This is a genomic window from Endozoicomonas sp. ALB032 (assembly GCF_049310125.1).
GTDB lineage: Bacteria > Pseudomonadota > Gammaproteobacteria > Pseudomonadales > Endozoicomonadaceae > Endozoicomonas_A.
In genome coordinates this window covers 2977672-3093014 of record NZ_JBLYNW010000001.1, presented here as the reverse complement: position 1 = coordinate 3093014, position 115343 = coordinate 2977672, and the positions used below count along the sequence as shown (strand labels likewise).

General features: G+C 48.4%; 60 protein-coding genes (2 of these 60 only partly in view). 59 read left to right on the top strand and 1 reads right to left on the bottom strand.

The window, feature by feature from the left end; genetic code table 11:
- The 25 genes from ACO6VG_RS11585 to ACO6VG_RS11465 form a co-directional block, all read left to right on the top strand.
- Positions 1–272 carry the 3' end of a hypothetical protein gene (locus tag ACO6VG_RS11585; protein WP_422132410.1) on the top strand. 1375 nt of this gene lie to the left of the window's left edge, so only the last 272 of its 1647 coding nucleotides appear in the window; its start codon lies beyond the left edge, outside the window; its stop codon occupies positions 270–272.
- Between the two features lie 170 nt (positions 273–442).
- Positions 443–2545 (top strand): hypothetical protein, encoded by a 2103-nt coding sequence (locus ACO6VG_RS11580; RefSeq protein ID WP_422132409.1) that lies wholly within the window; start codon positions 443–445, stop codon positions 2543–2545.
- 210 nt (positions 2546–2755) lie between these two features.
- Positions 2756–4783: a hypothetical protein gene (locus ACO6VG_RS11575; protein ID WP_422473987.1), complete on the top strand. Its 2028-nt coding sequence runs from the start codon at positions 2756–2758 to the stop codon at positions 4781–4783.
- A 262-nt stretch (positions 4784–5045) separates the two neighbouring features.
- Positions 5046–6719 (top strand): hypothetical protein, encoded by a 1674-nt coding sequence (locus ACO6VG_RS11570; RefSeq protein ID WP_422473985.1) that lies wholly within the window; start codon positions 5046–5048, stop codon positions 6717–6719.
- Between the two features lie 175 nt (positions 6720–6894).
- Complete coding sequence (locus ACO6VG_RS11565) at positions 6895–9006, top strand: hypothetical protein (RefSeq protein ID WP_422409199.1); 2112 nt, start codon at positions 6895–6897, stop codon at positions 9004–9006.
- 118 nt (positions 9007–9124) lie between these two features.
- Positions 9125–10810 carry a hypothetical protein gene (locus ACO6VG_RS11560; protein ID WP_422473983.1) on the top strand — a complete coding sequence of 562 codons (1686 nt, stop codon included), beginning with the start codon at positions 9125–9127 and terminating at the stop codon, positions 10808–10810.
- A gap of 137 nt (positions 10811–10947) precedes the next feature.
- A complete protein-coding gene (locus ACO6VG_RS11555) occupies positions 10948–12843 on the top strand; it encodes a hypothetical protein (protein ID WP_422132404.1) in 1896 nt (631 codons plus the stop codon).
- 136 nt (positions 12844–12979) lie between these two features.
- The gene (locus ACO6VG_RS11550; RefSeq protein ID WP_422473981.1) at positions 12980–15454 is read left to right on the top strand and encodes a hypothetical protein; all 2475 of its coding nucleotides are present in this window, start codon (positions 12980–12982) and stop codon (positions 15452–15454) included.
- A 178-nt stretch (positions 15455–15632) separates the two neighbouring features.
- Positions 15633–17615, top strand: a complete 1983-nt coding sequence (locus ACO6VG_RS11545) for a hypothetical protein (protein WP_422412499.1) — start codon at positions 15633–15635, stop codon at positions 17613–17615.
- 178 nt (positions 17616–17793) lie between these two features.
- Positions 17794–20571: a hypothetical protein gene (locus ACO6VG_RS11540; protein WP_422473979.1), complete on the top strand. Its 2778-nt coding sequence runs from the start codon at positions 17794–17796 to the stop codon at positions 20569–20571.
- 195 nt (positions 20572–20766) lie between these two features.
- Positions 20767–22851: a hypothetical protein gene (locus ACO6VG_RS11535; RefSeq protein ID WP_422473977.1), complete on the top strand. Its 2085-nt coding sequence runs from the start codon at positions 20767–20769 to the stop codon at positions 22849–22851.
- Positions 22852–23029: 178 nt separating this feature from the next.
- Positions 23030–24592: a hypothetical protein gene (locus tag ACO6VG_RS11530; RefSeq protein WP_422473975.1), complete on the top strand. Its 1563-nt coding sequence runs from the start codon at positions 23030–23032 to the stop codon at positions 24590–24592.
- A 99-nt stretch (positions 24593–24691) separates the two neighbouring features.
- Entirely contained in the window at positions 24692–26203 is a 1512-nt protein-coding gene (locus ACO6VG_RS11525) for a hypothetical protein (RefSeq protein WP_422473973.1), read from the top strand.
- A 282-nt stretch (positions 26204–26485) separates the two neighbouring features.
- Positions 26486–28612, top strand: a complete 2127-nt coding sequence (locus tag ACO6VG_RS11520; RefSeq protein WP_422412491.1) for a hypothetical protein — start codon at positions 26486–26488, stop codon at positions 28610–28612.
- 530 nt (positions 28613–29142) lie between these two features.
- Positions 29143–30441: a hypothetical protein gene (locus ACO6VG_RS11515; RefSeq protein ID WP_422473971.1), complete on the top strand. Its 1299-nt coding sequence runs from the start codon at positions 29143–29145 to the stop codon at positions 30439–30441.
- A gap of 132 nt (positions 30442–30573) precedes the next feature.
- Entirely contained in the window at positions 30574–32736 is a 2163-nt protein-coding gene (locus tag ACO6VG_RS11510) for a hypothetical protein (RefSeq protein WP_422473969.1), read from the top strand.
- A gap of 81 nt (positions 32737–32817) precedes the next feature.
- On the top strand, positions 32818–33039 hold the full coding sequence (locus tag ACO6VG_RS11505; protein ID WP_422442188.1) for a hypothetical protein: 222 nt from the start codon (positions 32818–32820) through the stop codon (positions 33037–33039).
- 180 nt (positions 33040–33219) lie between these two features.
- Positions 33220–35295: a hypothetical protein gene (locus tag ACO6VG_RS11500; protein WP_422473967.1), complete on the top strand. Its 2076-nt coding sequence runs from the start codon at positions 33220–33222 to the stop codon at positions 35293–35295.
- Positions 35296–35376: 81 nt separating this feature from the next.
- Positions 35377–35703 (top strand): hypothetical protein, encoded by a 327-nt coding sequence (locus ACO6VG_RS11495; protein ID WP_422473965.1) that lies wholly within the window; start codon positions 35377–35379, stop codon positions 35701–35703.
- 117 nt (positions 35704–35820) lie between these two features.
- Positions 35821–38055, top strand: coding sequence for a hypothetical protein (locus tag ACO6VG_RS11490; RefSeq protein ID WP_422473963.1), 2235 nt, complete (start codon positions 35821–35823; stop codon positions 38053–38055).
- Positions 38021–40495 (top strand): hypothetical protein, encoded by a 2475-nt coding sequence (locus tag ACO6VG_RS11485; protein WP_422473961.1) that lies wholly within the window; start codon positions 38021–38023, stop codon positions 40493–40495. The genes ACO6VG_RS11490 and ACO6VG_RS11485 overlap by 35 nt, the downstream gene beginning before the upstream one ends.
- A gap of 119 nt (positions 40496–40614) precedes the next feature.
- Entirely contained in the window at positions 40615–43293 is a 2679-nt protein-coding gene (locus ACO6VG_RS11480; RefSeq protein WP_422473959.1) for a hypothetical protein, read from the top strand.
- Positions 43294–43449: 156 nt separating this feature from the next.
- Positions 43450–45321 (top strand): hypothetical protein, encoded by a 1872-nt coding sequence (locus ACO6VG_RS11475; protein ID WP_422132388.1) that lies wholly within the window; start codon positions 43450–43452, stop codon positions 45319–45321.
- A gap of 117 nt (positions 45322–45438) precedes the next feature.
- Positions 45439–47421, top strand: a complete 1983-nt coding sequence (locus ACO6VG_RS11470) for a hypothetical protein (RefSeq protein WP_422473957.1) — start codon at positions 45439–45441, stop codon at positions 47419–47421.
- A gap of 118 nt (positions 47422–47539) precedes the next feature.
- Positions 47540–49639, top strand: coding sequence for a hypothetical protein (locus tag ACO6VG_RS11465; RefSeq protein ID WP_422473956.1), 2100 nt, complete (start codon positions 47540–47542; stop codon positions 49637–49639).
- Positions 49640–49688: 49 nt separating this feature from the next.
- On the opposite strand, the gene ACO6VG_RS11460 is transcribed toward ACO6VG_RS11465, so the two are convergent.
- Positions 49689–49973, bottom strand: coding sequence for a hypothetical protein (locus ACO6VG_RS11460; protein ID WP_422473954.1), 285 nt, complete (start codon positions 49971–49973; stop codon positions 49689–49691).
- Between the two features lie 644 nt (positions 49974–50617).
- Here ACO6VG_RS11460 and ACO6VG_RS11455 point away from each other — a divergent pair.
- The 34 genes from ACO6VG_RS11455 to ACO6VG_RS11290 form a co-directional block, all read left to right on the top strand.
- Entirely contained in the window at positions 50618–53170 is a 2553-nt protein-coding gene (locus ACO6VG_RS11455; protein ID WP_422132383.1) for a hypothetical protein, read from the top strand.
- A 267-nt stretch (positions 53171–53437) separates the two neighbouring features.
- Entirely contained in the window at positions 53438–55192 is a 1755-nt protein-coding gene (locus ACO6VG_RS11450) for a hypothetical protein (protein ID WP_422473952.1), read from the top strand.
- A gap of 385 nt (positions 55193–55577) precedes the next feature.
- On the top strand, positions 55578–57623 hold the full coding sequence (locus tag ACO6VG_RS11445) for a hypothetical protein (protein WP_422473950.1): 2046 nt from the start codon (positions 55578–55580) through the stop codon (positions 57621–57623).
- Between the two features lie 469 nt (positions 57624–58092).
- Positions 58093–59625 (top strand): hypothetical protein, encoded by a 1533-nt coding sequence (locus ACO6VG_RS11440; RefSeq protein WP_422473948.1) that lies wholly within the window; start codon positions 58093–58095, stop codon positions 59623–59625.
- A 174-nt stretch (positions 59626–59799) separates the two neighbouring features.
- Positions 59800–62079: a hypothetical protein gene (locus ACO6VG_RS11435; RefSeq protein WP_422473946.1), complete on the top strand. Its 2280-nt coding sequence runs from the start codon at positions 59800–59802 to the stop codon at positions 62077–62079.
- 184 nt (positions 62080–62263) lie between these two features.
- Entirely contained in the window at positions 62264–64171 is a 1908-nt protein-coding gene (locus tag ACO6VG_RS11430) for a hypothetical protein (protein WP_422473944.1), read from the top strand.
- A gap of 128 nt (positions 64172–64299) precedes the next feature.
- Positions 64300–65727: a hypothetical protein gene (locus ACO6VG_RS11425; RefSeq protein WP_422473942.1), complete on the top strand. Its 1428-nt coding sequence runs from the start codon at positions 64300–64302 to the stop codon at positions 65725–65727.
- A gap of 180 nt (positions 65728–65907) precedes the next feature.
- Positions 65908–68151 carry a hypothetical protein gene (locus tag ACO6VG_RS11420; RefSeq protein ID WP_422473940.1) on the top strand — a complete coding sequence of 748 codons (2244 nt, stop codon included), beginning with the start codon at positions 65908–65910 and terminating at the stop codon, positions 68149–68151.
- 177 nt (positions 68152–68328) lie between these two features.
- Positions 68329–70032, top strand: a complete 1704-nt coding sequence (locus tag ACO6VG_RS11415; RefSeq protein ID WP_422473938.1) for a hypothetical protein — start codon at positions 68329–68331, stop codon at positions 70030–70032.
- A 111-nt stretch (positions 70033–70143) separates the two neighbouring features.
- A complete protein-coding gene (locus ACO6VG_RS11410; protein WP_422137029.1) occupies positions 70144–72510 on the top strand; it encodes a hypothetical protein in 2367 nt (788 codons plus the stop codon).
- A 125-nt stretch (positions 72511–72635) separates the two neighbouring features.
- The gene (locus ACO6VG_RS11405; protein WP_422473936.1) at positions 72636–75140 is read left to right on the top strand and encodes a hypothetical protein; all 2505 of its coding nucleotides are present in this window, start codon (positions 72636–72638) and stop codon (positions 75138–75140) included.
- Between the two features lie 250 nt (positions 75141–75390).
- The gene (locus ACO6VG_RS11400) at positions 75391–75558 is read left to right on the top strand and encodes a hypothetical protein (protein WP_422452073.1); all 168 of its coding nucleotides are present in this window, start codon (positions 75391–75393) and stop codon (positions 75556–75558) included.
- Between the two features lie 209 nt (positions 75559–75767).
- Positions 75768–77423 carry a hypothetical protein gene (locus tag ACO6VG_RS11395; protein ID WP_422473934.1) on the top strand — a complete coding sequence of 552 codons (1656 nt, stop codon included), beginning with the start codon at positions 75768–75770 and terminating at the stop codon, positions 77421–77423.
- Between the two features lie 164 nt (positions 77424–77587).
- Positions 77588–79402, top strand: coding sequence for a hypothetical protein (locus tag ACO6VG_RS11390; protein ID WP_422473932.1), 1815 nt, complete (start codon positions 77588–77590; stop codon positions 79400–79402).
- Between the two features lie 198 nt (positions 79403–79600).
- Positions 79601–81208: a hypothetical protein gene (locus tag ACO6VG_RS11385; RefSeq protein ID WP_422473930.1), complete on the top strand. Its 1608-nt coding sequence runs from the start codon at positions 79601–79603 to the stop codon at positions 81206–81208.
- A 241-nt stretch (positions 81209–81449) separates the two neighbouring features.
- Positions 81450–83513, top strand: a complete 2064-nt coding sequence (locus tag ACO6VG_RS11380) for a hypothetical protein (RefSeq protein WP_422473928.1) — start codon at positions 81450–81452, stop codon at positions 83511–83513.
- Between the two features lie 41 nt (positions 83514–83554).
- Positions 83555–84208, top strand: a complete 654-nt coding sequence (locus tag ACO6VG_RS11375) for a hypothetical protein (RefSeq protein WP_422139990.1) — start codon at positions 83555–83557, stop codon at positions 84206–84208.
- A 226-nt stretch (positions 84209–84434) separates the two neighbouring features.
- Complete coding sequence (locus ACO6VG_RS11370; RefSeq protein ID WP_422473926.1) at positions 84435–86732, top strand: hypothetical protein; 2298 nt, start codon at positions 84435–84437, stop codon at positions 86730–86732.
- A gap of 123 nt (positions 86733–86855) precedes the next feature.
- Positions 86856–88934, top strand: a complete 2079-nt coding sequence (locus ACO6VG_RS11365; protein WP_422473924.1) for a hypothetical protein — start codon at positions 86856–86858, stop codon at positions 88932–88934.
- 146 nt (positions 88935–89080) lie between these two features.
- Positions 89081–90535 carry a hypothetical protein gene (locus ACO6VG_RS11360; RefSeq protein WP_422473922.1) on the top strand — a complete coding sequence of 485 codons (1455 nt, stop codon included), beginning with the start codon at positions 89081–89083 and terminating at the stop codon, positions 90533–90535.
- 161 nt (positions 90536–90696) lie between these two features.
- Positions 90697–92688, top strand: a complete 1992-nt coding sequence (locus ACO6VG_RS11355; protein WP_422473921.1) for a hypothetical protein — start codon at positions 90697–90699, stop codon at positions 92686–92688.
- 218 nt (positions 92689–92906) lie between these two features.
- Entirely contained in the window at positions 92907–94946 is a 2040-nt protein-coding gene (locus ACO6VG_RS11350; protein WP_422473919.1) for a hypothetical protein, read from the top strand.
- Positions 94947–95404: 458 nt separating this feature from the next.
- The gene (locus ACO6VG_RS11345) at positions 95405–98314 is read left to right on the top strand and encodes a hypothetical protein (protein WP_422473917.1); all 2910 of its coding nucleotides are present in this window, start codon (positions 95405–95407) and stop codon (positions 98312–98314) included.
- Between the two features lie 176 nt (positions 98315–98490).
- Entirely contained in the window at positions 98491–100656 is a 2166-nt protein-coding gene (locus ACO6VG_RS11340; protein WP_422473915.1) for a hypothetical protein, read from the top strand.
- 169 nt (positions 100657–100825) lie between these two features.
- The gene (locus ACO6VG_RS11335) at positions 100826–102583 is read left to right on the top strand and encodes a hypothetical protein (protein WP_422139982.1); all 1758 of its coding nucleotides are present in this window, start codon (positions 100826–100828) and stop codon (positions 102581–102583) included.
- Between the two features lie 35 nt (positions 102584–102618).
- A complete protein-coding gene (locus tag ACO6VG_RS11330; protein ID WP_422139981.1) occupies positions 102619–102981 on the top strand; it encodes a hypothetical protein in 363 nt (120 codons plus the stop codon).
- Between the two features lie 344 nt (positions 102982–103325).
- Entirely contained in the window at positions 103326–103757 is a 432-nt protein-coding gene (locus ACO6VG_RS11325; protein WP_422139980.1) for a hypothetical protein, read from the top strand.
- Between the two features lie 122 nt (positions 103758–103879).
- Positions 103880–105580, top strand: a complete 1701-nt coding sequence (locus ACO6VG_RS11320) for a hypothetical protein (protein WP_422473913.1) — start codon at positions 103880–103882, stop codon at positions 105578–105580.
- 353 nt (positions 105581–105933) lie between these two features.
- Positions 105934–107322, top strand: coding sequence for a hypothetical protein (locus ACO6VG_RS11315; RefSeq protein WP_422473911.1), 1389 nt, complete (start codon positions 105934–105936; stop codon positions 107320–107322).
- 158 nt (positions 107323–107480) lie between these two features.
- Positions 107481–109712 (top strand): C2H2-type zinc finger protein, encoded by a 2232-nt coding sequence (locus ACO6VG_RS11310; protein ID WP_422473909.1) that lies wholly within the window; start codon positions 107481–107483, stop codon positions 109710–109712.
- 111 nt (positions 109713–109823) lie between these two features.
- Positions 109824–111518, top strand: coding sequence for a hypothetical protein (locus tag ACO6VG_RS11305; RefSeq protein WP_422473907.1), 1695 nt, complete (start codon positions 109824–109826; stop codon positions 111516–111518).
- Between the two features lie 261 nt (positions 111519–111779).
- On the top strand, positions 111780–113876 hold the full coding sequence (locus ACO6VG_RS11300) for a hypothetical protein (RefSeq protein WP_422473905.1): 2097 nt from the start codon (positions 111780–111782) through the stop codon (positions 113874–113876).
- A gap of 52 nt (positions 113877–113928) precedes the next feature.
- Positions 113929–114237, top strand: coding sequence for a hypothetical protein (locus tag ACO6VG_RS11295; RefSeq protein WP_422139975.1), 309 nt, complete (start codon positions 113929–113931; stop codon positions 114235–114237).
- A gap of 209 nt (positions 114238–114446) precedes the next feature.
- Positions 114447–115343, top strand: partial view of a hypothetical protein gene (locus ACO6VG_RS11290; protein WP_422473903.1) — the 5' end (the start) only. It continues 1188 nt past the right edge of the window; 897 of the gene's 2085 nt are visible here — the first part of the coding sequence; the start codon lies at positions 114447–114449; its stop codon lies off the right edge, out of view.

Sequence of the window (115343 nt, the reverse complement as noted above, 5' to 3'; positions counted from 1 at the left end):
AAAAAACCTGTGACGTAATCCTGATCGGAAAGGATGGCCAGCAGCGACCTTGCGGAAAGGTATACAAGAATGTCAGTGCTCTAAGGTATCACAAAAAAAACACTCACACCGGGCAAAAAACCTGTGATGTGATCGTGGCCGACGAGGATGGCCAACAGCAGCCATGTGGAAAAGTTTACAAGAATGCCAAAACACTGGCTATTCACAAAAGAACACATCGCAAACGCAAGCCTGTTGATACCAACCAGAAAGACGGTCACAGCCCTCCATAAGGTAAGTAACGCCCCTTAGCAGAGGGTTTTTTAACAGAAAAACACGCCTGCTTTCTTGATCTATCCTTCCTCTCTGTATATCCGGAAGCAAGGATAAAATCATTAAATACTTACTCTTTGCGACAGCTCTGCTGCTACTTCTGCTGACTGTCGCCTGTCAGGCCGAAACCTTGACCAGACGCTATGTCGTCGAGCTTCAACAGGATGCAGCTTTTTCAAAGCAGAGTTTTTCCATAAATCAAGACCAACGTGCATTGTCGGATAACCCGTCAGATATTACCGATAAAAATGGCTTTAAAAGATCAGATTTACCCTCTGATTATAAACGACAAAGTTTTTTCAGTTACGAAGTAAAAGCAACCCTCATTGAGTCGATTTCCCGGCAGTTGCTTTACGCCACGAATTTGTTGCTTGTCTTCGAACTGATCATGACCAGCAAAGCCTCTTCTGTGGGTGCCCGTGCTTATTCATGGCCACCAATAGAAGGGATTGTCACTGTCGGCTGGCTTTTGGAAAGCTATTGGAACCCCGACCCGGCACTGTTTAAACCGATTGAACAATCAGAAATGAGGTTGACACAGGGGAATCAGCCTTTTGCAATCACCACTATGATGCACGGCTCCGGATATGACCAACAACAATCACAACAACAAAGCCAGCTATCAGAGTCATCTGGCCAACAAGCCCCGCAAGCCACCAGCCAACAAACAGGCTCTTTCACCGACCCTCTGTCTTCTGGCTCCGGTGACGGCTACGCAGACCCTCAACAACACGCACATACTTTGGGTTTAGATTGTTTCGTCCACCCCTGTCATGGCATTTGTAAATTCCGACCATCTTTCGAAAACATGGGGCCAGATGAAAGGTCGCTGAATTTTGAAGAAAGTCTGGCAAGCCTATCAGGAGCAGTACCTGGGCAAAACTCATGCCCCCATAATTGTCTCTGCTATCGTTGCATCTGGCATTCTGATCCTGCAAATGAAACATCAAATGACCCCTTTGCTATTCAACTCCAATGGGCTTCTGACCAACTATTTCAGGTATATGGTATTGATGACAACCCGGTCAATACAACCGCCCCTGCAGAGCAAGTCAGCTGTAACCGGACAATGGTCGATGAGGATCGCCAGTTACGGTGTTGCGAGAGAGTCTACAAGAGTGTTCAATCCCTTTTGAATCACCAAAGAAAAATCCACACTGGCAAAAAAACCTGTCTCGCACCCGTGTTCGGAGAGGATGGCCGACTGCGACCATGCGGGGAGGTCTGGAAAAATGCCAGTGCCCTGTCGGGCCACAAAAGAAAAATGCACACTGGGCAGCAAATCTGTGAAGTAATCGTGGTCGGAGAGGATGGTATAACGCAACCATGCGGGAGAGTCTGCAAGAATGCCATTATCCTCTCAGATCATAAAAAAAGAAAGCACATGGGGCAAAGAATCTGCACTATGATCCTTGCCGATGAGGATAGCCAGCAGCGGCTATGCGGGAAGGTGTGCATGAATGTCCACGCTCTACGTTATCACGAAAGAAGCGCTCACACCGGGCAACAAACCTGTAACGTTATGATGCTCGGAGAGGATGGCCAGCAAAGGCCATGCACGCTGATCTGCAAGAATGTTGGAGCCCTGACGAATCACAGAAACAGATACCACTCCGGGCAACAAACCTGTAAAGTAACCGAGACAGGAGAAGATGGCCAACCTCGAGCATGCGGCAAGGTCTTCAAAAATGTCAGCGCCCTGGGGTATCACAAAAAAAGCGCCCACACCGGGCAACAAACCTGTGACTTTATGATGGTTGGGGAGGATGGTGAGCGACGGCCATGCGCAAAGGTTTGCAAGAATACCATAGCCCTTTATGATCACAAAAGAGGTACCCACACCGGGCAACAAACCTGTGACGTTATGATGGTTGGGAAGGATGGCGAGCGAAGGCCATGCGGAAAGGTTTGCAAAAATATCCAAGCTCTTGGTGATCATAAAAGAAGCGAGCACACCGGGCAAAAAACCTGTGATGTGATAGTAGCCGATGAGGATGGCCAGCAACGACCGTGCGGGAAGGTCTACAAGAATAGACATGTCCTCTGGGATCACAAAAAAAACGCCCACACCGGGCAAAAAACCTGTGATGTGACCGTGGCCGATGAGGAAGGCCAACAGCGCCTGTGTGGAAAGGTTTACAAGAATGCCAAAACACTGTCTGTGCACAAAAGAACACATCGCAAACGCAAGCCTGTTGATACGAACCAGAAAGACGGCCTCAGCCCTCCATAAGGTAATGTGAATAAGCAACGACCTTAAGCAGAAGGTTTTTTCTTGATCTATCCTTCCTCTCTGTATAGAAGGTGTCACGAAACTCCAACAAATCGTTCCCACGCTGCGACCCACAGGGCCTGAGAGCATGGAAACCAGAGTTTTGCGACCCGCTCTATATCCGGAGGCAAGGATAAGATCATTAAATACTCACTCTTCGCGGCACCTCTGTTGCTACTTTTGCTGACTGTCGCCTGTCGGGCCGAAACCTTGACCGGACGCTATATTGTCGAGCTTCAACAGGATGCAGCTTTTTCAAACCAGAGTTTTTCTTTAAAGCAAGACCAACGTGCATTGTCGGATAACCCGTCAGATATTACCGAAAAAAACGGCTTTAAAAGACCAGATTTACCCTCTGATGATAAACGACAAAGATTTTTCAGTTACGAAGTAAAAACAACCTTCATTGAATCGATCTCATGGCAGTTGCTTTATGCCACGAATTTACTGGTTACCTTCGAACTGATCATGACCAGCAAAACCCACCCTCCGGGTTCTACCTCTTATTCATGCTCACCAGTAGAAGGGATTGTCACTGTCGGCTGGCTTTTGAAAAACTATTGGAACCCCGACTCATCGTTTTTTAAACCGATTAAACAATCAGGAGTGAGGTTGGCACGGGGGAATGAGCCCATTGCAATCACTACTATGATGCACGGCTCCGGATATAACCAACAACAACCACAACAACAAAGCCAGCTATCAGAGTCATCTGGCCAACAAGCACCACAAGCCATCAGCCAACAAACAGGCTCTTTCACCAGCTCTCTGTATTCTGGCTTTGGTGACGGCTTCGGAGACCCTCAACAACAAGCACATACTTTAGGTTTAGATTGTTTCGTCCACCCCTGTTATGGCATTTGTATATTCCGATCATCTTTCGAAAACATGGGGCCAGATGAAAGGTCACTGAATTCTGAAGAAAGTCTGGCAAGACTTACAGAAGCAAAACCCGGACAAAACTCATGCCCCCATAATTGTCTCTGCTATGGTTGCATCTGGAATTTTGATCCTGCAAATGAAACATCAAGTGATCCCTCTATCATTGAACTCCAATGGGCTTCTGGCGACCAATTTCAGGTACATGACATTGATGACAAACCGGTCAATACAACCGCCGCTTTGGAACAAGTCAGCTGTCACCTGACAATGGTCGATGAGGATGGCGAGCTTCGCAATTGCGAGAAAGTCTACAAGAGTGTTGCATCCCTTTTGAATCACCAAAGAAAAATCCACACCGGCAAAAAAACCTGTCTCGCGACCGTAGTCGAGAAGGATGGTCGGCTGCGACCATGCGGGGAAGTCTGCAAAAATGCCAGTAACCTGTCGAATCACAGAAGAAGGGTCCACAGCGGGCAACAAACCTGCAACTTTACAGTGGTCGAAGAGGACGGCCAGCAGCGACCTTGCGGAACGGTCTGGAAAAATGCCGGTGCCCTGTCGAATCACAAGATAAGGACCCACACCGGGCAACAAACCTGTGACGTGACAGTGGTCGAAAAGGATGGCCAGCAGCGACCTTGCGGAACGGTCTGCAAGAGCACCAGAGCCTTGTCGTTTCACAAGCGTGGATACCACAGCGGGCAAAAAACCTGTGAAGTGATCGTGGTCGGCAAAGATGATAAACCGCAACCATGCGGGAGGGTATGCAAGAATTCCATCACCCTGTCGCATCACAAAAGAAACGCCCACACCGCTCAAAGAACCTGTGACCTGATCGTGGTCGGGAAAGATGGTCAGCCGCGGCCATGCGGAAAACTCTGCAAGAGTGCTCAATCTTTCTCGTGTCATAAATTTAACCAGCACACCGGGAAAAAAACCTGTAACCTGACCGTGGTCGAAGAGAATGACCAGCAGCGACCTTGCGGAACGGTCTGCAAGAACGCCAAAGCTTTATGGATTCACAAACTTGGATACCACAGCGAGCAAAAAACCTGTGATGTGATCGTGGTCGATGAGTATGGCCTGCAGCGGCCATGCGGGAAGGTCTACAAGAATGTCAGCGCTCTATGTGATCACAAAAGAAGGCCTCACACCGGGCTACAAGCCTGTGACGTTATGACGGTCGGGGAGGATGGCAAGCAATGGCCATGTGGAAGGGTTTACAAGAATGCCAAAGCCCTGTCTGTGCACAAAAGAATACACCGAAAGCGCAAGCCTGTTGCTGCGAACCAGAAAGACGCTGTCAGCCCTCCATAAGGTAAAGTGAATAAGCAAAAACCTTTAGCAGAAGGTTTTTGAAAGAAAAACACGCTTGCTTTCTTGATCTATCCTTCCTCTCTGTACACCCCGAGGCAAGGATAAAATCATTAAATACTCACTCTTAGCGGCTCCTCTGCTGCCACTTTTGCTGACTGTCGCCTGCCAGGCCGAAACCTTGACCAGACGCTTTATTGTCGAGATTCAACAGGATACAATTTTTTCAAAACAGAGCTTTTCTATAAAGTCAAATAAACGCTTAATGTCGTATATTATATCGAATATCTCCGAAAGAAACTGTTTTAAGACACCAGATTTACCCTGTGATGATAAACGACAAAAATTTTTCAGTTACGAAATAAAAACAACCCTCATTGAGTCGATTTCCCGGCAGTTACTTTACGCCACGAATTTGCTGGTTGCCTTCGAGCTGATCATGACCAGCAAAGCCCCTCCTCTGAGTGCTACCTCTTATTCGTGGCTACCGATAGAAGGGGTTGTCACTGTCGGCTGGCTTTTGAAAAGCTATTGGAACCCCGACTCACCGCTGTTTCAACCGTTTGAACAATCAGAAATGAGGTTGACACAGGGGAATCAGCCCTTTGCGATCACTATTATGATGCACGGCTCCGGCTATAACCAACAACAACCACATCAACAAAGCCAGCTACCAGAATCATCTGGCCAACAAGCCCCACAAGCCAACAGCCGACCAACAAGTGCTTTCACCAACCCTCTGTCTTCTGGCTCCGGTGACGGCTTCGAAGACCCTCAACAACACGCACATACTTTGGGTATAGATTGTTTCGTTCACCCTTGTCATGGCGTTTGTAACTTCCGACCATCTTCCGAAAGCATAGGGTCAACTGAAAGGGTGCTGAAATCTGAAGAAAGTCTGACAAGCCCTGCAGGAGCAACAGCCGGACAAAACCTATGCCCCCATAATAGTCTCTGTCATCGTTGCATCAGGCATTCTGATTCTGCAAATGAAACATCAAATAATCTCTTTGCCATTCAACTCCAATTCACTTCTGGCCAACTGTTTCAGGGACATGGCATTGATGACAACCCGGTCAATACAACCGCTCCAGTGCCAGTCCCCTGTAACCTGACAATACTTGATGAGGATGGTCAGCTACGAAATTGCGAGAAAGTCTACAAGAGCGCTTTTTCCCTTTTGAATCACAAAAGAGCATACCACTCCGGTAAAAAAACCTGTCTCGCGCTCGTGGTCGGGAAGGATGGTCAGCTGCGACCATGCGGGAAGGTCTGCAAGAATGCCAGCACCCTTGGGTATCACAAAAGAAAGACGCACACCGGGCAACAAACCTGTGACGTCATAGTGGTCAAAGAGGATGGTCAGGAACGGCCATGCAGAAAGGTCTGCAAGAATGCCGACGCCCTGTCGAATCACAAAAAAAACGCCCACTCCGGGCAAAGAACCTGTGATGTAACCGTGGTCGATGAGAATGGTCAGCTGCGGCCTTGCGGGAAGGTCTTAAAGAATGCCGGTCTCCTGTCGAGTCACAAAAGAGACGCCCACACCGAGCAAGAAACTTGTGACGTGATCGTGGTCGGAGAGGGTCACCAGCAGCGACCATGCGGAAGGGTCTGCAAGAACGCCAAAGCCCTTTCATCTCACAAGACTGGATGCCACAGCGGGCAAAAAACCTGTGCAGTACTCGTGATCAGCAAGGATGGTAAACCACAATTGTGTGGGAGGGTCTTCAAGAATGCCTATATCCTGTCAGATCACAAACAAAGAAAGCACAGTGGGCAAAAAACCTGTGATGTGACCCTGGTCGGAAAGGATGGTCAGCCCCGGCCATGTGGAAAGGTTTTCAAGAATGCCAAAACCCTGTCTGTGCACAAAAGAATGCATCGAAAACGCAAGCCTGTTGATACAAACCAGAAAGACAGTCTCAGCCCTCCATAAGATAATGGGAAGTAACGACCTTTAACAGAAGGTTTCTGACAAAAAAACAGGCTTACTTTCTTGATCTATCCTTCCTCTCTGTATATCTGGAGGCAAGGATAAAATCATTAAATACTCACTCTTTGCGGCACCTTTGCTGCTACTTTCCCTGACTGTAGCCTGTCAGACCGAAACGTTGACAAGACGTTATATTGTCGAAATACAGCAGGATGCAACTTTTTCAAAACAGAGTTTTTCTGTAAAACCAAACCAGCATGTACTGTCGTATGATACGTCAGATATTGCCGACAAAAACGGTTTTATAACACCAAATTTACTCTCTGATTATAAACGACGATGCTTTTTCGGTTACGAAGTAAAAAAAAACCTGATTGAGTCGATTTCCTGGCAATTGCTTTACGCCACTAATTTGCTGGTTGCCTTCGAACTGATCATGACCAGCAAAGCCCACCCTCCGGGCGCTACCTCTTATTCATGGCCACCGGTAGAAAGGATTGTCACTGTCGGCTGGCTTTTGAAAAGCTATTGGAACCCCGACTCACCGATGTTTAAACCGATTGAACAATCAGAAATGAGGTTGACCCAGGGGAACCAGCCTTTTGCAATCACGACTATGATACACGGCTCTGGATATGTCCAACAACCACAAAGCCAGCTACCAGAGTCATCTGGCCAACAAGCCCCACAAACAACCCACCAGCCAACAAACGCTTTCACCAACCCTCTGTCTTCTGGCTCCGGTGACGGCTTCGAAGACCCTCAACAACACGTACATACTTTGGGTATAGATTGTTTCGTTCACCCCTGTCGTGGCGTTTGTAACTTCCGACCATCTTCCGAAAGCATAGGGTCAACTGAAAGGGTGCTGAAATCTGAAGAAAGTCTGGCGAGCCTTACAGCAGCAACACCCGAACAAAACCCATGCCCCCATGATTGCCTCTGCTATTGTTGCATCAGGCATTCTGCTTCTGCGTATGAAACATCAAATAATCTCTTTACCATTCAACTCCAATGCGCTTCTGGCCAACTTTTTCAGGGATATGACATGGATGACAACCCGGCCAATACAACCCCCCCTCCAGAGCCAGTCCCCTGTAACCTGAAAACGCTTGATGAGGATGGTCAGCTACGAAATTGCGAGAAAGTCTACAAAAGCGTTCAATCCCTTTTTGATCACCAGAGAAAAGTCCACTCCGGTAAAAAAACCTGTCTCGCACCCGTGGTCGGGGAGGATGGCCGTTTGCGACCATGCGGGGAAGTCTGGAAAAATGCCGTTGCCCTGTCGAATCACAGAAGAAGTGCCCACACCGGGCAACAAACCTGTAACGTCATAATAGTCACAGAGGATGGTCGGGAACGACCATGCGGAAGGGTCTGCAAGAATGCCAGTGCCCTGTCGAGCCACAGAGGAAGGACACACACCGGGCAGCAAACCTGTCAAATCACAATGGTCACAGAGGATGGTCAGGAACGTCTATGCGGAAAGGTCTGCATGAATGCCTTCGCCCTGTGGAGTCACAGAACAAGTGTCCACTCCGGGCCAAGAACCTGTAATGTAACCGTGGTCGGTGAGGCTGGTCAGCTGCGGCCTTGCGGGAAGGTCTGCAAGAATGCCAGCGCCTTTTCCGATCACAAAAGATACGCCCACACCGGGCAACAAACCTGTGACGTGATCGTGGTCGGAGAGGGTGGTCAGCAGCGACCATGCGGAACGGTCTGCAAGAACGCCAAAACCCTTTCATCTCACAAGGTTGGATGTCACAGTGGGCAAAAAACCTGTGAAGTAATCGTGCTCGGCAAGGATGATAAACCGCAACCATGCGGGAAGGTCTGCATGAATTCCGGCGCCCTGTCGAGCCACAAAAAAAGCGCTCACACCGGACAAAGAACCTGTGATGTGACCGTGGTTGGGGAGGATGGTCAGCTGCGGCCATGCGGGAAACTCTGCAATAATGCAGGTTCTCTCTCGTCTCATAAATTCAAACAACACACCGGGAAAAAAACCTGTCAGGTAACCATGGTCGCAGAGGATGGTCAGCCGCGACCTTGCGGAACGGTCTGCAAGAATGTCAGCGCTCTAAGGTATCACAAAATAAGCACCCACACCGGGCAACAAACCTGTGATGTGACCGTGCTCGGGGAGAATGGTCAGCTGCGACCATGCGGAAAGGTTTACCAGAATGCAATGGCCCTGTCTGCGCATAAAAGGACCCATCGAAAACGCAAGCCTGTTGATGCGAACCGGAAAGACGGTCTCAGCCCTCCGCAAGGTAATGTGAATAAGTAACGACCTTTAGCAGAAGTTTTTTGACAGAAAAACACGCTCACTTTCTTGATCTATCCTTCCTCTTTGTATATCAGGAGGCAAGGATAAAATCATTAAATACTCACTCTTTGCGGCACCTTTGCTGCTACTTTTGCTGACTGTCGCCTGTCAGGCCGAAACGTTGACAAGACGTTATATTGTTGAGCTACAACAGGATGCAGATTTTTCAAACCAAAGTTTTTCTATAAAGCCAAACCAAGGTGCACTGTCGGATGATCCGTCAGATATTGCCGACAAAAACGGTTTTGTAACACCAGATTTACTCTCTGATTATAAACGACGATGCTTTTTCAATTGCGAAATAAAAACCACCCTCATTGAGTCGATTTCCTGGCAGTTGCTTTACGCCACGAATTTGCTGGTTGCCTTCGAACTGATCATGACCAGCAAAGCCCCCCCTCCGGGTGCTACCTCTTATTCATGGCTACCGGTAGAAGGGATTATCACTGTCGGCTGGCTTTTGAAAAGCTATTGGAACCGCGACTCACCGCTGTTTAAACCGATTGAACAATCAGAAATGAGGTTGACACAGGGGAATCAGCCTTTTGCAATCACGACTATGATGCACGGCTCCGGATATGACCAACAACCACAACAACAACAACAACAACAACAACAAAGCCAGCTACCAGAGTCATCTGGCCAACAAGCCCCACAAACACCCCCCCAGCCAACAAGCGCTTTCACCAACCCTCTGTCTTCTGGCTCCGGTGACGGCTGCGGAGACCCTCAACAACAGGCACATACTTTGGATTTAGATTGTTTCGTTCACCCCTGTCATGGCGTTTGTAAATTCCGACCATCTTCCGAATTCACCTGCAACCTGACAATGATCGATAAGGATGGCCAGCTACGGAATTGCAAGAAAGTCTACAAGACTACTCAATCCCTTTTGAACCACAGAAAAGGATACCACACCGGTAAAAGAACCTGTCTCGTGCCCGTAGTCGGGAAGGATGGTCGGCTGCGACCATGCGGAGAGGTCTGGAAAAATGCCACTGCCCTGTCGAATCACAGACTAAAGGCCCACACCGGGCAACAAACCTGTAACGTCATAATGGTCACAGAGGATGGTCGGGAACGGCCATGCGGAGAGGTCTGCAAGAATGCCAGTGCCCTGTCGGGCCATAAAAGAAGGAAGCACACCGGGCAGCAAACCTGTGAAATCATAATGGTCACAGAGGATGGTCAGGAACGTCAATGCGGAAAGGTCTGCAAGAATGCCAGCGCCCTGTCGTGTCACAAAACAAGCGCCCACACCGGGCAAAGAACCTGTGATGTGACCGTGGTCGATGAGGATGGTCAGCCACGGCCTTGCGGGAAGGTCTTCAAGAATGCCGGTTCCTTGTCGGGTCACAAAAGAGACGCCCACACCGGGCAACAAATCTGTGACGTGATCGTGGTCGGAGAGGGTGGTCAGCAGCAACCATGCGGAACGGTCTGCAAGAGCGCCAAAACCCTTTCATCTCACAAGGTTGGATGCCACAGCGGGCAAAAAACCTGTGCGGTACTCGTGGTCAGCAAGGATGGTAAGCCACAACTGTGTGGGAGGGTCTTCAAGAACGCCTATATCCTGTCAGATCACAAAAAAAGAAAGCACAGTGGGCAAAAAACCTGTGCTGTGACCGTGGTCGGAAAGGATGGTCAGCCGCAGCCATGTGGAAAGGTTTACAAGAATGCCAAAACCCTGTCTGTGCACAAAAGAATGCATCGAAAACGCAAGCCTGTTGATGCGAACCAGAAAGACGGTCTCAGCCCTCCATAAGGTAATCTGAAGTAAGCAACAACCTTTAACAGAAAGATTCTGACAGAAAAACAGGCTTACTTTCTTGATCTATCCTTCCTCTCTGTATACTTGGAGACAAGGATAAAATCATTAAATACTCACTCTTTGCGGCACCTTTGCTGCTACTTTTGCTGACTGTCGCCTGTCAGGCCGAAACGTTGACAAGACGTTATATTGTTGAGCTACAACAGGATGCAGATTTTTCAAACCAAAGTTTTTCTATAAAGCCAAACCAAGGTGCACTGTCGGATGATCCGTCAGATATTGCCGACAAAAACGGTTTTGTAACACCAGATTTACTCTCTGATTATAAACGACGATGCTTTTTCAATTGCGAAATAAAAACCACCCTCATTGAGTCGATTTCCTGGCAGTTGCTTTACGCCACGAATTTGCTGGTTGCCTTCGAACTGATCATGACCAGCAAAGCCCCTCCTCTGGGTGCTACCTCTTATTCATGGCCACCGGTAGAAGGGATTGTCACTGTCGGCTGGCTTTTGAAAAGCTTTTGGAACCCCGACTCACCGATGTTTAAACCGATTGAACAATCAGAAATGAGGTTGACACAGGGGAATCAGCCTTTTGCAATCACGACTATGATGCACGGCTCCGGATATGACCAACAACCACAACAACAAAGCCAGCTACCAGAGTCATCTGGCCAACAAGCCCCACAAACAACCCCCCAGCCAACAAGCGCTTTCACCAACCCTCTGTCTTCTGGCTCCGGTGACGGCTACGAAGACCCTCAACAACACGCACATACTTTGGGTTTAGATTGTTTCGTTCACCCCTGTCATGGCGTTTGTAAATTCCGACCATCTTCCGAATTCACCTGCAACCTGACAATGGTCGATAAGGATGGCCAGCTACGGAATTGCAAGAAAGTCTACAAGACTACTCAATCCCTTTTGAAACACAGAAAAGGATACCACACCGGTAAAAAAACCTGTCTCGTGCCCGTTGTCGGGAAGGATGGCCGGCTGCGACCATGCGGAGAGGTCTGGAAAAATGCCGGTGCCCTGTCGAATCACAGAATAAAGGCCCACACCGGGCAACAAACCTGTAACGTCATAATGGTCACAGAGGATGGTCGGGAACGGCCATGCGGAGAGGTCTGCAAGAATGCCGGTGCCCTGTCGGGCCACAAAAGAAGGATGCACACCGGGCAGCAAACCTGTGAAATCATAATGGTCACAGAGGATGGTCAGGAACGTCAATGCGGAAAGGTCTGCAGCAATGCCAGCGCCCTGTCGAGTCACAAAACAAGCACCCACTCCGGGCAAAGAACCTGTGATGTGACCGTGGTCGATGAGGATGGTCAGCCGCAGCCTTGTGGGATGGTCTTCAAGAATGCCGGTCCCCTGTCGGATCACAAAAGAGACGCCCACACCGGGCAAAAAGCCTGTGACGTGACCCTGGTCGGAGAAAATGGACGCCAGTGGCCTTGCGGAAAGGTCTGCAAAAGCGCCAGAGCCTTGTCGTCTCATAAGTTTGGATGTCACAGTGGGCAAAAAACCTGTCAAGTAATCGTAGTCGGCAAGGATGATAAACCGCAACCATGCGGGAGGGTCTGCATGAATAGCAGCGCCCTGTCGAGACACAAAAAAAGCGCTCACACCGGGCAAAGAACCTGTGATTTGACCGTGGTCGGGGAGGACGGACAGTCGCGGCCATGCGGGAAACTCTACAGTAGTGCTGATTCTCTCGCGTGTCATAAATTCAAACAACACACCGGGAAAAAAACCTGTGACGTTATGATGGTTGTGAAGGATGGTGAGCGACGGCCATGCGGAACAGTTTGCAAGAATCGCCAAGCCCTTTGTAACCACAAAAGAAATGCCCACACCGAACAAAAAACCTGTGACGTTATGATAGTCGGTGAGGATGGCCAACAGCGACCATGCAGAAAGGTTTACAAGAATGCCAAAACCCTGTCTGTGCACAAAAGAATACACCGAAAGCGCAAGCCTGTTGCTGCGAACCAGAAAGACGGCCTCAGCCCTCCATAAGGTAAAGTGAATAAGTAAGAACCTTTAGCAGAAGGTTTTTGACAGAAAAACAGGCTTACTTTCTTGATCTATCCTTCCTCTCTGTATATCTGGAGGCAAGGATAAAATCATTAAATACTCACTCTTTGCGGCACCTTTGCTGCTACTTTTGCTGACTGTCGCCTGTCAGGCCGAAACGTTGACAAGACGTTATATTGTTGAGCTACAACAGGATGCAGATTTTTCAAACCAAAGTTTTTCTATAAAGCCAAACCAAGGTGCACTGTCGGATGATCCGTCAGATATTGCCGACAAAAACGGTTTTGTAACACCAGATTTACTCTCTGATTATAAACGACGATGCTTTTTCAATTGCGAAATAAAAACCACCCTCATTGAGTCGATTTCCTGGCAGTTGCTTTACGCCACGAATTTGCTGGTTGCCTTCGAACTGATCATGACCAGCAAAGCCCCCCCTCCGGGTGCTACCTCTTATTCATGGCTACCGGTAGAAGGGATTATCACTATCGGCTGGCTTTTAAAAAGCTATTGGAACACCGACTCAGCAGTGTTTAAGCCGATTGAACAAACAGAAATGAGGTTGACACAGGGGAATCAGCTCTTTGCAATCACTACTATGATGCAAGGCTCCGGCTATGAGCAGCAACAACCACAACAACAAAGCCAGCTACCAGAGTCATCTGGCCAACAAGCCACACGCCAACCAACAAGTGCTTTCACCAGCCCTCTGTCTTCTGGCTCCGGTGACGGCTTCGGAGACCCTCAACAACACGCACATACTTTGGGTTTAGATTGTTTCGTTCACCCCTGTCATGGCGTTTGTAAGTTCCGGGCATCTTCCGAAAACATGGGGCCAACTGAAAGGGCGCTGAATTCTGAAGAAAGTCTGGCGAGCTCTACAGGAGTAACACCCGGACAAAACCCATGCCCCCATAATTGTCTCTGCCATCGTTGCAGCAGGCATTCTGATTCTGCAAATGAAACATCAAATGATCGCTTTGCCATTCAACTCCAATGCACTTCTGGCCAACTGTTTCAGGGACATGGCATTGATGACAACCCGTTCAATACAAGCGCTCCTGTGCCAGTCCCCTGTAACCTGAGAATACTTGATGAGGATGGTCAGCTACGAAATTGTGAAAAAGTTTTCAAGAGTGTTCAATCCCTTTTGAATCACACAAAACAAGTCCACAGCGGTAAAAAAATCTGTCTCGCGCCCGTGGTCGGGAAGGATGGTCGGCTGCGACCATGCGGGGAGGTCTGGAAAAATACCAATGCCCTGTCGAGCCATAAAAGAAGGATGCACACCGGGCAGAAAACCTGTGATGTTATAATGGTCACAAAGGATGGTCAGGAACGGCCATGCGGAAAGACCTGCAAGAGTAGCGGTGCCCTGTCGGACCACAAAAGAAGGACGCACACCGGGCAGCAAACCTGTGAACTCATAAGGGTCACAGAGGATGGTCAGGAACGTCAATGCGGAAAGGTCTGCATGAACGCCAGCAGCCTGTCGAGTCATAAAAAAAGAGCCCACGACATGCGAAGAACCTGTGATGTGACCGTGATCGGGGAGGATGGTCAGCCGCAGCCATGCGGGACACTCTGCAAGAGTTCCAGGTCTCTCGCGAGTCATAAATTCAGACGCCACACCGGGCAAAAAACCTGTGACGTAATCCTGGTCGGAGAGGATGGCCAGCAGCGACCTTGCGGAACGCTCTGCAAGAATGTCGACACTTTACGGTATCACAAAGATAGCACTCACGCCGGGCAAAAAACCTGTAACGTTATGATGGTTGAGGAGAATGGCCAGCAACGACCATGCGGAAAGGTTTGCAAGAATGTCTATAAACTGTCAGATCACAAACAAAGACAGCACAGTGAGCAAAAAGCCTGTGCTCTGATCGTGACCGATGAGGATGGCCGGGAACGACCTTGCGGAACGGTCTGGAAGAATGTCAGCGCTCTACGGTATCACAAAAAAAGCACCCACACCGGGCAACAAACCTGTGACGTTATGATTGTCGGGGAGGATAGCCAGCGACGACCATGCGGAAAGGTTTGCAAGAATGTCTTTACCCTGTCTGAACACAAAAAAAGAAATCACAGCGAGCAAAAAACCTGTGATGTGATCGTGACCTATGAGGATGGCCAGGAGAGGCCATGCGGGAAGACCTGCAAGAGTGCCTGCGTTCTACAGGAGCACAAAAGAAACACTCACTCCGGGCAACAAACCTGTGACTTTATGATGGTCGGGGAGCATGGTGAGCAACGGCCATGCGGAACAATTTGCAAGAATAACCTTGCCCTTTGTTATCACAAAAGAAGTACCCACTCCGGGCAACAAACCTGTGACGCCATAATGGTCACAGAGGATGGCCAGAAACGGCCATGCGGGAAGGTCTACAAGAATAAAAATGTCTTGTGGCGTCACAAAAAATACGCCCACACCGGGCAACAAACCTGTGATGTAACAGTGGTCGGGGAGAATGGTCAGCGACGGCCATGCGGAAAGCTTTACAAGAATGCATTGACCCTGTCTAATCACAAAAGAACCCATCGAAAACGCCAGCCTGTTGATGCGGACCAGAAAGACGGTCTCAGCCCTCCATAAGGTAGAGTGAATAAGAAAGAACCTTTAGCAGAAGGTTTTTGACAGAAAATCACGCTTGCTTTCTTCATCTATCCTTCCTCTCTGTATATCTGGAGGCAAGGATAAAATCATTAAATACTCACTCTTAGCGGCTCCTCTGCTGCTACTTTTTCTAACTGTCGCCTGTCAGGCCGAAACCTTGACCAGACGTTATATTGTCGAGCTTCAACAGGATGCAGCTTTTTCAAACCAGTGTTTTTCTATAAAGCCAGACCAACGTTTACTGTCGGATAATCCGTCAGATATTGCCGACAAAAACAATTTTATAACACCAGATTTAGCCTCTGATTATAAACGACAGAGTTTTTTCAGTTACAAAGTAAAAACAACTCTCATTGAGTCGATTTCCTGGCAGTTGCTTTACGCCACGAATTTGCTGGTTGCCTTCGAACTGATCATGACCAGCAAAGCCCCTCCTCTGGGTGCTACCTCTTATTCATGGCTACCGATAGAAGAGATTGCCACTGTCGGCTGGCTTTTGAAAAACTATTGGAACCCCTACTCAGCACTGTTTAAACTGATTGAACAATCAGAAATCAGGTTGACACAGGGGAATCAGCCCTTTGCAATCACTACTATGATGCACGGCTCCGGCTATGAGCAACAACAACCACAAAGCCAGCTACCAGAGTCATCTGACCAACAAGCCCCACAAACCACACGCCAGCCAACAAGCGCCTTCACCAACCCTCTGTCATCTGGCTCAGGTGACGGCTTCAGAGACCCTAAGCAACACGCACATACTTTAGGGTTAGATTGTTTCGTTCACCCCTGTCATGGCGTTTGTAAATTCCGATCATCTTCCGAAAACATGGGGCCAGCTGAAAGGTCGCTGAAATCTGAAGAAAGTCTGGCAAGCCATTCAGGAACAACACCAGAACAAAACTCTTGCCCTCACAATTGTCTCTGCTATCGTTGCGTTCGACATTCTGATCCCGCAAATGAAACATCGAATAATCCCATTGCCATACAACTGCAATGGGCTTTTGGCCAACCATTTCAGGTACATGACATTGATGACAACCCGGCCAATACAACCCCCTCTCCAGTGCCAGTCCCCTGTAACCTGACAATACTTGAAGAGGATGGTCAGCTACGGAATTGCGAGAAAGTCTACAAGAGTGTTCAATCCCTTTTGAATCACAAAAGACAAGTCCACACCGGCAAAAAAACCTGTCTCACTCCCGTGGTCGGGGAGGATGGCCTTCTGCGACCATGCGGGAAGGTCTGCAAAAATTTAGTTGCCCTGTCGAATCACAGAAGAAGTGCCCACACCGGGCAGCAAACCTGTAACGTGATAATGGTCACAGAGGATGGTAGGGAACGGCTATGCGGAAAGGTCTGCAAGAGTGGTGGCGCCATGTCGAGTCACAAAAAAAACGTCCACAGCAGGCAAAGAACCTGTGGTGAGACCGTGGTCGGGGAGGATGGTCAGCTGCGGCCATGCGGGAAACTCTTCAGAAGTACTCAATCTCTCTCCACTCATAAGTACAGTCGACACACCGGGCAAAAAACCTGCGACATGCCCCTGGTCAGAGAGGATGGTCGGCAGTGGCCATGCGGAACGGTCTGCAAGAGCAACAAAGCCTTGTCAGATCACAAGCGTGGATACCACAGCGGGCAAAAAATCTGTGAAGTAATCGTGATCGGCGAGGATGGTAAACAGCAACCATGCGGGAGGGTCTGCAAAAATGCCTATATCCTGTCGAGTCACAAACAAAGACACCACAGCGAGCAAAAAACCTGCGATGTGATCGTGGCCGATGAGGATCGCCAGCAGCGGCCATGCGGAAAAGTCTGCAAGAGTGTTCAAGACCTGTCATGTCACAAAAGCAGATACCACTGCGGACAACAAACCTGCAACGCTATATTGGTCAGCGAGGATGGCCAGCAACGACCTTGCGGAACCGTCTGCAAGAATAAACGAACTCTGTCGGGTCACAGAAGGAGCGCCCACACCGGGCAACAAACCTGTGATGTGACCATGGTCGGAGAGGATGGTCAGCCGCAGCCTTGTGGAAAGGTTTACAAGAATGTAAACACCTTTTCTAAGCACAAAAGAACCCATCGAAAACGCAAGCCTGTTGATACAAACCAGAAAGACACTCTCAGCACTCCATAAGGTAATGTGATTAAGTAAACAACTTTAGCAGAAGGTTTTTAACAGAAAAACACGCTTACTTTCTTGATCTATCCTTCCTTTCTGTATATGTGGAGGCAAGGATAAAATCATTAAATACTCACTCTTTGCGGCACCTCTGCTGCTACTTTCGCTGACTGTCGCCTGTCAGGCTGAAACCTTGACCAGACATTATATTGTCGAGCTTCAGCAGGATGCAGCTTTTTCAAACCAGAGTTATTCTATCAAGCCAGACCAACGTTCACTGTCGGATAATTCGTCAGATATTGCGAACAAAAACGGCTTTAAAACACCAGATTTAGACCCTGATTATAAACGACAGAATTTTTTTAGTTACGAAGTAAAAACAACCCTCATTGAGTCGATTTCCTGGCATTTGCTTTACGCCACGAATTTGCAGGTTGCCTTCGAACTGATCATGACCAGCAAAGCCCCTCCTCTGAGTGCTACCTCTTATTCATGGCTACCGATAGAAGGGATTGTTACTGTCGGCTGGCTTTTGAAAAGCTATTGGAACCCCGACTCAGCACTGTTTAAACCGATTGAACAATCAGAAATCAGGTTGACACAGGGGAATCAGCCCTTTGCGATCACTACTATGATGCACGGCTCCGGCTATGACCAACAGCAACCACAAAGCCACCTACCAGAGTCATCTGGCCAACAAGCCCCACAAGCCAACTGCCAGCCAACAAGCGCTTTTACCAGCCCTCTTTCTTCTGGCTTCGGTGACGGCTTCGGAGACCCTCAACAAAACGCACATACTTTGGGTTTAGATTGTTTCGTCCACCCCTGTCATGGTGTTTGTAAACTCCGACCATCTTCCGAAAAAATGGAGCCAACTGAGAGGTCGCTGAATTCTGAAGAAAGTCTGACAAGCCTCACAGTAGCAACACCCGGACAAAACCCGTGCCCCCATAATTGTCTCTGCTATCGTTGCACCAGGCATTCTGATCCTGCAAATGAAACATCAAAGGATCCCTTTGCTATTCAACTCCAATGCGCTTCTGGCCAACTATTCCAGGTACATGACATTGATGATAACCCGGATAATACAACCGCCCCTGCAGAGCAATTCGCCTGTAACCTGACAATGGTCGATGAGGATGACCACTTACGAAATTGCGAGAAAGTCTACAAGAGTGCTCAATCCCTTTTGAATCACAAAAAACAAGTTCACAGCGGTAAAAAAACCTGTCTCGCGCCCGTGGTCGGGCAGGATGGTCGGCTGCGACCATGCGGGAAGGTCTGGAAAAATGCCGGTGCCCTGTCGAGCCACAAAAGAAGAACGCACACCGGGCAGAAAACCTGTGAAGTCATAATGGTCACAAAGGATGGTCAGGAACGGCCATGCGGAAGGGTCTGCATGAGCGCCAACTCCCTGACGAATCACAAAAAGAGAGCTCACGACATGCAAAGAACCTGTGATGTGACCGTAGTCGGAGAGAGTGGCCAACAGAGGCCTTGCGGAACGGTCTGCAAGAGCGCCAAAGCCTTGTCAGATCACAAGCTTGGATACCACAGCGGGCAAAAAACCTGTGCAGTCATTGTGGTCAGCAAAGATGGTAAACCGCAACCATGCGGGAAGTTCTGCAAGAATGCCAGCGCTCTGTCGAGTCACAAAAACAGCGCCCACACCAGGCAAAGAACCTGTGATGTAACCGTGGTCGGTGAGGATGGTCAGCTGCGGCCATGCGGGAAACTCTGCAACAGCAATCACTCTCTCTCTTCTCATAAGTTCAATCAACACAGCGGGCAAAAAACCTGTGACTCAACCCTGGTCGGAGAGGATGGCCAGCAGCGACCTTGCGGAACGATCTGCAAGAGCGCCAAAGCCTTGTCGTCTCATAAGCTTGGATATCATAGCGGGCAAAAAACCTGTGAAGTCATTGTGGTCGGCAAGGATGATAAACCACAACCATGCGGGACGGTCTGCATAAATGCCTACGCCCTGTCGGCTCACAAAAAAAACGCCCACAGCGGGCAACAAATCTGTGAAGTTATGATAGTCGGGAACGATGGTCAACCGCAGCCATGTGGGACACTCTGCAAGACTGCTCAAATTCTCTCGTGTCATAAATTCGATCACCACAGCGGACAAAAAACCTGTGTCTTAACCGTTGTCGGGGAGGATGGCCTGCAGCGACCCTGCGGAAGAGTCTGCAAGAGCGCCAGGTCCTTGTCGTCTCACAAGCTTGGATACCACAGCGGGCAAAAAACCTGCAGTATGCTCATTGCCGATAAGGATGGCCAGCAGCAGCCATGCGGGAAGATCTGCACGAATGTCAACGCTCTGCGGTATCACAAAAAAAGCGCTCACACCGAGCAACAAACCTGTAACCTTATGATGGCCGGGGAGGATGGCCAGCAACGGCCATGCATGACGATCTGCAAGAGTCCTGCCATGATGAATCACCAAAGAAGATACCACTCCGGGCAACAAACCTGTGAAGTAACCGTGACTGGGGAAAATGGCCAACCTCGGACATGCGGCATAGTCTTCCAGAATGTTAACGCTCTGGAGTATCATAAAAAAAACGCTCACACCGGGCAACAAACCTGTGTCGTTAATATGGTTGGGGAGGGTGGTGAGCGACGGCCATGCGGAACAGTTTGCAAGAATAGCCGAGTCCTTCGTAATCACAAAAGAAATGCCCACGGCGAGCAACAGACCTGTGACCTTATGATAGTCGGGGAGGATGGCCAGCGACGACCATGCGGGAAGGTCTATAAGAATAAGTCGGTCCTTGCGGATCACAAAAAAAACGTTCACACCGGGCAACAAACCTGTGACGCTATGATAGTCGGTGAGGAAGGTCAACAGCGGCCATGTGGAAAGGTTTACAAGAATGCCAAAACCCTGACTGCGCACAAAAGAACACATCGAAAACGCAAGCCTGTTGATGTGAACCAGAAAGACAGTCTCAACCCTCCATAAGATAAAGTAAATAAATAACGACCTTTAGCAGAAGGTTTTTGAAAGAAAAAAAACTCACTTTCTTGATCTATCCTTCCTGTCTGTATACCCGGAGGCAAGGATAAAGTCATTAAATACTCACTCTTAGCGGCACCTCTGCTGCTACTTTCGCTGACTGTCGCCTGTCAGCCAGAAACCTTGACCAGGCGTTTTATTGTGGAACTTAAACAAGATTCAGTTTTTTCAAACCAGAGTTTTTCTATAAAAAAAGACCAACGTTCACTGCCGTATAGCACGTCAGATATTACCGACAAAAACGGTTTTAAAAGACCAGATTTATCCTCCGACTATAAACGACAGTACTTTTTTAGTTACGAAGAAAAAACAACCCTCACTGAGTCGATTTCCTGGCAGTTGCTTTACGCCACGAATTTGCTTGTTGTCTTCGAACTGATCATGACCAGCAAAGCCCCTACTCTGAGTGCTACCTCTTATTTATGGCTACCGGTAGAAGGGATTGTCACTGTCGGCTGGCTTTTGAAAAGCTATTGGAGCCCCGACTCACTTCTGTTTAAACCGATTGAGCAATCAGAAATCAGGTTGACACAGGGGAATCAGCCCTTTGCGATCACTACTATGATGCACGGCTCCGGCTATGACCAACAACAACCACAGCAACAGCCACAACAGCAAAGCCAGTCACCAGAGTCATCAGGCCAACAAGCCAAAGGCCGACCAACAAGTGCTTTCACCAGCCCTCTATCTGCTGGCTCCGGTGACGGCTACGAAGACCCTCAACAACACGCACATACTTTAGGTTTAGATTGTTTCGTTCACCCCTGTCATGGCGTTTGTAAATTCCGACCATCTTCCGAAAACATGGGGCCAGCTGAAAGGTCGCTGAATTCTGAAGAAAGTCTGGCAAACCCAACAGGAGCAACACCCGGACAAAACCCCTGCCCCCATAATTGTCTCTGCTATCGTTGCAACTGGCATTCTGATTCTGCAAATGAAACATCAAATAATCTCTTTGTCATTCAACTCCAATGCGCTTCTGGCCAAATTTTTCAAGTACATGACATTGACCGCAATTCGGTCAATACAACCGCTCCGGTGCCAGTCCCCTGTAACCTGACAATACTTGATGAGGATGGTCAGCTATGGAATTGCGAGAAAGTCTACAAGAGTGCTCAATCCCTTTTGAATCACCAAAAAAAATTCCACACCGGCAAAAAAACCTGTCTCGCACCCGTGATCGCGGAGGATGGCCGACTGCGACCATGCGGGGAGGTCTGGAAAAATGCCGATGCCCTGTCGGGTCACAAAAAAAAGGCCCATACCGGGCAACAAATCTGTGCAGTCATAATGGTCACAGAGGATGGTCAGGAGCGGCCATGCGGAAAGGTCTGCATGAATGCCAGCGCCCTGTTGACTCACAAAAAAAGCGCCCACACCGGGCAAAGAATCTGTGATGTAATCGTGGTCAGGGAGGATGGTCAGCCGCAGCCATGCGGGAAACTCTGCAATAGTGCTGACTCCCTCTCATGTCATAAATTCAAACAACACACCGGGAAAAAAACCTGTGACGTAACCATGGTCGCAGAAGATGGCCAGCTGCGACCTTGCGGAACGGTCTGCAAGAATGTCGGCGCTCTGCAGTATCACAAAAGAAGCACCCACACCGGACAACAAACCTGCGACGTTATGATGGTCCGGGAGGATGGCCAGCGACGGCCATGCGGAAAGGTTTGCAAGAATGCCTGTGCCCTGTCAGATCACAAAAAAAGAAATCACAGCGAGCAAAAAACCTGTGATGTGATCGTGACCGATGAGGATGGCCAGGAGCGGCCATGCGGGAAAGCCTGCAAGAGTGCCTGCGTTCTACAGGAGCACAAAAGAGACACTCACTCCGGGCAACAAACCTGTGACGTTATGATGGTCGGTAAGGATGGCATGCGACGGCCATGCGGAAGAGTTTGCAAGAATCGCCGAGCCCTTTGTAATCACAAAAGAAATACCCACGCAGGGCAACAAACCTGTGACGTAATGATAGTCGGGGAAGATGGCCAGCGACGACCATGCGGGAAGATCTATAAAAATAAGTCGATCCTTGCGGATCACAAAAAAAACGGCCACACCGGGCAACAAACCTGTGACGTTATGATAGTCGGGGAGGATGGTCAACAGCGGCCATGTAGAAAAGTTTACAAGAATGCCAAAACCCTGTCTGGGCACAAGAGAACACATCGAAAACGCAAGCCTGTTGATGCGGACCATAAAGACAGTCTCAGTCCTCCATAAGGTAATGTGAATAAGTAACCACCTTTGGCAAAAAGTTTTCGACAGAAAACCACGCTTACTTTCTTGATCTATCCTTCCTCTCTGTATATCCGAAGACAAGGATAAAATCATTAAATACTCACTCTTTGCGGCACATCTGCTACTACTTTCGCTGACTGTCGCCTGTCAGGCTGAAACCTTGACCAGCAAAGCCTCTCCTCTGGGTGCTACCTCTTATTCATGGCTACCGATAGAAGGGATTGCCACGGTCGGCTGGCTTTTGAAAAGCTATTGGAACCCCGACTCACCACTGTTTAAACCGGATGAACAATCAGAAATGAGCTTGACACAGGGGAGTCAGCCCTTTGTAATCGCTACTATGATTCAAGGCTCCGGATATGACCAACAACAACCACAACAACAAAGCCAGCTACCAGAGTCATCTGGCCAACAGGCCCTGCAAGCCAGCCGCCAGCCAACAAGCGTTTTCACCAGCTCTCTGTCTTCCGGCTCCGGTGACGGCTACGAAGGCCCTCAACAACACTCACATACTTTGGATTTAGATTGTTTCGTCCACCCCTGTCATGGCGTTTGTAAATTCCGATTACATTCTGATTCGGCAAACGAAAGGTCAAATGATCCCTTTGCCATTCAACTTCAGGCACATGGCATTAATGACAACCCGGTCAATACAACCGCTCCTGCAGCGCCAGTCTACTGTAACCTGACAACGGTCGATCAGTATGGCCAGCTATGGAATTGCAAGGGAGTCTACAAGAGCGCTAAATCCCTTTTGGATCACCAAAGAAAAGTCCATTCCGGTGAAAAAGCCTGTGTCGTGCCTGTGGTCGGGAAGGATGGCCAACAGCGACCATGCGGTAAGCTCTGCAAGAATGCCAAGACCCTGTCGGATCACAAAAGAAGGTCGCACTCCGGGAAAAAAACCTGTGACGTAACATTGGTCACAGAGGATGGCATGGAAAGGCCATGCGGAAAGGTCTGCAGGCATGCCATGGCCCTGTCGGATCACAAAAGAAACGCCCACACCGGCCAAAGAACCTGTAATCTTGCCTTGCTCGGGGAAGATGGTCTGCGACGGCCATGCGGGAAGGTCTGCAAGAATGCCATCGCCCTGTCGGATCACAAAAAAAACACTCACATCGAACAGAGAACCTGTGGCCTGACCATGGACGGAGAGGATGGTCTGCAGCGGCTATGCGGGAAGGTCTTCAGAAATATCAAAGCCCTGTCGAATCACAAAAGAAACGCCCACATCGGACTAAGAATCTGTAAGGTGCGACTGGTCCGAGAGGATGGCCAGCAGCGGCCTTGCGGAAAGGTCTGCAAGAGCGTCAGAGCTTTGTCGTATCACAAGCTTAGATACCACAATGAAAATAAAACCTGTGAAGTAATCGTGGTCGGCAAGGATGGTAAACCGCAACCATGCGGGAAGGTCTGCAATAATGCCTACATCCTGTCACTTCACAAAAAAAGAAACCACAACGGGCAAAGAACCTGTGTTGCAATCGTGGCCGATGATGATGGTCAGCAGCGGTCATGCGGGAAGGTCTGCAAGAGTGTCGGCGCTCTGCGAGATCACAAAAGATACACTCACAACAGGCAACAATCCTGTGACATAGCAGTGGATGGTAAGGATGGTCGGCAGCGGCCGTGCGGGACGCTCTGCAAGAGTGCACAAACTCTTTCAAGTCACAAAAAAACACATCAACAACGCAAGCCTGTTGATGTGGACCAGAATTAGCAAAAGGTTTTTGTCAGAAAAACAAGCTTATTTTCTTGATCTATCCTTCCTATCTGTATACCAGAAAGCAGGTATAGAATTATTAAACACTCTCTCTTTGTGACACCACTGCTGCTATCGTTGTCTGTCGTTAGTCAGGCCGAACCGTTGACAAAACGTTTTGTTGTCGAGTTCCAACAGGATCCAGGTTCTCCAAACCAGGGTTTTTCTGTAAAGCCTGACCGACGTAAATTGGCGGGTAAGCCGCCAGACATTAATGGCTTAAAAAGATATTCAGAGCCTTATCTACCTTATTTCAAACGACAAAGATCGTATGGTTATCGCATAAAAACGTTCATCATCGAGTCGATTTCCTGGCAATTGCTATACGCCACCAACCTGCTGGTTACTTACGAACTGATACTGACCACAAAAGGTACTCCTCTGAGCCCCAGCTTTTATTCATGGCTTCCTTTAGAAACAGTTGTCGCTGTCGGCTGGCTTTTAAAAAGCTACTGGAACCTCTGTTCACCACTGTTCAAACCAATTAAACTACAGTCGGCTTTTATTTCGGCACTGGGGATGCATCCTTTTTCGGTCACTATTATGATGCCTGGCTCTGAAAATGAACAACAAAAGGGCCAACCATCAGGATGCTCTGACCAACAAACCCCCGTTACAACCACACATCCTATAAGCTATTTCACCAGACTTCAGTATTCCGGCTCTGGTGGTGGTGACAAAGCCCCCCACCAACAACACACGTTGGATTTAAACTGTTTTGTCTATTCCTGCAATGGCGTTTGTAGATTTCGATCAGCAGCCGGACCGGACCCACACTGCAACTTGATTGAAGGACACTGCTCGAGATCCATCAATGATTTTGATGCTTTAAGCGCTCCGGATTTCCGACAAAACCCACTTTTTGAAACATTGAACAGTCTACCTGACATTCAACACCATAATGCGCAAATGCCCGGGAATGAATCTGCCACCACTGAAGATTTGATTATCATCAACGGGTTACTCAATCTTCGAAATCAAAGCTCTTTTAAAGTAACACAAAAAACGACAACAGGATCATACCAATGGGTTAAAAAACCACGTCATCTTTCAACAGGTATCAGGCATGCCAGTGATCACAGCAGGAAACTAACCTGTGATGCGTCAGTGATTGGAGAAGATGGCCTACAGCGGCCATGCGGGAAGGCCTCTAAGAATACTAAATCTCTGTCGTCTCATAAAAGTAGAGTTCACACCGGACAGCGAACCTGTAACAAAAAACTGGTCGGGGAGGATGGTCGTCAGCGGCTATGCGGTGCCCTGTACAAGAATGCCGGGGCTCTATCGAATCATAAAATCAGAGACCACACCGAACAAAAAACCTGTGACGCGACAGTGGTTAGAGAGGATGGCCAGCCGCAAGCATGCGGAATTCTCTGCAAGAATGCCAGAGCAATGTCAGATCATAAAAGCAAATACCACACAGGACAAAAAACCTGTGAAGAGATCCTGATCGGGGATGATGGAGAGCTACGGCCATGTAGAATGGTCTGCAAGAATGCCATTGCGTTGTCGAATCACAAAAGAATACATCGAAAACGAAAGCCTGTTGTTGTGGATCAGGATTAGGAAATGTTATTTGACAGAAAAGCACGCTTGTTTTCTTGATCTATCCTTCCTCTCTGTATACCAGAAGGCAAGGATAGAATTATTAAACACTCACTATTTGCGGCAGCGCTGTTACTGCTATGGTTGTCTGTCATCAGTCAGGCCGAACCCTTGACAAAGCGTTTTATAGTTGAGCTGCAACAGGATACAAGTACTCTAAACCAGAATTTTACTATGAAGCCGGACGGGCTTAAATTGGCGAGTAACCCGTCAGACGTTGCTGACACAAATTTAGAACGTCAAATGACGTATAATTATGACATAAAAATGACCTTCATTGAGTCAATTTCCTGGCAATGGCTCTACGCCACTAACCTGCTGCTTGCTTACGAGCTGATCCTGACCACCAAAGACATCCCTCTGAGTCCCACCCCTTATCCATGGCTACAGATAGAAACGGTTGTCACCGTCGGCTGGCTTTTAAAAAGCTATTGGAACCCCAATTCACTGCTGTTTAAACCGATTGAACGACAGTCTGAATCTATATTGACACAGGAGGGACTCCCGTTTGTGGTCACTGCTATGGAGCCAGATTCCGGAGATGAACAACAAGGCCAACCATCAGAATCATCTGACCAGCAAGCACCCGAAACACCTAAACGCTCTAAAGGCTATTTCATCAGCGTTCAGTATTCGGGCTCTGGTAATGGTGACGAAGCCCCTCAACAACACCAACACACATTAGATTTAAACTGTTTCATCTATCCTTGTCATGGCGTTTGCAGATTTCGATCAATGAATAGTCTTCAGCGCCAATGGGCTTCTGGCCAAACCTTTCAGCCTCAGGCACATCAACCTGATAATCTACGAATGCCCGGGGGTGTGTCTGTCACTTCTGATGATTTGATTATAATCAACGGATTACTCAGTCTTCGTAATCAAGGCCCTCTTAAAGAAACCGTAATTTCCTGTGCGCCTGTGCATTTCACCCCGTCAATGGAAACTTTAGTAACAGAACAAACGACAAAACCATCCCAATGGGGGAAAAGCCCACCCCATCTCTCTCAGAAAGGCACAAGTGAAGCCAGAAGCCACAGCGGGAAACGAACTTGTGACTGGATGCTGGCCGAGGAGAATGGCCAACGGCGACCATGCGGGAAGGTCTTCAACAATATTCACTCCCTGTCGGCCCACAAAAGCAGATACCACAGCGGGCAAAAAACTTGCGACGCAGAAGTGGTCGGGAAGGATGGCCTGCAGCGACCTTGCGGAAAGGTCTGCAAGAATGCTACCGTCCTGACGAATCACAAAAGCAGATACCACACCGGGCAAAGAACTTGCGACGCAAGAGTGGTCAGGAAGGATGGCCTGCGGCGACCTTGCGGAAAGGTCTGCAAGAACGCTCGCGTCCTGACGGATCACAAAAGAAAAGCCCACAGCGGACAAAGAACCTGTACTCTGATGGTGACCGGAGAAAATGGCCTGCGGCGACCATGCAGAAAGGTCTGCCTGAATGCTCGCGCCCTGACGAATCACAAAAGAAAAATCCACGGCGGACAACAAACCTGTGATCTGATGGTGATCGGAAAAGATGGCCTGCAGCGAACATGCGGGAAGAGCTACAGTAGCGCCAGAGCCCTGTCTGATCACAAAGGCAAATACCATACCGGGCAAAAAACCTGTGACGCGACATTGCTCGGGGATGACGGCAAGGAGCAGCCATGTGGAAAGGTCTGCAGGAATATTCAAGCCCTGCGGGATCACAATAGAAGGTACCACACCGGACAACAAATCTGTGACGCGACATTGCTCGGGAATGACGGCAAGGAGCAGCCATGCAGAAAGGTCTGCAGGAATCTTCAAACCCTGCGGGATCACAATAGAAGGTACCACACCGGACAACAAATCTGTGACATAAAACTGGTCGGAGAAGATAGCCAGCAGCGAACATGCGGGAAGATCTGCAAAAATTTTGCGGCCCTGTTGACTCATAAAATCAGAAACCACAGTGAACAAAAAACCTGTGAAGCAACCGTGGTCGGAGAGGATAACCAGCAGCGGCCATGCGGTAAGGTCTACAATAGTGCCAGAGCCCTCTCTGATCACAAGTGCAAATACCATACCGGGCAAAGAACCTGTGATGTGATAGTGGTCGGCAATGATGGTAAAAAACGACCATGCGAAAAGGTCTGCAACAATATTCAAGCCCTCTCGGATCACAAAAAAAAAGACCATACCGGGCAACAAATCTGTGACGCTAGAGTGGTCGGGAAGGATGGCCAGTGGCGATCGTGTGGAGAGGTCTGCCAGAATGCTATCGCCCTGTCGAATCACAAAAGAACACATCGAAAACGCAAGCCTGAAAATGTTGACCGGGACGGTGACTTCAGCCCCCAAAAGATAACGCAAATAAGTAACGATCTTCAATAGCAGGTTTTTGACAGGGAAACACGCTTACTTTCTTGATCTATCCTTCCTTTCTGTATATCGGAACGCAAGGACAGGATTATTAAAAACTCACTTTTTTCGACACCACTTTTTCTGCTACTGTTCTTATCTGCCATCGGCAAGGCCGAACCGTTGACAGGTCGTTTTATTGTCGAGCTTCAACAGAATTCAGGTCTTCCAAAACAGAGCTTTTCAATCGAGTCATACCGGAGTAAATGGTCGGATAAACCTCAGGCGTTGCCGACATCGACATTTACTCAAGACTAGATTTACCATCCTGTAATGTACGTCAGATATCTAACAATTACGAAGTAAAAACAACTATCATTGAGTCAATTTCCTGGCGATGGCTTTACGCCTCGAATTTGCTGACTGCCGTCGAACTGATCTTTACCGCCAGAGTCTCCAATCTGAACTCTACGCCCTGTTTATGGCTACCTGTAGAAGCCGCTATTGCTGTCAGTTGGTTTTTGAAAAGCTATTGGAGCCCCAGTTCACTGCAGTTTAATCCGATGGAGCATCAAGAGGAGCAACAAGAGGCGACATCCATTTTGAGACATGGAGATCTACCATTTACCAACATCGCTATAATGCTTTGCTCTGGAAATAACCAACAACCCTGTCAACAACAAGACCAGTCATCAGAATCATCCGGCCAGCACGCTCCGGTAGCCACGGGCTATTCTACCAGTGTCCTGTATTCTCGCTCGTGTGACGGTAACGAAGACCCTCAACAACAGCAACATACCTTAGGTTTAAAATGCTTCGTCCAGCCCTGTTATGGTGTTTGTAAATTCCGACCCTCTTCCGAAAGCACGGGGCCAGCTGAATCGTCGCTGAATTATGAAGACGGGGTCGCCTTAGACGGGGTCGCCTCGAAATCAATGGGTACAAGGGCAACCGATAGGGTGGCCTCTGCCGGGCAGGCAACCTGCAACGTGGTAGTGTTTGGGGACGTCGGGCAGCTGAAGCAATGCCAGAGAATCTTCAAAACTGCTCAAGCCCTGCGTAATCACAAAAAAAGAGTCCATACCGGGCAAAAAATCTGTGATGTGGCCGTGTTCAGGGAAGATGGCCAGCTGCGGCCATGCGGAAAAGTCTACAAAAATGTTGATTCTCTGTCGTCTCACAAAAGAAACTTCCACAGCGGACAAAAAACCTGTAATTCATCCGTGGTTGACGAGAATGGCCAGCTGCGGCCATGTGGAAAGCTCTGCAAAAATGCTGATTCTCTGTCGTCTCACAAAAGAAACTTCCACACCGGGCAACAAACCTGTGACTCAACCGTGGCTGGGGAGAATGGCCAGCTGCGGCCATGTGGAAAGCTCTGCAAAAGTGCTCATTCTCTGTCGTCTCACAAAAGAAACTTCCACACCGGGAAACAAATCTGTGACGTCAATGTGATCGGGGGGAATGGCCAGCAGCAGCCATGCGGAACAGTCTGCAGGAGTGCTCAAAACCTGTCGGAACACAAAAACAAATTCCACGGCGAGCAAAAAACCTGTGAGGAGGTCATTATCGGGGAAGATGGCCAGCCGCAGCCATGCGGGAGGATCTGCAAGAATACTTATAACCTGTTGTTCCACAAGTACAGAGTCCACGGCAAGCAACAAATCTGTGACGCGATAGTCTTCGGGGGAGGTGGCAGGCAGCGACAATGCAAGAAGGTCTGCAAAAATGCTCTTTCACTGTCGGTTCACAAAAGCAAATACCACAGAGGGCAACAAAAATGTGACCATCGAAAACGCAAGCCTGTTGATGTAAAACAGGATGATGATCTCAGTAATCCAAAAGGCAAAGCCGACAGGTAACGGTCTTCGACTGAAGGTTTTCACAGAATAACATCCTTATTCTCCTGGTCTATCCTTTCTTTCTGTAAACCAGAACGCAAGGATAGAATTATTAAGTTCTCACTCTCTGCGACACTGCTGTTGCTGCTAACGTTGTTGCCCGTCATCGGCCACGGCGAACCGTTGACAAAGCATTTTATTGTCGAGCTTCAAGAGAGTGCAGGTCATGCCAACAAAAATGGCCATGCAAGACAAGACTTACCGCTCGATAACAAACGACAAATATTCACCAATTATAGAGTAAAAAAAGCCATCATTGAGTCGATTTCCCGGCAATGGCTTTATGCCACGAATCTGCTGGTTGCCTTCGAACTGACCCTCACCACCAGAGACGCCACGACTCTGAGCTCCACACCTTGTTCATGGCTACCGGTAGAAGCGGCTCTGACTGTCGGTTGGTTTTTAAAAAGTTATTGGAGTATCAATTCATTGTTGTTTAACTTGGTGGAACAGCAAGAGGCGACATCCATCCTGAGACAGGGAGATCAGCTATTTAGCAACATCGCTATAACGTTTGGCTCTGGAAATAATCAACAACCCTGTCAGCAACAGGACCAGTCATCAGCATCACCCGATCGGCAAGCTCCGGCAGCCAAAGGCTATTCCACCAGCGTCCAGTATTCTCGCACGGGGGACGGTGAAGAAGGTCCTCAACAACAGCAGCATACTCTGGGTTTAAATTGCTTCGTCCAGCCCTGTTATGGTGTCTGTAAATTCCAACCATCTTCCGAAAGCACGGGACCAGCTGAATGGTCGCTGAATTGTGAAGACGGGGTCGCCCCGGACTCAATGGCTATAAGGGCAACCGATAGAGGGGCCTCTGCCGGGCAGGCAACCTGTAACCTGGTAGTGGTTGGGGAGGTTGGGCAGCTGCTGCAATGCGGAAAAGTCTACAAAAATGCTGATTCTCTGTCGTCTCACAAAAGACGCTTCCACACCGGGCAAAAAACCTGTGACGTCTCCGTGATCGGGGAAGATGGTCAGCAGCAATGCGGGCAAGTCTGCAAGAATGCTGTAGCCCTGTCACATCACAAAAGCAAATTCCACAGCGGGCAAAAAACCTGTGACTCGACCGTGATTGGGGAGAATGGCCCGCTGCGGCCATGCGGGAAAGTCTGCAAGAATGCTCTAGCCCTGTCAAATCACAGAAGCAAATTCCACAGCGGGCAAAAAACCTGTGATTCAACTGTGGTTGGGGCGAATGGCCAGCTACGGCCATGTGGAAAGCTCTACAAAAATGCTGATTCTCTGTCATCTCACAAAAGACGCTTCCACAGTCAGCAAAAAACCTGTGACTCAACCGTGGTTGGGGAGAATGGCCAGCTGCGGCCATGTGGAAAGGTCTACAAAAATGCTCATTCTCTGTCGTCTCACAAAAGAAACTCCCACACCGGGAAACAAATCTGTGAGGTCAATGTGATCGGGGGGAATGGCCAGCAGCAGCCATGCGGAACAGTCTGCAAGAGTGCTCAAAACCTGTCGGAACACAAAATCAAAGTCCACGGTGGGCAAAAAACCTGTAACGTGGCCATTATCGGGGAAGATGGCCAGTCGCAACCCTGCGGGAGGATCTGCAAGAATACTTATAACCTGTTGTTCCACAAATACAGAGTCCACGGCAAGCAACAAATCTGTGACGCGACAGTCGTCGGGGAAGGTGGCAAGCAGCAACAATGCAAGAAGGTCTGCAAAAATGCTGCTGCCCTGTCGGCTCACAAAAGCAACTATCATACCGGACAACAAACCTGTCATTTGACCCTGGTTGGGGAGGATGGTCAGCAGCAGCCATGCGGGAAGGTCTACAAGAATGCTCGTGCCCTGTCGGATCACAAAAGAAGACACCACACCAAGCTAAAAATCTGTGACGTAATCGTGGTCTTGGAGGATGGCCAGTCGAGGCCATGCGGGAAAGTCAGCAAGAATGCCTGTGCCCTCTCCGTTCACAAAAGCGGATACCACACAGGGCAAAAAAACTGTGACGTGACCGTGTTTGGTGAGAATCAGCAACCACGACCATGCGCAAAGGTCTTCAAGTGTGCTCGAGCCCTGTCAAATCATAAAAGCAGATACCACAGCGGACAACAAACCTGTAGCACGACCGTGATTGGGGTGGACGGCCAGCCGCGACCATGCGGGAAGGTCTGCAAAAGTGCTGAAGATCTCCTGAGTCACAAAGGAACACATCGAAAACGCAAGCCTGTTGATGTGAAACAGGATGATGATCTCAGTAATCCAAAAGGCGAAGCCGACAGGTAATGGTCTTCGACTGTAGGTTTTCTTGACATCCTCCCCACCCTAAAGAGGGTATCGCAAAACTCTCTCCGGCGTGGGAACGCGTTGACTCCCGTCATTGCCGGCTTCATTCTCGTCATTCCCGGCTTCATTCTCGTCATTCCCGGCTTCATTCTCGTCATTCCCGCGAAGGCGGGAATCCACACTGACTCTCCACCAGAACCCTACTGCCCGGTGTCCCCCTGGCCTTGTCATCCCCGAGAAGGCAGAGATCCACCGTTGGCGCTGGATTCCCGCCTTCGCGGGAATGACGACTTCAGAGCGTGAGAACGAGCGGTTGAAGTTTTGCGACACCCTCTAAAAGTACGGGGTTTTACGCTCATTCGATAAAGTAACGATAAAGTAACATCCTTATTCTCCTGGTCTATCCTTCCTTTCTGTAAAACAGAACGCAAGGATAGAATTATTAAGTTCTCACTCTCTGCGGCACTGCTGTTGCTGCTACCGTTGTTGCCCGTCATCGGCCACGGCGAACCGTTGACAAAGCATTTTATTGTCGAACTTCAAGAGAGTGCAGGCCCTGCCAACAAACATGGCCATGCAAGACAAGATTTACCGCCCGATAAAAAACGACAAATATCCAACAATCACGGAGTAAAAAAAACCATCATAGAGTTGATTTCCTGGCAATGCCTCTATGCCACGAGTCTGCTGGTTGCCTTCGAACTGACCTTTACTACCAGGGACGCCAAGCCTCTGAGCTCCATACCTTGTTCATGGCTACCGGTAGAAGCGGCTATAGCTGTCGGTTGGTTTTTAAAAAGTTATTGGAGTATCGATTTACTGCTGTTTAACCCTCTGGGACGTCAAGAGAAACATCAAGAGGCGACATCCATCCTGAGACGGGGGGATCAGCCATTTAGCAACCTCGCTATAACCTTTGGCTCTGGAAATAATCAACAACCCTGTGTGCAACAGGACCAACCCTCAGAATCAACCGGCCAGCAGACCTCGCTGGCCATAAGTTATTTCACCAGAGTCCTGTCTTCTCGCTCGAGTGACGGTAACGAAGACCCTCAACAACAGCAACATACTCTGGATTTAAATTGCTTCGTCCAACCCTGTTATGGTGTCTGTAAATTCCAACCATCTTCCGAAAGCACGGAGCCAGCTGAATGGTCGCTGAACTGTGAAGACGGGGTCGCCTCAGACGGGGTCGCCCCGAACTCAATGGCTACAAAGACAACCGATAGGGGAGCCTCTACCGGGCAGGCAACCTGCAACGTGGTAGTGGTTGGGGAGGTCGGGCAGCTGCTGCAATGCAAGAGAATCTTCAAAACTGCTCAAGCCCTGCGTAATCACAAAAAAAGAGTCCATTCCAGGCAAAAAATCTGTGACGCGCCCGTGTTCAGGGAAGATGGCCAGCCGCAGCCATGCGGAAGAGTCTACAAAAATGCTGATTCTCTGTCGTCTCACAAAAGACTCTACCACACCAGGCAACAAACCTGTGACGTGACCGTGGTCGGGGAGGATGGTCATCAGCCGTGCGGGAAAGTCTGCAAGAATGCTGCAGCCCTGAAACATCACAAAAGCACATTCCACAGCGAGCAAAAAACCTGTGACTCAACAGTGGTTGGGGATAATGGCCAGCCGCGACCATGTGGGAAAGTCTGCAAGAATGCTGCAGCCCTGTCACAACACAAAAGCACACTCCACAGCGGGCAAAAAACCTGTGACTCAACCGTGGTTGGGGATAATGGCCAGTCGCGACCATGTGGGAAAGTCTGCAAGAATGCTGCAGCCCTGTCACGACACAAAAGCATATTCCACAGCAGGCAAAAAACCTGTGACTCAACCGTGGTTGGGGAGAATGGCCAGCTGCAGCCATGTGGAAAGGTCTGCAAAAATACTCATTCTCTGTCGTCTCACAAAAGAAACTTCCACACCGGGAAACAAATCTGTGCCGTCAATGTGATCGGGGGAAATGGTCAGCAGCAGCCATGCGGAACAGTCTGCAGGAGTGCTCAAAACCTGTCGGAACACAAAAACAAATTCCACGGCGAGCAAAAAACCTGTGACGAGGCCATTATCGGGGAAGATGGCCAGCCGCAACCCTGCGGGAGGATCTGCAAAAATACTTATACCCTGTTGTACCACAGATACAGAGTCCACGGCGAGCAAAAAATCTGTGACGCGATAACAGTAGGGGAAGATGGCAAGCAGCGACAATGCAAGAAGGTCTGCAAAAATGCTCTGGCACTGTCGGTTCACAAAAGCAAATACCACAGAGGGCAACAAAACTGTGACGTGTCCGTGGTCGGGGAAGATGGCCTGCCGCAGCCATGCGGGAAAGTCTGCAAGAATGCCAGTGCTCTCTCCGTTCACAGAAGCAGATACCACAACGGGCAACAAACCTGTAACACGATCGTAGTTGGGTTGGACGGCCAGCCGCAGCCATGCGGGAAGGTCTGCAAAAGTGCTAAAGATCTCTTGAGTCACAAAGGAACACATCGAAAACGCAAGCCTGTTGATGTGAAACAGGATGATGATCTCAGTAATCCAAAAGGCGAAGCCGACAGGTAATGGTCTTCGACTGTAGGTTTTCTTGACATCCTCCCCACCCTAAAGAGGGTATCGCAAAACTCTCTCCGGCGTGGGAACGCGTTGACTCCCGTCATTGCCGACTTCATTCTCGTCATTCCCGGCTTCATTCTCGTCATTCCCGACTTCATTCTCGTCATTCCCGGCTTCATTCTCGTCATTCCCGGCTTCATTCTCGTCATTCCCGCGAAGGCGGGAATCCACACTGACTCTCCACCAGAACCATACTGCCCGGTGTCCCCCTGGCCTTGTCATCCCCGAGAAGGCAGAGATCCACCGTTGGCGCTGGATTCCCGCCTTCGCGGGAATGACGACTTCAGAGCGCGAGAACGAGCTGTTGAAGTTTTGCGACACCCTCTAAAAGTACGGGGTTTTACGCTCATTCGATAAAGTAACGATAAAGTAACATCCTTATTCTCCTGGTCTATCCTTCCTTTCTGTAAAACAGAACGCAAGGATAGAATTATTAAGTTCTCACTCTCTGCGGCACTGCTGTTGCTGCTACCGTTGTTGCCCGTCATCGGCCACGGCGAACCGTTGACAAAGCATTTTATTGTCGAACTTCAAGAGAGTGCAGGCCCTGCCAACAAACATGGCCATGCAAGACAAGATTTACCGCCCGATAAAAAACGACAAATATCCAACAATCACGGAGTAAAAAAAACCATCATAGAGTTGATTTCCTGGCAATGCCTCTATGCCACGAGTCTGCTGGTTGCCTTCGAACTGACCTTTACTACCAGGGACACCAAGCCTCTGAGCTCCATACCTTGTTCATGGCTACCGGTAGAAGCGGCTATAGCTGTCGGTTGGTTTTTAAAAAGTTATTGGAGTATCGATTTACTGCTGTTTAACCCTCTGGGACGTCAAGAGAAACATCAAGAGGCGACATCCATCCTGAGACGGGGGGATCAGCCATTTAGCAACCTCGCTATAACCTTTGGCTCTGGAAATAATCAACAACCCTGTGTGCAACAGGACCAACCCTCAGAATCAACCGGCCAGCAGACCTCGGTGGCCATAAGTTATTTTACCAGCGTCCTGTCTTCTCGCTCGGGTGACGGTAACGAAGACCCTCAACAACAGCAACATACTCTGGGTTTAAATTGCTTCGTCCAACCCTGTTACGGTGTCTGTAAATTCCAACCCTCTTCCGAAAGCACGGGGCCAGCTGAATGGTCGTTGAATTGTGAAGACGGGGTCGCCTTAGACGGGGTCGCCTTAGACGGGGTCGCCTTAGACGGGGTCGCCTTGGATCGAGCCAACACGGAGTCAATGGGTTCAGGGGCAACCAATACATCGGCCCCTGCCTGGCAGGCATGCAACATGATAGTGGTCGGAAAGGATGGCCAGCTTCGGCAATGCGAGAAAGTCTTCAAGAGTGCTCAAACCTTGTCGAATCACAAAAGAACAGTCCATTCCAGGCAAAAAACCTGTGACGTGACCGTGTTCAGGGAGGATGGCCAGCTGCAGCTATGTGGAAAGGTCTGCAAAAATGTTAACTCTCTGTTGTCTCACAAAAGAAACTTCCACACCGGGAAACAAATCTGTGACGTCAAAGTGATCGGGGAGAATGGCCAGCAGCAGCCATGTGGAAGAGCCTGCAGGAATAATCAAGAACTGTCGTATCACAAAAAAATATTCCATAGCGAGCAAAAAACCTGCGACGTGACAATGATCGCGGAAGACGGCAAGCCGCAACCATGCGGGACGGTCTGCAAGAATGCCCACACCCTGTTGTCCCACAAATACAGATTCCACGGCAAGCAACAAATCTGTGACATGATAGTCGTTGGGGAAGGTGGCAAGTTTCGACAATGCAGGAAGGTCTGCAAAAATCCTCCTGCCCTGTCGGCTCACAAAAGCAGATACCACAGAGGGCAACAAACCTGTGACGTGACCGTGGTTGGCGAGGATTACCAATCATGGCCGTGCGGAAGGGTCTGCGAGAGTGCTCAAAGCCTGTCAAATCACAAACGCAAATTCCACAGCGGCCAAAAAGCCTGTAACTCGACCCTGATTGGCGAGAATGACCTGCCGCAGCGATGCGGGGTAGTCTGCAAGGATTCTCAAACTCTTTCGGATCACAAAAGAAGAGACCACACCGGGCAAAAAATCTGTAGCTCTAACGTGATTGGGGAGGATGGCCAAATGAGGCCATGCGGAAATATCTGCAAGAATGCTAAAGCCCTGTCTACTCACAAAAGCACATTCCACAGTGGACCAAGAACCTGTAACTCAACCGTGGTTGGGGATAATGGCCAGCCGCGGCCATGCGGGATGGTCTGCAGGAATTATGGAGCTCTGTCGGATCACAAAAGAAGAAACCACACCAAGCTAAAAATCTGTGACGTGACACTGGTCTGGGAGGATGGCCAGCCACGTCCATGCGGGAAAGTCTGCAAGAATGCCAGTGCCCTCTCCATTCACAAAAGCGGATACCACACAGGGCAAAAAAAATGTGACGTGACCGTGATTGGTGAGAATCAGCAACCGCGACCATGCGCAAAAGTCTTCAAGTGTGCTCGAGCCCTGTCAAATCACAAAAGCAATTGCCACAGCGGACAAAAAACCTGTAACACGACCGTGATTGGGGTGGAAGGCCAGCCGCAGCCATGCGGGAAGGTCTGCAAAAATAATAAAGATCTCTCAAATCACAAAAGAACACATCGAAAACGCAAGCCTGTTGATGTGAAACAGGATGATGATGTCAGTGGTCCAAAAGGTAGAGCCGACAGATAACGCTCTTCAACTGAAGGTTATTGACAGAGTAACACCCTTATTTTTCTGGTCTATCCTTCCTTTCTGTAAACCAGAACGCAAGGGTAGAATTATTGAACTCTCACTCCATGCGGCACTGCAGTTGCTGTCAGCTTTATTGCCCGTCATCGGCCAGGCCGAACCGTTGACAAGCCATTTTATTGTCGAGCTTCAACAGAGTGCAGGCCTTCCAAAACAGAGCTTTTCAATAAACCCAGAACAGCGTACATGGTCGTATATCCCGTCTGGCCCTGCCTGCCAAAACGGCTATGCAAGGCCAGATTTAGCCACCGATAACACACGACAAATAACCCCCAATTATGGAGTAAAAAAAACTATCATTGAGTCGATTTCCTGGCAATGGCTTTACGCCACGAATCTGCTGGCTGCCTTCGACCCGCCCCTAATTACCAGAGACCTCACACCTCTGGGCTCCACACCCTGTTCATGGCTACCGGTAGAAGCGGCTGTAACTGTCGGTTGGTTTTTAAAAAGTTATTGGAATCTCAATTCACTGATGTTTAACCCGATAGAACATCAAGAGGAACAACAAGAGGCGACATCCATCCTGAAACAGGAGAATCAGCCATTTAGCAACATCGCTATAATGTTTGGCTCTGGAAATAACCAACAACCTTGTCAGCAACAGGACCAGCGATCAGAATCAACCGGGCAGCAGACCCCGATGGCCGTAAGCTATTTTACCAGCGTCCTGTATTCTCGCTCGGGGGACGGTAATGAAGATCCTCAACAGCAGCAGCACACATTGGGTTTAAATTGCCTCGTCCAGCCCTGTTATGGCGTTTGTATATTCCGACCATCTTCCGAAAGCACGGGGCCAGCTGAATGGTTGTTGAATTGTGAAGACGGGGTCGCCTTAGACGGGGTCGCCTTAGACGGGGTCGCCCTAGACGAGTTCGCCCTAGACGAGTTCGCCCTGGACGAGTTCGCCCTAGACGAGTTCGCCCTGGACGAGTTCGCCCTAGACGAGTTCGCCCTAGACGAGTTCGTCTTTGACGGGGTCGCCTTAGACGGGGTCGCCTTAGACGGGGTCGCCCCGAACTCAATGTGTGCAGGAACAACCGAGACAAGAGCCTCTGCCGGGCAGATAACCTGCAATGTAGAAGTAGTAGTTGGGGAGGGTGGCCAGCTTCAGCAATGCGGGAGAGTCTTCAAGAATGCTAAAGCCCTGTTGATTCACAAAAGTAAATTACACAGCGGGCAAAAAACCTGTGACTTGGCCATTATCGGGGAAAATGGTAAGTCGCAACCATGTGGGAAAGTCTACAAAAATGCCCTTGCCCTCTCCGTTCACAAAAGCGGATACCATACCGGGCAACAAACCTGTGATTTAACCACAGTCGGGGAGTATGGTCAGCAGCGGCCATGCGGGAAAGTCTGCAAGAATGCCCTTGCCCTGTCCGTTCACAAAAGCGGATACCATAGCGGGCAAAAAATCTGTGACTTTCCCCTGGTTGGCGAGGACAACCAACTGCGGCCATGCGGAACAGTCTGCAAAAATGCTCATTCTCTATGGTCTCATAAAAGAAACTTCCACCCCGGGAGACAAATCTGTGACGTCACTGTGATCGGGGTGAATGGCCAGCAGCAGCCATGCGGAACTGTCTGCAGGAGCGCTAGCCTGACGTATCACAAAGACAAATTCCACGGAGGGCAAAAAATCTGTAGCGTGACCGTGGTTAGCGAGGATCAGCAATCATGGCCATGCGGAAGGGTCTTCCGGAGTGCCCAAACCCTGTCAAATCACAAATACAAATTCCACAGCGGCCAGAAAACCTGCAACTCGATCGTGATTGGGGAGAATAACCTGCCACGACCATGTGGGTTAGTCTGCAGGGATTCTCGGGCTCTTTCGGATCACAAAAGAAGACACCACACCGGGCAAAAAACCTGTAACTCTAAAGTGATTGGGGAGGATGGCCAACTGCGGCCATGCGGAAATATCTACAAGAATGCTAAAGCCCTTTCAACTCACAAAAGCTCATTCCACAGTGGAGAAAGAACCTGTAATTCTAGCGTGATTGGGGAGGATGGCCAGCTGCGGCCATGCGGGATGGTCTGCAGGAGTTATGGAACTCTGTCGAATCACAAAAGAAGGGACCACACCGGGCCAAAAACCTGTGACGAGATCCTGGTCGGAAAGGAGGGTCAGCAGCAGCCATGTGGGAAAATTTGCAAGAATGCCAGTGCTCTCTCCGTTCACAAAAGCAGATACCACAGCGGGCAACAAACCTGTAACACGACCATGCTTGGGGTAAACGGCCAGCAGCGGCGATGCGGGAAGGTCTGCAAAAGTGCTCAAGATCTCTCGAATCACAAAGGAACACATCGAAAACGCAAGCCTGTTGATGTGAGCCAGAACGCTGACCTCAGTGCTTCAGAAGGTAAAGCCAACAGGTAATGATCTTTAATTGAAGGTTTTTGATGGAGTAACACCCTTATTTTCTTGATCTATCCTTCCTTTCTGTAAACCCGATCGCCAAGGATAAAATTATTAAACTCTCACTCTCTGCAGCACTGTTGCTGCTACCGTTGTTATCTGTCTTCAGTCAGGCCGAACTGTTGACAAAGCATTTTATTGTCGAGCTTCAAAAGAGTGCAGGTCTTCCAAACCAGAGCTTTTCAATAAAGCCATACCAGAGTAAATGGTCAGATAACCCTTCAGGCCTTGCCGACACAAACGGTTATGCAAGATCAGATTTACCACCCGACAATAGACGGCAGATAACTAACAATTACGAAGTAAAAACAACCATTATTGAGTCGATTTCCTGGCGATGGCTTTACGCCACGAATCTTCTGGCTGCCTTCGAACTCATCTTTATCACCAGAGTCTCTCCTCTGAGTTCAACATCTTGTTCATGGCTACCGGTGGAAGCGGCTATAGCTTTCGGTTGGATTTTAAAAGACTATTGGAGCCCCGGCATACTGCTGTCTGACCTGATGAAGCATCAAGAGGCGACATCCATCCTGAGACAAGGGGATCAACCATTTACCAACATCGTTATAATGTTTGGCTCCGACCATAACCAACAACCTTGTCAGCAACAAGACCAGACAACAGAATCTTCCGGCCAGCATGCCACGCTGGCCACAGGCTACTCCACCAGCGTCCTGTATTTTCGCTCGGTTGACGGTAACGAAGACCCTCAACAACAGCAGCATACTTTGGGTTTAAATTGTTTTGTCCAAACTTGTTGTGGCGTCTGTAAATTCCGACCATCTCCCAAAAGCATGGAACCAGTTGAACGGTCTCTGAATTGTGAAGACGGGGTCGCCCCAGACGGGGTCGCCCCAGACGGGGTCGCCCAGAACTCAATAGCTGCAGGGGCAACCAATACACCAGCCCCTGCCGGGCAATCAACCTGCAACGTGATGCTGGTCGGGAAAGATGGTCTGCTTCGACAATGCAAGAGAGTCTTAAAGAGTGCCAAAGCCCTGTCGAATCACCAAAGAAGAGTCCATACCAGGCAAAATATCTGTGAAGTGATCGTATTCAGGAAGGATGGCCAGCTGCGCCCCTGTGGAAAGGCTTACCAAAATGCTAATTCTCTGTCGTCTCACAAAAGAAGCTTCCACACCGGGCAACAAACCTGTGATGTTACCGTGACCAGGGGGAATGGCCAGCAGCTGTCATGCGGAAAGATCTGCAAGAGTGCTCAAGCCCTGTCAATTCACAAAAGCAAATTCCACAACGGGCAAACAACCTGTATAGAGAAAATTGTCGGGGAAGATGGCAGGCCACGGCCATGTGGGAAGGTCTTCAAGAATGCTTATGCAGTGTCGCTTCACAAAAACAGAGTCCACGGCAAACAACAAATCTGTGACGTTACAGTGATCGGAAAAAATGGCCAGTTGCTGCCATGCAGGGCAATCTGTAAAAACGCTAAAGCTTTTTCGGATCACAAAAGAAGATTGCATAGCGGGCAACAAACCTGTGACGTGACCTTGGTCGGGAAGGATGGTCAGCAGAAGCCATGCGGGAAAGTCTGCAAAAGTGCCTGTGCCCTCTCCGTTCACAAAAGCGGATACCACACCGGACAAAAAACCTGTGACTTTACCTTCTTTGGCGAGGATCAAAGACCGCAGCCATGCGGAAAGGTCTGCAAGAATGCTCAAGCCCTGGCAAGTCACAAAAAGAGATCGCACAGCGGGAAAAAAACCTGTGACTCAGCTGTGGTAGGTAAGGATGGCCAGCCGAGGCCATGCGGGATGGTCTGCAAGAATTACGAGACTCTGTCGGATCACAAAAGAAACTTCCACGCCGAGCAACAAATCTGTCAATTGACCGTGGTAGACGGAGATCAACAACTGCGGCTATGCGGAAAGGTCTTCAAAAGTCCTCAAGCCCTGTCAAGTCACAAAAGCAGACTCCACAGTGGGCAAAGAACCTGTTATACGACAGTGATTGGTGAAGATGGCCAGCTACTACCATGCAGGACAGTCTGCAAGAATGCTAAAGATTTTTCGAATCACAAAAGAAGACTCCACACCGGGCAAAAGGTATGTGAACTAACTGTGGTCGAAAAGGATGGTCGGCAGCAGCCGTGCGGTAGAGTCCTCAAGAGTGTCTTTGACTTCTCCGTTCACAAAAGCAGATACCACAGCGGACAACAAACCTGTGACTTTCCCCTGGTTGATGAGGATCACCAATCGCGGCCATGTGGAGAGGTCTGCAAGAATGCTCAAGCCCTGTCAATTCACAAAAGCAAATCGCACAGTGGGCAAAAAACCTGTGACTTTACCGTCGTTGGGAAAGGCGGCCAGCCGCGACCATGCGGGAAGGTCTGCAACAACCGCAGAGCACTGTGGGATCACAAAAGATGCCAACACACCAGGCAAAAAACCTGTGACGTGACCATGGTTGGCGAGGATCACCAACCGCGTTTGTGCGCTAAGGTCTGCAAGAGTGCTCAAGCCCTGTCAACTCACAAAAGCAAATTCCACAGCGGGCAAAGAGCCTGTGACTCGACCGTGATTGCGAAGGATGGCCAGCCGCAGCCATGCGGGATGATATGCAGGAACTCTGGAGCTCTGTCGTATCACAAAAGAAAAGAGCACAGCGGACAACAAACCTGCAACGAAATCCTGATCACAGAGGATGGCCAGTCAGAGCTATGCGGGATGGCCTGCAAAAATGCTCAAGATCTCTCAAGTCACAAAAGAGTACATCGAAAACGCAAGCCTGTTGATAAGTAGGACAATAACCTCACTCATCCAGAAGCTAAAACGAATCAGTAATGATCTTTAACAGAGAGACTTTGACAGAATACGTCCTTATTTTCTTGATCTATTCTTCTTCTCTGTAAACCAGAACGCAGTGATAGTATTATTAAACACTCATTTGCGGCATCGATGTTGCTGTTAGCGTTGCTGCCTGTCATCGGCCAGGCCGAATCGTTGAAAAAATGTTTTACTGTCGAATTTCAACAGATTAAAGGCCTTCCAAGCCAGAGCTTTTTTATAGAACCAGACAAAAGTACATGGTCGGATAACCCGTCAGACTTTGCTGAAACAAGCAGCTATGCAAGACCAGATTTATCAACGGATAGTATACGACACAAAAATAACAGTTACAGAGTAAAAACAACAATCATTGAGTCGATTTCCTGGCAACGGCTTTATGCCACTAACCTGCTGGTTGCTTACGAACTGACCCTGACCACCAGATGCACACCGCTGGCCCCCACCGCTTATTCATGGTTACTGATAGAAACGGTTCTCGCTGTCGACTGGATGTTAAAAACTGTTTGGAACCCCGATTCACCTCTGTTTAAACCAATTGAACTACAGCCGTCATCTATATTGACACAGGGGGGGCACATATTTGCGATCACCACTGTGGAGCCAGGCTCTGGACAAGGGCAACAACAAGGCCAGCTATCACAATTAGCTGACCAACAGACCAAACAGCCAACCCGCCAAACTGCAAGCGCTATGAGCCACGCCCTCTATTCCTGCCCCGGCGATGGTAATGGAGACTCTAAACAACACTCACATACTCTGGGTTTAGATTGTTTCGTCCATCCCTGTCATGGCGTTTGCAGGCTACGAACTTCGTCCGATCCTACACATTCAATGACTACAGGGACTGCATGTGCTGACCCTGTAGTGTCACTGAGAGATGAAGTTCCAACGCCCGGGAATTTGCCTGCCAGCACTGAAGATCTGATTATAGTCGAGGGGTTACTCAGTCTGAGTAAATACAAACCTCACGAAGAAACCGAAATTTCCTTTACACCTGTCCATATCACATTCCCAATGGCGATTTCAGCAACCCGACAAACAACAGGATCACCCCAATGGGGCCAAAGCCCGCCTCGTCTTTCCCGGACAGGCACCAGACAAGTCACTGACCACAGCGGGAATCGAACCTGTTACGAGACCCTGTCGGGGGATAATGGTCAGCAGCGACCATGTGGTAAAATCTGCAAAAGTACTTCGGCCCTGAAGGTTCACAAAAGCAGATACCATAGCGGGAAAAGAAGCTGTTACACGGCCGTGGTTGGAGAGGATGGTGGAAAGCGACAATGCGGAAAGATCTGCATCAATGCTCAAGCACTGTGGGAGCACAAAAAAAGAGACCACAGCGAGCGACAAATCTGTGACGTAACAGTGGTCAAAAAGGATGGCAAGCAGGGACCATGCGGGAAGATCTACAAGAATGTTCCTACCCTGTCGATACACAAAAGCAGATACCATACCGGGCAAAGAACCTGTCAGTTGACAATAGTCAGGGAGGATGGCCAGCAGCGGTCATGCGGAAAGGTCTGCAACAATCTTCAAGCCCTCACGGATCACAAAAAAAGAGACCATACCGGGCGACAAAGCTGTGACTCAAGAGTGGTCAAAATGGATGGCCAGCAGCGACTATGCGGGAAGGTCTGCCAGAATGCTCGCACCCTTCTGGATCACAAAAGAAACACCCACAGCGGGCCAAAAACCTGCGACTTAACAGTGGTAGGACAGGATGGCCCGCCGCAGCAATGCGGAAAAATCTTTAAGAGTTCCCAGGCCCTGTCAACTCACAAAAGCAGATTCCACAGCGGGCGAAAGAGCTGCGACTCGACCGTGGTTGGGGAAGATGGCCAGTCACAGCCATGCGGGAAGGTCTGCATAAGTGCTAAAGCTCTCTCGAATCCTGAAAGAATACATCGAAAACGCAAGCCTGATGATGTGAACCAGGATGATGACCTCAGTGCTCCAGGAGGTAAAACCAAAAGGTAATGATCACTACAAGAATTTTTTTACAAAAAAATATCTTTATTTTCCTGATCTATCCTTGCTTTCTGTAAACCAGAACACAAGGATAGAATTATTAAACACTCACTCTTTGCGGCATCAATGTTGCTGCTACTGTTGTTATCTGTCATCGCTCAGGCCGAATCGTTAACAAGGGGTTTTGTCCTCGAGCTTCAACAGGATCCTGGCTCTCCAAACCAGAGTTTTTTTATAAACTCAGACCCGCTTACATTGTCGGGCAAACCGTCAGTCATCACCAAAAGCTATTCAGGATCAGATTTTCCACCTTATGACAAACGACAAAGACCTGACAGTAACAGGGTAAAAACACCCCTTATCGAGTCCATTTTCTGGCAATGGCTTTACGCCACTGATCTGCTGGTTACCTACGAACTGACCCGGGCCACCAGAGGTACAGCACTGAGCCCCACTCCTTATTCATGGCTACTGATAGAAATGGCTGTCGCTGTCGGCTGGTTTTTACAAAGTTATTGGAACCCCGATTCATTGCTGTTTAAACCATTTGGTATACATATGTCGTTTATATTGACATTGGAAGATCACAGGTTTGTGATCACCACCATGGTGCCTGGCTCTGAACAACAGCAACAACAAGGCCAGCTATCACAATCAACTGGCAAACAGGCCCCACAAGCCAGCAGCCAACCTGCAAGCGCTTTCAACAGTCCCCTGTATTCTGGCTCTGCCGACGGTAACGGAGACTCTCAACAACAGTCACATACTTTGGGTTTAAATTGTTTCGTCCATCCCTGTCATGGTGTTTGCAAGTTCCGATCATTATCGGATCATACCTATTCAATGAGTGCATGGACTGCTTGTGCTGACCCTATCGGACCACCCGGTAATAAAGCAACAATACCCGGGAATTTGCCTGCCAGCGCTAATGACTGGATTATAATCCAGGGGCTTCTCATTCTGGGTCAGCACGGAACTGACAATGAAAACGAAATTTCCTCTACACCTGCTCACTTTACCCCCTTAATGGTGACTTCAGAAACACAACAAACCGCTACAGAAACACCTCAATGGGGTCAAAGGCCACCTGGTCTTTCCCGGACAGTCACCGGGCAGGCCACTGAACAAAGCGAGAAACTAATCTGTGACCTGACCCTGTGCGTTGAGAATGGTCAGCAGCGATCATGTGGAAAGTTCTACAGGAATGCTCATGCCCTGTCACTTCACAAAAACGGATACCACACTGGGCATAGAACCTGTGACGTGACTGTGGTCGGGGAAGATGGTAAGGAACGATCATGCGGAACATTCTGCAACAATGCTGCTGCCCTGACGAGGCACAAACAAAAAGAGCACTCCGGGCAACAAATCTGTGACACAACAGTGGTCAGGAAGGATGGTCGGCAGCGACCTTGCGGGAAGGTCTGCAAGAACGCCATAGCTCTGTCGAAACACAAAAGACACATCCACAGCGGACAAAGAACCTGTGTCATAAAAGTAGTCAGGGAGAACGGGCAACAGCAGCCATGCGGGAAGGTCTGCAAGAATGTACAAGCCCTGTTGGCTCACAAAATAAACAACCATAGCGAGCAAAAAACCTGTGACCTGACCGTGATCGGGGAGGATGGTCAGCAGCGGCCATGCGCAAAGGTCTGCAAGAATGGTCAATTACTTTTGTATCACAAAAGAAGCCTCCACACCGGGCAACAAACCTGTGACCTGACTGTGATCGGCGAGCATCACCAGCCGCAGCCATGTGGAAAGGTCTGTAGTAGTACTCAAGCCCTATTAATACATAAAAGCAGATTCCATACCAGGCAAAGGACCTGTCAGGTAAAAATAGTCGGGGAGGATGGTCAGTCACGACCATGCGCGACGCTCTGCAAGGGTATTGGAGCACTTTCGGATCACAAAAGAAGAGACCACACCGGAAAACTAACCTGCAACGTGATCCTGGTTCCAGAGGATGGCCAGCCGCAGCAATGCGGGAAGGTCTGCATAAGTGCTAAAGCTCTCTCAAATCACAAAAGAACACATAGAAAACGCAAACCTGTTGGTGGAAACCAGGATGTTGAAATCATTGCTCCAAAAGGCAAAGCCAACAGGTAAAGATCCTTAACAGGAGGTATTTGGTAAGGAAACACCTTGATTTTCTTGATCTATCCTTCCTCTCTGAATACCAGAACGCAGGGATAGAATTATTAAACATTCACTCTTTGCAGCACCAATGTTGCTGCTACTGTTGTTATCTGTCATCGGTCAGGCCGAACCGTTAACAAGGGGTTTTGTCCTCGAGCTTCAACAGGATCCTGGCTCTCCAAACCAGAGTTTTTTTATAAACTCAGACCCGCTTATATTGTCGGGCAAACCGTCAGTCATCACCAAAAGCTATTCAGGATCAGATTTTCCACCTTATGACAAACGACAAAGACCTAACAGTAACAGGGTAAAAACACCCCTTATCGAGTCCATTTTCTGGCAATGGCTTTACGCCACTGATCTGCTGGTTACCTACGAACTGACCCGGGCCACCAGAGGTACAGCACTGAGCCCCACTCCTTATTCATGGCTACTGATAGAAATGGCTGTCGCTGTCGGCTGGTTTTTACAAAGTTATTGGAACCCCGATTCATTGCTGTTTAAACCATTTGGTATACATATGTCGTTTATATTGACATTGGAAGATCACAGGTTTGTGATCACCACCATGGTGCCTGGCTCTGAACAACAGCAACAACAAGGCCAGCTATCACAATCAACTGGCAAACAGGCCCCACAAGCCAGCAGCCAACCTGCAAGCGCTTTCAACAGTCCCCTGTATTCTGGCTCTGCCGACGGTAACGGAGACTCTCAACAACAGTCACATACTTTGGGTTTAAATTGTTTCGTCCATCCCTGTCATGGTGTTTGCAAGTTCCGATCATTATCGGATCATACCTATTCAATGAGTGCATGGACTGCTTGTGCTGACCCTATCGGACCACCCGGTAATAAAGCAACAATACCCGGGAATTTGCCTGCCAGCGCTAATGACTGGATTATAATCCAGGGGCTTCTCATTCTGGGTCAGCACGGAACTGACAATGAAAACGAAATTTCCTCTACACCTGCTCACTTTACCCCCTTAATGGTGACTTCAGAAACACAACAAACCGCTACAGAAACACCTCAATGGGGTCAAAGGCCACCTGGTCTTTCCCGGACAGTCACCGGGCAGGCCACTGAACAAAGCGAGAAACTAATCTGTGACCTGACCCTGTCCGGTGAGAATGCTCAACAGCGACGATGCGGAAAGGTCTGCAAGACTTCTCATGCCCTGTCGCTTCACAAAAGCAGATACCACAGCGGGCACAGAACCTGTGCCGTGACTGTGGTCGGGGAGGATGGTAAAGAGCGATCATGCGGAAAAGTCTGCAACAATGCTAACGCCCTGACGAAGCACAAACGAAAAGATCACTCCGGGCAACAAATCTGTGACACATCAGTGGTCAGGAAGGATGGTCGGCAGCGACCTTGCGGGAAGGTCTGCAAGAACGTAATAGCTCTGTCGGAACACAAAAGAAACATCCACAGCGGGCAAAAATCCTGTGACCTGACTGTTGCCGGTGAAGATAGCCAGCTGCGGCTATGCGGATTGGTCTGCAATAATACTCAAGCCTTGTCTTATCACAAAGTCAGAGAGCATCGCGGTCAACAAACCTGTAAGCTAATTATGGTCGGAGAGGATGGCCAGCAGAGGCCATGCGGGAAAATCTGTAAAAATGCCTATAGCCTGTCATATCACAAAAGAAAAGAGCACAGCGGGCAACAAACCTGTGAACTGACCCTTGTCGGGGAGGATGGCCAGCCACAGCCATGCGGGACGACCTGTAAAAATGCCCAAGCCCTGTATTATCACAAAATCAAAAACCACACCCGGCAACAAACCTGCAACGTGAATCTGGTCACGGAGGATGGTCTGAAGCGGCCATGTGGGACGACCTGTAATAATGCCCTGGCCCTGTCATATCACAAAAGAAGAGACCACACCGGGCAACAGACCTGCAACGCGATTCTGGTCACGGAGGATGGCCAGCTGCAGCCATGTGGGACGACCTGTAATAATGCCCTGGCCCTGTCATATCACAAAAGAAGAGACCACACCGGGCAGCAAACCTGCAACGTGGCCCTGATCTCAGAGGATAGCCAGCCAAAGCTATGCGGGAGGGTCTGCAAAAACGCTGATGCTCTCTCGAGTCACAAAAAAAGACATCGAAAACGCAAGCATGATGATGTGAACCAGGATGATGACCTCAGTGCTCCAAGAACTAAAACCAACAGGTATTGACATCCTCCCCGCCCTAAAGAGGGTGTCGCAAAACTTCAACAGCTCGTTCTCACGCTCTGAAGTCGTCATTCCCGCGAAGGCGGGAATCCAGCGCCAACGGTGGATCTCTGCCTTCTCGGGGATGACAAGGCCAGGGGGACACCGGGCAGTATGGTTCTGGTGGAGAGTCAGTGTGGATTCCCGCCTTCGCGGGAATGACGAGAATGAAGCCGGGAATGACGAGAATGAAGCCGGGAATGACGAGAATGAAGCCGGCAATGACGAGAATGAAGCCGGCAATGACGAGAATGAAGCCGACAATGACGAGAATGAAGCCGACAATGACGGGAGTCAACGCGTTCCCACGCCGGAGAGAGTTTTGCGACACCCTCTAAAGGACGGGGATTCCTACCACCAGACGGTCATGCCCGACCGCAGTGTATACCTTACCCAGTAGCGGCATACACCTTATTCGACAATCTGCTCTACCTTTCGGATTGTCTAGGCGACCCCGTTAACAAACACGGGCAGAAAGCGGAAGGTATTTTACTTCTCCTGTCAGGTAGCGTAATCGCAAAAAACACCTGACGGATAGCAAAGTAGCACAAGGGGCTTGCTTTGCAAGCCGAGCTTACATCCCCGTCCTCAAGAGGGTGTCGCAAAAGGGTATGGTCAGCAGGATATATCAAGATCGTCGTTCCCGCGCAGGCGGGAACCCACCACGAACAGTGGATCTCCGCCTTCGCGGAGATGACGGTTTGAAGCTTGAAGCGTTTTAATTGACCTTTTGCGACACCCTCTCAAAGTACGGGGTTTTACGCTCATTCGATAAGATATCGTCCGGTGCGGCCTCTGGTTTTTAACTGTGTTTTTTAACAAAGTGTCTTCGACAGAAAAACATACTTATATTCTTGATCTATCTTTCCTCTCTGTATATTGGAATGCAAGGATAGAATTATTAAACTCTCACTCTTTGCAGCACTGCTAATACTGCTAATATTGTCCTCTTTTGTCTGTCAGGCCGAACCATGGTCAGGAAGCTATATTGCTGAGTTTGAACAGGATGCAATTTCGCCAAACTGGAGTTTTTCCATTAAAAGTGACCTGCAAACATTGCCGGACAACCCGTTATATATTTCTGATACAAACGGCTATACAGGACCCGATTCGCCGCCTGATGACAAACGACAAGTAGCAGGTGGTTACGAGGTAAAAACGACCATCATTGAGTTAATTTCATGGCAGTACCTTTACGTTTCTCATCTAACAGTTGCTTACAAACTGATCCTGACCACCACCCCTTTGAGCTCCAAACTATATTCATGGCTACCTCTAGAATTAGCTGTCGTTGTCGGCTGGCTTTTAAAAAACTATTGGAGCCCCTATTCACAGCTGTTTAACCCGTTCGAACAACAGGCGGCAGTTATTTTGACACAGGGCGACTACCCGTTGGCAAACATCACTATTATGTTTGGCTCTGGACATAACCCTCCACAATACCAGCCGTCAGAATCATCTGGTCAGCGAGCCCCACAAACCTCCACCCAACCTACAGGCAATTTAACTGAACTCCTGCATTCTGGCTCTTTTGACGGCAACGGAGACCCTCAACAACTCCATCATACTCTGAGTTTGAATTGTTTTCTCTCTCCCTGTCATGGCGTTTGTGAATTTCGATCATCATCTGATAACCTCGGGCCTGCTGAATGGTGGCCCAACCCCGACGAAAGCCCGACAAGATACGCAAGAGTAGCACCCGGACAAAGTGCATGCCCCCATTTGGCTGATGGATACTGCTTTATTTGCATCAGTCAATTGGCTCCTTTAGATACTATAAATCCCCTACAAAGTTCACTATTCATAACAGCGAATGATTCCCCTGCCATTGAACCTCAAAACGACTATGGTCAACTGGTTAAGCCAGATACAAATCAGTCACAGATGCATGGCGCTGATAGCAGCCCTGCCAATAGCTACAACTTTACAGACGAACTTACCTCAGACTCAGTAACTATCGTGACGACCAATATCCCCCCCGCCGACAGGCAACTAATCTGTGACGTAACCATAACCGGGAAGGATGGCCAGCCGGTGACATGTGGAGTCATCTCCAAGAGGAAAAAGGCACTGTCAGTTCACAAAAGCAAATACCACTCCGGGCAAAAAGCCTGTGACGTGACCCTGGTTGGGGAGGATGGCCGTCGGCGGCCATGCGGGAGGCTCTGCAAGCATGCTGAAGACCTCTCGGATCACAAAAGAAGAGAGCACACCCTGCAACAAACCTGTTATGTCACCGTGATCGGTGTGGATGGTCTGCTGCGGACATGTGGGGCCATTTGTAAGAATGCCAAGTCTATGTCAGATCACAAAAGCAAAAACCACTCAGGGCAAAAAGCCTGTCAGGTCATGGTGATCGGGGACGACAGCCAGCTGCGGCCATGCGGGTTGGTCTTCAAATGTTTGAGAGCCCTGTCAGATCACAAAAGAAAAGAGCACAGCGGTGAAAAAATCTGTAATCTGACTCTGATCAGTGAAGATGGCCAACCGCAGCCATGTGCGTTTCCCTGCAAAAATGCCAAAGCTTTTGCAAATCACAAAACCAGATTCCATAGCACTGAGCACAACTGTGACTTTACAGTGTCCGACGAAGACGGCCAGCAGCGACCATGCGAAAAATTCTTCAAAAATAGTAAAGCCCTGAAGAGTCACAAGAGAAACGTTCACAGCAATCAACAAATCTGTGACGAAACCGTTATCGGGCAGGATGGCCAGCTGCGGCCCTGCGAAATGGTGTGCAAGAATCTTCTAGCCCTGAAATACCACAATAAAAAAGACCATAGCGGGCAACAAATATGTAAGGTTGGCGTGTTCACAAAGGATGGCCAGCAGCGGTCATGTGGATTTGTCTGTAAGAATACTCAAGCCCTTCGGTATCACAAATACAGAGACCACACAGGGCAACAAACCTGCAGTGCAATAGTGTTCGCAGAAGATGGTCAGAAACGGCCATGTGGAAAGGTCTGCAAGAACGCTCAAGCCCTGCGAAATCACCATAGAAGCGACCACACCAAACCAAAAGTTTGTTTCTATGAAGTCGTTGACGAACAGAGTCAGCGCCAGTCATGCGGGAGGGTTTGCAAAAGTGCTATAGACCTTGTAAATCACAAAAGAACAGCCCACAGTGGGCAGGCGATATGTGACGCAAATATAGTTGGCAAGGATGGCCAGCAGCGGCTATGCGGAAGGACCTTCAATAATATTCAAAACCTTTCGGTGCACAAAAGCAGATTCCACGGCACGCAAAAAATCTGTTACTCGACAGTGGTCGGAGAGGATGGCCAGCCGCGACCATGCGGAAAGACATTAAAAAATTCTAAAGGCCTGTCGAATCACCGAATGAAAGAACATTCCGGAGAACAAACCTGCAAAATAGCAGTACACGGGGAGGATGGTCAGCCGAGTCCATGTGGAAAGGTCTGTAAGAATGCTATGGCCCTGTCTTATCACAAAAGAGTACATCGAAAACGCAAGCCTGATGATGGGGACAAGTAAATATCTCCATCTTATCCCTACCCTGTCATTCTTTTGACCTACTTTCCTATCTGTATACGAGAAAGTAAGGATAGAATCATTAAACACTCTCTCTATCTGACCCTGCTATTGCTTTCATTGTCTGTCGTCTGTCAGGCCAAACCGTTGACAAGTCGTTTTATAGTTGAGCTTCAACAAAGCACAGGTTATCCAAACCAGAACTTTTCTATGAGGCGAGACCTGAATACATCGTCGGGGAACCCGTCACAGAGAACGTATGATTACGAGGTGAAAACAACCATTATTGAGTCGATTTCGTGGCAATTGCGCTATGCCACGAATCTGCTGATTGCATACCAACTGATCCTGATCTCCAAGTACTCTCCCGCATGCACCATGTCTCATTTGTGGCTATCTCTGGACGCCATTGTGATTGTCAATTGGCTTTTGAAAAGCAGTTGGAACCCCGATTCACCGCTGTTTAATCCGATTGAACAACAGGTGACATCTATGTTGACACAGAGGAGTCAACCGTTTGCGATCATGAAAATGATTTTTGGCTCCGAGCATCACCAACAACCCTACCAGCCATCAAAATCATCGGAGCAGCACGCCCCGGAAGCCACCAGGCACTCTGAAGGCTCTGTCATTAGCCCTCTGCAACCTGGCTCTGGCGGCGGTGGCGAAGGCCCTCAACAACATTTGCACACTTTAGGTTTAAATTGTTTTGTTTATCCCTGTAATGGAATTTGTCAATTCCGACTGTCACCCGATAATACCGGGACCGCTGAGTTACACTGTGAGCGGCCCTTCATGCCAATACAGATTCCAGAGACAATAACAGGAATGCAAATCTCTCAAACAGAAGCATCACCCGAACAAGGCTTATGCCCACATTTGACTCAAGGATACTGTTTTCATTGCATGATTGAGTCTGATTCTTCAGAAGCTATACTTCGCGAACAAAACCAGCTTACAGAAATATTGAATAATTTCCCTGATGATATTCAGCTCCTGTGCGATTCTGATGAACTATTTCAGCCATATGATATTGATGGCAGCCCTCTGGGAGGATTGACCATAGACTCAATAAGCGCTGAGGCAGCCTGTGCAAACGATCCTGCCGGGCGACCAACCTGCAACCTGGCACTGGCTGGGGTGGTTGACCAACTGAGACCTAACGGAAGAGTTTACAACAAAGTTCAATCCCTGACGTATCATAAAAAAAGAGCCCTCTCCGGTGAAATAACCTGTGAGGTGACTGTGGTCGGAAAGGATGGCCGACCACAGCCGTGCGGGAAACTCTGCAAAAATGCCCCATCTCTCTGGTCTCACAAAAGTAAAATCCACAGTGGGCAAAAAATCTGTGATGCGACCGTGGTCGGTGAGAATGGCCAGCCGGGTCCATGCAGGAAAGTCTGCAAGAATGCTGCAATTCTGGCGACTCACAAATACAAAACCCATGGAAGGCAAAAAAACTTTGAAATGACCATGATCGGGGAGAATGGCCAGCTGCGTCCACGCAAGAAGACCTTCAAGAATGTCAGAATCCTGAGGGATCACAAAAACAGAGAGCGCGAAAGGCAACAAATTTGTGATGTGACAGTGGTCGGAAAGGAAGATCAGCAGCAGCCATGCGGCAAGGCCTTTAAGACTATTAGAGTCCTTTTGGATCACAAAAGAAGAGATCACTCCGGGCAAAAAACCTGTGACGCGACCACGGTCGGGAAGGACGGCCAGCGGCAGCCATGCGGAAGAGTCTGCAAGAGTCAAAGAAGCCTGACGGATCACAAAAGAAGAGACCACACCGGGCAGAAAATCTGTCAGGTAACCGTGATCAGGGAAAATGGCCAGCTGCACCTATGCGGGAAAATCTGCAAGAGTGCTCAAGCCCTCTCAGAACACAAAAGAAGGGATCATACCGGACAGCAAATCTGTGACGAAACAGTGATCACAGAGGATGGCCAGCTGCAACCATGCGGAAAGACCTGCAAGAATGCTGAAGCCCTGACGAATCACAAAAGAATACATCGAAAGTACTAGGAGGCCGACCGAGAATAGCGCCCGTAGCGAGGACGGCAGAAAATTGAGGATGAAAATTCGGTTTTGTGAGGAGAATAGCGAGCTATTTGACGAACAAAAGCGGATTTTTAGACCAATTTGCTGCCGCCGCAGTAGGGCAGTCTATTCTCGGTCGGCCTCCTAGGAGCCTGTTGATGCAGACAAGGGGAAACGCCTCAGACTTCGAGAAAGTAAAATGAATAAGTAACGACAGAGCCGCTTTATGACGTTTACCTGGTCAAACTTTGATTTTTAACAAAAGGCCTTTAACAGAAAAACACCCTTATTTTCTTGATCTATCCTTCCTCTCTGTAAGCCAGAAAGCAGGGATAAAATTATTGAACACTCACTCTTTACGTTACTTCTGTTGCTGCCACTTTCATTGCCTGACACTGGCCAGACCGGACCATTGTCAGAACCTTATATTGTGGAGTTTCAACAAAGCTCAGGCTCTCCAAGTTACGACTTTTCCATGACACCAGATCGACGCACATTATCGGTCAACTTGTCAGACAGTGACCAAACACACGACTATGCCGAATCAGATTCACCACCGGATAACAAACGATACAGACCTGACGTTTACAGGATAAACACGGCCCTCTTTGTGTCGATTTCCTGGCAGTTTCTTTACGCTACGAATCTGCTGGTCGCTTACGAACTGACCCTGGGCAGCAGAGATGCCCCTCTAATCGCCCCCCCCTGTTCATGGTTACCTGTAGAAGCCGTTGTCAGTGTCGGTTGGCTTTTACAAAGCTATTGGAACCCGGATTTACCGCTGTTTAACCCGATCGCACGGCAGTCAACGTCTATGTTGACACGGGGGAATCCCCCGTATACTGCCATCACAATTACGTTCAGCTCCGGGGATAACCAACAGCAGCAACAGCAGCACCAACAATATCAATCATCAGAATCCTATGGCCAGCAAGCCCCACTGATATCTACCCACTCTGCAGGCTCTATCAGTGGCACTCTTTACTCTGGCTCTGGTGGCGGTGACGAAGACCCCGAACAACATCAACATACTTTAGATTTAAATTGTTACTTCAATTTCTGTCATGGCGTTTGTCAGCACCGACCCTCATTCGACAGCACAGAGTTCGCTGAATCGCCGCTGAATTTTACGGAGATTTCAATTGGCCACACAGGAGATATGCTCCAACAAAGCTTTTTATCTGATTTGTTGAATAGACACTGCCATAGTTGCATAGGTCATTTTAATTCTGTGAGCGCTACAGATTCTCAAGTTGAGCCGATTTTCGAAACATTGAATAATCTCTTTGACACTGAAATCCTGGGCTACGGGCAATCATCTCAGCTACAGACTCAGAACATGGATGACAAACTATTCAATAGCTTCAGTCTCTCAGAGTGGGCTGCCTCAGACGGGGTTAACTATACAACTGACGCCAGTGTGTCACTGAACGATGACGTGCAAATATCCGGGAATTTGCCTTCCACGGATAATGATTTTTTAGTCATCAATGGTTCACCCTCTGCACAGTGCCTTCTCGAACAGCACGAGGTTTTCCTTACAATGGGCCATTCAGAAACACAGCAGACAACCACTGAATCATCCCTTTTGGATCAGCGCCAACCTCATCTTTACCAGACAGCAACATTAACAAGCCTGTTGGATCAAAAAAGCAACAACCGTGCCAGACAATCAACCTGCAAAGTAAACGTGATCGGGGAGGATGGCCAACATTGGCCATGCGGGAAGGTCTGCAAAGATAATCAAGCCCTGTCGAAACACAAAAGAAAAGACCACAGCGGACAACAAACCTGTGGTGTGACAGTCATCGGGGAAGACGGCCAGCCAAGGCCATGCGGGAAAGTCAGCAAGAATACTAAAGCCCTGTCATCTCACAAAAGCAGAGACCACTCCGGGCAAAAAACCTGTTACGTGACAGTCACCGGGGAGGATGGCCAGTTGCGGCCATGTGGAAGGGTCTTAATGAGCGCTCGAGGGCTGACAGATCACAAAATAAAAGACCACAGCAAGCAAAAAACCTGTGTCATGACAGTGATCCGTGAAGATGGTTCGCCAAAACCCTGCGGGGTCATCTGCAAAAACGCCAAAAGCTATTATGATCACAAAAGATTCGCCCACAGCGGGCCGAAAACCTGTGACTTACCCGTGGTCGGGAAGGATGGTCAGCCGCAGCCATGCGGGAAGATCTGCAACAATGCTCAAGCCTTGTCGATCCATAAACTCAGAACCCACAGCGGGAAAAAAACCTGTGAAGTGAAAATAGTCGCAGAGGATGGACAGCTGCAACCATGCGGAAAAGCCTGCAAGAATGCTGGTGCGCTGAATGAACACAAAAGAGCACATAGAAAACGCAAGCCTGTTGATGTTAAACCGGACAATGACTTGAGTCGTCAAGAAACTAAAGTGAACAAGTAACGATCTGACTCCAGTCCTGTCAGAAGCTTTTCAAGAGGAGGCCTTTGACGGAAAAACGTGCTTATTTTCTTGATCTATCCTTCCTATCTGTAGACCTGAACGCAGGGATAGAATTATTAAACACTCACTCTTTTCGGCATCGCTTTTTCTGCTACTGTCGCTGTCTGTCGTTTGTCAGGCAAGACCATGGACAGGACGTTTTACAGAACCGGATCAGCCGCCTGATTACGAACGCTACGGAGCGGGTTATCAGGCAAAAGCCACGATCATTGAGTCGGCTTCCTGGCAATGGCTTTACGCCAGTGACCTGCCGATTGCTTATGGTCTGATCCTGACCACCAACGACGCTTCTCTTCGCTCAACCCCTTATTCATGGCTACCTGTAAAAATGGTTGTTGCTGTCTGCTGGCTTTTAAAAAGCTATTGGAACTCCGATTTACGACTGTTTAACCTCATTGAACAAAAAAAGATGAGTCAAAATCCCCCGTTTGTGATCACCCTTATGATGCCTGGCCCTGGACATAACCAACAACGATACCCGCCATCAAAATCATCTGGCCAGCCAGCCCAACAAGCAATTAATCACCCTACAGGCTCTTTCATTAGCCCTCTGTATTATGGCTCTGGTGGCAGTAACGGAGGCTCTCAACATCATCAACATACTTTGGGTTTAAATTGTTTCGCCTATCCATGTCATGGTGTTTGCATATTCCTGTCATCATCCTTTAGCAGCGAGCCCGCCGAATGGCCGCTGAACTCTGAAGGCAGTTCGACAGACCAAACAGGATCACTCAATGATGATGTGACTAGGCCCGGGCAAATGTTTGTCAACGTTGATGACGTGGTTATAATCAACGGGCTACTCAAACTGCAAAGTCGGAGCCTTCCCGGAGCGACCGGGATTTCCTGTATGCTTACCCGCTCTTTCCCCCCGATGGAGACTTCAGAAACAAACCAGACAACAACAGCATCATCCCAATGGGATCAGAGCACACCTCATCTTTCCCAGTCACCCCCAACAGCAGTAGCTATATTCACGACATCAAACCAAAGAACCTCAAAAACGGGAACGCTTGGATTGACAGGAATTTCACCTTCGGATTGTCTTCCCTCCGAAGAAACTAGACATTGCCAACAAACCCTGTCGAATCACAAAAGAAGAGACCCCTGCGGGCAACGAATCTGTGTCATGACATTGGTCGGAGATGACGGTCAGCCGCATCCATGCGGGAAGGCCTTCAACAATGCTCAAGCCCTGTATGATCACAAAAAAAGAAGCCACACAGAGCAACAAACCTGTATCTTGACAGTGGTCGGAGAGGATGGTCAGCAGCGGCCATGCGGGAAAGCCTGCAAGAATGCTCGCGCTATGACGGACCACAAAAGAAGGGTTCACACCGGGCAAAAAACCTGTGAGGTAACCGTGGTCGGGGAGGATGGTCAGCAACAGCCATGTGGTATAGCCTGTAAAAATGTTAAAACCCTGTCGGATCACAAAATAAGACACCACACCGGGCAACAGACCTGTTACGTGCCCCTGGTTGAGGAGGATGGTCAGCAGCGGCCATGCAGGGCGGTATGCAAGAATGCCCGAGCCCTGACGGTTCACAAAAGCAGAGTGCACAGCGGGCAAAAAACCTGTGTCGTGTTATTAGTCGGAGAGGATGGTCAGCAACGACAATGCGGGAAGATCTGCAAGAATACTCAAGTCCTGATGGATCACAAGAGAAGAGACCACACCGGACAACAAAACTGTGAGCTGACTCTGCTCGGAGAGAATGGTCAGCAACGACAATGCGGAAAAGTCTGCAAGAATGCTCAAGCACTGAAGGATCACAAGAGAAGAGACCACACCGGACAAAAAATCTGTGACTTTACCGTGGTCGGGTTGAATGGAGTGAAGCAGCCATGCGGAAAAGTCTGCTGGAGTACCAGCGCTCTATCGAACCATAAAAGAGAACATCGAAAACGCAAACCTGTTGATGTAGATCAGGACGATTGATCTGCTACCCGCCATTTCATAAGGTTTTACCCGGTGCCATCTTTGGTCCAGGTTTTTTTACGGTAGTTCCCTGACAAAAAAGCACACCTATTTTCTTGATCTATCCTTCCACTCTGTAGACCAGAATGCAGGGATGGAATTATTAAACACTCACTTTTTGCAATACCTCTGTTGATGATACTCTCGTGTTTTGTTGTCTGTCAGGCTGATCCATGGACAGAACCGTTTATTATCAGGTTTGAACAAAATAAAGGTTCTCCACTACGGAACTTTTCTATAAAGCTTGACCGTCAAACATTGCCGGGAAGTCCCTCAGACATTGCCCACACAAATGGCTATACAGAATCAGATTCTCTGCCTGATGAAAAACGACAAAGACCTGGTGATTATGGAGTAAAAAAGGCCATCATTGAGTCGATTTCATGGCAATGTCTTCACGCCAGTCATCTTCTGGTCGGTTATCAGCTGATCCTGACTAACAAAAACACACCTTCAGACTCTATCTCTTATTCATGGCTACCTGCAGAAGTGGTTGTCGCTATCGATTGGCTTTTAAAAAGCTATTGGAACCGGGACTCACCGCTGCTTAACCCGTTTGAACAACAGGAGGCGACATGTATGTTGACACAGAGGTACCAACCGTTTTCAGCCATCACTATGACGTTTGGCTCCAGAGATAATCAACAACAATATCAGCTATCAGAATCATCGGAACAGCCAGCTTCACAAGCCAGCCACCAGTCTACAGGCGATTTAAACAGTCTCCAGTACTCTAACTCTGGCGACGGTAACAAAAGTCCGGAACAAAACCTGCATACCTTGGGTTTAAATTGTTTTGTTCATCCCTGTCGTGGCGTATGTAAACTCCAACAATCATCCGATAGCAAGGAGCGAGCTGAATTACACTTTGGGGAGACCTCTGCCCCGATAAAGACTTCGGATGCAATGACAGAAAAACAAGCCGCTGAACCAGAAACAATACCCGGACAAAGACTGTTTACTCATTTGGAGAATAGACACTACCTCAGTTGCATAGGCCATTCTGATTCTGTAAAAGCTACACATTCCGAACAAAAATCACTGTTCAAACTATGGAATGATTTTTCTGACATTTACCCGCCATTTTATAGTGACCAATTATTTGAGCCACAGCCGCATGACATTAATGGTCATCTGGCCAATAGCATTAACTCTTTAGACGGGGTCGCCTCAGACGGGGTCGCCTCAGACGAGTTCACCTCAGACGAAGGCGCCCTGGAAGGAGCCTCCTTCGACGAGGTATCCATAGACTCAATGGGTACTGTGGCTGCTTTTAGCACATTCCCCGCCGGGTCACTCAACCATGAAATGTCAATATCCGGAAATTGGTCTTCCATCACTAATGAATTTTCGGTCATTGACAGTCCATTTGGACCAGATCGTTTTCTCGAAGAAAACATTTTTCCCCCTACATTTATCAAGTTCTCCCCCCTGAAAGGAGCTTCAGAAACACAACAAAACACCACTGAATCATCTCATTCGGTTCAGAGCCAACCTCATCTTTCCTGGACAGGCGTAGAAGGGGCCGATAACAAAAGCAAAATCAACACCGGGCAAAAAACCTGCAACGTGAACGTGGTCGGGGAGGATGGCAAGCAGAGGCCTTGTGGATCAGTCTTCAAGAATGCTAAATCGCTGTCATCTCACAAGCACAGATACCACACCGAGCAAAGAATTTGTAACTTGACTGTAATCAGTAAGAAGGGGCAGAAACAGCCATGTGGGAAGATCTGCAAAAATACTGGAAGCCTGTTGGATCACAAAAATAGAGTCCACAGTGGGCAACAAACTTGCGGCCTGACCCTGGTCAGGGAAGACGGCCAGTCACAGCCATGCGGGGTGGTCTTAAAAAATGCAAATGCTCTGGCGAATCACAAAAAAAGAGACCACACCGGGCAACAAATCTGTCACGCAATAGTGACCGGGAAAGACGGCCAACAGCGACCATGCGGGAAGACCTGCAAGAATGTAAAGGCCTTCTACATTCACAAAAGCAATTACCACGGCGGGCAGCAAGCCTGTGGCTTGACGGCGGTCTCAGAAGATGGCCAACAGCGGCCATGCGGGATAGTCTGCAAGAATCCTCATGCCCTTGCGGTTCACAAAAGAATTGCCCACACCGGGCAACAAAGCTGTGATGCAAAAGTAGTCGGGAAAAATGGCCAACCAAGGCTATGTGGGATCATCTTCAAGAATTTCAATTCTTTGTCATCTCACAAATCGAGAATCCACAGCGGGCATCAAACCTGTGACGTGACCGTCGTCGGCAAGGATGGTCGGCCGGGACCATGCGGGAAGATCTGCAAGAATGCTGGCGTCCTGTCGAATCACAAAATAAAACATCGAAAACGCAAGCCTGTTGATATGGACCAGGACAATGACCCCGATCATCCATCAGGTAAAGAGAAAAAGTAACGACCAGTAAAGCGTTTCAATGAAGTTTCACCCGTTACAACCTTTGGTTTTTAACAAAGTTTATTTAACAGTGGGTCTTTAAAGGAAATTCTTTGACAGAAAAGCACGCTCATTTTCTTGATCTATCCTTCCTCTCTGAAGACCAGAATGCAAGGATAGAATTATTAAATGCTCACTGTTTGCAATGACTCTTTTGATATCACTGTCGTTTTTTGTTGTCTGTCAGGCTGATCCATGGACAGGACGATTTATTATCGAGTTTGAACTAAATTCAGGTTTTCCAAACCGCAGCTTTTCTGACCAACACAGATTACCGGTCAACCCATCAGACATCGCCGAAAAAAAAGACTATACGGAATCCGATTCGCTTTCTGATATCAAACGACAGCAAACTTACATTTGCAGAGAAAAAACGACCTTCATCAAGTTCATTTCGTGGCAATGGCTTTACGCCACTCACCTGATGGTTGCTTATGGGCTGACCCTGAGCACCAGATATGCTCCTTCAAGCTTCATTTGTTACTCATGGCTACCTGTAGAAGTGATTGTCGCTGGCGGCTGGCTTTTAAAAAGCTATTGGAAACCGGATTCATCGCCGTTTTATCCTTTTGCACGACAAGTGTTATCTATATTGACACAGGAGGATCAATGTTTGGCGATCATCACCATGATGCCTGGCTATGGACGTAACCAACAACAAGGTCAACCATCAGGATCATCTGACCAGCAAGCCCCCCAAACATATACTCATCCTTTAGTCCATCTGACCAGTCTTTTGTTTTCCAACTTTGGCGATGGTAACCAGGGCCCTCAACAACACCAACATACGTTGGATTCGAATTGTTTCATCCATCCCTGTCATGGCCTATGCAGATTCCGACCATTGTCCGATTCGTCCAACAACGGAACTCTGAACTCCTTAAAGAGTTCGACTGGGCACACAGAGGCAACACCCAGACAAGACTCATGCCCGCATTTTGCCGATACAACCGCCTCTGCCGGGAAAGTAGTCTGCAATGTGATTATGGTCAGGCAGGATGGCCAGCTAAGGCAATGCGGGACGGCCGTTAAGAATGCCAAAGCCCTCATGTCTCACAAAAGCGGATACCATACCGGGAAAAAAAACTGTGACATGCCCCTGATCGGTGAGGATGGCAGGCAGCGACCATGCGGGAAGCTCTGTAAGAATGCTCACGCCCTGTCATGTCATAAAAACAGATACCACTGCGGGCAAAAAACCTGTGATGTGAATCTGGTCGGTGAGAATGGCCAGTTGCAGCCATGCGGGAAGGCCTGCATTAATTCTAAAACCCTGAAAGAACACAAAAGAAGAGACCACAGCATGCAACAAACCTGTGTCGCGATCATGGTCGGGGAGGATGGCCAGCAGCGGCCATGCGGGAAGACTTTCAAGAATATAGAAACCCTCTACTCTCACAAGAGCAAATACCACAGCGGGCAAAGAGCCTGTGACGAAACAGTAGTCGGAAAGAATGGCCAACAGCAGCGATGCGGGAAGACCTTCAAGAATGCACAAACCCTCTACACTCACAAAAACAATTACCACAGCGAGCAGCAAACCTGTTGCCTGACCGTGGTCGGGGAGGATGGGCAGGAGCAACAATGCAGCAAGGTCTGCAGGAATGCTAAAGCCCTCTCGAATCACAAAAGAAGAGACCATACAGGACAACAAACCTGTGATAAAACCCTGGTCTCAGAAGATGGCCAACAGCGACCATGCGCAAAGGTCTGCAGGAATTTTGGAGCCCTGCAGGCTCACAAAAGAAGAGCCCACACCGGTCTACAAACCTGCGACACTACACTAATCGGAAAGGATGGCCAAGCAAGACCCTGCGGGGTAAATTTCAAAAATCTTCAATCTCTTTTATCTCACAAAAACAGATACCACACTCGGGAAAAAACCTGTGACATGACCGTCGTCGGGAAGAATGGCCTGCAGCGCCCATGCAGGAAGGTCTGCAAGAATGCAGGATCCCTGTCGGATCACAAAAGAAGACATCGAAAACGCAAGCCTGTTGATGTGGACCAGGGCGATGACCTCAGTCATCCAGAAAGTAAAAAGAAAAAGTAACGACCAGTACATGGCTTCAATTAGGTTTACCGGGTGCAAGCTTATTTTCTTGGGCTATCCTTCCTCTCTGTAAACCAAAATGCAGGGATAGAATTATTAAACGCTCGCTCTTTGCTCTGACACTATTGATGGTATTACCGGTTTCTTTCGTCTGTCAGGCTGAACCATGGACAGGACATTTTATTATCGAGCTTGAACAGAATTCAGGTTTTCCAAACCCGAGTTTTTCTATCAAGCGCGATCAACTCACATTATCTGGAAACCCGCCAGACATCACCGACACAAACGACTATGCAAAATCCGATTCGCCGCCTGATGACAAACGACACATACCTGACGATTATCAGGTAAAAACGACCCTCATTGAGTCGATCTTCTGGCAATGGCTCCACGCTGCCAAGCTGCTGATTGCCTACGAACTGATCCTGACTACCAGAGACGCTCCTCCAGGCTCAAAACGGCTACCTGTAGAAGTGGTTGTCGCTGTCGGCTGGCTTTTAAAAAGCTACTGCCCCCCCTGTTCACCGCTGTTTAATCCAATTAAACTGCAAGCGGTATCTATGTTGAAACAGGATGAGCTCCCGCTTGCAATCACCATTACGATGCCTGGCTATAAACATGAACAGCAAGGTCAACCATCTGAATCATCTGACCAGCAAGCTCCCGAAACACCTGCCCGCCCTTCAGGTTATTTCTCCAGTCATCTGTCTTCTGATTATGGCGACGGTAACGAAAGTCCTCGACAACACCAACATACGTTGGATTTAAATTGTTTCGTTCATCCGTGTTATGGTCTATGCAGATTCCGACCTCCATCGGACAGCGGAGCGCTGAATTCCGTGGAGAGTTTGATTTGCCAAATAGAATCAGCACTCAGACAAGGGCCATGCCCTCATTTTGCCAATAAAAACTGCTATCGTTGCAATTTAATGGATGGGGTCGCCTCAGACGGGGTCGCCTTAGACGGGGCTACCTCAGACGGAGTCGCCATAAAATCAATGGGTGCAGTGGCAACCCATACAAACGCCTCTGCCGGGAATGCATTCTGCAACATGATGGTGATCAAGCAGGATGACCCGCTGCAGCAATGCGGGATGATCCGCAGGAATGCTAAAACCCTTTCGGATCACAAAACAATAGACCACGCCGGGCAACAAACCTGTGATATGACCCTGGTCTCAAAAAATGGCCAACAGCGGCCATGCGGGAAGGTCTTCGCGAATCCTGCCAGCCTGAGGGTTCACAAAAGAGGTGCTCACACTGGTCAACAAACCTGTAACGTAACAGTGGTCGGGAAAAATGGCCAACAGAGGCTATGCGGGGTAGTACTCAAAAATCTTCAATCTCTGTCATCTCACAAATCCAGAATCCACAGAGGGCAACAAATCTGTGATGTGACCGTGGTCGGGAAGGATGGCGAGCGGCGACTATGCAGGAAGGTCTGCAAAAATGCCGGAGTCCTGGCGAATCACAAAAGAAAACATCGAAAACGCGAGCCTGTTAACTTTGAACAGGAGGATGACCTCTGTCCTCCGAAAGGTAAGAAGAGAAAGTAACGACCAGTATGGCTTCAATGTGGTTTTACCACGTGCAACCTTTGATTTTTAACAGCGTTTTTTAAAAAAAAGTTCTTTGACAGAAAAGCAAGCTAATTTTCTTGATCTATCCTTCCTTTCTGTAGACCAGAATGCAAGGATGGAATTATTAAACACTCACTCTTTGCAATACCTATATTGATGACACTGTCGTTTTCTGTCGTTGGTCAGGCTGAATTTTGGAAAGGTCATTTTATTGTCGCGCTTGAACTGAATGCAAGTTGTCCAAATCTGAGTTTTTCCATCAAGCGCGACCAACCTGGATTACCGGGAAACCCGTCCGACATTGCTGACACAAACAACTATGCAGGATCTGACTCTCTAGCCGAAGACAAACGACAAAGAGAAGATGGCTATGGAGTTCAAATGTCCCTCAATGAGTTGATTTCCTGGCAGTGGCTTCATGCCACTAATCTGCTGATTGCTTACGAACTGACCCTGTCGACCAGAGACGTTCCTCTAAGCTCCCCCCCTTTTACACGGCTGCCTGTGGACGTGGTTGTCGCTATCGGCTGGCTTTTAAAAAGCTATTGGACCCCCAATTCACTGCTGTTAAACACAATTGAAAGACAATCGGCAGTTATATTGAAAAAGCGGTATCAACCATTTTCGATCACCACTGTGATGGCAGGCTGTGAACATGACCAACAAAAAGGACAACCATCAGAATCATCTGTTCAGCAAACCCCCGCCACTCACATCTGCCCTCCAGGCCATTTCACCAGCATACTGTTTTCCTCTTCTGAGGAAGGGAACGGAGACCCTCAGCAATACCAACATACGTTGGATTTAGACTGTTTCGTCTACCCCTGTAATGGCATTTGCAAATTTCGACCATCATCCGAAAGCGGAATGCTGGATTTCCTGAACAGTTGGACAGACGACACAGAATTGACATACGGACAAAGCTCATACCTACAATTGGCCAATAGACCTTCCTATGGTTGCCTCAGTCATTCTCAGACTGAAAGCACTGGACATCACCAGCAAAACTCACTTTTGGAAGCATTGAATAATCCCCCCGCCATTCAACTGCAATATACTTCTGGACAACTCATTCGGACACACGACACTGATGGCAACCGACCCTATAATCGCAGCTCTTTTGACGGGGTCGCCTTAGACGGGGTCGCCTTAGACGGGGTCGCCTTAGACGGGGTCGCCTTAGACGGGGTCGCCTTAGACGAGGTCGCCTTTGACGGGGTCGCCTTTGACGGGGTCGCCCTGGACGGGGCTGCCTTAGACGGGCTCGCCCCGGTCTCAATGGGTGTAAGGACAGCCACAGCCCTGGTCAAACAAGAAGCCTGCAACGAAATAGGGACCATGAATAATGATCAACATTGGCGCTACGGAATGGTCAGTGAGAGTTCTAAAGCCATGACAGAACACAAAAAAGCAGCCCACAGCGGACAACAAACCTGTGCTGTAACCACAGTTGGAAAGGATGGCCAGCAACAACCATGTGGGAGGCTTTTTAAGAATGTCCGGTCATTGTCAAGTCATAAAAGCAAATGCCACGGTGGGCAAAAAACCTGTGACATGACAGTGGTCGGGGAGGGTGGCCAGGAGAAGTCATGTGGGACAGTCTGCAGGAATCCTGAAGCCCTGCGGACTCACAAAAGAATTGCCCACACCGGACAACAAACCTGTATCGTGATCGTGGTCGGAGAGGATGGCCAGCCACGACCATGCGGAACGGTCTGCAAGAACAAAGAAAGCCTGATCTCTCACAAAAGCAAAATCCATAGTGGGCAACAAACCTGTGCCGCGACAGTGGTTGAGGAGGGTGGCCAGCGGCGTCCATGCGGGAAGATCTGCGAGAATGCAAAATCCCTCTACACTCACAGAAGCCTATGCCACAGCGGGCAACAGACCTGTGTCTTGACCGTCGTCGGGGAGGATCGTCAGGAGCGACAATGCGGGAAGGTCTGCAAAAATGCTATAGCTCTGTTGAATCACAAAAGAAGCAAACATGCCAGGCAACAAACCTGTGGTGTGATCCTGGTCAGCATGGATGGTCAGCGGAGGCCATGTGGGAAGGTCTGCAGGAATCCCGGAGCCCTGCAGAATCACAAAAGAATTGCCCACACCGGACAACAGACCTGTAACTTAACAGTCGTCGGGAGGGATGGCCAAACGGGGCAATGCGGGGGAGTTTTCAAGAATCTTCAATCCCTGAAATCTCACAAACTCCGGATCCATAGTGGGCAAAGAACCTGTGACGAACCCGTCGTCCGGGAGGACGGCCAGCAGCGGCCATGCGGTAAGGCCTGCAAGAATAATGCAGCTCTAATGTATCACAAAGGCATACATCGAAAACGCAAGCCTGTGAATGTGAACCAGACCGGTGACCTCAGTGCAACTGAAAGTAAGAAGAAAAAGTAACGACCATTAGACGACTTCAATGAGGTTTTACCCAGCGCAACCTCTGATTTATGGCAGAGGTTTTTTACAAGAAGTTTTTTGACAGAAAAGCACACTTATTTTTGATCTATCCTTCCTCTCTGTAGACCAGAATGCAAGGATAGAATTATTAAACACTCACTCTTTTCAGCAGCGTTGTTGTTGCTCCTGTCCTTCCCTTTCATCTCCCGGGCTGAGTCGTTAACAATACATTTTATTATCGAGCTTGAACAGAATACAGACTTTCCACCTGATAAGAAACCATACAGAGCCACCAGTTATGGCGTGAAAACGTTCCCTTTGAGCTCCAGGCCCTATTCATGGGTACCAATAGCAGCCTTTGTTGATGTCGGCCAGCTTTTAAAAAGCTATTGGAATCCGGACTCAGCCCTGCTTAACCCTATTGAACAAATGGAGGCGACCTCTATGCTGACACAGGGAGATTACTCGCTTGCGACTATCACTGCGATGTTTAGCTCCGGGCAAAACCCACCACAATACCAACAATCAAAATCATCTGGCCATCAAGCATCACAAGCTAACAAACAACCTGCAGGCTCTTTCATTAGCCCTCTGTATTTTGGTTCTGGCGGCGGTAAAGGAGGCCCGCAAAAGCACTCACATACTTTGGGCTTAAATTGTTTCATCTATCCCTGTTATGGCGTTTGTCGATTCCGATCATCATTCGATAGCAGAGCATCCGCCGGGTGGCCTCTGGGTTCAGTTGGAAGCTCGACAGACCACACAGGGGCGTTACCTGAACAAAGTTCATGCCCTCATTTGGCTAATGGATACTGCTTTAGTTGTATAGGTCATTTTGATTTTCTAAACGCTACAGACTTCCGACAAGGTTTGCCTTTCGAGAGCATGGAGTTTTTTTCTGACATTCAACTCCAATGTACATCTGTCCAACTATTTCAGGCGCATAGCATTGTTAGCAACCCAACCAGAAGCTGCAACTATAAAGAAGAGGTTGATTCAGGTGAGGTCAATATAGAGGAGGCCGACTCAGACGAAATCGACGTAGAAAAAGTTGACTCAGACGAAATCGACGTAGAAAAGGTTGACTCAGACGAAATCGACGTAGAAAAAGTTGACCCAGCCACAATAGGTCCCAGGTTAACCTGTAGAGTAGACCCTTCCAGGCAGCGAAGCTGTGAAGTGGTCCTGGTCAGGAAGGAGGGTCAGAAGCAACTATGTGGGGTGCTCTGCGTGAATGCGAAAGCCTTGCAGGAACACAAAAGAAGAGAGCACGGCGAACAAAAAATCTGTTACCTGACCAGAGTCGGAAAGGATGGTCAGCAGCAGAGATGTGGGATGGTCTGCAAGAATCCTAAAGCCCTGTCGGATCACAAAAGAAAAGACCACTCCGGGCAACAGGCCTGCGACAAGATCGTTGTCACAGAGGATGGCCAGAAGCGACTATGCGGGAAGATTTGCAAGAATATTCAGGCGCTTTCATGCCATAAAAGCAGATACCACACCGGTCGCAAAACTTGTAACCTGACCGTGGTCACAGAGGATGGCAAACAACGGCAATGTGGGTTGACAGTGGCGAATGCTCGCGCCCTGGCGGATCATAGAAGTAGACACCACACCAGGCAAAAAACCTGTGACTGGATAGTGATCGGAAAGAATCGACAGCAGCGACTATGCGGGAGAGTCTGCAGAAGTACCAGAGCCCTGTCGGATCACAAAAGAAAAAACCACAATGGGCAAAAAACCCGCGACGTAACAGTGGTGTGGAAGGATAATCAGCGGCGGCCATGCGCGATGGCCGACAAGACGACCCAGGTCCTTTACAGTCAAAAAAGAACACATCGAAAACGCAAACCAGTGCCTGACGATAACTCAGGTCTCTGACAGAAAAATTCACTTATTTTTTGATCTATCCTTCCTCTTTGTAAACCAAAAGGCAAGGATAGAATTGTTAAACACTTACTCTTTGCGACACCGCTGTTATTGCTGCTTTCGTTGTTTGCAGTCTGTCAGGCCGAACCCTGGACAGGACGGTTTACTGTCGAGCTTGAACAGGATACAGATTCTCCGGGCCAGAGCTTTTCTATAAAGCATAATCAACATACATCGTCAGGCAATCCATCCGATATTGCTCACAAAAACGGCTGCACAAGATCAGCTTCGCCGTCTGGTGAAAAACGACAAAGATCGGGCAGATACGAGATTAAATCGACCATCATTGAGTCAGTTTCGTGGCAATGGTTTTGTGCGGTTCATCTGTTGGTTGCTTACGAACTGCTCCTGACCACCAAAAACAACCCTCTAAACTCCAGCCCTTATTCGTGGGTACCTTCAGAAGTGGTTGTCGTTGTCGGTTGGCTTTTAAAAAACTATTGGAATCCCGATTCACCTTTATTTGACCCAATCGAACAACAGACGACATCCATGTTGACACAGGAGGATTATCTGTCTCAGATCCTCATTACCATGTATGGCTATGGACAAAATCCAACACAACATCAGCCATCAGAAGCATCCGGTAAACAAACCCCACAAACCACTAATCTCCCAAAAGACTCTCTCACTAACCCGCTTTATTCTGACACTGGCGGCGGTAACGGGGGCTCTGAACAACTCTCACATACTTTAAGTTTAAATTGTTTCGCTCACCCCTGTAACGGCGTTTGTCGATTCAGACCATCAACCGATGGCAAAAGGCCCGCTGAATGGACGCTGAATTACCAGGAAATCTCGTCAAACTGCACAGAAACGCACCCCGGACAAGGCTTATACCCTCATTTTGCCAATGGACATAACCCCTCCCAACGACAAGCGCATCAGCCTGATGATGCAACAACGCTCAAGCATTTACCTGTCAACACTGATGATTTGGTTATAATCAGCGGATTGCTCAATCTACGTAATCAAAGTTGTCCCGAAGAATCCGAAATCTCCTTCACGCTTAGCCATCTCACATCCCGTGCGGGGATTTCAAAAACAGAACAAACAGTCACTCACTCATCCCAATTGGATCAAAGCTCATCCCATATTTCCCGGACAAACAGAGTACAAGCCATAAACAATAACGAACAACCAGCCTGTGGCTTAACAATAGTTGGCGAGAATGGCCAGCCGCAGCCGTGCAGGACAATCTGCAAGAATGTTAATGCCTTGTCGGTTCATAAAAGCAAATACCATACCGGACAAAGAGCCTGCTACGTGATGGTGGTCGGGGAAAGTGGCCAGCAACAGCAATGCGGAAAGATCTGCAAGAATGCCAGTGCACTGGCAAATCACAAAAGAAGAGAACACACCGGAAAACAAATCTGTGGCGTAACGGTGGTCCTGGAAGATGGCCGGACACGACTATGCGGGACGGTGTGTAAGAATGCCGATACCCTGTCTACTCACAAAAGAAGACACAAAACCGGTCAACAAACCTGTAACGCGACCGTTGTCGGGAGGGATGGTCAGCAGCAGCCATGCGGAAAGGTTTTCAAGAATGCCTGCACGCTGGCGGATCACAAATACAAATATCACCGCGGCCAACAAACCTGTTCTATGTCCATGGTTGGAGAGGATGGTCTCTCGCGGCCGTGCGGGACGGTCTGTATGAATACTTATTCACTGATGAATCACAAAAGAAGATATCATACCGGACAACAAACCTGTGACCTGAACGTGATCGGCGAGAACGGCCAACAGAAGTGTGGGAAGGTCTTCATGAATGCCAAAGATCTGTCGACTCACAAAAGCGCCTGCGATACCAGACGACAAACCTGTATGCTGCCAGTAACCGAAGACGGTGCCCAGCCGCAGCCATGCGGAAAAGTCTGCAGCAATAAGAGTAAGCTGGCGGGTCACAAATACAAACACCACAGCGGGCAGCAAACCTGTTATATGACCGTGGTCGGAGAGGATGGCCTTCGACGATATTGCGGGACTGTCTGGAAGAATCCTAACTCCCTGATGAATCACAAAAGAAGACAACACACCTCAGAACAGACCTGTTACGTGACAGTGATCGGGAAGGATGGTCGGCAGCGGCGATGCGGGAAGGTCTGCAAGAATGCAAGCTCGCTGGCGGATCACAAATACAAATATCACAGCGGGTACCACACCTGTCATATGAACGTGGTCGGAGAGGATAGTCTCCCCCGGCAATGCGGAATGGCCTGGAAGAATGCCAATTCCCTGACTAACCACAAAAAAAGATACCACACCGGACAACAAATCTGTGACGCGACCCTGGTCGGTGAGAATGGCCAGATGTATTCATGCGGGAAGCTCTTGAATAATGCAAAAGCCCTTTCGGATCATAAAAGAATACATCGAAAACGCAAGCCTGTTGATGCAGACAGGGACAAAGACCTCAACCCTTGATCTGACAGCAGCCATTTCATGAGGAAGACAAAAAAACACGCTTATTTTCTTGATCTATCCTTCCTCTCTATATCCCGGAACGCAAGGATAGAATTATTAAACTCTCACTCTTTGCGGCACTGCTGTTGCTACCGTTGCTGTCTTTCGCCAGTCAGGCCAAAGCATGGACAGGGCGCTTTACTGTTGAGTTTGAACAGAATACGGGGTTTAAAAAACAAAAATTTTCTATAAAACCTGACCGGCCCACATTGTCGGCATTGCCGGGCAACCCGTCAGACGTCACTGACACACGCGGCTATGGAGGATCGTATACACGGCCTGATAAAAAACAACACAATTCGAGTGGTTACCGGGTAAAAACAACCATCGTTGCGTCAATTTCGTGGCACTGGCTTTACACCACGAATCTGCTGGTTGCTTACGAGCTGATCCTGACAACCAAAACTTCCCCACTGAGCTCCAGCAATTATTCTTGGGTACCTGTAGAGGTGGTTGTTGCTGTCGGCTGGCTTTTGAAAAGTTACTGGAACCTCGATTCAGCCCTGTTTAACCCGTTGGAACAACTCAGTCTGAGCGAACAACAAGAGACGACATCTTTGTTGAAACAGCAGGACCATCCGTTTGCGTCCATCATCACTGTCTACGGCTCTGGATATACCCCACCGCAATATCAGCCTCCAGAGTCATCCGGCCAGCAACCCCCACAAACCACTCCTCTGCCTATAGGCTCTCTCACTAATCCGCTATATTCTGGCACTGGCGACGGTAACGGGAATCCTGAACAAATCCTGCATACTTTAGGTTTAAATTGTTTCGTCTACCCCTGTCATGGCATTTGTCAATTCCGATCATCACCCGAAAACAGAGGGGCCAATAAGTGGCCACTCAATGATGATGCGCCAATGTCAGGACATTTGCCTATCTCCTCTGATGACTGGGCTATGGTTAGAGGGTTACTCAATCTACGTGGTCATAGTCTTCCTGAAGAAACCGGTATTTCCTGTATACCTATCCCTTCAACAGAGACTTCGGTAGCACAACCAACAAGACAATCATTCCAATCGGGGCAAAGTCCACCTCATCTTTCCCAGACAGGCAAATTACAAGCTTCGGAAACGCTTGAATTAGCTGGAACTTCACCTTCGGGTTGTTTTCCTTTTAAAGGAGATACCCACTGCCGACGAGCCCTGACGAATCACAAAAGTAAACGGCAGGCGGGGGAAAAAACCTGTGACGTGACCATGGGGGATGACCAGCAGCGGCCATGCGGGACAGCCTGCAAGAATGCTCTATACCTCCAGAAGCACAGAAGAAAGGACCACACCGGACTTCAAACCTGTAGCATGGCCATAGTCGGGAAGAATGGCCAGCGGCAACCATGCGCAAAGATCTTCAAGAACGCTCAAGCCCTGTCGGTTCACAAAAGCAAATACCACTCCGGGCAAAAAACCTGTGACGTGGCAGTGCCCGGGGAGGATGGCCAGCAGCAGACATGCGGAAAGATCTGCAGGAATGCTCAAGCGCTGTCGGATCACAAAAGCAGAACCCACACAGGACAAAAAGTCTGTGATTTGACCCTGTTTTTGGGGAATGGTCTTAAGCGGCCGTGCGGAAAAGTCTGCAAGAATACGCTAAGTCTCCTGGAGCACAAAAGAAGCGCCCACGCCAGACAACAAAAACAAACCTGCAGAGTGCTCATCGTCGGGAAGGATGGTCAGCAGCAGCCATGCGGGGCAGTCTGCAAGAATGCCAGACACCTCTTTGAACACAGAAGAAGCGCCCACACCGGACCACAAACCTGTAGCATTACCGTAGTCGGGAATGACGACCAGCAGCGACCATGCGGAAGAGTTTACAAAAATGCCAAAGCCCTGTCCGATCACAAAAGCAGAGTTCACAGCGGGCGAAAAACCTGCAACGTGACCATAGTCGGGGAGGATGGTCATCAGCAACCATGCGGGAGAGTCTGCAAGAGTGCTGTATGCCTCATGGAACACAGAAGAAGTGCCCACACCGGACTGCAAACCTGTAGCATGATCATAGTCGAGGAGGATGGCCAGCAGCGACCATGCGGAACTATTTGCAAAAGTGCCAAAGCCCTGTCGGATCACAAAAACAGAATCCATAGTGGACAACGAACCTGTGACCTGATCATAGTCGGTAATGATGGCCAGCAGCGACCGTGCGGAAGTGTTTGCAATAGTGTCAAAGCCCTGTCGGATCACAAAAGCAAAATCCATAGTGGACAACAAATCTGTGACGTGATCATAGTCGGTAATGATGGCCAACTGCGACCATGCGGGAGTGTCTGCAAAGGTGTCAAAGTGCTGTCGAATCACAAAAACAGAGTCCATACCGGACAACAAACCTGTGACGTGATTGCGGTCGGGAAGAATGGCCAGCAGCAGCCATGCGGAAAATTGTACAAGAATCTTGGCAGCCTGCAGGATCACAAAAGAAGAGAGCACGGCGGGCAAAGAACCTGTAACCAAAAAGTGGTCGGGGAAGACGGTCAGCAGCGGCTATGTGGAACGGTTTGTCAGAATTTTCAAACCCTGTCAAAACATAAAAGAATACATCGAAAACGCAAGCCTTTTGATGCAGGCCTCAACAATGACCCCAGCCCTTGATCTGATGCCTGCCCTTTCATAAGAAAGACATAAAAAGAGACTTATTTACTTGATCTATTCTTCGTATGCCAGAAAACAAGGATAGAACCATTAAACGCTCACTCTTTGTGGCAGCACCGTTGTTACTACTTTTGTTCTCTGTCGTCTATCATGCAGAACGATGGACGAGGCATTTTACTGTCGAGTTTGAACAGAGTCATGGTTTTCAAAAACAAAACTTTTCTCCGGACAACAGACCTGTGACATAAGCGTGGTCGGGGGAGATGGTCAGCAGCGACTCAACGCCAATGTGCTTATTGCCAACACTTTCAGCCTCGGACTTATCAACCTGATGATGCACAAAACTCCAAAACACAAACCTGCTGATATTGACCAGAATAATGACCTCAGTCATCAAGAAGGTAAAATGAATAAGTAAAGATCTGACTCCAGTCCATTCATAATGATTTTGCCCTTCACGGCCTTTAATTTCTGACAGAAAGTTTTGATAGCAAAACACGATTATTTTCTTGATCTATCCTTCCTCTCTTTAAACCAGAAAACAAGGATAGAATTATTAAACACTCACTCTTTGTTGTACTGCTCTTACAGCTACTTTTGTCATCTGTCGTCTGTCAGGAGGAATTATTGACAAGAAATTTCATAATTGAGCTTGAACAAAATGCCGACTCTCCAAAAGAGAACTTCACTATAAAGCCTGACCTGAATACATCGCCGGGTTGCCATTCAGACATTGCTGAAACAAACGGCTATGAGAGATCAGACACGCAGCCTGATAACAAACTAGACATAACCTGCGGTTACTACGTTAAAACGAACCTCATTAAGTCAATTTCACGGCAATGGCTTTATATCACGACTCTACTGATTGCCTACGAACTGAGCCTTACCACCAAAGACATTCCCCTGAACTCCAACCCTTATTCATGGCTACCTGCAGAAGTGGCTGCGGCTGTCGGCTGCCTTTTAAAAAGCTATTGGAACCAGGATTCATTTCTGTTTAACCCGATTGATCAACAGTCGACTTCTATTTTAACGCATGAGAATCGCCCGTTTACGACCGTCACAACAATGTTTGGCTCAGGGTGCAACCCACCACAACAGCCGCCGCCAGAATCATCCGACCAGCAAGCGCCAGAAGCCACCACTCAGACTATCGGCTATTTCACCCGCCTCCTTTTTTCTGATTCAGACGACGGTGGCGAGGACCCTGAACAACACTCACACACTTTAGCTTTAAATTGTTTTGTTGATCCCTGTCATGGTGTTTGCCAATTCAGAGCAGTTAGCGGAACGGCAGCTGAATGGCCACTTGATGATGCGCAGACGCCCTGGAATGAGTCTGCCTTCTCAGATGATTTCAGCATAATCAATGGGTTAATCAATTTAAGTAACACTGAGCCTCTCGAGGAAACCGGAACTTCTTTCACGCCTGCCCTTTCAACACCGCCAATAGAGACTTCAGAAACACAACAAACAACAGGGTCATCACGATTAGGTCAAAGCCTGAGTCCTCTTGTCCATATACGCCCAAAGCAAGCCACAGTCCACAGCAGGCAACGAGTTTGTAACCTGGCCCTGGTCGGGAAAGATGGCCAGCAGCGGCCATGTGGGAAGGTCTTCAAGAACAGAGATTCACTGTGGTCTCACAAAAGCGGCGTCCACACCGCACAAAAAATCTGTGAAGTCAGAATGATCAGGGAGAATGGTCAGTGGCGGCCATGCGGGAAAATCTGCAGGAATGCTAAAGCCCTGATTAATCACAAACACAATCACCACAACGAGCGGCAAACCTCTGACGTAACCGTGGTCAGGGAGGATGGTCTCCCGCAGCCATGCGGAATACTCTGTAAGAATGCTAGCGCCTTGACCGATCACAAAAAAAGACATCATACCGGGCAAAGAGTCTGTAACCTGACCTTAGTCGCAAAGGATGGTCAGCGGCGACCATGTGGGGCGTTCTGCAAAAGTGCTCAAGCCCTGTCGGATCATAAAAGAAGACACCACACCGGGCCAAAAACCTGTGACATAAACATAACTGGTGAAAATGGCCAGCAGCGGCCATGCGGGAAGGTTTGCAAGAATGTTAAAGCCCTGTCATCTCACAAATTCAGAGAGCATAACAGTCGACAAACCTGCGACGTTCCAGTAGTTGGTAAGGATGGTCTGAAACGATCATGCGGAACGGTCTGTCAGAATGCTCAAACCCTTGCGGAGCATAAAAGAGTACATCAAAAACGCAAACCTGTTGATGCAGGCCGGGACAATGACTGCCCCCCTTGATCTGACACCTGTCCTTTCATAAGAAAGACACAAAAACACGCTTATTTTCTTGATCTATCCTTGCTCTCTGTATACCAGAAAGCAAGGATAGAATTATTAAACACTCACTCTTTGCGGCACTGCTGCTGCCGATAATTTCGTTATCCGTCTTCTGTCAGGCCGAAGTGTTGACAAGAAGTTTAATAGTCGAGCTTGAACAGAATGCAGGTTCTCCAAAACATTCCTTCTCAATAGATCGTGACCCGGATACATTTTCAGGCGATACATTGTCAGGCCATCCATCAGACATTACTGACACAAACGGCAACTCAGGACCATGCTCACAGTCTGATAACAAACCACACAGGTCCGGTTATTACGAGGCAAAAACAACCATCATCAAGTCTGTCTCATGGCAATTGCTTTACGCCGCGAACCTGCTGCTTGCTTACGAACTGATCCTGACCAACAGAAAAGCTAACCCAGACTTAAATTCTGATTCATGGCTGCCTGTAGAAGTATTGTTTGCTGCCGACTCGCTTTTAAGAAGCTATTGGAACCAGGATTCACTGCTGTTTAATCCGATTGAACAACAGGCAAAGTCTATGTTGACACATGGAAACCACCCGTTTGTGACCATCACGACAATGCTTGACTCTGGACATAACTCACCAGAATACCCACCGCCAGACTCTTCCGCCCAGCATGCTCCGCAAGCTACCACCCAGACTGTAGTTTATTTCACTTATCTCTTGCATTCTGACTCTGGTGACGGTGACGAAGCGCCTGAACAACACTCACACACTTTAGGTTTAAATTGTTTCGTCGATCCCTGTCAGGGCGTTTGTCGATTCCGTGTATCATCCGATAACAGAGAGCCGACTCAATCGTTACCTGGTCATGTGCGAATGCCAGGGAATGCGTCTGTCACTTCTGATGATTTGGTTATAATCAGCGGGTTACTCAATCTGCGTAATCGTAGTCCTCTCGGAGAAACCGGAATTCCCTTTACACTTAGCCATTTCACCCCCCCAATCAGGACTTCAGAAATACTACCAACAGCAACGGCATCAACCCAATTGGATCAAAGCCCACCTTATCTTTCCAGGACAGGCACAAACCGGGCAACAGTCCACAGCGGGCAACAATCCTGTAAGGTGACCCTGATCGGGGAAGATGGCCAACATCGACCATGTGGGAAGACCTGCAAGAATGCTCACGCCCTGTCGGTTCACAAAAGCAGATACCACACCGGGCAAAAAACCTGTACCGTGATAGTGATCAAAGAGGATGGTCAGGAGCAGCTATGCGGGACAGTCTGTAAGCATGGAAAAGCCTTGTCAGAGCACAAAAAACGAGATCACACCGGCCAACAAATCTGTGATGCAACTGTGATGTGGAAAGATGGCCAGCTGCAGCCATGCGGGGCTGTCTGCAAGAATGCGAAAAGCCTGTCGAATCACATAAGAAGGTACCACACCAGACAACAAACCTGTGACATAACAGTGGTCGGAGTAAATGGCCTGCAGCGGCCATGCGGAAGGTTCTGCAAAAATGCACAAGCTCTGTCGGTTCACAAAAGCAGAGTCCACACCGGGCAACGAACCTGCGCCCAGACAGTCATCGAAAAGGATGGCCAGCAGCGGTTATGCGGGGCTCTCTGCAAGAACGCTCAGGCCCTGTCGGATCACAGAAGCAGATACCATAGCAGACAGCGAGCCTGTGACGTAACCCTGATCGGTGACGACGGTCAACAGCAGCCATGCGGGAAGGTTTGCAAGAATACAAAAGCCCTGTCATCTCACAAAAACAGAGAGCACAGCGGGCAAAAAACCTGCAACGTATCCGTGCTAGCGGAGGATGGCCAGCCAAAGCCATGCGGGAAGGTCTGCAAAAATTCTCCAGACCTGTCGAATCACAAAAGAATACATCGAAAACGCAAACCTGATGATGTGAACCAGAAAGATGACCTCAGCCTTCAGTCAGATAAACTGAAATAAGTAGCTACGCTTATCTGAGCTTTCAAGAAGTTTTGCCCAGTGCAGCCTTTGATTTTTAACAGAAAAACACACTTATTTTCCTGTTCTATCCTTCCTCTCTGAATACCAGTATGCAAGGATAGAATTATTAAACACTTAATCTATGCTACATCGCTTTTGCTGCTACCGTCATTGTCTGTCACCTGTCGGGCTGAACCTTTGACCAGTCATTTTGTTGTTGAGCTTGCACAGGATGCTGGTTCTCCAAAACAGAACTTTGCTATAAAGCCCGGGTGGCATACATTTTCGGAAGACCCGTCAAACATTACCGACACAGACGGCTATACAGAGCCTGACCTGCCACCCTATGACAAACGACACAGACTTATTACATACGGAGTAAAGACGACCGATACTGAGTCGATTTCGTGGCAATGGCTTTACGCCACAAACCTGATGATTGCTTACGAACTGATCCTGAATACCAGAGACCCTTCCCTGTACTTCCCCCTTTATTCATGGCTATCTGTGGAAATGACTATCGCTGCTGGTTGGTTTTTAAAAAGCTATTGGAACCTCAAATCGCCTCTGTTTAACCCGAACGGACAGATTACGGCATCTATTTTGACACAGGGCGATCACCCATTTGCGATCACCACTATGACGCCTGGCGCTGGACATTACCAACAGCAAGGCCAACCAACAGAAACATCCGACCAGCAAGCCCCAAAAACCACCGCCTATTTTACAAGCTCTTTCATTCAGTCTCTGTATTTTGGCTCTGCCGATGGTTACCGTGATCCTCGACAACACTCACATACTTTGGGTTTAAATTGTTTCATCCATCCCTGTCATGGCGTTTGTAGATTACGACCATCACCCGATAATACACATTCAATGATTGCAGAGGCAGCAATTACTAATCCTTCTGGGCCAATCAGTGATGATGCACCAACGCTCCAGGGTTCGACTGTCACCGCTGATGATTGGGTTATAATCAAAGGGTTACTCAGTCTGGGTGGTCACAGTCTTCCAGAACAAGCCGGTATTTCCTTTACGCCTTTCCATTCCAACCCCTCAATGGGAACGTCAGAAACACAAGAAACAAAAACAGAACCATCCCGACCGGCCTCAGGCACAACTCATCTTTCCCGGATAACCTCAATAAAAGCGACAGACCAGAGTGTGCAACCAACCTGTGAAATGACCCTTGTCGGGGAAGATGACCTGGAAAGGCGATGCGGAAAGGTTTGCAACAGTGCCAGAACCCTGTGGGATCACAGAAGAAAAAACCACACAGGGCCACAAACCTGTGAGGTAAGCGTAGTCGAGGGTCATGGCCAGCTGCGACCATGCGGGAAAGTTTGCAGGAGTGCCAAAGCCCTGTCGGCTCACAAAAGCAGAAACCATACCGAGCAAAAAGCCTGTGATGTGTTAGTGTTCAGGAAGAATGGTCGGCTACAGCCATGCGGAAGGGTCTGCAGAAATGCTGGTGCCCTGTCGGATCACAAAAGCGGACACCACTCCGGGCAAAGAACCTGTGACGTGCAAGTAGTCGGGGAGGATGGACTGTCGCAGCCGTGCAGTAGGATCTGCAAGAGTACTAAAATCCTGTCGGATCACAAAAGAAGATACCACTCCGGGCAACAAGCCTGTGACCTGAAAGTGGTCGGGGAGAATGGTCAACTAAGGGCATGCGGAAAGGTCTGCAATAGTTCACATGCCTTGACGGAACACAAAAGGAGACATCGAAGGCGAAAGCATGTTGATGCGGATCAGGACAATAACTTCACTCATGATCTGACACCCAGCCTTCCACAAAATTAATCAGGAGCAATCTTTAGCTTTAAATATTGGTTCTTTTTCAAAAGATTTTAGACAGAAAAACACGCTTATTCGTGCGAGACGCTCTGCAAGACTGCTATCTGTCGAATCACACAAGAATACATCAAAAGCGAAAACCTGTTGATGTCGACCTTGACGGCGACCTCATCCACTAATCGGTCGGCCACACCGTTGCATGACCTGATCTATCCTTGTCTTTCTGTAGACCGAATACAAGGATAGAATGATTAAACTCTCACTCTTCGCGGCACTGCTATTAATGCTAGTGTCGTTGTCTGTTATCGGTCAGACCGAATCGACAAGTCGTTTTATTGTTGAGCTTGAACAGAATGCAGACGCTCCAATAAAGAACTTTACTATAAATATCCACCGTCGTGCATCACCGTGCAACCCGTCAAATATTGCCGACACAAAAGGCTATTCAGGATCAGATCTGCCACCTGAAAAAAAATGCCGCAAGCCTGACGCTATTCGAGTAAAAAAAAACATCACTGAGATGATTTCATGGCAACTGATTTACGCCACAAATCTGCTGGTTGCTTACGAACTTATCCTGACCACCAAAGGCCCACCTCTGAATTCCAACCCTTACGCATGGCTACCGTTAGAAGTGGTTGTCAGTTGGCTTTTGAAAAGCTACTGGAATCCCGATTCATGGCTGTTTAACCCGATTGAACAACAGGCGAGTCAGGGACTCCCGTTTGCGTCCATCACTATAATGTCTGGTTCTGGACAAAACCAGGAACAATATTCGCCATCAAAATCCTCTTGCCAGCAAGCTCCGCCGACAACCACTCCCCATACAGCCTCTTTCGCGCCCTCGCTCAATACAGACTATGCCGACGGCAACGGAGATCCTCAGCAACCCTCACACAGTTTGGATTTAAATTGTTACGTTTATCCCTGTAATGGCGTTTGTCGATTCCGATCATCATCCGATAGCACCGAGCCCCCTCTGTGGACAATGGATTGCGAAGAAAACTCATGCCCCCACTTGGCCAATGGGCACTGCCTGAGCTGTATAGGTCATCTGGATCCTCTACACATTACAGACTTCCAGAAAAGCTCACCTTTCAAAACACCGAATGATCTTTCAAAGACTGAACCCTCATACAATTACGACCCACAACCCGTTGGCATTGATAGCAACTCTGACGGGGTCGCCATAGACGGGGGCGCCTGTACATCTAACGCCATCGTGCAAGTCAACTATGACGCACCAATACCGGAAGAACGGACTACCACCGATAATAATTCTGCGCTTCACGGCTCACTCGATATGCAGAGCCATCCCGGAGAAGATAAGATTATATTTACACTTGCCCATTCAGAAACACAAACAACAACCACTGAATCATTCAAATGGGATCAGTACCAACCTCATCACATACAGACAGCGGCAATACAACCTGAATACTGCAACAGGCAAAAAACCTGTGATGCGATTGTGGTCGGGAAGGATCACAAAGAGCGGCCATGCGGAATTATCTGCAAGGATACTCAAGCCCTGCGAAATCACAAAAGAAAAAAACACAGCGGACAACAAACCTGTGACCTGATCGTGGTCGGAGAGGATGGCCAACCGCGGCCATGCGGAAGGCTCTTCCAGAATATTCAATCCCTGGCAACACACAAAAGCGGCCAGCACTCAGGACAAAAAACCTGTAAAGTGATCGTGGTTGGGGAGGATGGCCTGCAGCGACCATGCGGAGCGGTCTGGAAGAATGCTAATTCCCTGACGAATCACAAAACCAGAGTCCACAGCGGGCAACGAGTCTGTACCGTAAACGTAATTGGGGAGGATGGCCAGCTGCGTCCATGTGGAGCAGTCTGCAAGAGCACTAAAGCCCGCTCGGATCACAAAAGAACCGTCCACAGCAGTCAACAAACCTGTAACATGACCGTTTTAGGGCAGGATGGCCAGGAGCGGCCATGTGGGATGGTCACGATGAATCTACAAGCCCTGACGACTCATAGAAGTTACTACCACACCGCGAAAAAAATCTGTGACGTGATCCTGATCGGGAAGGATGACCAGCCGCAGCCATGCGGGATGATCTGCACAAATTCTCGAGCCCTGTGGAGTCACAAAAGAAGATACCACACCAGGCAACAAACCTGCGATGTGAACGTGACCGGGGAAGATGGCCTGGCGCGATCATGCGGGATGATCTGCGAAAACCCTCAAGCCCTGTTGATTCACAAAAAAAAACATCGAAAACGCAAGCCTGTTAATGTGGAACAGGACGATGACTCAGCCCACAAAAAAAGAAAACCGTACAACTAATGATCCGGTCTGATATTCTTCCATTCATAAGGTTTTGCCCGGTGCAAGCTTTGGTTTTTAGCAGAAGATTTTTAACAGCCTGTGACGCAATAATAATCAAAGAAGGTAGCCAAGAGCGGGTATGCGGGAATATCTTCAAAAATGCCAGATCCCTGTCAAATCACAAAAGAAAAATCCATGATGGACAACAAATATGTGGCGTGACTGTGGTCGGGGAGAATGGCCAGCAGAGGCCATGCGGGAGAATTAGCAAAAATTCTAACGCTCTGTCAAATCACAAAAGAAGAGCCCATACCAGACAAGGAACCTGCGACGTCAAAGTGATCGAAAAAAATGGCAAACTGCGGTTATGCGGGAAGATTTGCATAAATGCTCAATATCTCTCGATTCACAAAAGCAAAGCCCACAGCGGCCAAAGAACCTGTGACGCGACTCTGATCGGAGAGGATGGCCAACTGCAACCATGCGGGGTGATATGCAAGAATGCCGGAGCTCTGTCATCTCACAAAAGTGGGCATCACAGCGGAAAAAAAACCTGTGACGCGACAGTGGTCGGGAAAGATGGCCAACAAAGGCCATGCGGGAAGATCTGTAAGAACGCTTATGCCTTCTCCAGGCACAAAGGAAGACATCAAAAGCGCAAGCCCGTCAATGTGGACGAGAGTGATGATCTCAGCCTTCAAAAAATAAAGTGAATAAGTAATGATACTTTCATATATCCGTCCTTTCATGAGGTTTTTGCCAGTGTAACCTTTGGCTTTTAGCACAGAAACACGCTTTCTTTATTGATTTAACCTTCCTCTCTGTAAACCAGAATGCAAGGATAGAATTATTAAACGATCACTCTCTGAGGCACCGCTGTTACTTCTACTATTGATATCTGTCGTCTGTCTGGCAGAACCGTGGACAGAAGGTTTTACTGTGGAGTTTGAAAAGAATGCAGGCTACCCAAGCCATAGCTTTTCTATAAAGCACGAACCGAATACATTACCGGGCACCGCATCAGATATTGTCGACACAGACGGCTACGCAGGATCAGATGAAAAACGACATAGACATTACGGTTACAGAGTCAGAACCACTGCCATTGAGTCGATTTCGTGGCAATGGCTTTATGCGACCAATTTAATGGCTGCTTACGAACTGATCCTTATCACCAAAGGCAATCTTTTGATCTCGAATCCTGATTTATGGCTATCGGTGGAAGTGGTCGCTATCGACTGGCTTCTAAAAAAGTATTGGAACCCCGATTCCTCAGCGTTAAACCCGATTGAACAACAGGTAACACCTATGTTGACACAGGGGGATCTGCCTTTTGCGACCATCACAACAATGTTTGGCTCTGGCAACAATCAAAAACTGCACCCGCCAACAAAATCATCCGGCCGTCGAGCCCATGCAGCAATCACCCAATTTACAAGCTCTTTCTGCAACCCACTGTATTCTCGCTCTGGCGACGGTAACGAAGGCCCTCATCACCACTCACACACTTTGAGTTTAAATTGTTTCGTCCATCCTTGTCATGGCATTTGTAGATTCCGACCCTCACCCGATAACACAGAGCCACCTGAATGGCTGCTGAATACCTTGGAATGTTCAATGGGTCACAAACAGGCAACACCCACGCAAAGCTCATGCCCTCATTTGGCTGATGGACACTGTTTCAGTTGCATAGATCATCTTGATTCTGGTCAACTATTTGAGCTAAAGGTGCATGACAGTTATCGCCATCCAGCTAATAGCAGCAACCCTGCAGACGGGGTCGCCTCAGGCCAAATGAGTCCATGGGCAACTCATACAGCTGACGCTACCGGACCACCCAATCATGATGGATCAATAACCAGGAATAGCTATCTTCCTTTCGCAAGAACGATACATCGTCAAAAATCCCTCTCAGATCATCAACGAATCTGTGGCGTCAAATTGGTCTCAGAGGATGGCTTGCAGCGACCATGCGGGACAGTCTGCAAGAATGCTCAAGCCCTGACGGATCACAAAAGAAGAGACCATAGCGGGCAACAATCCTGTGGTCTGCCAGTAGTCGGGATGGATGGCCTGCAGCGGACATGCGGGAAAATCTGCAAAAATATTCAGGCTCTGATGTCTCACAAAAGAGCTGCCCACACAGGACCACAAATCTGTAACTTACCCGTGACAGAGAAGGATGGTCAGCCACGGCCATGCGGAAAGCTCTGCAAGAATTCTGAAGCCTTGTCGGATCACAAAAGCAGATACCACTCCAGGCAACAAACCTGTTATGTAACCATGACCGGGGAGGATGGTCAGCAACGATTATGCGGAAAAGTCTGCAAGAATGCTCGGGTCCTGTCTTCTCACAAAAGCAGATACCACTCCGGGCAACAAACCTGCGGATTGACACTGGTCGGGGAAGATGGCCAGCAGCGTTCATGTGGCGCAGTCTGCAAGAATGCTCAAGCCCTGTCGCAACACAAAAGAAGAGAACATATCGGGGAACAAACCTGCACTCTGTCAATAATCGGGAAAGACGGACTGCAGCGACCATGCGGGAAAATCTGCAAGAGTCCTCTGAGCCTGGCGTCTCACAGAAGAATCTTCCACACCGGTCAAAAAACCTGTGACGTAAACGTGATCGGAGGAGATGGCCTGCCAGGACCATGCGGGAAAATCTGCAAGAATGCTCAAGCCCTGTCGGATCACAAAAACAGAGCCCACACTAAACAAAAAATCTGTGAAGTAACAATGATTGGGGAGGATGGCCAGCAACGACCATGCTTAAGGGTCTGCATGAATTCTAAAGCCCTGTCTTACCACAAAAGCAGATGCCACTCCGAGCAAAAAATCTGTTACTTAAAAATGACCGGAGAAGATGGCCAACAACAACCATGCGGAAAGATCTGCAAGAATTCCCGAGTCCTGTCAGATCACAAAAACAGATACCACACCGGGCAGCAAACCTGTAAACAGATAGTGGTCAAAGAGGATGGCCAGCAGCAACCATGCGGAAAGATCTGCGATAATATACGGGCTTTATCGACTCACAGAAGAATTGCTCACACGGGTCAAAAAAAATGTGACGTAATCGTGGTCGGTAAGGATGGTCAGCCACAGCCATGCGGAAAGATCTGCCGGAATGCCCAGGCTCTCACGGCTCATAAAAGAAGACATCGAAAAAGCAAGCATATTGATTCAGAGCAGAACGATGGCCCCGGTCTTCAAAAAAGCAAAGTGAATAAGTAATGATATGTTCTGATATCCGTCCTCTGTTAAAAGAATAACACGCTTATTTTATTGATCTATCCCGCTCTCTTTAAACCTGACTGTAAGGACAGAATCATTAGACGCTCACTCTCTTCGGTATCAGTGTTACTTCTACTTTTGCTGTCTCTCGACTGTCAGGCAGAACTGTGGACAGAACATTTTACTGCTGAGTTTGAAAAGATTGCAGGCTACTCGAATCATGGTTTTTCTATAAAATGCGAACTGAATTCATTGCCGGACAACCCTTCAGATATTGCCGATACAGACAGCTATACAGGATCAGATGAAAAACGACACAGACCTTATGGTCACAGAGTTAAAACGACCATTAGTGAGTCGATTTCGTGGCAATGGCTTTATTTCACGAACCTGCTGGTTGCTTACCAACTGACCCTGATTATCAAAGACAATCCTCTAAACTCCAGCCCTGATTCATGGCTTCCGGTAGAGGCGGTTGTTGCTGTCGGCTGGCTTTTAAAAAGCTATTGGAACCCCGCTTCCTTCCTCTTCCTGTTTAACCCAATTGAACAACAGGCAGCATCGATATTGAAACAAGAAAATTTTACGTTTGCGATCATCACTGCGATGTTTGGCTCTGGAGACAATCCACAACAGTACCCGCCATCAGAATCATCCGGCCAGCAAGTCCCGGCAGCGAGCCCCCATATTACGGGCTATTTCACCAACCAGCTGTACCCTGGCTCTGGCGACGGCAACCGAGGCCCTCAACAAAACTCCCATACTTTAGGTTTAAATTGTTTCGTCTATCCCTGTCATGGCGCTTGCAGACTCCGAACAACACCGTGTAGCACAGTGCAAGCTGAATGGCTGCTAAATACTATGGAAAGTTCAACAGGTCAGACTGAAGCAACACCCGGGCAAAGCTCATGCCTCCATTTGGCTAGCGGATACTGCTTCAGTTGCATAGATCATTCTAATTCTGGTCAACTATTTGACCTACAGACGCATGAGGTTAATGGTAATCCAGCTAATGGCGACAACCCTTTAGAAAGAGTCGCCATAGAAGAAGTCGTCATACAAGGGACCGCCCCGGGCTCACTGAATGCAATGGCAGCTCACGTAGCTGAAGCTACCGGACCACTCAACTATGTTGAATCATTGCCCGGGTATGGTTTTTTTCCTCCCATAGGAATGCCTCCCTCTGGAACTGCACATTTCCAACACTCCCCGTCAGATAACCAAAAAACCTGTAATGTCAGAGTGATCGCAAGAGATGGCCAGTCATATCCTTGCGGGATAGTCTGCAAAAGTACCCAACATCTCTCAACTCACAAAAACAAGGCCCATACTGAGCAACACATTTGTGACGTCAAAGTGGTCGGAGAGGATGGCCAGCTGAAGCTATGCGGAATGATCTGCGAGAACGTCGCGGCTCTTTGGAATCACAGAGGCAAATACCACAGAGGGCGACAAACCTGTGACATAAAGGAAACCGGCGAGGATGGCCAGAATCGGCGATGCGGGAAGGTTTGCAAGAATGCACAGACCCTGTCGGCTCACAAAAAGAGATGCCACAGCGGGCAAAAAACCTGTGACGTGATAGTGGTCGGGGAAGATGGCCAGCGTCGTCCATGCGGGAAGGTCTGCACGCATATACAAGCACTGTCGTATCATAAAAGAAGGGAACACACCGGGCAACAAACCTGTGACGTAACAGTGATTGCGGAAAATGGCCAGCTGCAGCCATGCGGAAAGATTTATATGAATGCTGATAGCCTTTGGCATCACAAAAGAAACATCCACACTGCGCAACAGAAATGTGATATCAAAGTGGATGGAGAATATGGCCAGCCACGGCCATGCGGGAAAATCTGTAAGAATGTTCAAGCCCTCTCGGAACACAAAAGAAGCGCACACACCCGACAAAGAAACTGTGACGTACCAGTAGCCGGGAAGAACGGTCGGCTGCAACCATGCGGGCAGCTCTGCAAGAGTGCTAAAAAATTAACCGATCACAAAAGAAGAGCTCACACCGGACGACAAATCTGTGAAGTGACTGTGGCCAGGGAGGACGACCAGCTGCGGCCATGCGGAACGGTGTGCAAGAATGTTCAAGCTCTGATTATCCACAAAAGCAGATACCACAGGAAGGAGAAAACCTTCGACCAGGAGCTTGGTCGCAGAGAATGGCCAACCGGTAGCGGGGCTGCACAAAAGTAGCGAAATCCCAGTGCAACTCAACTTTTAACAGAAATTTTTTAAAAGAATAATGTGCTTATTTTCTTGATCTATCCTTCCTCTTCTGTAACCCAGAATGCAAGGACAGATTTATTAAACACTCATGCTTTGTCGCACTGCTACTATCGGTGCCTATCGTCTGTCAGCCCGAAACGTTGACAAGACGCTTTATTGTTGAGCTTCAACAGGATACAGGTTTTCCAGGACAGAACTTTTCTATAACGTCTGCCCGGCATATATTGCCGGATCGCCGGTCAGAGATTGTCGACACCAATGGCTACCCAGGATCAGATTCTCAGCCTGAGGATACACGACATATTTCTTACGGTTACAGAGTTAAAACGACCATTATCGAGACACAAGACACGTCACCACCCCTGACACGGATAGTTCACCTGTTTGCTGCCATCTTTACCATGTTTGGCTCCGAACATCACGCACAACAATATCAGCCATCAGGATCATCGGGGCAGCAAGCCTCACAAACCACTTCCCTCATTACAAACTCTTTCACCCTTCTCCTGAATACTGATTATCGTGACGGTAGCGACTACCCCAAAGGCAATCTGCATACTTTGGGTTTCAATTGTTTCGTCCATCACTGTCGTGGCGTTTGTCAATTCCGACCATCATCCAGTAGCAGAGGGACTGCTGAACCGCTGCTGAATTCTGAAAAAAATTTATCAGGCGACACAGAATTAATACCCGGACAAAGCTCGTGTCCTCATTTGGCCAGTGGATATTGCTTTAGTTGCCTGGTTCAAACTGATCCTTTAAACACTGCAGATATCCAACAAAACTCGCCTTTTGAAACATTGATTCAGCTCCAATACAATTCTGAGCCATTATTTAAGCCAGAGGTTTATAGCATTGACTGTGTCCCGGCCAAACCTATAGATAGGGTCGCCTCAGACTGGATCGCCTCAGACTCAATAGGTGAAGGAAGAGCTTATGAAATAGATCCTGTTGGAAATACAGATAGTGTCGCTAGCATAGACAAAGAGGATTTCCACCAGCGACCATGCGGAAAGGTCTACAGGAATGTTCACACCCTGTTGGATAACAGAAGCAGAATCCGCAGCGGGCAAAAAAACTGTCACTTAACAATCATCGGGGAGGATGGGCAGCAGAGGCCATGCGGGGCTGTCTGCAAGAATGCTCGGGCATTTTGGGATCACAAAAGTAAAGCCCACTCCAAACAAAAAATCTGTGACGCGACAATCCTCGAAAAGAATGGTCAACTGCGGCCATGCGGGACTGTCTGCAAGAATATTCGAGCCTTTTGGGATCACAAATACAGAATCCACACAGGGCAAAAAACCTGTGACGTAACCGTGACTGCGGGGGATGGCCAGCCGCGACCATGCGGAGCAGTCTGCAAGAATTCTCAAGTTTTGTCGGGTCACAAAAGGAATGTGCATGGCAGTCCAAAAATCTGTGACGTGACAGTGGTTGGGGTGAATGGCCAACCACAGCAATGCGGAAAGACCTACAAGAGTCTCAGCGCCCTGTCGGATCACAAAAGAAAACATCAAAAACGCAAGCTTGTTGATGTCGAGCGGGACAATGCTCCCGGTCCTTGATCTGACACTCCTTTCATCAAGTTCTGCGCTGTGTGCCTCGGGTCTATGGCAGAGTTTTTTTAATCAAGGTCTCTGATCGAAAAACACACTTATTTTCTTGATCTATCCTTCCTCTCTGTAAGCCAAAATGCAGGGATAGAACTATTAAACACCCACTCTTTATGGCAATTCTCTTGCTGTTACTGTCGTTGAATGTCATCTGTCCAGCCAAACCTCTGACAAGACGTTTTACAGTCGAGTTTGAGCAGGATGCAGACTTTCTAAAACAGAGCTTTTCTATAAAGCATGACCAGCATATATTGCTGAAAAACCCGTCAAACATTGCCGACACAGACGGCTACGCAGGGCCAGATTGGCCTCCTGATAAAATACGACAAAAGCCTTGCAATCAAAGACTGAAAACTTTCCTTATAGAGCCGATTTCGTGGCAATTATTTTACGCCACTCATCTGCTGGTTGCTTACGAACTGATCCTGACGACCAAAGTAGTGCCTTTGGGCTCAGGCTTTTATTCATGGATACCTTTAGAAGCGGCTGTCGCTGTCGGCTGGCTTTTAAAATGTTATTGGAACCCCGATTCCCAGCTGTTTAACACGATTGAACAACAGCAGATGAGTCAGGATTACCCATTTATGGCTATCACTCTGATGTTTGGTTCCGGACGTAACCAACGAGGATACCAGCCATCAAAATCATCCAGCCAGCAAGCCCCAACGACAACTACCCGCCTTAAGCACTCTCTTATCAGACTCCAGAATACTAACGGTGGCGACGGTAACGGAAATCCTCAAAAAGAGTTACACACTCTGGGTTTACATTGTTTCGTCCGTCCCTGTAATGGCGTTTGTAGATTCCGATCATCATCCGATAGCAAGGAGCCCGCTGAATGGATGCTGGAAACATTGAATGATTCCCCTGCCATCCAACTCCAATGCGCTTCTGATCAACCCTTTCAGCCGCGGGCACAGCAACCTCAGCATCACGGCACGGATGACAACCCGACAAAGTGCTGCAACCATTCACTCACAATGACCACAGGGGCAGCATATACTGGCCACAGCGGGGCACTTAATGTTCATTTACGAATGCCTCGGAATATGTCCGTCACCGATGATGACTTGATCATAATCAACGGGTTGCTCAATTTACGTGGTCATAGTCTTTCAGAAGCAACAAGGATTTCCTTTACGCTCAACCATTTAACATCTCCAGTGGCGACTTCAGAAACACAACAACCAACAAGACTAACCCAGGCAGATCAAAACCCACCCCACCTTTCCCAAACAGGAGCAGCACAAGCCGAAGACTACAGTGGACTGGAAATCTGTGACGCAACCATAGTAGAGGACGACGGCCAGCAGCGACAATGCGGGAGGATCTTCAAGAGTCTTCACTCCCTGACCGGTCACAGAAGAAGAAACCACGGCGGACAAGAAGTTTGTGATGTAACTCTGTTCTCTGAGGATGGCCAGCAGCCATGCGGGACAGTCTGCAGGAATGCTCAAGCCCTGGCGGATCACAAACTGAGAACCCACACCGGGCAACAAACCTGTGGAGAAACCTTGGTCGCAGAAGATGGCCAGCTGCAAACATGCGGGAGGATCTTCAAAAATGCTAAGGCCCTGTTATCTCATAGAAGCAAATATCATACCGGGCAAAAAACCTGTGACATAACCATGGTCAATGCGAATGGTCAGCAGCAACCATGCGGAAGGGTCTACAAGAATAACCAGGCCCTTTGGGTCCACAAAAACAGGGAACACAGCGTGCAAAAAACCTGTAACATGCCGGTACTCGGCAAGGATAACCAGCAGCGGCCATGCGGTAAAGTCTACAATAACGCTCAAGCCTTTTCGTCTCACAAAAGCAGAGTGCACAGCGAGCAAAAAACCTGTGATGTGTCCATGACCGGGGAAGATGGTCGACCAAAGTTGTGTGGGGCAGTTTGCAAGAACAATGGATCGCTGATGACTCACAAAAAAAAAGAACACTCCAGGCAAAAAACCTGTGTAGCGAGAGTGATCAAAGAGGATGGAAAGATACGACGATGCGGAAAGGTCTGTGAGAATGCTCAAGTCCTGTCGGATCACAAGGGAATACATCGAAAGCGCAAGCCTGTTAATCCTGAACAGGACGATGTTTTCAAACCCTGACCTGGCAAACACCATTTCATGAGGTTTACCCGATGCAGACTTTGGTCATTAGTAACCGTTTTATGACACAACACCATAACAGAAAAACACGCCTGTTTTCTTGATCTATTCTTCCTCTCTGTAAACCAGAATGCAGGGATAGAGTTATTAAACACTCATTCTTTACGGTACTTCTGTTGCTGCTACAGTCGTTTTCTGTCATCGGTCAGGCCAAAACTTTGACGAGACGTCACGTAGTTGAGTTTGAACAGGATGCAAGTTTTCTAAAACAGAACTTTTCTATAAGGCTTGAACAGCCTACATTGTCGGACGATCTTTCAAACATTGCCGACATAAACGGCTATACAGAACAGGATTGGCTATTCGAAATAAAACGACACAAGCCTTTCTATTTCAGAGTGAAAACTACCCTCACCGGGTCGATTTCGTGGCAATTTCTTTACGCCACTCACCTGCTGGTTGATTCCGAGCTGAAACTGAAAACCAGAAGTGCACCTCTGTACTCCAGTCCTTATTCATGGATACCCATTACAGAAGCAGCTATCACTGCCGTTTGGCTTATAAAAAGCTACTGGAACCCAGCCTCAACGCTGTTTAAACCAGTTGTACGACATTCGGCATATATATTAACACAGGTGGATTACCTGTTTGCAACCATCACCATGATGTTTGGCTCCAGACATGACCAACCACAAGACCAGTCATCAAAATCATCCACCCAGACAGCCCCGCAGACATCCAGCCACCGCATACATTCTTTCACCAGCACCCTGAATACTGACTATGGCGACGGTAACAAAGACCCCCTACGGCATTTACACTCTATGGGCTTAAATTGCTACATCTTTCCCTGTTTTGGCGTTTGTCTATTACGACAATCATCCGATAGCAGAGGTTACGCTGAAAGGTCTCTGAATGACGGTGAAAGTTCTCTGAATTACACAGGAGAAACAGCCGAACGAAACGCACTCCATCATTTGGCAAATAGATACAGATTAAGTTACATGAGCCAACTTGATCCTCTACTCCAGGCCCATGGCATGGGTGGCAACCCAGCCAATAACTGCAACCCTGCAGGTGGGGTCGCCTCAAACTCAATGAGTTCGGAACCTGTCGATACCACTGACGCTGTCGGGCAACTCACCTGTGATGTGGCCGTGGTAAAGAAGGATGGACAGCTGCAGCCATGTGGGACGATCTGCAAGAACTCTCGATCACTGTCATCTCATAAAAGCAGCATCCACAGCGGGCAAAGAACTTGTGAGGTGACCGTAGTCGGAAAGAATGGCCAGCTGCGACCATGTGGGAAAGTCTGCAAAAATAAGCGAGCCCTGTGGGACCACAAAGGCAACCTCCATACCGGGCAAAAGACCTGTGCCATGATAGTGGTCGGAGAGGATAACCAGCCAAGACCCTGCGGGAAAGTCTGCAATAGTGCCAGAAATCTGTCGTATCACAAGAGAGACTCACACTGCGAAAAAAAAATCTGTGACCTGACTGTGGTCGGCAAGAATGGCCAGCTACGGCCATGCGGGAAGATCTGCAAGAATAATCAATATTTGCAGATTCACAAAAAATGCATTCATAGTGGACAACAAACCTGTGACGAAGTTGTGGTCAGCAAAGATGGCAAACCGCAGCCATGCGGTAAAGTCTGCAGGAATGCCAAAACTCTGTTGGTTCACAAAAGAAGCACTCACAGCGGACAACAAACCTGTGACGCAACCGTGATCGGGGAGGATGGTCAACCGCAGCCATGTGGCAAGCTCTGCAAGAGTATACAAGCCCTTTCGGATCACAAAAACAGAAATCACTGCAAGCAAGCAACCTGCAACATAACCGTGATCGGGGAGAATAACCAGAAGCAACCATGCGGCAAAGTCTGCAAGAATACTCGTGTCCTGTCGTCTCACAAAAGCAGGGTCCACACCGGGCAAAAAACCTGTGGCGAGAGTCTGTTTGGGGAAGGTGGCCTGCCGAAGCCATGTGGAATGGTCTTTCTGAATGCTCAAGCCCTTTCGACACACAAAAGAAAAGAACACAGCGGTCAGCAAATCTGTGACAAAACAGTGATCGGGAAAGATGGCCTGCCGCAGCCATGCGAAAAGATCTGCAAGAATGCTCACGCCCTGTCAAGCCACAAAAGAATACATCGAAAACGTAAGCCTGTTGATATAAACCGGGATGATGACTTCACTCCTCAGGAAGACAGAGCTATTTGCAGCGATTTTTTGACCGGTGATGCCTTGGGTTTTTAACAGAAAATTTTCAAAAGAAAAACACACTTATTTTCTTGATCTATCCTTCCTCTCTGTGTATCTGAACGCAAGGATAGAATTATTAAACACTCACTCTTTTTAGCGAAAATTCGACAGGCCTCGCAGGAGTCACGCCGGGACAAAGCTCATACCCTCTTTCGGCTAACCAATACGGCTATGGTTGCATGGGGTATTTTGAATCTGAAGATGCTCCAGCTTCCCAAGAAAAATCGCTTCTTGAACTATTGAATGGCACAGTAGAATCCCGATCAGGATCTTTAATACACCCCTTACAAGGCAGGCCATTTCGCAGCAACTTTTTGCCCGTTGCAACCTCTGGCTTTCAACAGAAGTTTATTAACAGAAAAAAACCCTTACTTTATTGATCTATCCTTCCTCCCTGTATACCAGAATACAGGGATAGAATTATTAAACACTCACTCTTTTGGGCACCACTGTTGCTGCTACTGTCGTTATCCGTCGCCTGTCAGGCTGAACTGATAACAAAACATTTTATTATCGGGCTTGAACAGGATTCAGCTTATACAGGCAAGTGCTTTTCTATAAAGCATAACCTGCATGTACTGCCGGGCAAGCTGTCAGACATTGCCGGAACAAAAGGCTATGCAGAATCAGAATTACCGTCTTATAACAAACGACACAGTTCATTCAGTTACGGGTTAAAAAGGACCAACATAGAGTCAATTTCCTTGCAGTTGCTTTACGCCACTTATCTGCTGGTAGCCTTCGAACTCAACCTGACCACCAGAGAAGCCCCTCCGGGTTCTACCCCTTATTCATGGCTACCGATACAAGCGGTTGTCGCCGCCGGTTGGCTTTTACAAAACTATTGGAGCGACGATTCGCCACTGTTCAGCTCGATTGAGCAACAGGAAGCGAGTCAGAATCACCCTCTTGCGGCCATCACTATGCTGCTTGGCTCTGGACATGACCAATCGCAATACCAGCCATCAAAGTCATCGGGGCAGCAAGCCCCACAACCCATAACAGACACTAAAAACTATTTCACTAATTGCCTGTATTCTGACTCTGGCGGTGGTGACCAGAGCCCTCATCAAGACTCACATAGTTTCGATTTAAATTGTTTCGTCTATCCCTGCAATGGCGTTTGCAGGCTCAGGCCATCACTCGATAGCAGGGTATCCGATGAATCGCCGCTGAATTACAAAAACAGCTTTACAGATCAAGGAGGAGCGACACCCGAACAAAACTCACGCCCTCAATGTACCAATGCTTACTGCCTTGATTGTGTGGGTCATTCTGATTCTGTATACGCTACCAATTGCCAACAAAATCCGCCTGTCGAAACATGGGCTCCCACCCCTGGCATACCACTGCAATGCATTTCTGGCCAACTCCTTCAGCCACAGGCGCACCAGCCAGACTCCCAGGGCATGAGCAGCAACCCGACCGACAGCTGCAACCATGCAAACTCGAGTACAGGGACTACCTATATTGACCATACCGATACACTCAATGATGATGTGTCAATGCATGAGCATTTGCCTATCAACACTGATGATTGGGTGATAGTCAACGCTCTGCTGAATCTGGGCAAGCGCATTCTTCTCGAAAGAAACGAAATTCCATTTACACTTACCCCTCCCCCAATGGGGACTTCAGAAACACAACAAACGACAACAGAATCATACCAATTGGGTCAAAGCCCACCTCGCCATTCCCGGACAGATCAGGCGCAAACTACAGATCACAGCAAACAAAGAACCTGTAACCTGAGCCTGGCTGGGAAAGAAGACCAACAACGGCCATGCGGAGCAATCTGCAAGAATGCCAGAGCCCTCTCGTCTCACAAAAGCAAATACCATACAGGACAAAAAACCTGTCCAGTGACGGTGATTGGTGAGGATGGTCAGCAGCGACCATGCGGATCAGTCTGCAGGAATGCTCGAGCCCTGTCATGTCACAAGAGCAAAATCCACTCCGGGGAACAAGTCTGTGACCTGACCGTGGTCGGGGAGGATGGCCAGCAGCAGCTATGCGGCAGAGTCTGTAAAAACTCTCAAATTTTTTCGGCTCACAAAAGCAGATACCACACCCTAAAAAAGACCTGTCAAGTGACCGTGATTGGTGAGGATGGTCAGCAGCGACCATGCGGATCAGTCTGCAGGAATGCTCGAGCCCTGTCATGTCACAAGAGCAAAATCCACTCCGGTGAACAAGTCTGTGACCTGACCGTGGTCGGGGAGGATGGCCAGCAGCGACCATGCGGATCAGTCTGTAGCAATGCTCGAGCCCTGTCATCTCACAAGAGCAAAATCCACTCCAGGGAACAAGTCTGTGACCTGACCGTGGTCGGGGAGGATGGCCAGCAGCAGCTATGCGGCAGAGTCTGTAAAAACTCTCAAGTTTTTTCGTCTCACAAAAGCAAATACCACAGCGGGCAACAAACTTGTGATGTGACCGTGTATGGACAGGATGGTCAGCAACGGCCATGCGGGAAGCTCTGCAAACATTCTCGAGCCCTGTCATCTCACAAAAGCAAAAACCACCGCGGGCAACAGATTTGTGACATAACAGTAGTCGAGGAGTATGGTCATCAGCGGCCATGCGGGAAGGTCTGCAAGAGCTCTCAATCCCTTTCAGATCACAAAATCAGACAACACAGCGGGCAACAAGCCTGTGACGTGACCGTGGTCGAGGAAGATGGCCAGCCGCAGCCATGCGGGATAGTCTGCAAGAATGCCAAAGCCCTGTCATATCACAAAAGCAGAAACCACTCTGGGCAGAAAACCTGCGAGGTTTCGGTGGTCAAAGAGGATGGCCAACAGCAACCATGTGGGGCGGTTTGCAAAAGTGCTAAAGCCCTGTCATCTCACAAAATCAAACACCATCTCAAGCAACCAGCCTGTGATGAAACAGTGTTTGGAGAGAATGGCCAGGAGCAACCATGCGGGAAGATCTGCAAAAATCCCAGTGCTCTGTCGGATCATAGAAGAAGACACCATACCGGGCAACAAGTCTGCGACGCAACCGTGGTCGGAGAAGATGGTCAGACGCTGCCATGCGGGCAAGTCTGCAAAAATATCAGATCCCTTTCGGATCACAAAAGCAGAAACCATACCGGACAAAAAACCTGTAGCATAATCATGGTCGGGGGGGATGGTCAGCAGCAACAATGCGGGAAGACCTGCAAGAATGCCAGTGCCCTGTCGGATCACAAAAAAAGGGACCATGCCAGGCAAAAAACCTGTGCAGAGACCACAGTCGGGAAGGACGGTCAGCCGCGCCCATGCGGGAAGGTCTGCAAGAGTGCTCAAGCCTTGTCGGAGCACAAAAGAGTGCATCGAAAACGCAAGCTTGTTAGTTTGGACCAAGGTGTCCCCTGATCTGGCACCTGTCCCTTCATGAGTTTTTTTCCGGTGCAGCTTTGGTTTTTTAACAGAAGGTTTTTAACAGAAAAACACGCTTACTTTCTTGACCTATCCTTCCTCTCTGTAAACCAGAACACAAGGATAGAATTATTAGACACTCATTCTTTTCGTTACCACTGTTGGTGCTGTCGTTGTTTGTCGTCTGTCAGGCCGAGCCTTTGACAGGACCTTTTATTGTTGAGTTTGAGCAGGATGCAGGTCCTCAAAGCCGGAGCTGTTCTATAAAGCGTGCCCAGCATACATTGTCCGACAATCCGTCAGACACTGCTGACAATCAACACAGACCCCCTGGTTACGGGGTAGATACGACCCCTGTTGAGTCGAGTTCCTGGCAACTATTTTACGCCAATCATCTGCTGTCTGGTTACGAACTGATCCTGACTATCAGAGGCGCCTCTGCGCGCTCCACCCCGTGTTCATGGATACCTGTCGAAGTGGTTATCGCTTTCAGCTGGCTTTTAAAAAGCTATTGCCGTCCCCACTCAACACTGTTTAACCTGATTGAACTAAAAGAGGCACCGCAAGAAGCGAGTCAAAATAACCCGTTTGCGATCATCACTGCGCTGTTTGGCTCCGAGCGTAACCAACAACAACACCCACCATCAGAACCATCCGGCCTGCAGGCCTCACAAGCCACCCCCTCTCTTGCAAGTTCTATAATTCGCCCTCTGTACTCTGCCTCTGGCCGGGGTAACCGGAGCCCTCAGCAATACTTTCATACTTTGGATTTAAATTGTTTTGTCTACCCCTGTCATGGTGTTTGCGGATTCCGACCCTCACCCAACAGCACAGAGCCCAGTGAATGGCCACCGAATTCCAAGGACGGTTCGTCAGATCACGCAGGAGTTAAGCCCGGTCAAAAAACACCTCCCCATTCTGCCAATGGATACAGCCCTGGTTATTCGGATCATTCTGGTTTTGTAAACGCTAAAGATTTCCAAGAAATCCGACCTTTCGAAATACGGATTAATCCCCCTGACATTCATCTCCAGTGTGATTCTGGCCAACCTTCTGAGCAACAGGCTGATCAGCATCAGCTCCATGGTCTTGATGGCAACCTGAATGGCTGCAACCCTGGATGTTCAATGAGTGCTGAAGTGGCAAATACTGCCCCTATGGAGCCAGTCAATGATGATATCCCAATGCGCAGACATTTACCTATCACTGCTGATGATTTGGTTATAGTTAACGGTTTACTCAAGCTACGTGGCCAGAATCTTCTCGGAGAAACCGGGATTTCCTTCACGTCTACCCATTCAGAAACACAACACATAACCACTGAATCATCCCAATCGGCTCAGAGCCAACCTGATCTTTTCCAGACAGAAGCAATACAAGCCACAGACAACAGCGGGCAAAACATCTGTCATGTGACCATGATCGGAAAGAATGACCGAATGCGATCATGCCGGAAGTCCTGCAAAAGTGATCAGGCCCAGACGGATCACAAAAGAACAGACGACACGAGACAACGAATCTGTCAAGAGACTGTGCCCGGGAAATCTGGCCAGCAGCGACCATGTAGAACTGTCTGCAAAAACGCCAACGCTCTGTCATCTCACAAAAACAGATACCACAAGGGACAACAAACCTGCAAAGTGAACGTGATCAATGAGAATGGCCAGCAGCAATCATGCGGGAAGGTTTGCAAGAATAACCGTGCCCTGGGTGATCACAAAAGCAGAGACCACAGCGGGCAGCAAGTCTGTGAGGTAATAGAGCCCGGGCAGGATGGCCAGCAGCAGCCATGCGGAATGATTTGCAAGAATGCCAAAGCCCTGTCATGTCACAAAAGCAGAGGGCATAGCGGGCAAAAAACCTGTGACCGGACTGTAATCGGGGATGATGGCCAGCCTCGGCCATGCGGGAAGCTCTACAAAAATGCTCAGGCCCTGTCGACTCATAAAAGTAGATTCCACTCCGGGCAAAAAATCTGTGACGTAACCGTAGTTGGGGAAGATGGCCAGCTGCGACCATGCGGAATCATCTTTAAGAATGCTCCATCTATGTCGTCTCATAAAAGCAAGGTCCACAGCGGGCAAAAAACCTGTGACGCGATCGTGGTCGGGGAGGACACCAAGCTGCGGCCATGCGGAAAGTTCTTCAAGAATGCCCAAGACCTGTCATCTCACAAAAGAAGAGACCACACAGGGCAACAAGCCTGTGATGAGACCGTGGCCGTGATGTATGATCAGCAGCGGCGATGCGGAAAGATCTGCCTGAATGCTCACGCCTTGTCGGTGCACAAAAGACTTCATCGAAAACGCAAGCGTATGGATACGGACCTGAACGACTAGTCTGGCAAGCTTTCATGAGATTTTTCCAGATGCTACTTTTGCTTTTCAAGAGAGGCTTTTTGCCAGAAAAACACCCTTATTTTCATGTTCTATCCTTTTTCTCTGTAAACCAGAATGCAAGGATAGAATTATCAAACACATAGTCCCGGCTGCACTGCTATTGCTGTCGTTGTCTGTCGTCTGCCAGGCCAGACCCTGGGCAGGACGTTTTATTGTTAAGCCTGAACAGGATGCAGCTTCTCCAAACCATAATTTTTCTATAAAACTTGACCGGCGCAGATTGTCGCTCACCCCCTCAGATATTGGCAACACTGACGGCTGCGCAGAAGCGGGTATGCCACCTGATAACAAACGACAAAAGATTTATAGTTACGAGATACAAAAGACTCTTATTGAGTTGATTTCGTGGCAATGGCTATACGCAACAAAGCTGTTGGTTGCTTATGAACTGATCTTGACCAACAAAGACAAGCCCCTGGGCCCGACCCTTTATCAGGCTGTCACAAAAATACTCATCTGCTCCGGGTTGAGAAAGGGTTACTGGAGTTTTGCGACACCTTCTTATTCCTGGATACCTCTGGAAGCAACTATCGCTGTCGGTTGGCTCTTAAAAAGCCTTTGGAACTCTGATTCACCGCTGTTTAACCCGATTGTACAAAGGGAAGCGAGCCAAAATCGCCCGTTTGCGATCACCATTATTATGTCTGGCCCTGAACATAACCCGGCACAATATCAGCATCAGTCATCAGAATCTTCTGGTGAGCAAGCCCCACAAGTTACCACCCACCCTAAAGGCTCTTTCACGAGTTTCCTACACTCTGGCGAGGGTAAAGGAGATCCTCAGCAACACTCACACACGTTAGGTTTGAATTGTTTCCTCCATCCTTGCCATGGCGTTTGTCAATTTCGACCATCATTCGATAGCAATGAACACGCTGAATGGCCGCCAAATCCCTTAGACCATTCGACAGGTCAAACAGGACAAAACTCACACGCCTGTTTGGCTAATGGTCCCAGCTTGAGCTGCAGAAGTCATGTTGATTCTATAATCGCCAGACATTTAATGAATGCAGGGGCAGCAAATAATGACCCTGCCGGACCAGTCAATTCTAATGTACCAATGTCGGGGCATTTGCCTGTCACCGCTGATGACATTGTTATAATCGATGGGTTACTCAGTATGCGTCGTAAAATACGAGCCAGAGACCAGAGCAGACTACCAACCTGTGACGTGACCCTGGTCATGGAAGATGGCCTGCAGCGGCCATGCGGGCATGTCTGTAAAAATGCTCAAGCCCTGTCATCTCACAAAAGCAAATACCACACCGGCGAAAAGACCTGTGACGCGACCCTGGTCCTTGAAGACGGCCATCAGCAACCATGTGGAAAGGTCTGCAAGAATGCTCAAGTCCTGATGAATCACAAAGGCAGATTCCACACCGGCAAACAAACCTGTGACAAAAAAGTGATCGACAAGGATGGTCAGCAACGACCATGCGGAAGAATCTGCAAGAATGCTCGAGTCCTGTCATCTCACAAAAGCAGATACCATACAGGGCAACAAACCTGTGCAGAGACCATAGTCGGGAAGGATGGACAGCCGCGCCCATGCGGGAAGGTCTGCAAGAGTGCTCAAGCCTTGTCGGATCACAAAAGAGGAGACCACAGCGAGCAAAAAATCTGTAACCTGTCAGTGATCGGAGAAAATGGCCAGCAGCCATGCGGGGCGGTTTGCAAAAGTTCCAAAGCCCTGTCAGATCACAGAAGAAAATACCACACCGGGCAAAGAACCTGTGAAGTGATCGTGATCAGTGAGAATGGCCAGCAGCAATCATGCGGGAAGATCTGCAACAATGCTCTGGAACTTTCGAATCACAAAAGAGTACACCGAAAACGCAAGCCTGTGAATGTGAAACAGGGCGATTAATCCCTTGTCTGGCACCCTTTCATGGTTTTTTCCGAGTGCTACTGTCGCTGACTGTCGTCTGTCAGGCCAAACCGTGGACAGGACGCTTTAATGTCGAGCTTGAACAGGGTGCAGGTTCTCCAAGCGACACTTTCTCTATAAAATTTGACCGGGGCACATTGTCGGGCAACCCTTCAGATATTAGCGTCACCAACGACCACAATGAATCAGGTTTTCTACCTGATAAAAAACGACGAAAACATTGCATTTACACACTGAAGACGCCCCTTATTGATTCTACTTTTTGGCAATTACTTTACAACTTTCATCTTCTGATTGTTTACCAGCTAATCCTGATCAACAAAGACGCCTCTTCAGGCACCACTCAATATTCATGGCTAGCAGCCTGTCGGACTTAAGCGTCCGTAGCGAGGATTGCAAGAAATTGAGGATAAAAATCTCTGTTTCTGAGGAGAATAGCGAGCTATTTGACGAAGAAACAGAGATTTTTAGACCAATTTATTGCAACCGCAGTAGGACAGTCTTAAGTCCGACAGGCTGCTAGGAGCCTGACCGAGAATAGACTGCCCTACTGCGGTGGCAGCAAATTGGTCTGAAAATCCGCTTTTGTTCGTCAAATAGCTCGCTATTCTCCTCACAAAACCGAATTTTCATCCTCAATTTTCTGCCGTCCTCGCTACGGGCGCTATTCTCGGTCAGGCTCCTAGCAGCAGAAGCGGTTGCATTTTTCAGTTGGCTTTTAATGAGTTCAGGGACAGCCTTTACAGAAGCTCTTATCGGGTTACTCAGCGATGATGCGTCAATACCCGGGAATGATTGCCTTGTTCCCGAAGGAACACCAGCTAAAGGAGCTACTCACTGCCAACAAACCTTGTCCGGGCAAGAAATAATACACGACAAAAATCTAATAATATGCAATATCACCGTGACCAGAAGGGATCGCCAGAAGCAGCTAAGTGGTGCAGTCTGCAAGAATGTTCAATCTCTGTGTACTCACAAAAACAAACTCCACAGCGGAGAAAAAACCTGTAAGGTGACAGTGTTCACAGAAGAATTCATGGAAAACGCAAGCCTGTTGATGTGGATCTGGACAATAACCTCGATCCTTAATATGTTCGGCAAAGGTCTGACCAATACGCAGCGACTTTTTGCCCGGTGTAGCCTTTGGTTTTAGCAAAGGTTTATGAACAGAATATCTTTGGCAGAAAAGCATGCTGATTCTCTTGATCTATCCTTCCTCTCTGTAAACCAGAAAGCAAGGATAGAATTATCAAACACTCACCTTTTGCGGTAGTGATGTTTTTACTTCTGACGTTGTCCCTCCCCTGTCAGGCTGAACTCCGGACAAGATGTTTTATTGTCGAGTTTGAACAGGATACTGGTTCTCCAGATCAGGGCTTTTACATAAAACAAGACCAGCACACATTGTCAGAAAACCCGTCAGACATTATCTGTACTTCAGACCATTCAGGATTTGATTCGCCCCCTGATGATATACCTCAAAAATCTTGCAGTTATGGAGTTAAAACAACCATCATTAGTGTGATTTCGTGGCAATGGCTTTATACCACTCATCTGCTGGCGGTTAACCAACTTATCCTGACCACCAGAGACGCTCCTCTGTTCTCCAATCCTTATTCATGGTTACCTCCAGAAGCAATTATAGTTTTCTGTTGGCTTTTAAAAAGCTACTGGAACCCCAATTCACCGATGTTTAACCCGATTGAACCAAAAGTGGCTCAGCAAGAGGCGAATCAGAATCAACCGTTTGCGACCATCAATGCAATGTTTGGCTACGGAAATAACCAACAACAATGCCAGCCATCAGCATCATCCGGTCAGCAATTCCAGAAAGCCTCCAATCACCTTACAGGCTCTTTCAACAGTCTCGTGAATATTGACTATCGCGGCGGTAACGGAGGCCCTCAAGAACAGTCACACACCCTGGGTTTAAATTGTTTCATCTATCCCTGTCGTGGCGTTTGCAGATTTCGACCATTATCTTTCAGCAGTGAGCCCACTGAATGGACATTGAGTACCGAAGAAAGTTCGAAAGGACAAAGCTCATGCACCCATTTGGTGAATGAATGCCGTTTTAATTGTATAGGTGATTTTGATCTTGCAGGCGCAACATATTTCCAACAAAAACCACCTATCGAAACATGGATTGATCCCACTGCCATTCATCTCCAATATAATTCTGGCCAACCAGTTGAGCTTAAGCCGCATAACGTGTACGACAACGTTATAGACGGGGTTGCCTCAGAAGGAATGGCCCCGGACTACAAAAGCGAATATCACAGCGAGCAACCAACCTGCAAAGTTACAGTGGTCCGTGAGGATGGTCAGCAGCGGCCATGCGGGATGGTCTGCAAGAATATTCAAGCCCTGGTGAATCACAAAAGAAGAGCCCACACCGGGCCAAAAGCCTGTTATATGACCCTGGTTGGAGAGGATGGCCAGCGGCAACCATGCGGGCAAGTCTGCAAGAATGCTCTATCGCTATCCGTTCACGAAAGCAAAGTACACTCCGGGCAAAAGACCTGTGACGCAAGAGTCATCGGAGTGAATGGCCAGAAGCACCTCTGCGGGAGGGTCTGTAAGAATGCTGGAGCCCTGTCGGATCACAAAATAAGATACCACAGCGGGCAACAAACCTGTGACGTGAGAATGGTCGGGGAAGATGGTCAGCAGCGGCTATGTGGGAAGATCTGCAAGAGTCTTAAGACCCTGTCAGATCACAAAAGAGCAGCTCACGGCAGGCAACAAATCTGCGACGAAATAATGATCAGGGAGGATGGCCGACTGCAGCCATGCGAGGCGAGCTGCAAGGGCTCCAAAGCTCTGTCTGATCACAAAAAAAGATACCATAGCGGACAACAAACCTGTGACACAGCCCTGATTGGGGACGATGGCCAGCAATGGCCATGCGGGAAAGTCTGCAAGAATATTTGTACCCTGACGTATCACAAGAAAACAGCTCACAGCAAGCAATAAACCTGTGACGTAAAAATACTCGCAGAGGATGGTCAGCTGCGTCCATGCAGGGAGGTCTGCCAGCTTTCTATGGACCCCTCGAATCACAGAAGAATACATCGAAAGCACAAGCCTGTTGATGAACGCCGGGAGGATGACTCCACTCCACAAAAAGGTAAATGAATAAGTGGTATGGATATGATACCCATCATTTATGAAGGAGGCACAAAAACACACTTATTTTCTTGATCTATCTTTCCTCTCTGTAGCCAGAAAGCAAGGACAGTATTATTAGATACTTACTCTTTGCGGGACTGCTTTTGCTGCTTCAGTCACTATCTGTCGTCTGGGCCGAACCGTGGACAGGACGTTTTATGATCGAGTATGAACAGGATGCTGGTTCTTCAAACCGGTGCTTTTTCATAAAGCATGACCGTCAGACATTACCAGACAACCCGTCAGATATTGCCGACACAAACGGCTGTTCAGGATCAGCTTCGCCCCACGATGACAAACGCCAAAAACTTTGCCGTTACGAAGTGAAAACGACCACCTTTGAGTCAACTTCGTGGCAATGGCTTCATGTCACAAAGCTACTGCTTGCTTACGAGCTGACCCTGACAACCGACCCCTTCCCTCTAAATTCGAACTTTTCTTCATGGCTATCTGTAAAAGCGATTTTTGCGATCATCGCAGCGATGTTTGGCTCTGGAAGTAACCAGCAAGAATACCAGCCATCTGTATCGTCCAGCCAGAAAGCCCCACAACCCATCACCCGCATGGCTGGTTCATTAACCAACCCTGTGTATTCTGGCTCTGGCGACGGTAAAGGAGATCCTCAACAACACCTGCACACTCTGGGTTTAAATTGTTTCGTCTATCCCTGCATTGGGGTTTGTCAATTCCGATCATCACACGATAGCAGAGCACCCGCTGAATGGCCGCTGAGTTTCATTGAAAGCTCATGCCCTCATTTGACTAATGGATACTGCCTTAGTTGCATAGGTTTTGATCCGGCAAACGAAGCATATTCCGAACAACACTCAGCTCTTGAAACATTGAATGAACTCCCTGAAATTCACCGCCCATTCGATTTTGACCAATTGACTCAGACACAAGAACTCATGACAAATCACAAAAGCAAATGCTACGTTGGGAACCTGGTATGCAACGAGCTGCGGGGCGGGGAGTATGATCAGCCGCAGCTATGCGGAAGGGTTTGCAAAAATACTAAAGCCCTTTCGGTTCACAAAAGCAGATACCATACCGGGCAAAAAATCTGTGACGTGACCCTGATCGGAGCAGATGGCCAGCCAGGGCTGTGCGGGAAATTCTGCAAAAATGCTCAAGCCCTGTCGGATCACAAAAGAAGATACCACAGCAGACGTCAAACCTGTGATGTGAATCTGGTCGGGAAAGATGGCCAGCAGTGGCCATGTGGTATGGTCTGCAAGAATGCCCGCTCTCTGGCGGAGCATAAAAGCAAATGCCACAGCGGGCAAAAAACCTGTGACAAAACAGTGGTCAGGAAGGATGGCAAACAGTGGCCATGCGGGAGGGTCTGCAAAAATGCTAATGCCCTGTCGAATCACAAAAACAGAGTGCACACCGGACAACAAACCTGTGATGTGATGGTAGTTGGGGAAGATGGCCAACAACAACCATGCGGTATGATCTGCAAGAATGCTAAAACCCTGTGGGACCACAAAGGAAGACATCGAAAACACAAGCCTGTTAGTCTGGACTCTGACCTCGGCCTTTGATTTACCCAACCTTCCATGCTTTTTTTCCGGCAGCAACCATCGGCTTTAAAGAGAATGTTTTTGACAGAAAAACATGTTTATTTTCTTGATCTATCCTTCCTCTCTGTATATCAGGATCCAGAGACAGAATTATTAAACACTTTCTCTTTGCGGCACCGTTGTTGCTGCTACTGTGGCTGTCTGCCGTCTGTCAGGCCAATCCGTGGAAAGGACGCTTTAGTGTTGAGCTTGAACTGAATGCAAGTTCAAAACAGAGCTTTTCCATAAAGTCTGACCGGCCAACACTGTCGGGAAACCCGCTAGACACTACCGACACAAAAAGCTACCCAGGATCAGCTTTGTCAACCGATGACAAACAACACAGACATGCTGGTTCGACCATTATTGAGTCGATCTCGTGGCGATGGTTTTACGCCACGAATCTGCTGATGGCTTTTGAGCTGATCCTGACCACTCAAGACGCTCTTGTGAGCTGCGCTCCTTATTCATCGCTATCTTTGGAGGCGATTATAGCTGTCAGCTGGCTTTTAAAAAGCTTTTGGCATCCCGATTCACCGCTGTTTAAATCAATTGAACAACAGGCGGCACTTATGTTGACAGAGGGGGATCACCGATTTGCAACCATCACCACGATGTTTGGCTCTGGACATAACCCACCTCCCTATCAGGCATCAGAATCATCCGGTCAACCCACCCCTGCGACCAGTAATCAGGCTACAGACTTTTTCACCAGCATCTTTTACTCCGGCTCTGCCGATGGCAACGGAGGCTCTCAACAACACCAACACACGTTAGGTTTAAATTGTTTCGTCTATCCCTGCAATGGCGTTTGTCAATTCCGACCACCATCCGATAGCAGCGATTCAGTTGAAAGGCCGCTGAATTCTCCAAACAGTTCGATAGACAACGCAGTAACACCTCAACAAACATGTCCTCATCTGCCCCATGGGCACTGCCTCAGTTGTATGCGCTATCTTGATCCTGCATGCGCCTCAGCCTCCCAGGCATACTCAACTTTGAAAACATTGGATGAGCTTTTTGAAATTCAATTGCCATTCGATTCTGGCCCACTATTTGATCGAGAGGTGAACGACTTTGGTAGCAACCCGGCCAATAACTTCAACTCTATTGACTTACTGAATGCAGGAGCAGCCTATAGATCGGATGCTATAGGAGCACCCAATGATGAAGAGCTGACGTTCAGGAATTTTTCTTTCAACGACTATGAATTTCCGGCCACTAATGGGTCACTTGATCTTCAGAGTTTTGCCGAAAATGCCAGATTTTCCTTGACACTTAACCAATCCCCTCTTCCGACGGGAATTTCAGAAACACAACAAACAACCCATGAATCATTCCAATTGAGTCAAAGCCAGGCTGATCGTCCCCCTAAAGCCGCAGCATCAGCCCTTTCAGATCGCATAATCGTCACCGGGCAAACTACCTGTAACTTAATAGTGATCGGGGAGGATGGCCAGCAACAACTTTGTGGAAAGAGCTACAAGCGTATTCAAAGTCTGTCGGAACACAAAAGCAGAGAACATAGCGGTGAAAAAACCTGTGATTCAACAGTGATCGGAGAGGATGGTGAGCAACGGCCATGCGGAAAAGTCTGCAAGAATGCTCGAGTCCTGTCATGTCACAAGAGCAGAATCCACCCCAGGCAACAAGTCTGTCACGTGAAGGTGGTCGGGAAGGATGGCCAGCCACAACCGTGCGGAAAGGTCTCAACGAGTGTTGTCGCCCTGTCATCTCACAAAAGCAAAGCTCACAGCATGCAAAAGACCTGTCATGTGACAGTAGTCGGGAATAATGGACAGCTTAAGCCATGCGCAAAGATTTTTAAGAGTGCTCAATCTCTGGCAAGTCATAAATGCCAATATCATTCTGGGCAAAAGACCTGTGATATGATAACAATCGGCGAGGATGGTCAATCGCATCCATGTGGGAAGATCTGTAAGAATGCTCAGTCACTATCGACTCATAAAAGCCAATATCATAGCGGGCAAAGAACCTGTCGCGTAACAATAGTCGGGGAGAATGGACAGCTTCAGCCATGCAAAAAGATTTTTAAGAGTGCTCTAAGTCTATCGACTCACAAAAGCCAATTTCATAACCGGCAATGGATCTGTGATGTGACAATAGTCGGGGAGAATGGCCAGCTGCAACCATGCGGGAAGGTCTACAGGAGACCTCAGTCTCTGTCGACTCACAGAAGAAAAGAGCATACAGGGCAACAAATCTGTGACTCAACCATAGACAGAGGGAACAGCCAGTCGCAACCGGGCGCCAGGGGCTGCAGTAATGCTGAAACCCAGTTGCAACATAAAAGAATAGATCGAAAACGCAAGCACACTGCTGAGGAGCAGGAAGATGACCTCAGCCCTTAAAAAGATTGAGTAAATAAGTAATGATCTGACCTCCGCTCTTTCGTTAGGTGATCTATTCTTCTTGCCAGTGAACTAGATTCCAGGGATAGAATTATTAAACATACTCTCTCTTTGGCACTGCTTTTGCCGCTTCTGTCGTTTTCTGTCGTCTGTCAGGCCAAAACCTGGACAGGACCTTTTACTATTGAGATTGAACAGAATTCGGGTTCTCAAAAACAGAGCTTTTTTATAAAGCGTAGCCGAGGTACACTGCCGCCCTCCTCAGACATTGCCGACACAAACGGTTATACAGGATCAGATTCGCCATCGGATAGAAAGCGACAAAGTCGTGTCTGTTCGTCTATCACTGAGTCGATTTCGCGGCAATGGCTTTACGTCTCGAACCTGCTGGTTGCTTACGAACTCATCCTGACCACTCAAGACGACTCCCATAGCTCCACCCCTTATTCTTGGCTACCTTTGGAAGCGGTTGTCACTGCCTGCTGGCTTTTAAAAAGCTTTTGGAATCATGATTCACAGTTATTTAAACCAATTAGACTACAGTCGACATCTATTTTGACACAGAGAGATCAACTGTTTGCGACCATCACTATGACACTTGGCTCCGGACATAATCCACCCCAAAATCAGCCAGCTGAATCATCAAGGCAGCGTACTCCACAGGCCACCAGCCAGCCTACAGGCTATTTTACTCATCTCCAGTATTCTGAATCTGCCGACGGTAACGAAGATCCACAACAACATTCACACACTCTAGGTTTAAATTGTTTCATCTATCCCTGTCGTGGCGCTTGTGAATTCCGACCATCATCCGATAGCAGTGATCCTGATGAATGGCCGTCGCATTCTATAGAAAACTTGCGAGCTCACATAAAAGCAACACCCGAACAAAACTCATGCCCCCATTTGGCTGACGGGCGCTGCTTTAGTTGCATAGGTCACTTTGATCTTTTGAGCGCTAAAGGTTCCCAACCAAACTCGGCTGTCGGAACATTGGACGATCTTTCTGACATTGAATTTCCGTTCGATTCCAGGCCTCTATTTGATCTGGAGGCGTATAACTTTGATAACGACCCGATCAATAGCTTCAGCTTTTCAGACTTAATGAATGCAGGAGTGGCCTTTACAAAGAATACTAACAGGCTACTCAATGATGAAGTGCTATCCCACAGAAGTTTGTCGTCCAACGCGCTTGAGTTTCCGGTCATTAATCGGTCACCCGATTCACACGGTCTTTCTCAAGAAGCAGGGGGCTCCCTGACATTCACCCAACTGCCTCCTCCAATGGGAAATTCAGAAACACAACCAAACACCACTGAATCGTCACAATTGAGTCAAAGCACAGCTCGTCATTCCCAAACAGGTGTTGCACAAGCTTTTTCAGATCACAAAAGCAGAGTCCACAGCGGGCAAAGAACCTGTAACGTGACTGTGACCGGAGAAGATGGCCAGCCAAGGCCATGCGGGAAGATCTGCAAGCATGCTCGAGCCCTGTCGGATCACAAAAGAAAAACACATGGCGAGCGACAAACCTGTGACGTGATCGTGTTAGGGGCGGATGGCAAGCATCGGCGATGCGATCGAGTCTGCAAAAATGCTCGAGCTCTTTGGAATCACAAAAGAAGGAGCCATAGCGAGCAAAAAATCTGTGACGTGATCCTGATCGGTGCTGATAGCCAGCGACGGCCATGCGGTAAAATCTGCAAAAGTGTTCAAGCCCTGTCGGATCACAAAAGAAGAAAACATAGAAAGCAAAAAGCCTGTAACACAAGCCTGGTCCGCAAGGGTAACCTGCAGAGTTCCTGAGACAGACTCTGCAAGAACGCCAAATTTCTGGAGAAAATCAAAAGAGAGCATCTAAAACGCAAACATGTTGATGTCGATCGGGACGATGGCGGTCCTTAGTCTGACACCCGCCCTTTCATGAGATTTTAACCGGTGCAACCTTTGTTTTTTTTTGTAAAAAAACTTTGACAGGAAAGCGCACTTATTTTATTGATCTATCCTTCCTATCTGTAGTCAGAATGCAAGAATAGAATTATTAAACACTCACTCTTTGCGGCACCTTTGTTGCTTCTACTGTCGCTGTCTCTCGCCTGTCAGGCTAAACTGTGGACAGGATGCTTTGCTGTTGAACTTGAAAAGAATTCAGGTTCGGCAAAACAGGGCTTTTCCATAAAGCGTAACCGACTAACACTAGCGGGAAACCCGTCAGACACTGTCGACATAGACGGCTATACCGGAGCAGCTTCACCACCAGATGACAAACGACACAGGCATGGCGATTCGAGCATTATTGAATTAATTTCATGGCAATGGCTTTACGCTGCTGACCTGCTGGTTGCTTTCGAACTGATCTTGACCGTTCAGGACGCTCTTCTTAAGTCAGAGCCTTATTCATGGCCACCTTTAGAAACGACTATTGTTGTCGCTTGGCTTCTAAAAAGCACCCGGAACCCTGATTCACCAATGTTTAACCCGATTGAACAACATGAGTCGAGTCAGGATCAGCCCTTTGCAACCATCACTACGATGTTTGGCTCCGAACGTAACCCACCACAATACCAGCCATCAGAATCACCGGGGCAGCAGACCCCAAAAGCCACCACCCAACCTGCGAGCTATTTTACTGATCCACTGTCCTCTGACTCTGGCGACGGTAACGAAGACCCTCAACAACACTTACACACTTTTGGTGTAAATTGTCTCGTTTATCCCTGTAATGGCGTTTGTCAATTCCGCCCCTCTTCCGATAACAGCGGTCCCGCTGAATGGCCGCTGAATTCCGGAGAAAGTTCCACAGGTCACTCAAAAGCAATATCCAAACAGAGTTCATGCCCTCATTTCGCTAATAGATACTGTCTGACTTGCACCTGTTATTTTGTTCCTGTAAATGCTATAGATACCCAACAAAACTCGACTTTCGTAACATTAGACGATCTTTCTGACATTGAATGCCCATTCGATTCTGGTCGACAGTTTGACTTACAGGCCTATGACATTGATAGCAGCCCGACCCATAGCTTCAACTCTATAGACTTAATGAATGCAGGGCCAGACTCAACAACTAATGTGACCGGGCCACTCAATGATGATGTGCCAATACCCGGCTACTGGCCATCCAACGCTCATCATTCTGCGGTTGTTAGTGGATCTTATCTGCAGAGTCTTCCCGAAGAAGCCGGGTTTTCCTCTATGCTCCCGCACCTGCCACCTCCAGTGGAAACTTCAGAAACACAACAAACCAATGCTGAATCTTCCCCATTGAGTCAACGCCAACCTCATCTTACCTCGACAGACACTGAACAGGCCCCTTCAGATCCAGAAAGCAAAGGCCACACCGGACAAAAAGTCTGTGATGTGAACGTGGTCAAGGAGGATGGCCAGCAGAAACCATGCGCGAAGGTCTTCAAGAATGCCAAAACCTTGTCGAATCACAGAAAAAGAGTCCACTCAGGGAAAAAAACCTGCTCGGCAACAATGCTTGGTGCAAATAACCAGCGGCAGCCATGTGGGCTAGTCTGCAAGAACTATCAGTTCCTTTTAGAACACAAAAGAAGAGAGCACAGCGGGCAGCAAATCTGCTACGTAAAAATAGTCGGAGAAGATGGCCAGCCACAGCAATGCAGGAAGGTCTTCAAGAACCCTAATAGCCTGTCGACTCACAAAAGAAGCACCCACAGCGGGCAACGAACCTGTGAGGTAATAGTGACCGGGAAGGATGGCCAGCCAAGGCAATGCGGATTGGTTTGCAGGAGTGCTCATGCCCTGTCGGCTCACAAAAGCGGTTATCACAGCGGACAAAAAACCTGTGACCTGGACATGGTCGGGGAGGATGGCCAACAAAGACTGTGCGGAATGGTCTGCAAAAATGCGAGAACCCTGTACTATCACAAAGCAAAAGACCACAGCGGGCAACAAACCTGTAACCTAAGCTTGGTGGGAAAGGATGGTCAACGGCAGCCATGCGGCAAAATAAGCAGCAATCTCAGATCTCTAACGGTTCACAAAAGAAGATACCACAGAGGGCAACAAACCTGTGAAATAACCATAGTTGGGGAGGATGGAGAGCAGCGACCATGCGGAATGGCTTTCGAAAGCAAAGGTGCCCTGTCGGATCACAAAAGAATACATCTAAAACACAAGCCTTTTGATCTGGATTAGTAATGGCTTCAATGCAGTCCTCTCAGTCAGGAGCAACACCCGGACAAGACTCATGCTCCCATTTTGCAAGAATGCTCGCGTCCTGACGGATCACAAAAGAAGCACCCACAGCGGACAACAAATCTGTGACTTAATCTTGTTGAGAGAGGACGGTCAACAGCAGCCATGCGGCAGAGTCTTCAACAATGCCAGAGCCCTGTTTGATCACAGAAGAAGACCCCACATCAGGAAAAAAATCTGTGACGTGCTCCTGGTCAGAGGGGATGAACAACCGAAGTCATTCGGGACTGTCTGTAAGAACTCCAGAGCCCTGTCGTATCACAAAAAAAATATCACTCCCAACAATAAATCCGTGACTTGACTGAAGTTGGGCAGGATGGGGGCAGAGTCCATGGGGGAAAGTCTGCAAGAGTGGTGTTTCCCGTTACAACCTTTGGTTTTTGACAGAGTTTTTCTGACGGAAAGATTTTGACAGATGAACACGTTTATTTTCTTGATCTATTCTTCCTTTCTGAAAAACCATGATGCAAGGATAGGATTATTAATCTCTCACTCCTTGCGGCAACGCTGTTGCTGCTATTGTCGTTGCCCGTCATCAGCCAGACTGGCCCGTGGTCAGGACCTCTCGTTGTCGAGTTTGTACAAGATTCAGGTTCTCCAAATGAGAGCTTTTCTATCGGACAGGTCTGGCATATATTACCAAATGAACCTTCAAATGTTGCCGTCAGAAACCACTATGCAGAACCAGATCTGCCACCCGAAATTAAACGATACAATAACTACAGTTACAGTCTGAAAACAACACTTATTGAGTCGGTTTTCTGGCAGTTGCTTTCTGCCAACGAGCTGCTGGCTGCCTACAAACTGATCCTGACTACTAAAAACACCCCCCTGAGCACCACACCTTATTCATGGATACCCGCAGAGGCGACTATAGCGGCGATCTGGATTATAAAAAACTATTGGCACCCCGATTCACCACTGCTTAACCCGATTGAACTACAGTCGACTTCTATGTTGACACAGTGGGAACAGCCGTTTTCAGCCATGATGACGTTTGGCTCCAGACATGACCTACAAAAATGCCAACCATTAGAATCATCGAGGCAGCATGCCCCGCAAGCCACTAGCCACCCTGCGGGCTATTCGACCCCCCCACTGAATAACAAGTATGGCGGCGATAACGGAGGTCCTGACCAACAGCTGCATACTTTGGATTTTAATTGTTTCGTTTATCCCTGCCTCGGTGTTTGTCGATTGCGACTACCATCCGATAGCAGATGGCCCGCTGAATGGATGATGAATTCCAAAGAGAGTGCAGCAGGCCAAACAGGAGCAATACCAGGACAAAGCTCATGCCCTCATTTAGCTGATGGAAACTGTCTTGGTTGCATAGACTATTCATATTCTGAAGACGCTATACATCCCGAACAAAACTCGCTTTTCTACACGTCAAACTATCTCCCT

Bases quoted from the DNA above. Each gene is read 5' to 3' on its own strand.
- ACO6VG_RS11570 (WP_422473985.1), top strand. From the start codon at position 5,046: ATGTCGTATATTATATCGAATATCTCCGAAAGAAACTGTTTTAAGACA.
- ACO6VG_RS11520 (WP_422412491.1), top strand. From the start codon at position 26,486: ATGACGTATAATTATGACATAAAAATGACCTTCATTGAGTCAATTTCC.
- ACO6VG_RS11515 (WP_422473971.1), top strand. From the start codon at position 29,143: ATGGAGCATCAAGAGGAGCAACAAGAGGCGACATCCATTTTGAGACAT.
- ACO6VG_RS11485 (WP_422473961.1), top strand. From the start codon at position 38,021: ATGTCAGTGGTCCAAAAGGTAGAGCCGACAGATAACGCTCTTCAACTG.
- ACO6VG_RS11475 (WP_422132388.1), top strand. From the start codon at position 43,450: ATGTTGCTGTTAGCGTTGCTGCCTGTCATCGGCCAGGCCGAATCGTTG.
- ACO6VG_RS11470 (WP_422473957.1), top strand. From the start codon at position 45,439: ATGTTGCTGCTACTGTTGTTATCTGTCATCGCTCAGGCCGAATCGTTA.
- ACO6VG_RS11465 (WP_422473956.1), top strand. From the start codon at position 47,540: ATGTTGCTGCTACTGTTGTTATCTGTCATCGGTCAGGCCGAACCGTTA.
- ACO6VG_RS11440 (WP_422473948.1), top strand. From the start codon at position 58,093: ATGAGTCAAAATCCCCCGTTTGTGATCACCCTTATGATGCCTGGCCCT.
- ACO6VG_RS11435 (WP_422473946.1), top strand. From the start codon at position 59,800: ATGATACTCTCGTGTTTTGTTGTCTGTCAGGCTGATCCATGGACAGAA.
- ACO6VG_RS11430 (WP_422473944.1), top strand. From the start codon at position 62,264: ATGACTCTTTTGATATCACTGTCGTTTTTTGTTGTCTGTCAGGCTGAT.
- ACO6VG_RS11425 (WP_422473942.1), top strand. From the start codon at position 64,300: ATGGTATTACCGGTTTCTTTCGTCTGTCAGGCTGAACCATGGACAGGA.
- ACO6VG_RS11420 (WP_422473940.1), top strand. From the start codon at position 65,908: ATGACACTGTCGTTTTCTGTCGTTGGTCAGGCTGAATTTTGGAAAGGT.
- ACO6VG_RS11380 (WP_422473928.1), top strand. From the start codon at position 81,450: ATGATTAAACTCTCACTCTTCGCGGCACTGCTATTAATGCTAGTGTCG.
- ACO6VG_RS11355 (WP_422473921.1), top strand. From the start codon at position 90,697: ATGGCAATTCTCTTGCTGTTACTGTCGTTGAATGTCATCTGTCCAGCC.
- ACO6VG_RS11325 (WP_422139980.1), top strand. From the start codon at position 103,326: ATGAGTTCAGGGACAGCCTTTACAGAAGCTCTTATCGGGTTACTCAGC.
- ACO6VG_RS11320 (WP_422473913.1), top strand. From the start codon at position 103,880: ATGTTTTTACTTCTGACGTTGTCCCTCCCCTGTCAGGCTGAACTCCGG.
- ACO6VG_RS11315 (WP_422473911.1), top strand. From the start codon at position 105,934: ATGATCGAGTATGAACAGGATGCTGGTTCTTCAAACCGGTGCTTTTTC.
- ACO6VG_RS11295 (WP_422139975.1), top strand. From the start codon at position 113,929: ATGCTCCCATTTTGCAAGAATGCTCGCGTCCTGACGGATCACAAAAGA.